Annotated in this window: 101 protein-coding genes (2 of these 101 only partly in view); 27 read left to right on the top strand and 74 right to left on the bottom strand. The window is 61.6% G+C overall.

Annotation, left to right across the window (positions count from 1 at the left end; all coding sequences use genetic code 11):
* Positions 1-602 carry the 3' portion of a cytochrome bc1 complex Rieske iron-sulfur subunit gene (gene qcrA / locus KSW38_RS14515; protein ID WP_216925616.1) on the top strand. 469 nt of this gene lie to the left of the window's left edge, so only the last 602 of its 1,071 coding nucleotides appear in the window; its start codon lies beyond the left edge, outside the window; its stop codon occupies positions 600-602.
* On the top strand, positions 580-2,253 hold the full coding sequence (qcrB, locus tag KSW38_RS14510) for a cytochrome bc1 complex cytochrome b subunit (protein ID WP_216925615.1): 1,674 nt from the start codon (positions 580-582) through the stop codon (positions 2,251-2,253). Before qcrA ends, qcrB begins: the two co-directional genes overlap by 23 nt.
* 98 nt (positions 2,254-2,351) lie before the next feature.
* On the opposite strand, the gene KSW38_RS14505 is transcribed toward qcrB, so the two are convergent.
* On the bottom strand, positions 2,352-3,140 hold the full coding sequence (locus KSW38_RS14505; protein ID WP_216925614.1) for a GntR family transcriptional regulator: 789 nt from the start codon (positions 3,138-3,140) through the stop codon (positions 2,352-2,354).
* 164 nt (positions 3,141-3,304) lie between these two features.
* Here KSW38_RS14505 and KSW38_RS14500 point away from each other — a divergent pair, with 164 nt between their 5' ends.
* The gene (locus KSW38_RS14500) at positions 3,305-3,598 is read left to right on the top strand and encodes an HPr family phosphocarrier protein (RefSeq protein WP_216925613.1); all 294 of its coding nucleotides are present in this window, start codon (positions 3,305-3,307) and stop codon (positions 3,596-3,598) included.
* 120 nt (positions 3,599-3,718) lie between these two features.
* On the opposite strand, the gene KSW38_RS14495 is transcribed toward KSW38_RS14500, so the two are convergent.
* The 5 genes from KSW38_RS14495 to KSW38_RS14475 all read right to left on the bottom strand — a co-directional run bounded on the left by KSW38_RS14495 (position 3,719) and on the right by KSW38_RS14475 (position 8,965).
* On the bottom strand, positions 3,719-4,120 hold the full coding sequence (locus KSW38_RS14495; protein ID WP_216925612.1) for a cytochrome c oxidase subunit 4: 402 nt from the start codon (positions 4,118-4,120) through the stop codon (positions 3,719-3,721).
* The gene (gene ctaD / locus KSW38_RS14490) at positions 4,117-5,838 is read right to left on the bottom strand and encodes an aa3-type cytochrome oxidase subunit I (protein WP_216925611.1); all 1,722 of its coding nucleotides are present in this window, start codon (positions 5,836-5,838) and stop codon (positions 4,117-4,119) included. The genes KSW38_RS14495 and ctaD overlap by 4 nt, the downstream gene beginning before the upstream one ends.
* A 10-nt stretch (positions 5,839-5,848) precedes the next feature.
* Positions 5,849-6,721 carry an aa3-type cytochrome oxidase subunit II gene (gene ctaC, locus KSW38_RS14485; protein WP_216925610.1) on the bottom strand — a complete coding sequence of 291 codons (873 nt, stop codon included), beginning with the start codon at positions 6,719-6,721 and terminating at the stop codon, positions 5,849-5,851.
* A 182-nt stretch (positions 6,722-6,903) separates the two neighbouring features.
* Positions 6,904-7,293: a HesB/IscA family protein gene (locus KSW38_RS14480; protein WP_216925609.1), complete on the bottom strand. Its 390-nt coding sequence runs from the start codon at positions 7,291-7,293 to the stop codon at positions 6,904-6,906.
* Positions 7,294-7,492: 199 nt separating this feature from the next.
* Positions 7,493-8,965: a dipeptidase gene (locus KSW38_RS14475; protein WP_216925608.1), complete on the bottom strand. Its 1,473-nt coding sequence runs from the start codon at positions 8,963-8,965 to the stop codon at positions 7,493-7,495.
* 118 nt (positions 8,966-9,083) lie between these two features.
* Between KSW38_RS14475 and KSW38_RS14470 the strand changes: the two genes are divergently transcribed.
* On the top strand, positions 9,084-9,677 hold the full coding sequence (locus tag KSW38_RS14470; protein ID WP_216925658.1) for a DUF3043 domain-containing protein: 594 nt from the start codon (positions 9,084-9,086) through the stop codon (positions 9,675-9,677).
* Positions 9,678-9,799: 122 nt separating this feature from the next.
* Here KSW38_RS14470 and KSW38_RS14465 read toward each other — a convergent pair whose 3' ends face one another.
* The gene (locus KSW38_RS14465; protein WP_216925607.1) at positions 9,800-10,882 is read right to left on the bottom strand and encodes a quinone-dependent dihydroorotate dehydrogenase; all 1,083 of its coding nucleotides are present in this window, start codon (positions 10,880-10,882) and stop codon (positions 9,800-9,802) included.
* Between the two features lie 68 nt (positions 10,883-10,950).
* Here KSW38_RS14465 and KSW38_RS14460 point away from each other — a divergent pair, with 68 nt between their 5' ends.
* From KSW38_RS14460 to KSW38_RS14450, 3 genes are read left to right on the top strand one after another with little or no spacing between them, the layout of a single operon-like run.
* The gene (locus tag KSW38_RS14460; RefSeq protein WP_216925606.1) at positions 10,951-12,630 is read left to right on the top strand and encodes an FAD-binding dehydrogenase; all 1,680 of its coding nucleotides are present in this window, start codon (positions 10,951-10,953) and stop codon (positions 12,628-12,630) included.
* Positions 12,631-12,639: 9 nt separating this feature from the next.
* Entirely contained in the window at positions 12,640-13,647 is a 1,008-nt protein-coding gene (locus KSW38_RS14455; protein WP_216925605.1) for an alpha/beta hydrolase, read from the top strand.
* On the top strand, positions 13,644-14,717 hold the full coding sequence (locus tag KSW38_RS14450) for an alpha/beta hydrolase (RefSeq protein WP_216925604.1): 1,074 nt from the start codon (positions 13,644-13,646) through the stop codon (positions 14,715-14,717). The genes KSW38_RS14455 and KSW38_RS14450 overlap by 4 nt, the downstream gene beginning before the upstream one ends.
* Positions 14,718-14,732: 15 nt before the next feature.
* Here the strand turns inward: KSW38_RS14450 and KSW38_RS14445 are convergent, their stop codons facing one another.
* The 3 genes from KSW38_RS14445 to leuA form a co-directional block, all read right to left on the bottom strand.
* Positions 14,733-15,557, bottom strand: coding sequence for an isoprenyl transferase (locus tag KSW38_RS14445; protein ID WP_216925603.1), 825 nt, complete (start codon positions 15,555-15,557; stop codon positions 14,733-14,735).
* A 2-nt stretch (positions 15,558-15,559) separates the two neighbouring features.
* Positions 15,560-16,315 (bottom strand): DNA repair protein RecO, encoded by a 756-nt coding sequence (gene recO, locus KSW38_RS14440; RefSeq protein ID WP_216925602.1) that lies wholly within the window; start codon positions 16,313-16,315, stop codon positions 15,560-15,562.
* Between the two features lie 86 nt (positions 16,316-16,401).
* Complete coding sequence (leuA, locus tag KSW38_RS14435; protein WP_216925601.1) at positions 16,402-18,141, bottom strand: 2-isopropylmalate synthase; 1,740 nt, start codon at positions 18,139-18,141, stop codon at positions 16,402-16,404.
* Between the two features lie 251 nt (positions 18,142-18,392).
* On the opposite strand from leuA, the gene KSW38_RS14430 reads away from it, so the two are divergent.
* A complete protein-coding gene (locus KSW38_RS14430; protein ID WP_216925600.1) occupies positions 18,393-20,345 on the top strand; it encodes a M13 family metallopeptidase in 1,953 nt (650 codons plus the stop codon).
* Between the two features lie 142 nt (positions 20,346-20,487).
* On the opposite strand, the gene KSW38_RS14425 is transcribed toward KSW38_RS14430, so the two are convergent.
* The 5 genes from KSW38_RS14425 to KSW38_RS14405 form a co-directional block, all read right to left on the bottom strand.
* Positions 20,488-22,059, bottom strand: a complete 1,572-nt coding sequence (locus KSW38_RS14425; RefSeq protein WP_216925599.1) for an LCP family protein — start codon at positions 22,057-22,059, stop codon at positions 20,488-20,490.
* 104 nt (positions 22,060-22,163) lie between these two features.
* Positions 22,164-23,159, bottom strand: coding sequence for a GTPase Era (gene era / locus KSW38_RS14420; protein WP_254186498.1), 996 nt, complete (start codon positions 23,157-23,159; stop codon positions 22,164-22,166).
* Positions 23,110-24,441 carry a hemolysin family protein gene (locus KSW38_RS14415; RefSeq protein WP_216925597.1) on the bottom strand — a complete coding sequence of 444 codons (1,332 nt, stop codon included), beginning with the start codon at positions 24,439-24,441 and terminating at the stop codon, positions 23,110-23,112. Before KSW38_RS14415 ends, era begins: the two co-directional genes overlap by 50 nt.
* The gene (gene ybeY / locus KSW38_RS14410) at positions 24,438-24,911 is read right to left on the bottom strand and encodes an rRNA maturation RNase YbeY (RefSeq protein WP_216925596.1); all 474 of its coding nucleotides are present in this window, start codon (positions 24,909-24,911) and stop codon (positions 24,438-24,440) included. The genes KSW38_RS14415 and ybeY overlap by 4 nt, the downstream gene beginning before the upstream one ends.
* On the bottom strand, positions 24,908-25,993 hold the full coding sequence (locus KSW38_RS14405; RefSeq protein ID WP_216925595.1) for a PhoH family protein: 1,086 nt from the start codon (positions 25,991-25,993) through the stop codon (positions 24,908-24,910). Before KSW38_RS14405 ends, ybeY begins: the two co-directional genes overlap by 4 nt.
* Positions 25,994-26,412: 419 nt before the next feature.
* Here KSW38_RS14405 and KSW38_RS14400 point away from each other — a divergent pair, with 419 nt between their 5' ends.
* On the top strand, positions 26,413-27,285 hold the full coding sequence (locus KSW38_RS14400) for a GerMN domain-containing protein (protein WP_216925657.1): 873 nt from the start codon (positions 26,413-26,415) through the stop codon (positions 27,283-27,285).
* Between the two features lie 44 nt (positions 27,286-27,329).
* Here KSW38_RS14400 and KSW38_RS14395 read toward each other — a convergent pair whose 3' ends face one another.
* The 3 genes from KSW38_RS14395 to hrcA are packed head-to-tail and all read right to left on the bottom strand — an operon-like array spanning position 27,330 to position 30,291.
* Positions 27,330-28,103: a 16S rRNA (uracil(1498)-N(3))-methyltransferase gene (locus KSW38_RS14395; RefSeq protein ID WP_216925594.1), complete on the bottom strand. Its 774-nt coding sequence runs from the start codon at positions 28,101-28,103 to the stop codon at positions 27,330-27,332.
* 2 nt (positions 28,104-28,105) lie between these two features.
* Complete coding sequence (gene dnaJ, locus KSW38_RS14390) at positions 28,106-29,233, bottom strand: molecular chaperone DnaJ (RefSeq protein ID WP_216925593.1); 1,128 nt, start codon at positions 29,231-29,233, stop codon at positions 28,106-28,108.
* A 50-nt stretch (positions 29,234-29,283) separates the two neighbouring features.
* Entirely contained in the window at positions 29,284-30,291 is a 1,008-nt protein-coding gene (hrcA, locus tag KSW38_RS14385; RefSeq protein WP_216925592.1) for a heat-inducible transcriptional repressor HrcA, read from the bottom strand.
* Between the two features lie 162 nt (positions 30,292-30,453).
* Here hrcA and KSW38_RS14380 point away from each other — a divergent pair, with 162 nt between their 5' ends.
* Entirely contained in the window at positions 30,454-31,305 is an 852-nt protein-coding gene (locus tag KSW38_RS14380; protein ID WP_216925656.1) for a DUF3097 domain-containing protein, read from the top strand.
* 134 nt (positions 31,306-31,439) lie between these two features.
* Entirely contained in the window at positions 31,440-31,853 is a 414-nt protein-coding gene (locus KSW38_RS14375) for a DUF4870 domain-containing protein (protein WP_159699313.1), read from the top strand.
* Between the two features lie 30 nt (positions 31,854-31,883).
* Here the strand turns inward: KSW38_RS14375 and hemW are convergent, their stop codons facing one another.
* Together hemW and lepA are read right to left on the bottom strand one after the other, a co-directional pair.
* Positions 31,884-33,113 (bottom strand): radical SAM family heme chaperone HemW, encoded by a 1,230-nt coding sequence (gene hemW / locus KSW38_RS14370; RefSeq protein WP_216925591.1) that lies wholly within the window; start codon positions 33,111-33,113, stop codon positions 31,884-31,886.
* Positions 33,114-34,967, bottom strand: coding sequence for a translation elongation factor 4 (lepA, locus tag KSW38_RS14365; RefSeq protein ID WP_216925590.1), 1,854 nt, complete (start codon positions 34,965-34,967; stop codon positions 33,114-33,116).
* A gap of 202 nt (positions 34,968-35,169) precedes the next feature.
* On the opposite strand from lepA, the gene KSW38_RS14360 reads away from it, so the two are divergent.
* Positions 35,170-35,715, top strand: a complete 546-nt coding sequence (locus KSW38_RS14360; RefSeq protein ID WP_216925589.1) for a type II toxin-antitoxin system PemK/MazF family toxin — start codon at positions 35,170-35,172, stop codon at positions 35,713-35,715.
* A gap of 168 nt (positions 35,716-35,883) precedes the next feature.
* Positions 35,884-36,144 carry a 30S ribosomal protein S20 gene (rpsT, locus tag KSW38_RS14355; RefSeq protein WP_216925588.1) on the top strand — a complete coding sequence of 87 codons (261 nt, stop codon included), beginning with the start codon at positions 35,884-35,886 and terminating at the stop codon, positions 36,142-36,144.
* 93 nt (positions 36,145-36,237) lie between these two features.
* Here the strand turns inward: rpsT and holA are convergent, their stop codons facing one another.
* On the bottom strand, positions 36,238-37,254 hold the full coding sequence (gene holA, locus KSW38_RS14350) for a DNA polymerase III subunit delta (RefSeq protein WP_216925587.1): 1,017 nt from the start codon (positions 37,252-37,254) through the stop codon (positions 36,238-36,240).
* A 215-nt stretch (positions 37,255-37,469) separates the two neighbouring features.
* On the opposite strand from holA, the gene KSW38_RS14345 reads away from it, so the two are divergent.
* Positions 37,470-38,189 (top strand): hypothetical protein, encoded by a 720-nt coding sequence (locus KSW38_RS14345; protein WP_216925586.1) that lies wholly within the window; start codon positions 37,470-37,472, stop codon positions 38,187-38,189.
* A gap of 45 nt (positions 38,190-38,234) precedes the next feature.
* Here KSW38_RS14345 and KSW38_RS14340 read toward each other — a convergent pair whose 3' ends face one another.
* The 7 genes from KSW38_RS14340 to KSW38_RS14310 form a co-directional block, all read right to left on the bottom strand.
* Positions 38,235-39,824 (bottom strand): ComEC/Rec2 family competence protein, encoded by a 1,590-nt coding sequence (locus KSW38_RS14340; RefSeq protein WP_216925585.1) that lies wholly within the window; start codon positions 39,822-39,824, stop codon positions 38,235-38,237.
* On the bottom strand, positions 39,817-40,572 hold the full coding sequence (locus KSW38_RS14335; protein ID WP_254186497.1) for a helix-hairpin-helix domain-containing protein: 756 nt from the start codon (positions 40,570-40,572) through the stop codon (positions 39,817-39,819). The genes KSW38_RS14340 and KSW38_RS14335 overlap by 8 nt, the downstream gene beginning before the upstream one ends.
* 171 nt (positions 40,573-40,743) lie before the next feature.
* Positions 40,744-41,724, bottom strand: coding sequence for a DegV family protein (locus KSW38_RS14330; RefSeq protein WP_216925584.1), 981 nt, complete (start codon positions 41,722-41,724; stop codon positions 40,744-40,746).
* Positions 41,725-41,791: 67 nt separating this feature from the next.
* Positions 41,792-44,320 (bottom strand): leucine--tRNA ligase, encoded by a 2,529-nt coding sequence (leuS, locus tag KSW38_RS14325; RefSeq protein WP_216925583.1) that lies wholly within the window; start codon positions 44,318-44,320, stop codon positions 41,792-41,794.
* Positions 44,321-44,681: 361 nt separating this feature from the next.
* Entirely contained in the window at positions 44,682-46,196 is a 1,515-nt protein-coding gene (gene glpK / locus KSW38_RS14320; protein ID WP_216925582.1) for a glycerol kinase GlpK, read from the bottom strand.
* Positions 46,197-46,272: 76 nt separating this feature from the next.
* Positions 46,273-47,025, bottom strand: coding sequence for an MIP/aquaporin family protein (locus KSW38_RS14315; RefSeq protein WP_216925581.1), 753 nt, complete (start codon positions 47,023-47,025; stop codon positions 46,273-46,275).
* Positions 47,026-47,195: 170 nt separating this feature from the next.
* Positions 47,196-48,980 carry a glycerol-3-phosphate dehydrogenase/oxidase gene (locus KSW38_RS14310; protein WP_216925580.1) on the bottom strand — a complete coding sequence of 595 codons (1,785 nt, stop codon included), beginning with the start codon at positions 48,978-48,980 and terminating at the stop codon, positions 47,196-47,198.
* Positions 48,981-49,101: 121 nt separating this feature from the next.
* Here KSW38_RS14310 and KSW38_RS14305 point away from each other — a divergent pair, with 121 nt between their 5' ends.
* Genes KSW38_RS14305 through KSW38_RS14290 form a run of 4 tightly spaced genes read left to right on the top strand, consistent with a single transcriptional unit; the run spans position 49,102 to position 53,008 of the window.
* Positions 49,102-50,064: a sugar-binding transcriptional regulator gene (locus tag KSW38_RS14305; RefSeq protein ID WP_216925579.1), complete on the top strand. Its 963-nt coding sequence runs from the start codon at positions 49,102-49,104 to the stop codon at positions 50,062-50,064.
* 34 nt (positions 50,065-50,098) lie between these two features.
* A complete protein-coding gene (locus KSW38_RS14300) occupies positions 50,099-50,980 on the top strand; it encodes an aldo/keto reductase (RefSeq protein ID WP_216925578.1) in 882 nt (293 codons plus the stop codon).
* Between the two features lie 10 nt (positions 50,981-50,990).
* Complete coding sequence (locus tag KSW38_RS14295) at positions 50,991-51,935, top strand: alpha/beta fold hydrolase (RefSeq protein WP_216925577.1); 945 nt, start codon at positions 50,991-50,993, stop codon at positions 51,933-51,935.
* A complete protein-coding gene (locus tag KSW38_RS14290) occupies positions 51,932-53,008 on the top strand; it encodes a glycosyltransferase family 4 protein (RefSeq protein ID WP_216925576.1) in 1,077 nt (358 codons plus the stop codon). The genes KSW38_RS14295 and KSW38_RS14290 overlap by 4 nt, the downstream gene beginning before the upstream one ends.
* Before the next feature lie 28 nt (positions 53,009-53,036).
* On the opposite strand, the gene KSW38_RS14285 is transcribed toward KSW38_RS14290, so the two are convergent.
* The 13 genes from KSW38_RS14285 to pyrR form a co-directional block, all read right to left on the bottom strand.
* Positions 53,037-55,136 (bottom strand): primosomal protein N', encoded by a 2,100-nt coding sequence (locus KSW38_RS14285; protein ID WP_216925575.1) that lies wholly within the window; start codon positions 55,134-55,136, stop codon positions 53,037-53,039.
* Between the two features lie 176 nt (positions 55,137-55,312).
* Positions 55,313-56,542: a methionine adenosyltransferase gene (gene metK, locus KSW38_RS14280; protein ID WP_216925574.1), complete on the bottom strand. Its 1,230-nt coding sequence runs from the start codon at positions 56,540-56,542 to the stop codon at positions 55,313-55,315.
* A gap of 88 nt (positions 56,543-56,630) precedes the next feature.
* Positions 56,631-57,890, bottom strand: a complete 1,260-nt coding sequence (gene coaBC, locus KSW38_RS14275) for a bifunctional phosphopantothenoylcysteine decarboxylase/phosphopantothenate--cysteine ligase CoaBC (RefSeq protein ID WP_216925573.1) — start codon at positions 57,888-57,890, stop codon at positions 56,631-56,633.
* Between the two features lie 27 nt (positions 57,891-57,917).
* Positions 57,918-58,178: a DNA-directed RNA polymerase subunit omega gene (gene rpoZ / locus KSW38_RS14270; RefSeq protein ID WP_017197559.1), complete on the bottom strand. Its 261-nt coding sequence runs from the start codon at positions 58,176-58,178 to the stop codon at positions 57,918-57,920.
* Positions 58,179-58,217: 39 nt separating this feature from the next.
* On the bottom strand, positions 58,218-58,790 hold the full coding sequence (gmk, locus tag KSW38_RS14265; RefSeq protein ID WP_216925572.1) for a guanylate kinase: 573 nt from the start codon (positions 58,788-58,790) through the stop codon (positions 58,218-58,220).
* A 21-nt stretch (positions 58,791-58,811) separates the two neighbouring features.
* Positions 58,812-59,138: an integration host factor, actinobacterial type gene (gene mihF, locus KSW38_RS14260; protein ID WP_216925571.1), complete on the bottom strand. Its 327-nt coding sequence runs from the start codon at positions 59,136-59,138 to the stop codon at positions 58,812-58,814.
* 99 nt (positions 59,139-59,237) lie between these two features.
* Positions 59,238-60,122, bottom strand: a complete 885-nt coding sequence (pyrF, locus tag KSW38_RS14255; protein WP_216925570.1) for an orotidine-5'-phosphate decarboxylase — start codon at positions 60,120-60,122, stop codon at positions 59,238-59,240.
* Positions 60,115-63,423, bottom strand: coding sequence for a carbamoyl-phosphate synthase large subunit (gene carB / locus KSW38_RS14250; RefSeq protein WP_216925569.1), 3,309 nt, complete (start codon positions 63,421-63,423; stop codon positions 60,115-60,117). The genes pyrF and carB overlap by 8 nt, the downstream gene beginning before the upstream one ends.
* Complete coding sequence (carA, locus tag KSW38_RS14245) at positions 63,423-64,673, bottom strand: glutamine-hydrolyzing carbamoyl-phosphate synthase small subunit (RefSeq protein WP_216925568.1); 1,251 nt, start codon at positions 64,671-64,673, stop codon at positions 63,423-63,425. Before carA ends, carB begins: the two co-directional genes overlap by 1 nt.
* Entirely contained in the window at positions 64,654-65,175 is a 522-nt protein-coding gene (locus KSW38_RS14240) for a PH-like domain-containing protein (protein ID WP_216925567.1), read from the bottom strand. Before KSW38_RS14240 ends, carA begins: the two co-directional genes overlap by 20 nt.
* Entirely contained in the window at positions 65,175-66,530 is a 1,356-nt protein-coding gene (locus tag KSW38_RS14235; RefSeq protein ID WP_216925566.1) for a dihydroorotase, read from the bottom strand. The genes KSW38_RS14240 and KSW38_RS14235 overlap by 1 nt, the downstream gene beginning before the upstream one ends.
* Positions 66,530-67,558, bottom strand: coding sequence for an aspartate carbamoyltransferase catalytic subunit (locus tag KSW38_RS14230; protein ID WP_216925565.1), 1,029 nt, complete (start codon positions 67,556-67,558; stop codon positions 66,530-66,532). Before KSW38_RS14230 ends, KSW38_RS14235 begins: the two co-directional genes overlap by 1 nt.
* The gene (pyrR, locus tag KSW38_RS14225) at positions 67,555-68,139 is read right to left on the bottom strand and encodes a bifunctional pyr operon transcriptional regulator/uracil phosphoribosyltransferase PyrR (RefSeq protein ID WP_216925564.1); all 585 of its coding nucleotides are present in this window, start codon (positions 68,137-68,139) and stop codon (positions 67,555-67,557) included. Before pyrR ends, KSW38_RS14230 begins: the two co-directional genes overlap by 4 nt.
* Before the next feature lie 154 nt (positions 68,140-68,293).
* Here pyrR and KSW38_RS14220 point away from each other — a divergent pair, with 154 nt between their 5' ends.
* On the top strand, positions 68,294-69,547 hold the full coding sequence (locus KSW38_RS14220; protein WP_216925563.1) for a PrsW family intramembrane metalloprotease: 1,254 nt from the start codon (positions 68,294-68,296) through the stop codon (positions 69,545-69,547).
* Positions 69,548-69,657: 110 nt separating this feature from the next.
* On the opposite strand, the gene nusB is transcribed toward KSW38_RS14220, so the two are convergent.
* From nusB to KSW38_RS14150, 14 genes are all read right to left on the bottom strand, one after another.
* Positions 69,658-70,068 (bottom strand): transcription antitermination factor NusB, encoded by a 411-nt coding sequence (nusB, locus tag KSW38_RS14215; RefSeq protein WP_216925562.1) that lies wholly within the window; start codon positions 70,066-70,068, stop codon positions 69,658-69,660.
* The gene (efp, locus tag KSW38_RS14210; RefSeq protein WP_011774957.1) at positions 70,068-70,631 is read right to left on the bottom strand and encodes an elongation factor P; all 564 of its coding nucleotides are present in this window, start codon (positions 70,629-70,631) and stop codon (positions 70,068-70,070) included. Before efp ends, nusB begins: the two co-directional genes overlap by 1 nt.
* Positions 70,632-70,798: 167 nt before the next feature.
* A complete protein-coding gene (locus KSW38_RS14205; protein WP_216925561.1) occupies positions 70,799-71,320 on the bottom strand; it encodes a tetratricopeptide repeat protein in 522 nt (173 codons plus the stop codon).
* On the bottom strand, positions 71,317-72,408 hold the full coding sequence (gene aroB, locus KSW38_RS14200) for a 3-dehydroquinate synthase (protein WP_216925560.1): 1,092 nt from the start codon (positions 72,406-72,408) through the stop codon (positions 71,317-71,319). The genes KSW38_RS14205 and aroB overlap by 4 nt, the downstream gene beginning before the upstream one ends.
* Positions 72,405-72,971, bottom strand: a complete 567-nt coding sequence (locus tag KSW38_RS14195) for a shikimate kinase (protein WP_216925559.1) — start codon at positions 72,969-72,971, stop codon at positions 72,405-72,407. Before KSW38_RS14195 ends, aroB begins: the two co-directional genes overlap by 4 nt.
* On the bottom strand, positions 72,971-74,170 hold the full coding sequence (gene aroC / locus KSW38_RS14190) for a chorismate synthase (RefSeq protein ID WP_216925558.1): 1,200 nt from the start codon (positions 74,168-74,170) through the stop codon (positions 72,971-72,973). The genes KSW38_RS14195 and aroC overlap by 1 nt, the downstream gene beginning before the upstream one ends.
* Before the next feature lie 26 nt (positions 74,171-74,196).
* The gene (locus KSW38_RS14185) at positions 74,197-75,051 is read right to left on the bottom strand and encodes a shikimate dehydrogenase (RefSeq protein WP_216925557.1); all 855 of its coding nucleotides are present in this window, start codon (positions 75,049-75,051) and stop codon (positions 74,197-74,199) included.
* Positions 75,048-76,772 carry an endolytic transglycosylase MltG gene (gene mltG, locus KSW38_RS14180; protein ID WP_216925556.1) on the bottom strand — a complete coding sequence of 575 codons (1,725 nt, stop codon included), beginning with the start codon at positions 76,770-76,772 and terminating at the stop codon, positions 75,048-75,050. The genes KSW38_RS14185 and mltG overlap by 4 nt, the downstream gene beginning before the upstream one ends.
* Positions 76,769-77,359: a Holliday junction resolvase RuvX gene (gene ruvX / locus KSW38_RS14175; RefSeq protein ID WP_216925555.1), complete on the bottom strand. Its 591-nt coding sequence runs from the start codon at positions 77,357-77,359 to the stop codon at positions 76,769-76,771. The genes mltG and ruvX overlap by 4 nt, the downstream gene beginning before the upstream one ends.
* Before the next feature lie 2 nt (positions 77,360-77,361).
* Complete coding sequence (alaS, locus tag KSW38_RS14170) at positions 77,362-80,040, bottom strand: alanine--tRNA ligase (RefSeq protein ID WP_216925554.1); 2,679 nt, start codon at positions 80,038-80,040, stop codon at positions 77,362-77,364.
* A 115-nt stretch (positions 80,041-80,155) separates the two neighbouring features.
* Positions 80,156-80,398 (bottom strand): DUF6167 family protein, encoded by a 243-nt coding sequence (locus tag KSW38_RS14165; protein ID WP_223946200.1) that lies wholly within the window; start codon positions 80,396-80,398, stop codon positions 80,156-80,158.
* Positions 80,399-80,419: 21 nt separating this feature from the next.
* Positions 80,420-80,794 (bottom strand): DUF948 domain-containing protein, encoded by a 375-nt coding sequence (locus tag KSW38_RS14160; RefSeq protein ID WP_216925653.1) that lies wholly within the window; start codon positions 80,792-80,794, stop codon positions 80,420-80,422.
* A gap of 156 nt (positions 80,795-80,950) precedes the next feature.
* Positions 80,951-81,571: a 30S ribosomal protein S4 gene (rpsD, locus tag KSW38_RS14155; RefSeq protein ID WP_216925553.1), complete on the bottom strand. Its 621-nt coding sequence runs from the start codon at positions 81,569-81,571 to the stop codon at positions 80,951-80,953.
* A gap of 167 nt (positions 81,572-81,738) precedes the next feature.
* A complete protein-coding gene (locus tag KSW38_RS14150; RefSeq protein ID WP_216925552.1) occupies positions 81,739-83,235 on the bottom strand; it encodes a replication-associated recombination protein A in 1,497 nt (498 codons plus the stop codon).
* 41 nt (positions 83,236-83,276) lie between these two features.
* Between KSW38_RS14150 and KSW38_RS14145 the strand changes: the two genes are divergently transcribed.
* Positions 83,277-83,954, top strand: coding sequence for an acVLRF1 family peptidyl-tRNA hydrolase (locus KSW38_RS14145; RefSeq protein WP_216925551.1), 678 nt, complete (start codon positions 83,277-83,279; stop codon positions 83,952-83,954).
* Positions 83,955-83,995: 41 nt separating this feature from the next.
* On the opposite strand, the gene KSW38_RS14140 is transcribed toward KSW38_RS14145, so the two are convergent.
* From KSW38_RS14140 to hisS, 3 genes are all read right to left on the bottom strand, one after another.
* Positions 83,996-84,799, bottom strand: a complete 804-nt coding sequence (locus tag KSW38_RS14140; protein WP_216925550.1) for a GNAT family N-acetyltransferase — start codon at positions 84,797-84,799, stop codon at positions 83,996-83,998.
* A gap of 111 nt (positions 84,800-84,910) precedes the next feature.
* The gene (gene aspS, locus KSW38_RS14135; RefSeq protein WP_216925549.1) at positions 84,911-86,704 is read right to left on the bottom strand and encodes an aspartate--tRNA ligase; all 1,794 of its coding nucleotides are present in this window, start codon (positions 86,702-86,704) and stop codon (positions 84,911-84,913) included.
* A gap of 96 nt (positions 86,705-86,800) precedes the next feature.
* Positions 86,801-88,165, bottom strand: a complete 1,365-nt coding sequence (gene hisS / locus KSW38_RS14130) for a histidine--tRNA ligase (RefSeq protein WP_216925548.1) — start codon at positions 88,163-88,165, stop codon at positions 86,801-86,803.
* Positions 88,166-88,372: 207 nt separating this feature from the next.
* Between hisS and KSW38_RS14125 the strand changes: the two genes are divergently transcribed.
* From KSW38_RS14125 to KSW38_RS14115, 3 genes are all read left to right on the top strand, one after another.
* The gene (locus KSW38_RS14125) at positions 88,373-89,167 is read left to right on the top strand and encodes a peptidylprolyl isomerase (protein ID WP_216925547.1); all 795 of its coding nucleotides are present in this window, start codon (positions 88,373-88,375) and stop codon (positions 89,165-89,167) included.
* Positions 89,168-89,233: 66 nt separating this feature from the next.
* Complete coding sequence (locus KSW38_RS14120; RefSeq protein ID WP_216925546.1) at positions 89,234-90,889, top strand: DUF349 domain-containing protein; 1,656 nt, start codon at positions 89,234-89,236, stop codon at positions 90,887-90,889.
* 113 nt (positions 90,890-91,002) lie between these two features.
* Entirely contained in the window at positions 91,003-91,605 is a 603-nt protein-coding gene (locus KSW38_RS14115) for a hypothetical protein (RefSeq protein WP_216925545.1), read from the top strand.
* On the opposite strand, the gene KSW38_RS14110 is transcribed toward KSW38_RS14115, so the two are convergent.
* The 9 genes from KSW38_RS14110 to pdxT all read right to left on the bottom strand — a co-directional run bounded on the left by KSW38_RS14110 (position 91,602) and on the right by pdxT (position 101,459).
* Entirely contained in the window at positions 91,602-93,995 is a 2,394-nt protein-coding gene (locus KSW38_RS14110) for a RelA/SpoT family protein (protein WP_216925652.1), read from the bottom strand. The genes KSW38_RS14115 and KSW38_RS14110 overlap by 4 nt on opposite strands.
* Positions 93,996-94,158: 163 nt before the next feature.
* The gene (secF, locus tag KSW38_RS14105; RefSeq protein ID WP_216925544.1) at positions 94,159-95,148 is read right to left on the bottom strand and encodes a protein translocase subunit SecF; all 990 of its coding nucleotides are present in this window, start codon (positions 95,146-95,148) and stop codon (positions 94,159-94,161) included.
* Positions 95,148-96,899: a protein translocase subunit SecD gene (gene secD / locus KSW38_RS14100; RefSeq protein WP_216925543.1), complete on the bottom strand. Its 1,752-nt coding sequence runs from the start codon at positions 96,897-96,899 to the stop codon at positions 95,148-95,150. Before secD ends, secF begins: the two co-directional genes overlap by 1 nt.
* Before the next feature lie 114 nt (positions 96,900-97,013).
* On the bottom strand, positions 97,014-97,394 hold the full coding sequence (yajC, locus tag KSW38_RS14095; protein ID WP_216925542.1) for a preprotein translocase subunit YajC: 381 nt from the start codon (positions 97,392-97,394) through the stop codon (positions 97,014-97,016).
* A gap of 187 nt (positions 97,395-97,581) precedes the next feature.
* Positions 97,582-98,658 carry a Holliday junction branch migration DNA helicase RuvB gene (gene ruvB / locus KSW38_RS14090; protein WP_216925541.1) on the bottom strand — a complete coding sequence of 359 codons (1,077 nt, stop codon included), beginning with the start codon at positions 98,656-98,658 and terminating at the stop codon, positions 97,582-97,584.
* Entirely contained in the window at positions 98,651-99,295 is a 645-nt protein-coding gene (ruvA, locus tag KSW38_RS14085) for a Holliday junction branch migration protein RuvA (RefSeq protein WP_216925540.1), read from the bottom strand. Before ruvA ends, ruvB begins: the two co-directional genes overlap by 8 nt.
* 79 nt (positions 99,296-99,374) lie before the next feature.
* The gene (gene ruvC / locus KSW38_RS14080; RefSeq protein ID WP_216925539.1) at positions 99,375-99,953 is read right to left on the bottom strand and encodes a crossover junction endodeoxyribonuclease RuvC; all 579 of its coding nucleotides are present in this window, start codon (positions 99,951-99,953) and stop codon (positions 99,375-99,377) included.
* A gap of 44 nt (positions 99,954-99,997) precedes the next feature.
* On the bottom strand, positions 99,998-100,753 hold the full coding sequence (locus KSW38_RS14075) for a YebC/PmpR family DNA-binding transcriptional regulator (RefSeq protein WP_216925538.1): 756 nt from the start codon (positions 100,751-100,753) through the stop codon (positions 99,998-100,000).
* 4 nt (positions 100,754-100,757) lie between these two features.
* Entirely contained in the window at positions 100,758-101,459 is a 702-nt protein-coding gene (gene pdxT, locus KSW38_RS14070) for a pyridoxal 5'-phosphate synthase glutaminase subunit PdxT (RefSeq protein WP_216925537.1), read from the bottom strand.
* A gap of 114 nt (positions 101,460-101,573) precedes the next feature.
* Between pdxT and KSW38_RS14065 the strand changes: the two genes are divergently transcribed.
* Together KSW38_RS14065 and KSW38_RS14060 are read left to right on the top strand one after the other, a co-directional pair.
* Positions 101,574-102,905 (top strand): Mur ligase family protein, encoded by a 1,332-nt coding sequence (locus tag KSW38_RS14065; protein ID WP_216925536.1) that lies wholly within the window; start codon positions 101,574-101,576, stop codon positions 102,903-102,905.
* Entirely contained in the window at positions 102,902-103,642 is a 741-nt protein-coding gene (locus KSW38_RS14060; protein WP_216925535.1) for a type 1 glutamine amidotransferase, read from the top strand. The genes KSW38_RS14065 and KSW38_RS14060 overlap by 4 nt, the downstream gene beginning before the upstream one ends.
* Positions 103,643-103,654: 12 nt before the next feature.
* Here the strand turns inward: KSW38_RS14060 and KSW38_RS14055 are convergent, their stop codons facing one another.
* Positions 103,655-104,653 carry a CapA family protein gene (locus KSW38_RS14055; RefSeq protein ID WP_308169376.1) on the bottom strand — a complete coding sequence of 333 codons (999 nt, stop codon included), beginning with the start codon at positions 104,651-104,653 and terminating at the stop codon, positions 103,655-103,657.
* A 7-nt stretch (positions 104,654-104,660) separates the two neighbouring features.
* Between KSW38_RS14055 and KSW38_RS23720 the strand changes: the two genes are divergently transcribed.
* Both KSW38_RS23720 and KSW38_RS14050 read left to right on the top strand, forming a co-directional pair.
* Positions 104,661-104,876 (top strand): hypothetical protein, encoded by a 216-nt coding sequence (locus KSW38_RS23720; protein WP_308169375.1) that lies wholly within the window; start codon positions 104,661-104,663, stop codon positions 104,874-104,876.
* Between the two features lie 127 nt (positions 104,877-105,003).
* Positions 105,004-107,031 (top strand): M3 family metallopeptidase, encoded by a 2,028-nt coding sequence (locus KSW38_RS14050; RefSeq protein WP_216925533.1) that lies wholly within the window; start codon positions 105,004-105,006, stop codon positions 107,029-107,031.
* A 64-nt stretch (positions 107,032-107,095) separates the two neighbouring features.
* On the opposite strand, the gene pdxS is transcribed toward KSW38_RS14050, so the two are convergent.
* The 6 genes from pdxS to KSW38_RS14020 all read right to left on the bottom strand — a co-directional run.
* A complete protein-coding gene (gene pdxS / locus KSW38_RS14045; protein WP_211712266.1) occupies positions 107,096-108,022 on the bottom strand; it encodes a pyridoxal 5'-phosphate synthase lyase subunit PdxS in 927 nt (308 codons plus the stop codon).
* A 230-nt stretch (positions 108,023-108,252) separates the two neighbouring features.
* Positions 108,253-108,864, bottom strand: a complete 612-nt coding sequence (gene pgsA, locus KSW38_RS14040) for a phosphatidylinositol phosphate synthase (RefSeq protein ID WP_216925532.1) — start codon at positions 108,862-108,864, stop codon at positions 108,253-108,255.
* Entirely contained in the window at positions 108,854-109,447 is a 594-nt protein-coding gene (locus KSW38_RS14035; RefSeq protein ID WP_216925531.1) for an HIT family protein, read from the bottom strand. The genes pgsA and KSW38_RS14035 overlap by 11 nt, the downstream gene beginning before the upstream one ends.
* 18 nt (positions 109,448-109,465) lie before the next feature.
* Positions 109,466-111,475, bottom strand: a complete 2,010-nt coding sequence (thrS, locus tag KSW38_RS14030) for a threonine--tRNA ligase (RefSeq protein ID WP_216925530.1) — start codon at positions 111,473-111,475, stop codon at positions 109,466-109,468.
* Positions 111,476-111,595: 120 nt separating this feature from the next.
* Positions 111,596-115,129 (bottom strand): DNA polymerase III subunit alpha, encoded by a 3,534-nt coding sequence (locus tag KSW38_RS14025; RefSeq protein ID WP_216925529.1) that lies wholly within the window; start codon positions 115,127-115,129, stop codon positions 111,596-111,598.
* Between the two features lie 3 nt (positions 115,130-115,132).
* Positions 115,133-115,343, bottom strand: partial view of a DUF6504 family protein gene (locus tag KSW38_RS14020; RefSeq protein ID WP_216925528.1) — the 3' portion only. It continues 134 nt past the right edge of the window; 211 of the gene's 345 nt are visible here — the last part of the coding sequence; the start codon falls outside the window, past its right edge; it ends in the stop codon at positions 115,133-115,135.

The raw sequence follows: 115,343 nt of genomic DNA, 5'->3' as shown, positions 1-115,343 counted from the left end.
ACACCCTTCTTGGTGCCGTTGCCCTTGCTCCGCTCCCTGCTCTCGCTATTTTTGGCGACCTGGGACCGCGTCCTGACGACAAGCTTGCACACACCATGTGGGCTCCTGAGGGCGGCAAGCTCAAGCGACTGACCCGCGACCCCGATGGCACTCCCATCAAGGCTTCGGATGTCACCATCGGTTCGGCCTTCCACGTCATTCCCGAGGGCCTCAACGAACTTCACGAGGGCAAGCTGAACGCAAAAGCCAAGGCCGTCGTTCTGCTGATGCGCCTGGATCCGAACTCGTTGAACCCCTCCGAGGGCCGCGAGAACTGGAGCTACAACGGCATTGTTGCTTACTCCAAGATCTGCACCCATGTTGGTTGCCCGGTTGCTCTTTACGAGCAGCAGACACACCACCTGCTATGCCCGTGCCACCAGTCCACGTTCGACCTCACGCAGGAATGCAAGGTCATCTTCGGACCGGCCAGCCGTCCGCTCCCCCAGCTGCCCATCGCAGTTGACGCAGAAGGCTACCTCGTCGCTACCAGCGACTTCAAAGAACCTGTAGGACCGAGTTACTGGGAGCGTGACGAGCATGAGCGCCTCATCAACAGCTGAAGCCCCCTTCGTAGCGAAGACCAAAGTTGGCCGTTTCACTGATTTCGTGGACGAGCGTGTAGGTGGCTCCGGCATCCTGCGCGAGTTCGGCCGCAAGGTCTTCCCCGACCACTGGTCGTTCATGTTCGGTGAGGTGGCGCTGTACTCCTTCGTCATCCTCCTGATGTCGGGCACATTCCTGACTTTCTTCTTCGACCCCTCGATGGCTGAAACCCACTACCAGGGTTCCTACACACCGTTGTACAACGTCGAAATGTCCGTAGCCTACAACTCATCGCTGAACATCTCCTTCGATGTGCGCGGTGGCCTCTTCATGCGCCAGGTGCACCACTGGGCGGCTCTGCTGTTCGTTGCCTCCCTTGGTGTCCACATGCTGCGCGTCTTCTTCACCGGCGCGTTCCGCAAGCCGCGTGAAATGAACTGGGTAGTGGGCGGCGTCCTCCTGATTCTGGCCATGGCTGCCGGCTTCACTGGCTACTCCCTCCCCGATGACCTCCTTTCCGGAAACGGTCTGCGCATCATCGATGGCGTTATCAAGTCCATTCCGGTCATTGGTACCTACATCTCGTTCTTCCTCTTCGGCGGGGAATTCCCGGGCACAGCGATCATTGGTCGTCTCTATGTGCTTCATATCCTTCTGGTTCCGGCCCTGATCCTGCTCATGATCGTGATTCACCTGTTCATGGTTGTCGTGCACAAGCACACGCAGTACCCCGGCCCAGGCCGCAACGATGGCAACGTCGTCGGCTACCCCCTTGGTCCGGTTTACGCCGCCAAGGCTGGCGGGTTCTTCTTCATCGTGTTTGGCGTCCTGGCACTTATGGCAGCCGCATTTACGATCAACCCGATCTGGAACTATGGTCCCTACGACCCCTCCCCGGTTTCCGCCGGCACCCAGCCTGACTGGTACATCGGCTTTGTTGACGGTGCACTTCGCCTCATGCCTGGCGTCGTCAACAACTTCCACTTTGAGTACATCATCTTCGGACACACGCTGACGCTGAACGTGCTGCTGCCGGCACTCGTGCCCGCGGGCATCATCTTCACCGTGCTGTTCATGTACCCGTGGATCGAACGCTGGGTAACCAAGGACAACCGTGAACACCACGTCCTTGACCGTCCCCGTAACGCACCCACCCGTACCGCGATCGGTGTTGCAGGCTTCACTTGGTACTGCGTCATGTGGGCAGCGGCAGGCTCGGACCTCATCGCAACGCACTTCCACGTATCCCTGAACGATGTCACCTACTGGTTGCGCACGCTGTTCTTCATCGGCCCGATCCTCGCTTTCATCGTGACCAAGCGAATCGCGCTGGCACTGCAGCGTAAGGACCGCGAAATCGCCCTCCACGGGCGTGAGACCGGCCGCATCGTACGGCTCCCCCACGGTGAGTTCATCGAAGTACATGCTCCCTTGGACGAGTACAAGCGCTACAAGCTCGTTGGATTCGAATCTCCGGTTCCGTTGCCGGCGACGCCGAACGAGCACGGCGTCGTAACCCGCAAGGAAAAGCGACGTGCAGCGCTCTCCAAGTGGTTCTTCGAAGACCGTGTTGCTCCGGCAACTCCTGCGGAACTCGAAGCAGCCCACGCGCATGGCCACCACGAGGCCATCGAGGCTGGCGCGGACCAGAAGAGCCTCAGCCACTAGTTACAGCTTGAAACCAGGGAAGGGCACGATCCATACGGATCGTGCCCTTCCCTGTTGCATTTGCCATCACTGATGGGGCGTTGCGGCCGCTGCCGACACTATTGAGTTCGGTAACCGGAGGAATAGTTGCGTGTGGGACGGACCCCTGGTCGCTGCAGCGGAACCCAGAGCTTGTAGCGGTCTGCCCGATAGTACGAGACGGAGTAGTCCACCATTGACCGTGCCACGAAGGCATGACGCTGGATCTTTAGCAGCGGCGAGCCCACGTCCACGTTCAACAGCCTCGCCGTGGAAGGGGATGCTGCCGTTGCCTCGATCATGTCCTCTCCCCATTCCATGATCAGCCCGAAGCGTTCGCTGAGGACGTTGTAGAGCGATGTGGGCGGCGCCTCATCCAATAGTCCCGGAACGCGGTGTGCCGGAATGAAGTTCTCGTCAACGCTCATGGGTTCGTTGTCGGCCAACAGCAACCGCCGGAATCGGACCAGCGGCGTGCCCTCTTCAAGCTGAAGCTCCCGGGCCAGAAAAGCACTGGCAGCAATCTGTTCAAAGCTCAACACCTTGGCAGCCGGTACCATCCCGCGTCGTTGCATCTCCTCGCTGTACGAGGTCAACTTCACCTGGAGATCCAGCTTGGGCTTCTTGACGAACGTACCGAGTCCCACCACCCGTTCAATGACTTCCTCGCCCACCAAGGCATCAATGGCTTGCCGTACGGTCATCCGAGCTAGGCCGAACCGTAGCGAGAGGTCCCGCTCAGACGGCAGCGACGAACCAGGCGGACATGACTGGGTTATGAAACTCCTCAATATCTCCCGGAGCTGGATGTAAATGGGAGTGCTGCTGGTCCGGTCAATTTCACCGGCGATACTCGCGGCTTCAGGCATGACGAACGCCCAACATCAAATGAGTCATGCCTTAAGGGTAGATCAGCCAGGGCACAGGTCTAGACCAGCCGCACAGTGGGATATGGAGTGCAGGCCAAGCGGCGGCTACGCTTGTATGGATCGAATTTCACGGACGGAGATTCCGTCTTAGCAAAGGAGCTGGCTTGCCGGAGCAGAAATCCTTCGTCGCAGCAGAAATAGGGTTGCATGCGCGAGCGGCAGCTGTGTTTGTCCGTGCCGTAACTGACACTGGGTTGCCAGTTACCATCCGGAAGCCTGACGGGCCGCCGGTGGACGCACGCTCCCTCTTGGAAGTAATGACAGAAGACTTTGGCCATGGCTGCGAGGTACTTCTTGAGGTAGCCGTGGACGCCCTGCAGGGCAATCAAAGTGTCTCCGCCGCTAATAGCGCCCTTCTGGGTCTATCTGCCGTCCTGGAGGGCACTGAGAGCCGGTGAGAGGCCAGTGACGGCGCTGGAGACTACCTAACGTCCAGCTAACCATGTGAAGAGGCAACATAACGACGACGGGCCCCACCTTTTGGTGGGGCCCGTCGTCTTATGCTGTTCTGCTGTTAGTTAGTGGGCGTGGTCGCCGCGGCTGTATTCGAAGACCCAGCCGACCAGTGCCACAACTGCAATGCCACCCGCGATGAACGTGATCCAGAAACCCACCGCGAGGCCCAGGAAGCCGCTTGCGCATGCAATGCCAAGAACCAGCGGCCACCAGCTCCAAGGGCTGAAGTGCCCCTGTTCGCCCGCGCCCTCGTGAATTTCAGCATCGGGACGGTCTTCTGGACGCATGCCGATCCGCTTGCCAGTGAAGCCCAGGTAAGCACCGATCATGCCCACGAGACCGCCAACGAGGAGAATGCCTAGAACGCCGACCCACTCATGCCATTCCGTCAGGAGGCCGTAGGCGATGGCGACGGGGACGAAGAAGAATGCTCCTGCTCCAAAGAGCCACGATTCGATTTTCACTTGCGAACGTCCTTCTGGTCAGCGTTACCGAGCAGCACTGCTGCCGGGTCCGGGGACTGGGCGGTGTGAACCTGGGCCAGCTCCGGGTGGTGCAGGTCCAGTGCCGGGCGCTCAGAACGGATGCGGGGCAGGGAGGTGAAGTTGTGGCGCGGCGGCGGGCAGGAAGTTGCCCATTCCAGCGACGCTCCGAAGCCCCAAGGGTCATCAACTTCGACCTTCTTGTTGCTGCGCCAGGTGATGTAGACGTTCCAGAAGAACGGCAGCAGCGAGGCACCCAGGACGAAGGACGAGATCGTGGAGAACTGGTTCATCCAGGTGAAGTTGTCCTGCGGCATGTAGTCGGCGTAACGGCGGGGCATGCCCTCAACACCCAACCAGTGCTGGATAAGGAAGGTGCCGTGGAAGCCAAGGAAGAGAAGCCAGAAGTGAATCTTGCCCAGGCGCTCGTTCAGCATCTTGCCGGTCCACTTCGGCCACCAGAAGTAGAAGCCCGCGAACATGGCGAACACAACCGTGCCGAAGACGACGTAGTGGAAGTGGGCAACGACGAAGTACGAGTCCGAAACGTGGAAGTCCAGCGGCGGCGACGCCAGGATAATACCGGTGAGGCCACCGAAGAGGAAGGTCACCAGGAAGCCAATGCTCCAGAGCATCGGAGTCTCAAAGGTAATGGAGCCCTGCCAGAGAGTACCGATCCAGTTGAAGAACTTCACGCCGGTGGGCACCGCGATCAGCATGGTCATGAAAGCGAAGAACGGAAGCAACACAGACCCGGTCACGTACATGTGGTGTGCCCACACGGTGACGGACAGCGCGGCAATTGCGATGGTTGCGTAGACAAGGCCCTTGTAACCAAAGATCGGCTTGCGGCTGAACACCGGGAAGATCTCGGACACGATGCCGAAGAACGGCAGGGCGATGATGTATACCTCCGGGTGGCCGAAGAACCAGAAGAGGTGCTGCCAGAGAACGGCGCCGCCGTTTTCGGGGTCGAAGATGTGGGCACCGAATTTACGGTCCGCGCCGAGGGCGAACAGGGCTGCGGCCAGCGGCGGGAAGGCCATCAGGACGAGGATGGACGTCACCAGGGCATTCCAGGTGAAGATCGGCATACGCCACATGGTCATGCCCGGGGCTCGCATGCAAATGATCGTGGTGATGAAGTTGACGGCACCAAGGATGGTGCCGAAGCCCGACAGTGCGAGGCCGAATACCCACAGGTCACCACCGACGCCGGGCGTAAAGGTGGTGTTCGACAGTGGCGCATACGCGAACCAGCCAAACGATGCAGCACCCTGCGGCGTGATGAAGCCGGACACAGCAATGGTGGAGCCGAAGAGGAAGAACCAGAAGGCAAGCGCGTTCAATCGCGGGAAGGCGACGTCGGGGGCGCCAATCTGCAGCGGCATGATGACATTCGTGAAGCCTGCGAAGAGCGGTGTCGCGAACATCAGCAGCATCACGGTGCCGTGCATCGTGAACATCTGGTTGTACTGTTCCTTGGTCTGCAGGATCTGCATACCGGGTTCGAACAGCTCAGCACGGATCAACAGCGCCATGACGCCACCGAGGCAGAAGAACACAAAAGACGCGATGAGGTACATGTACCCGATGGTCTTGTGGTCCGTGGAGGTGATCCAGTTGACGACTATGCGTCCCTTGGATTTAGGAACTACGGGAGCCTCAAGGGTCCCGGCGGATTGAGTGTAAGTAGCCACGTCGCTCCCCTTACTTGGTTTCGATCAGGTCCGGGTTGCGGTCGTATTCCGCACCGAGCAGGCCCGTGTTGCCGTCCTGGCGAAGCTTGTCCATGTGGTCCTGGAATTCAGACTCGGAGACAACCTTGACGCGGAACAGCATTTCGGAGTGGTATTCACCGCAGAGTTCGGCGCACTTGCCATCGAAAGTGCCCTCCTTGGTAGGAGTGAACCTGATGTAGTTGGTCTTGCCGGGGATCATGTCCCGCTTCTGCAGGAAGGCCGGAACCCAGAAAGAGTGGATGACATCGCGGGAGTTAAGCTCCAGGTCAACGGACTTGCCAACGGGCAAGTACAGCGTTGGGAGCAGGTCCTTATTGACCTCGTTGCCGGTCAGGTGGGCCTGAACGCCGGCCTCGTGGAGGTCTTCGTTAATGACCTCGCCCTTTTTGTAGTTGAAGTCCCAAGCCCACTGCTTGCCGCGGACGTCAACGACGACGTCTGCCGGCTGCGAGCGGTCATCGATCGCGCGCTGGTCCTGGTCGGTGAAGTAGAAGAACACCAGCACCATGAACAGCGGAATGGTCAGATAGAAGACCTCAAGCGGCAGGTTGTAGCTGAGCTGCTTCGGGAAACCCGTGGTGCCCTTACGGCGGCGGTAAGCGATGATGCACCAGACCAGAAGGCCCCACGTGATGATACCGACTGCCAAGGCGGCGATCCATGAGTTGACCCAGAGGTCCATGATCCGGTCAGTGTGGTTGGTCGTGCCGCGCTCAGTTGGCAGCCAACCCTTCTCTACCTCTGGTGAACATCCGGTCAAAACCAACGCGCTGGCTAGTGCCAAGCCAGTGATCGAGGTGATCTTTATGCGTCGGCTGCCGGTTCGGTTCTGCGAACTCACAGACGGCCCTTCCTCTTGTTGCTGTCTCCCGGCAGGCCAAAGGCCACCGGGCACACTAAAAGTTTTACTACCCGATGTAGAGCTTACCGCTATGAAGCGGTTTTCGCGCACATGTCGGCGCCGTGGCTCCGAATGCATTGGAACGCATGCAGAGGGGCGCCGACATGCGGCGATAGCTCACGTCAGTGGAACGAGTCGCCGCAAGCGCAAGACCCGCCGGCGTTCGGGTTATCAATGGTGAAGCCCTGCTTCGAGATGGTGTCCTCAAAGTCGATACTGGCCCCACTCAGGTATGGGACGCTCATCTTGTCTACTACCACTTCAACGCCGTCGTAGTCGCGGACGGCGTCGCCGTCGAGAAGGCGCTCGTCGAAGTAGAGCTGGTAGATCAAGCCGGAGCAGCCGCCCGGCTGGACTGCAACACGCAGACGCAGATCGGTGCGCCCTTCCTGTTCGAGGAGGCTGCGGACCTTGCCTGCTGCGACATCGGTCAGATTGACCTCGTGCGTGGGAAGCTCCTCGTCGGGGACGAGCTGTGCTCCGGTGCTGTTTTCGTTGGTTGCAGTGCTCATTGGCCTACCTTCTTATGACGCTCCTGGCGGCGGCGCCGGAACGCAGCCTGCCCTTACCCAATTACGTACGGGTTATAGCTCCATGCTACGTCGCGCAGACGCTGAGCTATAACTCCTGACGTAACCACAGACTGCAATTACTTGTTCCCGGCGTGCCTGGCGTTGCAGGAAGACAGCCGGAAATCCAACAGCATGCTGCTTAGCGGTCCAAGCCTTCGGCGTTAAGCCGCGCCAGCATCAGCGACTCCGCCAGCACTGCATGACGGAAATCGCCGATGTGCAATGATTCATTGGCACTGTGGGCCCGGGAATCAGGATCTTCGACGCCGGTGACCAGGATCTGGACATCGGGATACACCTCAGTCAGGTCGGCAATGAACGGGATGGAGCCGCCGATTCCCATTTCCACCGGCTGGACTCCCCAGGCCTCCCCCAAGGCCCAGAGCGCAACCCTGGCAGCTGCTGATGAGGTATCGGTCGCAAAGGCATTGCCCCGCTCCCCCGGCGTGAATGTTACTTCGGCGCCGAATGGTGCGTGGGACTCAACGTGGTTTCGCAAAGCCTCCATGGCGGCGTCGGGATCCTGCCCAGGGGCCAGGCGCATGCTGAATTTGGCCCGGGCTGCGGGAATGAGCGTATTTGAGGCAACGGCAACGGCGGGAACATCCATGCCGATAATGGACAATGCCGGCTTGGTCCACAAACGTGAACCGATTGTTCCGCTTCCGGCGAGTTTGACGCCGTCGAGCACTGACGCGTCGGCGCGGTATTCGGCCTCCGTCAGGTCAACCGCAACGTCGTCATTTCCAACGAGGCCGGCCACAGCCACATTTCCTTCGTGGTCGTGGAGGGTCGCGATGAGGCGGGACAGCAGGGTCGGGGCGTCCAGCACCGGCCCACCGTACATTCCCGAATGCACCGCGTGCTCCAGCACGCGGACTTCGAAGGTGCCATCCACGAGCCCGCGCAGGCTGGTGGTCAAGGCCGGAATGCCGACCTTCCAGTTGCTGGAGTCCGCCACCACGATGACATCGGAGCGGAGAAGCTCGCGATGTTCCTCAAGGAATGTCCTGAAGGTGGGCGAGCCCGCTTCTTCCTCGCCTTCAAAGAAGAAAGTCACGCCGAGGCCAAACTCGTCACCCAGGACCTTCGTCGCAGCAGCGTAAGCCGCCATATGGGCCATGATGCCGGCTTTATCGTCAGCCGCGCCGCGACCATAGAGCCGGCCTTCCCGCTCCTCCGCGATGAAAGGCTCGGAGGCCCATAGTGTCCGGTCACCTGGAGGCTGGACGTCGTGGTGCGCGTACAAGAGAATCGTGGGCTTACCGTCGCGGGCCGGACGGCGCGCGACGACGGCGGGGCCGCCGGGCGTGCCATCCGATTTGTCACAGCGCAGAATTCGGACATCGTCCATTCCCGCGGCCCTTACCAAGGACGCGACAGCTTCGGCGCTGCGATCCAGTTCGGCGGGGTCGAAGCTTGGCCACGCAATTCCCGGGATACTGACGAGGTCCTTCAAGGAGCCAAGAGTCGCGCTAAATGATTCATCTACTGCTTTAGCCAAAGCGTCCACAACTTCGGAGTGGATGGCCTCGTTCGACGACGGGCGCTCAGTGCTGTGGCCGGAGTTCCGTCGCTGATTCTGCGGGATCTCCGCATGTTCTGATGTCATGCCCAAACTTTACAGCCGACCACGGGAAGGCGAAGGAAGGCGCGATGGGCTCCCACGCGGGAAGAAGACCACCGACGTCCGTAATCTTCGCCACCTTCCTGCGGGGTATTCTGTATGGGTGTTCGGACGCAAAAAGGAAGAGCCCAGCGCTCAAGCAGTAGTAGACCAGGCCCATGCCGCCGCCCAGGAGCCGGGTGCCGGAAAGGGCGCCCCTACGCCGAAGCGGAAGGACCAGGAGGCCGCCCGCAAGCGCCCCTTGGTGCCCACTGACCGCAAAGCTTCGAAGGAGGCCGAACGCGTCGCGGTTCAGGACCAGCGGCAGAAGATGCGGCAGGCGTTGGACACGGGCGACGAAAAGTACCTCCCGCTGAGGGACAAAGGCCCCCAGAAACGCTTCGTTAGGGATTACGTCGACGCCCGATTCAGCCTGGGTGAATACCTGATGTTTGGCGCCTTGCTCTTCGTGGTGATCTCGTTGATTGTCCCAGCCACCAGTTCACAGATCACCTACGTCCTGGTTGGATTCTGGATCATGTTCCTGGCTGTCATTGTGGATGCCTTCATCCTCTCGCGCAAGCTGCGCAAGCGCTTGGGCGAAAAGTTCGGCGACGTCGAGCGAGGCGCAGTCTGGTACGGATGCATGCGCGCGCTGCAGTTCCGCAAGCTTCGCCTCCCCAAGCCACAGGTCAAGCGCGGCCAATACCCCTCCTAGCGCCACGCCAAAGAGGCCCCAACCCACTACTTACACGAAGACCCCGGACCATTGGTCCGGGGTCTTTGTGTTACGGGGTCTTCGTGTTACGGGGTCCTCGTATTGGGTCCTGCTTGGAAGCCTTAGACCAGCGCGCCGCGCTTACGGATCTTGACGAGGCCCTTGTTGATGCGTGACGCCCAGAACGGGCCCTCATAAAGGAACGCAGTGTAGCCCTGCACCAAGGTTGCCCCTGCATTCAAACGGTCCTGGACATCCTGGGCTGACTCCACGCCGCCCACGGCAATGAGTACGAGCTGATCCCCCACGGCGTCCTTGAGTCGTCGCAGCACCTCCAGTGATCGCTGCTTCAACGGGGCACCTGAAAGCCCACCGGCTCCCAGTGATCCAACCTTCGCAGCATCAGTGACGAGGCCGTCCCGGGCAATGGTGGTGTTGGTTGCGATGATGCCGTCCAGCTTGAGGTCAAGCGCAAGCCGGGCGACGTCGTCGATGTCCTCATTGCTCAGGTCAGGCGCAATCTTGACGAGGAGGGGAACGTGGCGACCAGCAGCTTCATCTGCGGCATCCCCCACGGCCCGGAGCAGCGGCCGAAGAGTTTCCACGTTCTGGAGCAGCCGAAGTCCCGGTGTGTTGGGCGAACTGACGTTGACCACCAGGTAGTCCGCGGCGGGAGCGAGGCTCCGGGCGCTGACGAGGTAGTCTTCTGTGGCCTCATCCAGCTCAACAACTTTCGTCTTGCCGATGTTGACACCAATAACGGGCCGCACATCGGCATGCAGGCGCTGAAGTGCAGCTTTCGCCGACTTGAGCCGCGGAGCCACTGCTGCTGCACCGTCGTTGTTGAAGCCCATCCGGTTGATAACGGCGCGGTCCTCAATCAATCGAAACAGACGCGGCTTTTCGTTGCCCGGCTGCGCCTGCCCGGTGATGGTTCCGACCTCCACATGGCCAAACCCAAGATCGGCCAGTGCTTCGATTCCGTGACCTTCCTTGTCAAAGCCGGCCGCGAGGCCGAAGGGAGAGGGGAACGTCAACCCAAAAGCCTCCGTTCGAAGGGACGCATCCGGAGCTGTGATCCTGGCTAGGACCCGGCCTGCACCGGTGCGGTGTGCCGCGCGGATCGCTTGAAAGCCGATCTTGTGGGCTTTCTCGGCATCCATCCAGGAGAAGGCGAGCTTGAAGAAGGTGGGGTAAACACGCATGGTCCTAGTTTTCCGGTTTACCGACAACACACCAAACCCGTGACCTTGCCTGCGGCTAGCATGTACGCATGCCGCTACAAGATCGTGATGCAGATCATGGGAATCGAATCCTCGCCGACGTCGTCGTTGTAGGTGCAGGGCTGTCCGGACTGGTAGCGGCGGCAACCGCCTACGCGGCAGGCAAGCGCGTGGCGATCCTGGACCAGGAACCAGCGGCATCGCTGGGTGGACAGGCGCATTGGTCCTTCGGGGGCTTGTTCATGGTTGACACCCCGGAGCAGCGCCGGCTGGGTGTCAGGGATAGCGCTGAATTGGCGCTCTCGGACTGGATGGCCTCCGCAGGCTTTGACCGGCAACACGATGCGATGGCGCGGCAGTGGGCCGAAGCATATGTCCAGTTTGCGGCCGGTGAGAAGCGCGCCTGGTTGAAGAGCCTCGATGTCGGCATCTTCCCTCTGGTGCAATGGGCAGAACGCGGGGGTTATGGTCCCCAGGGACATGGAAACACAGTTCCGCGATTCCACGTTACGTGGGGAACTGGCCCCGCCCTCCTGGAGCCGTTCTTAGCAAAGGTACAGGAAGGCGTCCAGGCCGGAAGGGTATCGCTGCACTTCCGGCATAGGGCTACTTCATTAACGACGACGGCCGGCCGGGTGGCGGGCGTCACGGGCCAGATACTGGAACCCTCGACGGCGGTGCGCGGCCAAGCGTCCTCGCGATCCGCCGTCGGGGATTTCGAGGCCAGGGCCGGCGCTGTCGTAGTGACCACCGGCGGCATCGGCGGCAATCACGAGACCGTGCGTCGGCAATGGCCGGGCAACGCTGCACCGTTGGACATGCTCAGCGGAGTTCCCGCTTCAGTGGATGGTGATTTCCTTCCTGTAGCGGAATCCCTCGGTGCATCGTTGGTGAACGGAGACCGCATGTGGCACTACCCCGAAGGAATCCACAACTACGATCCGGTGTGGCCCAAGCACGGCATCCGCATCCTTCCCGGTCCGTCATCCCTGTGGTTGGATGCGGATGGGCAACAGTTGCCGGCGCCTCTATTTCCGGGTTTCGATTCCCTTGGCGCGCTTCGGCACATCGTCGCCACCGGTCACAGCTATTCGTGGTTCGTCCTGAATCGCACCATTGCCCTCAAGGAACTAGCGCTGTCCGGATCCGAGCAGAACCCGGACCTGACCGGGAGGGACGTGTCACTGCTCGTTTCGCGACTGAAACCAGGCAGCGATACTCCCATACAACGCTTCCTGGACAAAGGCATCGATTTCATTCAGGGATCCTCGCCTCATGACCTTGCCGGAAAAATGAACGCACTCGCTGGAAATCAACTGGTCAGCGCTGACCACTTGGACGCGCTGGTGCGCGCCCGCGACCTTCAAGTGGCCAGCGGGCTGGGCAAGGACCCCCAATTGGCTGCTATCCGCGCGGCCCGCCGTTTTGCCACTGACAAACTGATGCGCGTGGCTCCCCCACACCGCCTGGCGGATCCTGCCCACGGACCACTCATTGCCATCAGGCTGTCCGTCCTCACAAGGAAGAGTTTGGGAGGGCTGCAGACTGACCTCCGATCCCGGGTCCTGGACCAGGAAGACCGGGCGATCCCGGGCCTTTACGCAGCCGGTGAAGCGGCGGGCTTCGGCGGAGGCGGTATCCACGGGTACAGGGCACTGGAAGGCACCTTCCTGGGTGGATGTCTTTTCACGGGCAGGGCCGCGGGACGCCATGCAGCGGCGAGTGTCTAAGCTGAAGGCATGGATTGGTCGACCGACATACTGGGAATGGACTTCCAGTCATGCGCCTTGGACGTGGAAGGACCTGACGGTGTGGTGCGCCGTGCGACCCTTGTCCGCCACCGGCCTGAGTCGGCCACTCACGACGGCCAAGCCCCGCAAGGTGCGTTGCTGTTCCTGCACGGCTGGAGCGACTACTTCTTCAACGTGGAACTTGCCAGGTTTTGGGCAGGGCACGGTTACGAATTCTATGCATTGGACATGCATAACCATGGACGGAGCCTGACTTCAGGTTCGCCAGGCGGTTACGTGGCCAACCTTGGCGACTACGACGCCGAAATAAGCCGCGCCATCGAGGTCATCCGCAGCGACAGCCCGGGATCCCGCCTCAACGGCGTTGCACTGATGGGCCATTCCACCGGCGGCCTCATCGCGGCGCTGTGGACGAGCAAACACCAAGGCCAAGTTCAATACCTGATCCTGAACAGCCCCTGGCTTGAGATGCACGGCAACTCGATCGTACGGCGTGCCGCACAAGCCATGGTGGGACCCATTGCCAGAGTCCGGCCCGAGATGGTCTTAAGGCTGCCGGAGCGTGGATTCTACTTCCGTAGCATCAGCAATACCGCCGAAGGCGAATGGCCGCTGGATGAAAAGTACCGGCCACCCCTGGCCTTTCCCGTCAGGGCCGGTTGGCTTAGCGCCGTCCTGGCCGGCCACTCACAGGTTGCACGCGGCCTGGACCTGGACATCCCGGTCCTGGTTCTGACATCGGCAGCCAGCGCCAACGGAATGGTGTGGCAGGAGTCCATGCGGCGTTCGGATGCTGTACTGGACGTCGGGATCATCGCTTTGCGTGCCATGGCCTTGGGGCGCAGCGTGACTCTGGAAAGAGTGGATGGCGGGCTGCATGATGTCTTCCTGTCCGCACCCAACGTCCGGGCCGATGCCTACGCGAGGCTTTCACGATGGATTCGCGGATATATGGAAAGTGACTTGCCGCAGGTACGGCAGGAAGGGGACACATGACCACCACTGAAGAATCGGTATCCCTGTGGCAACCTGACATCCTGGGCGCCGGATACGAGCGTCTGGAACTCCCCCTTTCTCCTGACGAGGAGGGCCCTGTCAAGGCAACACTCATCAGGCATGCCCCGCCCGTCACAGCTTCAACTCCTCACGGCATCCTTGATTTCTTCTCCACCTTCACGCAACGCAGGCGACGTGCGGCGTCAGTGGATCCCACGGGGGCGCCACGAGTGGTTCTCTACCTGCACGGCTGGGCTGACTACTTCCTCCAGACCGAACTGGCCGAGTACCTGACGGCGTCCGGCTTTCATTTCTATGCGCTGGACCTACGGAAATTTGGGCGGAGCCTGTTACCTGGCCAGACGCCCGGATACACAACCGATCTGGCTGTCTACGACGAAGACATCGAAGCAGCCTTACTGGAGATCGAACGAGACGTTGTGGCCCGGACCAACAGTCCAGCGTCGCCAACCATTCATATGCTCGCGCACTCCTTGGGAGGTCTGATTGCTTCTTTGTGGGCGGACCGCCATCCAGGCAGGATCGGGACACTTGTCCTGAACTCGCCTTGGCTGGAGCTCCAGGGCAGCAGCCTGGTTCGCAGCATCGCCATGCACCTGGTGGAGCCCTTCGCGCGAACGGACCCCAAGCGTCCGTTCAGGTTCCCTGAGATGCCTGCGTACTGGGAGAGCGTCAGCAACCAGGCCCATGGCGAGTGGCCGCTGGATCCCATCTGGCGTCCGCGCGCCTCATTCCCCATCCGCGCCGGTTGGACAAAGGCAGTGCTTGCCGGCCATAAAACGGTAGAGCGAAAACTCAACATCGATGCTCCGGTACTGGTCCTTTTATCGGGCCGGACCCGGATCCAGGCGGAATGGACGTCAGACCTCATGAGGGCCGATGCCGTGATCGACGTCGAGGAGACGTCCCGGCGCGCGCTGGGCTTGGGCAGGCGAACGGCTGTGTTCCGCTACCCAGGGGCGCTGCACGACATCTTCTTGTCGCGGAGGACCATCCGTCAACAGGCGTACCATGACGTGTCGGTCTGGCTTTCGTCCTACCCGTATTGAAGTAGCAGGCCCATGCTAATTTGCGGCCGGGGCTGCGTCGACTGCCCCGCCGTAGCGGCGATCCCGCTTGGCGTAAATCTCGACGGCGTCCCAAAGGGTGCGCCTGTCTACGTCCGGCCACAACGTGTCCATGAAGACGAATTCGGCATATGCGGACTGCCACAGCAGGAAGTTTGACAACCTCTGCTCCCCGGAACTGCGCAGGAAGAGGTCCACGTCGGGAAGGTCGGGCTCGTCCAGGTACTTCTGGATGGTCTTTTCCGTCACCGATCCCGGCTTGAGTCGCCCGGCGGCAACATCCTCGGCTATGGCCGAGACGGCGTCGGCGATTTCTGCCCGGCCACCATAGTTAACACACATGGTCAACGTGCAGGTGTCATTGGCCTTGGTGAATTCCTCGGCCTCTTCAAGCTCACGGATCACCGAGCCCCAAAGCCTGGGTCGGCGACCGGCCCAGCGGATCCGGACCCCCCATTCATCGAGCTGGTTCCGTTGGCGACGTAGCACGTCCTTGTTAAATCCCATCAGGAAGCGGACTTCCTCCGGGGATCGTCGCCAATTCTCGGTGGAAAACGCATACACGCTAACGTACTTGATGCCTAGTTCAATGGCTCCGGCCATAACGTCCAGCAGTGCCGGCTCGCCGGCCTTGTGCCCCTCAATTCGTGGCAATCCCCGCTGGTTGGCCCAACGCCCATTGCCATCCATGACAATCGCTACATGCTGCGGAATAAGTTCACTTGGAATATTGGGCGGAACGGCACCTGAAGGATGTCCATAAGGGGCCACTACGGGCGAAGTCCGTGTCCGGGTTGTCTTGCTTTTCTTTCCAAGTGCCACAGTCAGCTTCGCTCCACATGTTTGAGTGATTTCAAGGCGCGTTCCAAATGCCATTGCAGGTAACTGGCCACCAGTCCAGCTGCTTCGCGTCGATGCCGCGAATCCGAGGCGTCAGCGACGCTCCAATCCCCGGTGAGGAGGGCTCCGAGCAAAACCACGGTTTCCGGCGCCGGGGCCGGTGAGCCAGGAGGGCGGCAATCGCCACACACCATTCCACCCAGTGGTGCGGCAAAGGCCGTGTGCAGCCCGGGCTTGCCGCACCGGGCGCAATCAGTAAAGCTCGGCGCCCATCCACCAGTGGCCAACGCGCGCAGGAGATAGGAGTCCAGGATAAGTTCTGGAGCATGGTCCGAGCGGCTGAGCGCCGCCAAGGCACCCACCAGGAGGTTGTACTGGGCAGTGCCGGATTCGGCGTCCGCGTCCGTAAGCTTCTCGGCCGTCTCCGTCATGGCAGCAGCTACAGTGAAGCGGCCATAGTCCGCTGCAATGCTGCTCCCATAGGCGCCTTTGGCAACAGCCTGGGTGACGATATCCAGAGTTCGGCCAGAGATAAGCTGCAAGTCGGCCACCATGAACGGTTCCAGCCGGGCCCCGAAACGGCTGGTGGTCCTCCGCACACCTTTTGCGACCGCACGGACTTGCCCATGATGCTTGGTCAGCAGGGTAATGATTCGATCTGCCTCGCCCAACTTATGGGTGCGGAGCACAACGGCATCGTCCCGGTAGGACCGTGCTGCAAATGAGGAGGGATTGGCCACAACTAATCTTCGCACTAAGCCGGTTGCCAAGAAGGACACAAGACCGTGTGGTGACGGTATTTTCCCGTCACCACACGGTCCAGGCGTTAGGCCCGGGCGTCCCGAACTGCCCGGTTTACGGCAGAGATGAGTGCCTTGAGTGAGGAAGTAGTGGTGCTGGGATCGATTCCCACGCCCCAGAGGACACGTTCGCCCACCGCGCACTCAACATAAGCAGCCGCACTTGCGCTGCCGCCCTCTGACAATGCGTGTTCACTGTAGTCGAGCACCCGGACATCAACGCCGTCGTGGTGCAGGATGTCCAGGAGCGCGGCGATTGGACCATTACCGTGGCCCGTCCTGCGCACCTCCACGCCATCAATCCGCAGGTTCGCGTTCATGGTCATGGCGCCGGACTCGTCCGTTTCGGTGCTTACGCTGCCCAAGGAGTACCGGCCCCACTGGGCTTGTTCCTCATCGGAGGGCAGGTATTCGTCCTGGAAGATCTGCCAGAGCTGCGCTCCGCTGACCTCGCCACCAACAGCGTCTGTCCGGCGCTGGATGACGCCGGAGAATTCAATCTGGGCGCGCCGCGGGAGGTCGAGGTTGTGCTCGTTCTTCAGCAGGTATGCGACGCCGCCCTTGCCGGACTGCGAGTTGACCCGGATGACAGCTTCATAGCTTCGGCCCAGGTCCTTGGGATCAATAGGCAGGTACGGAACCTGCCAGGTGAAGTCGTCCACGGGCACGCCCGCCGCTGCAGCATCCTTCTCCAGTGCTTCGAAGCCCTTCTTGATGGCGTCCTGGTGCGAGCCGGAAAAGGCAGTGAAGACGAGATCGCCACCATAGGGCGAACGTTCGGGAACCGGCAACTGGTTGCAGTACTCAACCGTGCGGCGGATCTCGTCGATGTCGGAGAAGTCGATCATGGGGTCCACGCCCTGGACAAACATGTTCAGGCCCAGGGTGACGAGGTCAACGTTTCCTGTGCGCTCCCCATTGCCGAACAGGCAGCCCTCAATGCGGTCTGCTCCGGCCAGATAGCCGAGCTCCGCGGCAGCAACGCCGGTACCGCGATCGTTGTGCGGGTGCAGCGAAATGATGATGCCGTCGCGGGGATGCAGATTGCGGTGCATCCACTCAATGGAGTCGGCGTAAACGTTCGGAGTAGCCATCTCCACCGTGGCAGGCAGGTTGATAATGACCTGCTTGTCCGCTGATGCTTCAAAAACATCTGCAATCGCGTTGCAAACCCGGGCTGCATACTCCAGCTCGGTTCCGGTGAACGACTCCGGAGAGTACTCGTAGGTGATGTGGGTATCGGTCAGCGTCTCTTCATACTTCTTGCACAGGCGGGCACCCTGCAGGGCGATATCAAGGATGCCATCCTCGTCCTGGTTGAAGACGACCCGGCGCTGCAGCACAGAAGTGGAGTTGTACAGGTGCACGATCGCCTGCTTGGCACCCACCAAGGACTCATAGGTCCGTTCGATCAGGTGTTCACGCGCCTGGGTGAGGACCTGAATAGTGACGTCGTCCGGAATATGGCCGCCTTCGATCAGCTGCCGAACGAAATCAAAGTCGGTCTGGGATGCGGAGGGGAACCCAACCTCGATCTCCTTGAATCCCATGTTGACCAGCAGCTGGAACATCTTCAGCTTGCGCGCCGGGCTCATGGGATCGATCAGCGCCTGGTTGCCATCGCGCAGGTCCACTGCACACCAGCGTGGAGCCTTGGTGATGACTTTGTCCGGCCAAGTGCGATCCGGAACTTCGACAGTGATCTGGTCCTGGAAGGGCAGGTAGCGGTGAATCGGCATACCGGAGGGCTTTTGTGCATTACGCATGTCGTGTTGGCCTTTTCTCTAAGATCTAAATGAAAGCTTAGCCGGGCACAACTAAACTCCGCGGCGAGGGTGGCCCAGCTTTCAGATAGCTTTCAGGCCTCGCCGCGGCAGCTAAGAAGAAGCATTCCCGCACGCACAAGTTCACAGTAACACGGTGCGTATGATGACATTGCAACACCTCATGCAACGTCCACTATGCAGACGCAGCGACGGTGGCAACGCCGGCTGCAGCGTCCATTCAAGGAGCCACAGTGCCACAGTCGGGGATCACTCTTTCCAACATCGATCACAGCGTCCGGCCGCAGGACGATCTCTACCAGCACGTCAACGGTGCATGGCTGAACAGCACGACGATCCCTGACGACCGCCCGCTGGAAGGCACCTTCACCGCTCTGCGGGACGAGGCAGAACTGGCTGTCAAGGCGATCATCGAGGAAGCCGCGAACAAGGGATCATCAGCCTCCGGCATCGAACAGAAGGTCGGCGGACTTTACGCGAGCTTCATGGATGAGGCCGCGGCCGAGGCCAAAGGACTCGAACCCTTGCAGGACCGACTCAAGGAAGTCCAGTCCGTGGGTTCTGCAGAGGAATTTGCGGCGTTGCTGGGCCGGCTCTTCCGGTGCGACGTGTCCGGTTTGTTCTCCATCTACCCGGCACCCGACGCCGGAAACCCGGAGCGGATTCTTCTGTACATAGGCCAAGGCGGCCTCGGCCTCCCGGACGAGTCCTACTATCGCGATGAAAAGTTTGCGCCGATTGTGGCTGCCTACGGTGAATACATCGCCAAGTTGTTCGGCCTCGCCGGGGTTGCAGACGCAGAAGCCGCTGCTGGCCGCATCGTTGCTTTGGAAAAGGCCCTCGCATCCCACCACTGGGACAACGTCACCCTTCGGGATCCCCAAAAGACGTACAACTTGAAAACTGCGGAAGAAGCAGCGAAGCTGTTCCCCCTCTTGGATACCTGGTTTGACGCCGGCCGCGTCGATGCCGGCAAACGCGGCGAGATCGTGGTCAGCACGCCGGACTTCTTTGACGGCGCGGCGGCGCTTCTGGAATCGGAACCCCTTGCCGTCTGGAAGGAATGGCTGACCCTGAGGGTGCTCAGCTCTGCTGCCCCTTATCTGTCCTCGGAGTTTGTGGACACGAACTTCGACTTCTACGGGACTGCCCTCAGTGGCACGCCACAGAACAAGGAGCGTTGGAAGCGCGGTGTGGCCGTCGTCGAAGCAGCACTTGGCGAGGCAGTGGGCCAAATCTACGTGGAGCGCCATTTCCCTGAGGGACATAAGGCCAGAATGCAGACCCTCGTGGGCAACCTGATCGCGGCCTACCGCGAAAGCATTTCTTCCCTTGAGTGGATGGGTGAGGACACCAAGGCCGAAGCCCTAAAGAAGCTGGACGCGTTCCGCCCCAAGATTGGTTTCCCTGAGAAATGGATCGACTACTCCGCCGTTGAGATCGACCCCAATGACCTCCTGGGTAACGTTGAGCGGGCGCATGACGCCGACGTCGATCGCCACCTGGATGAAATCGGCAAGCCGGTGGACTTGGACAAGTGGCTCATGACGCCACAGACCGTGAACGCCTACTATCACCCGATGCTGAACGAAATCGTGTTTCCGGCCGCTATCCTCCAGCCGCCGTTCTTCACGGCAGAAGCAGACGACGCCGTGAACTACGGCGGCATTGGTGCTGTGATCGGACATGAGATCGGGCATGGATTCGATGACCAGGGATCCCAATTCGACGGAAGCGGAGCCCTCCGCAATTGGTGGACAGAAGAGGACAGGACGGCCTTCGAAGCCCGCACGGCAAAGTTGGTTGCCCAGTTCGACGCCCTATCCCCCTACGCGGCACCTGACCACAAGGTCAACGGCAAACTGACCCTGGGTGAGAACATCGGCGACCTGGGCGGCCTCACCATTGCGTATAAGGCCTACTTGCTCAGCCTCGATGGTGCCGAGCCTGAGGTCCTGGATGGTTTCACAGGCCAGCAGCGGTTCTTCATGTCCTGGGCTGCCGGCTGGCGCCAGGTGATCCGCACCGAAGAAGCGATCCGCAGGCTTGCTACCGATCCACACTCCCCCAACGAGTTCCGCACCAATGCCATTGCCCGGAATCTCGACGCCTTCCACGAAACATTCCAGGTCAAGGATCAAGACCGGATGTGGATGGCACCTGAGGACCGAGTCAGCATCTGGTAGAGGTACTACAACGAATGGCCGGCCCCTGGATAACCCGGGGTCCGGCCATTCGTCTTTGGTCCCGCCTTGGCGCCATTGCGCCGTGCCAACTGCCACTGCGTGATGCCAAGCTGACTGCTACTGCGTTATGCCGCGCCGACTGCTACTGCGTGATGTAGAGCGGGTTCACCTGTTGGCAGACTGCTTCTTTGGCCGTCTGGTTGACCACATCGGGCGGAACCGAGGCCGCCCCATAGGCTGTCCCCGTTGCGAAGTCCGTACCCACGTAGAGCTGCACGCCCGAAACTCCCCGGGCTTGCTGAACCTGTGCCGCCGGGATGCCGAACAGCGTGGCGACGTCCGTAGCAACATCAGCAAAGTCCGGACCGTAGTAGACCACGGTTTTCTCCACTGGGTTTGCCAAATATGACACTGACTGTGTAAATCCATTGCCGGTCAAGGTCGCCAGGATTTCCTGTGCCCTGGTCCCAACTCCGCTGCCGTTGGCGACCGCCACTGGCTGGATGGCTTTGTTATAAGCCGGGACTGGAGGGGCAGCGGTGGTAGGCGCCGCCGAAGGTGTTCCGTCCCCGGGCGCTGTTGGAGCCGGGCTTGAGGTTGCTCCGGGATTTGTCAGGTCCAGATCGGCGCGGAGGGCTGCGAAGAGCTGTGATGCCTGGGGCTCAACGAGCTCCAACCGGTTGGGGTCCACTGCAGCGGGCTGGGTGGGGACAGCGACGAACGCGACCTTGGACACATCGATGTCCTTCAGCCTTCCACCAATCGTCAACAGCGATGGCACCGACGCCAAGCCCTCATCGACGGTCAGGTTTTGCGTGACGACATCAGCGATCTGCAGCAGCCTTTGCGGGTTGCCGAGCGTGCCGTCGGCCTTCAGCTTCCGCGTCAGTGATGACAGAAATGCCTGCTGGCCCTTGATCCTGCCCAGATCGCCACCGTCGCCGAAGGCATGCCGGGTACGCAGGAACGCCAGTGCCTGCTCGCCTTCGACCTGGGAATTGCCCTTCGCCAAACGAAGACCGGAGTCGGGATCAAAGACGGGATCACTGACGCACACATCCACGCCTCCGACAGCCTTGGAGAGTTCCTTGACCGCGTTGAAGTCGGCCATCATGAAGTGATCTATTTCCAGGCCGGTGAGCTTGTTGATGGTGTCCACAGCGCAGCCTATTCCGGCTTCTGCCATGGCTTCGTTGATCATCACGCCGCTCCGCGCGGGGAACGTCTGGTTGTTGGTATGGTCCGTGCACTGGGGTACATCGACCAGGAGGTCACGCGGGAAACTCATGACGCTGACCCGTTTATTGTCCGCAGAAATGTCCAGCAGCATCATGACATCCGAGTGGCCGTAGCCCGTGGAATCGTCCGCGTTGCCGTACTGGGAGTTTTTCCCATCACGGGTATCTGACCCGAGGATGAGAATCTGCAGGCGGTCCGATTTGTCATTGACCACGGCATCACTGCTATCGCGTGATTCGGCAGCGGAAAGCGGGGCCTTGGTGATGTTGGTCTGTAGCCGGATAAACCAGAAGGCTGCAAAAGCAACGCCGGCAACGAGAGCCACCGATACGAGGCCGGTAACGATCTTTAGCCACAACGGGAGCCCCTTGGGCGCGTTCATGTGGCGCGGGGTTCCCTCGGGGTCCTCCCCATGGCGCGCCGCATCGGGAGCAGCGGTGCCGGGGCCCAGCGGGCGGGCGTCACGACGTCGCACTATTCGGTTACCTTTCCTCAAACACGTGGATCCCCGCAATCATAGTGGCCGATTCTGGGAAGTTCCTTATCGGGTCCAAGCCACGCCGTTGCCGTGACGCCGGGTCAGAAGCCAAGTTTTACCAATTGCTTGGGATCCCGCTGCCAGTCTTTGGCAACCTTGACATGCAAATCCAGGTAGATCCTGGTTCCCAGGAGCGTCTCGATTCCCTTACGCGCGTTGGTGCCGACTTCCCTCAGCCTGCTGCCACCCTTACCGATGATGATGGCTTTTTGGGAAGGCCGCTCCACGTAAAGATTGACGCGGACGTCCAACAAGGGATTGTCCTCCGTACGTCCTTCACGGGGCACGATTTCCTCAACGACCACGGCAAGCGAGTGGGGAAGTTCATCCCGGACACCTTCGAGTGCGGCTTCGCGGATGAGTTCGGCAATCATGACGGCCTCGGGCTCGTCGGTCAGTTCGCCATCCGGGTAAAGAGGGGGCGACGGAGGCATGTGCCCGATCAGTACGTCGGCAACAGTGGATACCTGGAAACCATCGGCGGCAGAAACGGGAACGATATCTGCCCAGCCTTGTTCTCCTAGGACTTCGCGACCCAAGGCAGCAACTGCGAGCAACTGTTCCGTCAGTGCCTGCCGGTCCACCAGGTCAGTCTTTGTCACAATGGCAACGATGGGCTTGCGGCCCACGGCAGCCAACTGAGCGGCGATGTACTTATCGCCGGGACCAATTTTCTCGTTGGCCGGCAAGCAGAAGCCGATAGCGTCCACCTCGGACAACGTGTCAGCCACGAGGTCGTTGAGTCGCTTTCCCAGTAGCGTGCGGGGCCGGTGGAGGCCAGGCGTATCAACCAGGATCAGTTGTGCATCTTCGCGGTGGACGATGCCACGAATCGTGTGGCGCGTGGTCTGCGGTTTGGCCGAGGTAATGGCCACCTTCTGCCCCACCAACGCATTTGTCAGAGTGGACTTACCCGCGTTGGGGCGGCCAACAAGGACCGAGAATCCGGCGTGGAAGCCACCGAAATCGTCATCGGCGTCGAATTTCTTATTTTGCTTGCTCACGTGGAACTCCCTGTTGCGTTGTGTCTGCCTCATCGAGAAGGTCTTCAAAGTCAGTGTCTTCCTTTGGCATGGCTGCCGCAATGATGTGGCTGACCCGGTTTCGGCGACCCTCAAGCCTATCTGCCTTTAGGGACACACCGTTCACTTCAACCGAGCTCCCAACGATCGGAACCTGGCCGAGAGCCTTGGCAAGGAGGCCTCCAACGGTGTCCACTTCGTCGTCGTCGAGGTCGATATCGAACAGCTCCCCGAGGTCATCAATGCTCATGCGGGCACTCACCCGGTAGGTTCCGTCTCCGAGGTCCACCGCTTCTTCCGCCGCGGCATCGTACTCGTCAACGATCTCTCCTACGATTTCCTCAATGAGATCCTCCAAAGTCACCAGGCCCGCTGTGCCGCCGTACTCATCGATAACGATGGCCACGTGGGTTGATTCCTTCTGCAGTTCTTTCAAGAGGTCGCTCACGGGCTTGGATTCCGGAACGTACCGAACATCCCGGGCGAGAGAATCGACGTCGTGCGGTTGCAGTCCGGGTTCGCCTCGATGCATCGCCGCAGCAACGTCCTTGAGATACAGAATGCCGCGGATCTGGTCCGTGTTCTCGCCAATGACCGGTATCCGGGAGTAGCCGGAGCGAAGGAAAAGGGCCATGGCCGCTTCAAGGTCCGAGCCCGTCCCAATGCTGACGATGTCCGTGCGCGGAACCATGACCGAGCGAACCAAGGTATCGCCGAAGTCAAAGACTGAGTGGATAAGCTCTGCTTCGTTGTCTTCGATCATGTCCGATTCTGCCGCCCGGTCCACGAACTCGCGGAATTCTTCCTCGCTGACAAACGCGTCATCACCGCCGGGGGCCCCGGGCGCGACTGCGCTCCCCAACGCGACCAGCCAGCCGGGAATCGGTCCGAGGATCCAGCAAAGGAACCTGATCAGCGGCGCGGTAAAGCGGACAATGGGACCGGAATGGGCGCGTCCCAACTGCCGGGGCGAGACGCCAACCAACACGAATCCGATGACGGCCATGATGCCAGTCGCCGCCAGGCCGGCAAGCCACACGTTGTCCAGCAAACTGTGCATGACGACAGCGACCGCGACCGCTGCCGCCATCTCGAACCACACCCGCCAGAACCGCAGGGCACGCATGTGTGCGACGGGGTTCTTGAGGATGCTCGCCAAGGCCTTGCCCTTGCTGCGGACTACCGATTGTTCAGCTTCGTGCCGGGGCAGGAAATTGAACGCAGCCTCAGCTGCGGTCAGCAAGGCCACGAAACTGAGGAAAACCAGTGCCATGCCGACCAGGATGAGCGAGGTCACTGCATGGTCTCCATGGGGGCATCCTTGCCCAGGAACTCAGACAGCAACTCACGCTGCAAACCAAACATTTCTTCCTTTTCCTCCGGTTCGGCGTGGTCGAAACCAAGCAGGTGGAGGATGCCGTGCGTGGCGAGCAACAGCATTTCGTCCTGGGTGGTGTGTCCGGCGTTCCGCGCCTGCACCTCGGCCACCTGGGGGCAAATGGCGATGTCTCCGAGCATTCCCTGCGGCGTGGGTTTATCGGGCGTGCCCGGCGTCAACTCGTCCATGGGCACCGAGAGCACATCCGTGGCCCCTGGTTCGTCCATAAGCTCGATATGCAGCTTCTCCATGGCGGGTTCATCCACCAGGAGGATGGACAGCTCAGCCTGCGGATGGATGTAGAGGCGCTCGAAGATGAACCGCGACAATGTCACCAGTTGGGCTTCGTCCACGTCCACACCGGATTCGTTGTTGATTTCAATGCTCATTTTCGTTCTCCACGTTTGTGATGTGTGCCGGCAACCCCATCCGTACGGTGCGCGTCATCCCACCTGCTGTAGGCGGAGACGATGTCTGCAACCAAACGGTGCCGGACGACGTCCGCAGCCTCCAGGATGGAGAAATTGACGTCATCGATCCCACTGAGGATTTCCCGTACGATCCGGAGTCCGGAGGTGGAGCCAAAAGGCAGGTCGATCTGCGTTACGTCTCCTGTAACAACCATCTTGGAACCGAATCCGAGGCGGGTCAGGAACATCTTCATTTGTTCAGGGGTGGTGTTCTGGGCCTCGTCCAGGATGATGAAGGCGTCGTTGAGCGTCCGGCCACGCATGTAGGCCAACGGTGCGACTTCAATGGTGCCGGCAGCCATGAGCCGGGGAATGGACTCGGGATCCATCATGTCGTGCAAGGCGTCGTAAAGCGGACGCAGGTAGGGATCGATCTTGTCGCTCAGCGTTCCCGGCAGGAAGCCCAGCCGCTCCCCCGCCTCAACAGCGGGCCTGGTCAGGATGATCCGGCTTACTTCCTTGAGTTGCAGGGCCTGCACGGCCTTGGCCATGGCGAGGTAGGTCTTGCCAGTACCTGCCGGGCCGATACCGAAGATCACTGTGTTCGCATCGATGGCGTCCACATAGTTCTTCTGGTTCAAGGTCTTGGGCCGGATGGTTTTGCCACGACTCGAGAGAATGTTGTGGGTGAGGACATCCACGGGATTCTGGACTGACTGTGTCCTCAGGAGGGAAACGAGCTGCTGGAGGACATCAGGGGTAACGACGGTCCCCCTCGCCACCAGTCCGCGGACCTCCTCAAGGAGGCGCATGATGCGCGGTATGACCGTGGACGGACCGGACATGGACAATTCATTGCCGCGAACGTGGAAGTTGACGTCCGGGAACTGCTCCTCGATGTAGCGCAGGGCTTCGTCATGGCTGCCCAATGAGTGAACCATCTGATCGGAGTTGTCGAACGTGACGATTTCCGTGCGCGTGCCCGGTAAGGTGTGCGGGAACTCTGTGGTGGCTGGGTTCCCGTTTCCGGTCCGCAGCCGCCCATTCAGGGATTCACTCATAGTGGTGGCCGTACGGCCTCTTCTCCTCTGGTCGGATAACAGTTGGTCCATCGTTTCGACAATGGGACTGGCTCAACCGCCAGGCCATATGCCGGAATGCCTTCAATCCTACGCCAGCCCGGCAGACCGCGGGCGTTTGCCCGCGCATCCTCCCCTGAGGGCTCCGTCGGCTGCGACATTGTCTCAACTCGGCATCAAGCGGGTATCAATCCTGTTTCAGTTGCCGCCAGTACCCACAAACCCGGCAAGCCGCCGTCGACGATATGCCAAGCTGGCTGGAGCGGGTAGTGAGACTACGCCCGTTGGACGGGCCGGCGACAACCACCGGCCGTAAAGGCAAGGAAACCCCCATCGCGCAGTCAGTAAGCCATCAGCCCGGCGGGCGAAAGCGGAAAAAGTCCGCCGTCGCAGCGCCTGCGATGCTTGCTGTCCTTTTGCTCACCGGCTGTATCGCCAACGGTGGACCCACCCAAGCTACCTCCAGTGCGCCACCAGTCAGCGTCCAGGAAGCTCCGGCCAGCAATGCTCCCTTGGAGACCACCCAGGCGTCCACCAAGATCCCGGTCTACTGGATTGGCCGCAGCAAAGAAGATGTCTACCTGTACCGCGAATTCAGGGACATCTCCGGCGACGGAAACCCCGTCACCACAGCGCTGCGGATCATGATGGCTGATAAGCCGTTGGACCACGACTTCTTCACTCCTTGGCAGGACCCAGGCAGCCTGGCAACATCCATTTCGGGCAAGAACGTGATCACAGTTGATATTTCGCGGGATGCCTTCAATTCCAACCTTGATGCAGGTATGGCGCAGCGCGCTGTGCAGCAGCTGGTCTACACGGCCACCGCAGCGGCATCGTCATCGGGCCTGATCAACTCAGGGCAGCAGATCCAAGTGGTCATCCTGGTGGACGGTCACACGGATTTCATGGCGTTCGGCCAGGTGCGGCTCGGTCAACCGATGGCCAGGGACGCTTCCTTGGTGGCGCCACTATGGATCATCGATCCGCAGGAGGACACTTCGCTCCCTGCGGGGGCAGTTAAGTTCAATGGCCGCAGCACTGACAGCTCCAAGCCCGTCAGCTGGCAGATCCTCCGGGACAACGGCAATGGCGAAAAGGCAAGCCTCCTGACCGGCCAGACAAAAGCCACAGGAGAGCCGGGGCAATTCGGCGTCTTCTCGTTCAGCGCGACCCTGAAACCAGGGAAATACGAATTGCGCGTATCCCAGGTCCAGGACTCCGGGCAAGCAGACACATCCACCATGGATACGCGCCTTTTCAGCGTCGGCTAGACCCAGCGCCCGCTAAGGTAGCTTCAGCTGCCAGGCCGCACGGCCTACCAGCGACCCAGGACGTCGGAGGCGAGTACGACGGCGGCGGGTCCCGCCGTCGAGGACCTCAGGACATGGTGGCCCAAGAGAGCCGTAACCGCCCCGGCGTCGCTGAGGCGGGTTACCTCGCGCGGCGAGATGCCGCCTTCCGGCCCCACGATCAAGAGGACTTCACGCGGCGAGTCCAGCCCGCCGCCCTCAGCCACGATCGGCGCTTCAAGGACGGTGCGCAAAGGGTTCTTGGCGTCCTCGTGAAGGATCACAGCCAGATCCGCGGCAGCAACAGCCTTTGCCAAAGCCGCGGAATCCAGGATAGGACGCACCTCCGGTATCCACGCCCGGCGGGCCTGTTTCGCCGCGGCAGTGACCACAGACTGCCACTTCGTGTGGGCCTTCGCAGCGCGATCCCCCTTCCAGCGGACGATGGATCGCTCAGCCTGCCATGGGATCACTGCGTCTATGCCCAGTTCGGTGGCCGTCTCAATGGCCAACTCGTCGCGGTCACCCTTGGCTAAAGCTTGGACAAGCACCAAACGCACGTCCGGCTGGTCTTCGAAAATCACACCGGACGCCATGACGGACAAACTTCCAGGTCCGACCTCTGCCACCGTGCCTGTCAGGCGGGCTCCTGCGCCGTCGGCAATGTCCACAGCCTCACCGACAGTGAGTCTCTTCACCGTGACAGCATGCCGGGCTTCTGGACCGTCGATGACGAACAACGCGCCCGGCTCAACACCATGCAGGCTCCCGGCGGGCGTGAAGAAAACGGGGTTGCTCACCGCTACAGGTTACCGAGCTTGTCCCGCAGCTTGGCGAACATGCCGCCGCTGGCCACGAGTTTGCCTTCGCTGAACTGCTCACCGCGCAACTTGGCAAGCTGTTGCAGGAGCTCTTCCTGTGCCGGATCCAGCTTGACCGGTGTCTCAACGTGCAGGTGCACCTTGAGATCGCCACGGCCGTAGCCCCTGAGGTGGGTGACGCCCAAACCGCGAAGCGTGATGACCTCGCCGGACTGGGTGCCAGCCTTGACGTCGATCTCCTGGGGCCCGTCGAAAGTTTCCAGGCTCAGTTCCGTACCCAAAGCTGCTGCCGTCATGGGAACGCTCAGCGTAGCGTGAAGGTCGTCGCCTTCGCGGATATAGGTGGAGTCACTGTTGACGCGGATTTCCACATAGAGGTCACCGGCAGGTCCGCCTGCCGGTCCCGCTTCGCCCTGTCCGGAGAGCTGGATCCGCGTACCCGTGGCAACGCCGGCAGGTACCTTGATGGTGAGCGACCGGCGGCTCCGGATGCGGCCCTGCCCGTTGCACTCATTGCAGGGGTCCTTGATGACTGTTCCGAAGCCCTCGCAGGAACCACATGGTGCCGTGGTCATGACCTGGCCCAGGATGGATCGAACGGCCCGCTGGACTTGGCCACTGCCGCCGCAAATGTCGCAACGCTCCGGGTGCGTACCCGGCCGGCAGCAGCTGCCATCACACGTGGGGCAGACCACTGCCGTGTCAACTTCGAGCTTCTTGTTGACACCAAACACGGCGTCCTTGAGGTCGATGCGGACACTGATCAGTGCGTCCTGGCCCCGGCGCACGCGGGAGGCCGGACCAGCGTGCCCGCCGCCACCGCCAAAGAAGGTATCGAAGATGTCCTGGAACGCGAAGCCCTGGCCGGAGTAGCCGCCACCGAAGCCGTTGTCAGTGCCGTTCTCGTTACCGGTGGCATCGTAGACGCGACGCTTTTGGGGGTCGGACAGCACTTCGTAAGCATGCGTCACGGCCTTGAACTGCTCCGCGACATCCTCCCCCGGGTTCACGTCCGGGTGAAGCTTGCGCGCCAACTTGCGGTACGCCTTTTTGATCTCTTCCCCGGTGGCTTCCGGCGAGACTCCCAAAACGTCATAGTGGCTGCTCAAAGTCGGTATCTCTTCCTTGTTGTACTGCAGATTCTTACCTCGGGCCGGCGTCAGCCGCCGAGAATGCGGGAAAGGTAGCGGGCCACGGCGCGCACCGCAGCCATGGTGGTGGGATAGTCCATCCGGGTTGGTCCGAGGATGCCCACCTTGGCACCGGAGCCGTATCCCGTTGCCACGACCGATGCTTCTGCCAGGCCGTCATATGGATTCTCGCGCCCGATGCTCACTGTCACGCCGCGGGGATCATCTCCCATGTCAGACAACAACCGGAGCATGACAACTTGTTCCTCAAGAGCTTCCAGCACTGGTCCGATGCTCAACGGGAAGTCCACATTCGAGCGCGCAAGGTTGGCTGTTCCGGCCATGACGATACGTTCTTCACGGCTGGTGTCGCTCAGGGCCTGGAGACCATGGGCAAGATGCTGCGCGAGCCCACGAAGGTCCGGCGGACACAGCGCAACCACGGATGGCAGTACCTGCGGCAGCAGTGCCAGTTGAGTCCCCGCGATGCTGCCAAGGAACCGGGAACGCAGGGCCATCAAGGCCTCGTTGCTTACATCGGAGCCGGCCTCGATGACTTTCTGGCCAACGCTTCCGGTATCTGCGATGAGCACCACGAGTACCTGTTTTGGCGCCAGGAGAACAAATTCGACGTGACGGACCAGGGCCCGGTTGGAGTGCGGGTACTGAACGACGGCGACCTGGTTGGTCAGTTGCGACAGTAGCCTGACGGTGCGCTCAAGGATGTCATCGAGGTCGTCGGGCCCCTCAAGCAGCGAGTGGATGGCTCGACGCTCCGCGGCGGACAACGGCTTGACCTGCGAGATGCGGTCCACGAACAGCCGGTAGCCCTTGTCCGTGGGGATGCGGCCTGCGCTGGTGTGGGGCGCTGCGATGAGGCCTTCTTCTTCCAGTACCGCCATATCATTCCGGATAGTGGCGCTGGAAACGCCGAGATGGTGCCGCTCCACAAGCGCCTTGGACCCAACAGGCTCACGGGAATGCACGTAATCCTCAACAATTGCGCGCAGCACTTCAAGCTTGCGTGGCTCACTCATTGCAACACCTCCTGACGACTGTCCGTGCCTATATCGGACCAATTGTTAGCACTCAACATGCCTAAGTGCTAACAAGTCTAGTATGAGCCAGCACGTTGCTAGCATTGAAACCGCCCGCGGGAGTTATTCCCAGCACAACCAGCACAAAGGGGTATGAAGTCCTTGGCTTTCGATACGTGGGGCCCGCAGGATCTGTCCGCTCCTGCCAAACGCCAACTCCCTGAGGTAGCCGTCCAGCGCGGGATGGTCCTTGAAGACGTCCAGTCCGGCTGGGTGGGCGAAGTCACCCGGGTGGAGAAATCCGGGGGAATGCACATCGTCTCCCTTGAGGACCGGCGTGGTAAAACCAAGTCCTTCCAACTAGGGTTTGGTTTCCTGCTTGAAGGGCAGGCCATCCGTCTCATGCCTCCCGCACCAAAGGCTCCTGGTTCGCCCGTGCAGGCGGGTCGAACGGCATCGGGGTCAGTAAGGGTCCTTGGCCAGCGTGCCCAAGTGGCCAAGGCGAGCCGTATTTGGGTGGAAGGCAAGCACGACGCAGAACTGGTGGAGAAAGTCTGGGGTGACGATCTCCGCGTTGAGGGCATCGTCGTCGAGCCGCTGCACGGCGTGGACGATCTCAAATCAGCTATTGCCGCATTCTCCCCCGGGCCAGGGCGCAGGCTCGGGATCCTGGTAGACCACCTCGTGGCGGGGTCAAAGGAATCACGCATCGCCGCAGAAGCCATGACAGTGCCCGGAGCCGCCGGAAACGTCCTGATCGTGGGGCATCCGTATGTTGACGTCTGGCAAGCCATCCGGCCAAAAGTGCTGGGTATTGAGCGGTGGCCGGAAGTTGCGCGGGGCACTGACTGGAAGACCGGGATTCTGACCGCGTTCGGTTGGCCCCACGAAACCGCCGAAGACATTGGACTCGGCTGGCAGCGCCTGCTTGGTGCGGTACGCAGCTACGCGGACTTGGAGGCCTCACTCCTGGGACGGGTGGAGGAAGTCATCGATTTCCTCACCACTCCCTGACAGCCCTGTCCTGATTTACGTTCCTTGAGCGGCTTTTCCCGGAGATGTAACGGGGCGTTGGTCCCGGGAGGACCCGGGACCAAGTATTCTGGGACAGCAACACCGCAGCATCTTTACAGCAAAGGGAAGACACCGTGGCAGAGAACGCTCCTGAAGAACCGGGCAGCGCCGCAGGCCAGCCCCAGTACCATGGCGCGCCCGCGAACGCACTCCCACTGACGGCAAGCGAAGACCGGCAGTGGGCCACGTTGGCGCACTTCGGGGGAATTCTGGGATGCCTGCCGTCCCTGTTGATCTATCTGATCTTCCGTGACCGCGGACCGTTTACGGCACAGGAATCCAAGGAAGCCCTGAACTTCACGCTTCCTCCGACCATCGCGGCAGTCCTGGCAAACATCCTGGTTCTGCTTCCCGTGGTGGGCAATATCTTTGCAGTCATCGCCACGGGCATCTGGGTAGCACTCACGTGCTTCTCCGTCTCAGCGGGTATTCGTGTCAATCACGGACAACCCCACCGCTACAAGCTCAACCTGCGCTGGATTAAGTAGTTCCAGGCTTCCATGGGATTCTGCCGACCATTAGTCCGGCAGGATCCTGCGCACAACGGCGTCGGCCAGGAGTCGGCCTTTGAGCGTAAGAACCAGGCGACCCTTGAAGGCCGCACCCGGATCCACAAGCTCTTCAGCGATCAGTCCTGCCATCGCATGGCGGCCAACTTTATCCAACGCGTCAACGGACAAACCGGTACCTAGCCGCGCCTCAAGCATGATGCGCTCGACTTCGCGGGTTTCGGCGTCAAGCGTTTCCCTGCCAGCCGCAGGCGAGTCTCCGGCAGCCAGCCTGTTGGCATAAGCTGTGGGGTGCTTTACGTTCCACCAGCGGACCCCGCCCACGTGCGAGTGGGCGCCCGGACCGATCCCCCACCAGTCGTCTCCCCGCCAATAGGCAAGGTTGTGGCGGCAAGCCTGTTCAGGCGTTTTCGACCAATTGCTGACCTCGTACCAGGTCAGCCCAGCCTCCGAGATTAGTTGGTCGGCGAGCTCATATTTGGCGGCGTGGTCGTCGTCGTCGATTCCGGCCACTTCGCCCCGACGGATTTGGGCAGCCAGCTTTGTGCCGTCCTCCACGATCAAGGCATAGGCGCTGATGTGATCTGGTTCGTAGGACAGGGCAGTCTCAAGGGACAGCTGCCAATCTGCCATCGACTCTCCCGGCGTGCCGTAGATAAGGTCAAGGCTAACGGCCAGGCCCGCCTCGCGCGCCCACTGGACCACCAGCGGAACACGGCTCGGGGTATGCGTGCGGTCCAGCACTTTGAGGACGTGCGGCACCGCGGACTGCATGCCGAAAGAGACGCGCGTAAAGCCAGCATCAGCCAGCACCTTCAGCGATTCCGGCGTCACGGAGTCGGGGTTGGCTTCGGTGGTCACCTCTGCGCCCGGTTCGAGTCCCCAGTGCGCGACGGCGGCGCGAAGGATACGCGCCAAGTCCTCGGCCGGGAGCAACGTGGGTGTCCCCCCGCCGAAAAACACAGTGCTCAGTGGGCGCCTTGGCAGGCCGGAGGCATCCATGGCTGTGGCGGCAAAGTCCAGTTCAGTGACAGCCGTGCCGGCATAAGCATCCTGCGACGCCCCACCACCCAGCTCCGTGGCCGTGTAGGTGTTGAAGTCGCAATAACCGCACCGCACCGCGCAGAACGGGATGTGCACGTACAGGCCGAACTTGCGGTGCTCGACGCCGGCCAGCGCCTGCGGGGGCAGCAAGCCATCCGCAGGTGCTGGGTCGCCCAAAGGAAGGACGCTGGGCATCTACTTCTTGGCCTTGTCCTTGGACTCGTCGGTGGTCAGCGCGGCAATGAAAGCTTCCTGGGGAACTTCAACCCGGCCCACCATCTTCATGCGCTTCTTGCCTTCCTTCTGCTTCTCAAGCAGCTTGCGCTTACGGGTGATGTCACCGCCGTAGCACTTGGCAAGAACGTCCTTGCGGATGGCCCGAATGCTCTCCCGGGCAATAATGCGCGATCCGATGGCAGCCTGGATGGGCACCTCGAACTGCTGGCGCGGGATGAGTTCACGGAGCTTGCCGGTCATCATTACACCGTAGGCGTAGGCCTTGTCACGGTGGGTGATGGCGCTGAAAGCATCCACTTGTTCGCCTTGGAGAAGGATGTCCACCTTCACGAGGTCAGCGACCTGTTCGCCGTCGGCTTTCCAGTCCAGGGATGCGTAACCGCGTGTCTTGGACTTCAGGAGGTCGAAGAAGTCGAAGACGATTTCGGCAAGCGGGATCCAGTAGCGCAGCTCTACGCGGTCTTCGGACAAGTAGTCCATGCCACGCATCTGGCCACGACGGCTCTGGCAGAGCTCCATGATGGATCCCACGAACTCGTTGGGCGCCAGGATAGTAGCGGACACCATAGGCTCGCGGACTTCGGCGATCTTGCCTGTGGGATATTCGCTGGGGTTGGTCACATGGACAACCTTCTTGTCCTCCAGCGTTACCTCGTACTCCACGTTGGGAGCCGTAGAGATGAGATCGAGGTTGTACTCGCGCTCAAGGCGCTCACGGGTGATTTCGAGGTGGAGCAGACCCAGGAAGCCAACACGGAAGCCGAAGCCCAACGCGGCGGACGTCTCGGGCTCATAGACCAGGGCGGCGTCGTTGAGCATCAGCTTCTCGAGGGCGTCGCGGAGCACCGGATAGTCAGTTCCATCAAGCGGGTACAGACCCGAGAAAACCATGGGCTTCGCGTCGGCGTAGCCGCTGAGCGACTCCGATGCCGGCTTGGCGAGGTTGGTTACGGTATCGCCAACCTTGGACTGGCGAACATCCTTCACGCCGGTGATGAGGTATCCCACTTCACCTACGCCAAGGCCCTTGGACGGTGTGGGCTCGGGGGAACTGACACCGATCTCCAGGAGCTCGTGCGTGGCACGGGTAGACATCATCTGGATGCGTTCCCGAGGATGCAGCATGCCATCCACCACGCGGACGTAGGTGACCACGCCGCGGTAAGTGTCATAGACGGAGTCGAAGATCATGGCACGTGCCGGAGCATCGGGATTGCCAACGGGGGCCGGCAGGTCACGGACGATTTTGTCCAGCAACGCCTCCACGCCTACTCCGGTCTTGCCTGAAACCTTGAGGACATCTTCCGGGTCTCCGCCAATAAGGTTGGCCAGTTCCGCCGCGTACTTCTCAGGCTGGGCTGCCGGGAGGTCGATCTTGTTCAGCACCGGGATGATGGTGAGGTTGTTCTCCATCGCCAGGTAGAGGTTGGCAAGCGTCTGGGCTTCGATGCCCTGCGCTGCGTCAACCAGCAGCACGGCGCCTTCACAGGCTGCCAGGGAACGTGAAACCTCGTAGGTGAAGTCGACGTGGCCAGGAGTATCGATCATGTTGAGGGCGTAGCTGGTGCCATCGAGTTCCCATGGCATACGCACTGCCTGGGACTTGATAGTGATGCCGCGCTCACGTTCGATATCCATACGGTCCAGATACTGGGCCTTCATGTCGCGCTGTTGAACGACGCCGGTGTACTGCAGCATGCGGTCGGCCAGGGTGGACTTACCGTGGTCGATGTGGGCGATGATGCAGAAGTTCCGGATGATGGCCGGATCTGTTGCGGCGGGCACCGGTGCGGTGCGGGCCATGGGAGACACGCAGGATCCTTACTGTCGACACTCGCACGGCAAATCCACCGGCCAGGCAAAGGCCAGCCGGGACACGCCGCGCATCTGATCCTCTAGTCTCCCACGAACCGGCCGTTCACCGTACATTCCTGCCGGAGCAGTACATTCCAGGCGGACTAGATGAAACGCTGTGGACCTTGGCTTGGCAAACCATCGCGGTAGCGTTGTCGGCATGGCATTGGACTTGCGCCCATGGGGCAAACTCATCCTTCGATCCCTCAAGGCGCTCGGCGGCAGCAGTACGACTACTAGCAGGAAGAACGCTCCCGCTGGTTCCCGTCGGCAGCAAACCCGGCAACCCGCCGTCGGAAATCGAGCCGCCGCCTACCCAGGCGACTTCAATGGCGTCGCGAAACTGCACTACTCCCCCAAGCCTGATGGTCGGCCCGATCCCGGTGAAATTGTGTGGACCTGGGTTCCGTATGAAGAGGATTTCTCACAGGGCAAGGACCGCCCGGTGCTGTTGGTTGGCAGGGATGGCGAATGGCTCCTGGGCCTCATGCTGACATCCAAGGACCACGACAACGGCAGGCGGGCAGGGGATTACGTTGATGTTGGGGTGGGACAATGGGACCGTCAAGGGCGGCCGAGTGAAGTCAAACTGGACCGCGTGATCCGGGTGAGCCCTCATGCGATCCGGCGCGAAGGTGCAGTCCTCAGCAAGCCGGCATTTCTGGAGGTTTCCCGCGCCCTGAGGGACCGACACGGCTGGAGCTGACCAGCGCGTCCACACTGGGCCGCGCTTTCTGCTATCCTTTATAGCTGTGTGTCCGTGCAGGTCGACGGCCACTCATGGTTGGCTGCCATAGGCATCCCCACGCCGCTCAGTCGATGGCCAACCTGAAAACCCTCTAGACCATTTCCGCATTAAAAAGAGAGTTCATACGTGGCTAATATCAAGTCCCAGAAGAAGCGCATCCTCACCAACGAGAAGGCTCGCCTGCGTAACAACGCCGTCAAGTCCGAGCTGAAGACGGCCATCCGCGCCGTTGCCAACGCCGTTGAGTCTGCTGACAAGGATGCTGCTGCAACTGCACTTGTTGCTGCCAGCCGGAAGCTGGACAAGGCTGTCAGCAAGGGCGTTATTCACAAGAACAACGCTGCAAACCGCAAGTCGGCGATCTCCAAGAAGGTCAACGCACTCTAAGGTTTTTCCAGTTCGACTGAGCTGATCAAAAGGCCGGCACCCATGGGTGCCGGCCTTTTGGGTTAACCGACAGCCGCCGTGAACGCGCCAGCTTCAGCGGCGGCTGGCCGACGTGGCAATAACCGTGACCGCGTGCTCCACGGCGTAAACCGGGTCACGCGACTCACCCTTCACCTGGGCATCGGCCTCAGCGATGACCTGGATGGAGCGGATCAGGCCTTCCGGGGTCCAACGGCGGACATCGCGCTGGGCCTGCTCCACAAGCCAGGGCTGCATTCCCAAGTTCCTGGCGATGGTGGCCGACGATCCTTGGGCTCCGGCAACCTTGGCCAACGTGCGGAGCTTTGCCGCAAGCGCAGCCACCAAGGGGACAGGATCAACCCCGGTGGAGAGGGCATGCCGCAAGGTGGACAAAGCCACTGGTCCGTTGCCCGCCATCGCAGCATCGGCCACCTTGAAGGCCGTAGCTTCCACCCGGCCACCGTAGTAGCGCTCCACGGTTTCGGCCGTGACAGCTGTGGTGGCGTCGGCAATCAGCTGGTTGCAAGCGGCCGCAAGCTCGGACAGATTGGCGCCCACTGCATTGACCAAGGCCTGGACAGCCTCGCCCTCAATCCGGCGACCACCGGCCTTGAACTCCGAGACAACAAACGCAGTTTTGTCCGAGTCCTTCTTAAGAGGCTGGCAATCGATCACAGGCCATCCAGCGGATTTCACTGCGTCAAGCAGCTTCTTCCCCCGAACACCACCGGCATGGCGAAGCACCAAAACCACATCCTGCTCGGGATGGGCCAAGTAGGACAAGCAGTCGGCCAGGAACGCATCATTCATGGCTTCCAAGCCCTCAACTTCAATGAGCTTTCCCTCGCCGAACAGAGACGGGGTTACAGTCATGGCCAATGACCCGGCCTCATAGGAGCCCGCATTCAGCCTGCTCAGTTCAACATCGGGAGTCGCGGTGCGCACTTGGGACCTGATGCGGTCCATGGCCCGGATACCGAGGTATTCCTCCGGTCCGGTGATGAGCACCACGGCTGCCGGGGTCGCGTCCCGCCAGCTGATGTTGTTCGCAGCGACGCTCTTGGCCCGCGTATTTTGGGCAGCAGCCACAGATGCTTCCTTCCGGAGGATTTTTTGCAGACTTCAAGTCTGCCATGCCTTGGCGACGGGGACGCCCTGCAGTTGCGGTCAGACTTTTCCACTTTGAGGGGTGTCCATGGGTTGGATCTTCCCCCGTCCTGCGGCACGTTTCGGAGAATCTCTCTACTAGGTGTGTGTTAGAGGGCAGCGGGCAAGCTGCTACAGGCACCTGTAAGGGGATACCAATGTACAAGAAATCACTGCTGGGCCTCGGGGTCGTAGCAATAGTTGGGATGGCGCTGGGTGCATGCTCAGGACCTGGAACATCGCCGGACACAACTTCGGCTCCGCCCAGTGAGAAGGCAGCGGAGGCGAAGCGGTACAGCAACGGGGAATTACTGGACTTGGTCAAGCAGATCAAGACCGCCGATGGCACCAGCCTGACCGCGGTCTCCGGCGAAGAACTTTCCAGCCAGGAGAACCCGATGAAGGAACTACTTGCCTTAATGACCATCGAACCTGCAGATTGCAAGGCACTAGGCGCCCTGGGCTCATCACAGACCATTGCCGGATCCACGACGGCTGGAGGGGCATCAGTTGACACAGCGGGAGGATTGATGAGCGGCATTACTTTTGTCTCCGGTGTGGACGCCGACGCACTCCACAACGCGATCAAGAACAACAAGTCCCAAGCTGCGGCGTGCGAAAATATCACACTCTCCATGGCGGGGCAGTCAATGGAAATGACGACAAAACCAGTCGATGGCGTCGGCTCTGTACCTGACACCATGGCCTACAAGACGGCTATCAGCCTGCCCGATGGCAGGGCGCAGTCCACGTTCATCGCCTACGCCGTCAAGGACGGAGTGTTGATCACTGCCACAGCGTCCGGGCAAAACGCTGACGCAACCGGTGCCGCCGCTGTAGGTGCGCTCATGGATCAAGCAGCGGCGCTTATCAAATAACCACCTCAACCCGAGACACTTGTATCAGGACGTGCGTAATAAGCGCTACTTCCTTTGCAGTCTTTCCAAAACAAGCATCACCCGATGGTGAAGGACCTTAATCCGCAGAAGCATGCCGCTTGGATGCAGGACTGTCCAGACAATGAGTATGGTGACCACTGAAGCGACGGACATGGCAATGATGCCCGCCGGACCTTCGGCCCATGGAAGTGCCGCGCCCGGTAATCCGGCAAAGAGCCGCGCGATACCCGCCACGCCACTCGCGCTGGCACCCGCCAAGGCGATTGGAAGCCCGGCTGCCCAGGGATGGATCGCGGCGAGCGGCACGGCAAGGGTCCCCAGAATGGTTATGGGCGCCACGAGCGGACCAGCGATCACGTTTGCAAGAAGCGCATACGGTGAGAACTGCGGTTGGAGTGCCACGATGATCGGCCCACACAGCACTTGCGCGGACAGCGGCACGGAGACCCCCACAGCCAACCATTTTGGAATCACGTCAGGAAACCACGACGCAATACGGCTGGCAAGCAGCACGATGCCAAGCGTAGCCAGAACGGAGAGGAGAAAGCCAAAGTTGCTGGCAAGAGTGGGATCCAACAACAGAAGAACAACCGTAGCCAAGCAGAGGAAAGTTAGCGGCCTCCCCCGTAACCCGCCCGTCAATGCAACCATCCCGACAAATCCCATCACGGCTGCCCGCAAGACACTGGGCTCCGGTCCCACCAACACTACGAAGGCGGCAAGCCCACAGCCGGCGAACGCAGCGGCCAGAGGACGTGTCAGTCTGAGGCACCTCGCAACCAGGATGAAGCCGCCCAAAATGAGACTGCAATTTGAGCCACTGACCGCGTTTAGATGCACCATTCCGGTCGTTTTCATTTCAGCTTCCAGGCTCTCGGGAAGCGTGCTGGTATCACCGGTCACCATGCCTGGCAGCAGCCCCGCGGCGTCGGGAGGCAACCAACCTGCGGCATCGCGTAACTGCTCGCGCAGCTTGGCGGCCGGGTCTTGCAGATCGAAGGCAGAGTCCATCACAACCGGCCCGCTGGAGGCTGTCAGTATCGCGGCTTCTGATTGTCCGGGCCGGATTTCCTTGAGCGTGCCAGTTGTTCTCACACGCTGTCCGGGGCGTATGTCCTGCCACGCGTCGTCACCGATGACGACAAGGGCGGCAAAACCCCGAATCACGTTCCCTTCGGTGGTGAGGCTGTCCAGACTCGCGGGAACCGACCACCGGGTGTCGCTTGAATGCCCGGGATGGGGTACAGCAGAAGGGCTGCCCGTAACCCGGACTTGGATGACCACACCGGCGTGGGCGTCGACGGCCGCAGCGAGGGGTCCTTGGTCCCGCTTGCCTGCAGCCAAAGCACAATGCCCGGCAGCCACGGCACCAAGCACACAGGCCAAGGCGAGAGTGGCCGGAACTGTCCTGGAACGTGAGGCCCCCGTTGCCCGCAGTCGCGAATACAGCAGCAAAGCGATGGCGGCAGCGGCAAGGGCCGCACCCATAGCCGCCGACCACGCAGCGGCGAAAACACTGCCAGCAAGTGCCGTGGCCCATGTGAGAAACACGGCGGGGACCAACCGGAGATCCAGACGCCTCAGCAACCGATCGTCGTCTGAATCCTCAGCCACCCTGCACCGTCACCAAGTCCTGGAGCGACTCCATAAGCTTGGGCCCGATGCCATCAATGGCATCCAACTCGTCCACTGAGGCAAACGCACCGTGCTCCTTGCGCCAATCTACGATGCGCTGGGCCATCACCGGACCCACCCTGGGCAGTGTCCCGAGCTCCTCCACTGTGGCAGTGTTGATGTTAACTTTTGCTCCTCCGGATCCCGGGGTGACGGAGGTCCCAGCCGGCCCACCGGTGCCGATCCCGGTCCCCGTTCCCTGAGACGTCCCGCCCATGGACGCCTCCCCTACAGCCGGAACATGGATCTTTGCCCCATCTGTGACTACTTCTGCGAGGTTAAGGCCATTTAGGTCAGCGCTGGCAGTTGCCCCGTCTGCAGCATCGATCGCCTGAAAGATCCGGCTTCCTTCGGGAAGCGAAACGACCCCGGGTTTCTGTACTGCGCCGGCAACGTGGACCAACAGCATCTTCGTGTTTTGTGATGGCGTCGTGGGTCCAGTGGAGTTAGGCCCGTCACCTTCCGGCACGCTTCCATCGGCCGATACCGATTGACTGAGGGGTTCCATGGTGGGCTGACCAGTGGACGCCTGAATAAGGAACCATACTGCGCAGGCTGCACCAATGACGAAAACGGCAACTGCTACCCTCCACGACGTTCGCCACCGAGTCCGCGCCGCCATCGTCTCTTGAGCATGGAGGGGGTCGGTAGCCGCGTCGTCCGGACCAACGTGGTCCAACAGCGGCATGGAAAGCAAGGGTGCCGGATCCTCCGGGGGGGTTCAGTCCCGACGCAAAGCGTCGCCTGGCTGCCAGCGCTGCGGCGTCTGGGGACGCATCCCGATTCCAGCGTGGCATGGTTCGAGCCTATGACGGACCTGATGGGAGCGGAGTGGGCCTCTTAGGCTATGTGGATAAGCTCACGTGGGCGTGCTGCTCTCCCCCACGATCACCGCTAGAACGCCCAACCCCGCGTGCGCCGCGAGGACTGCCGGCAAGGCACTGATCTGAGCGGGTGGACAATCCGGGCATTTGTCCCGCAGCCGTTCGGCCAACGCTTCGGCCTCTGACTGGTTACCGAAATGGTGAACTGCCAACCGTTGCTGACCAGCAGGTCTTGAAGCAACATCAGCGGCCACAATCTCCTCGAGCCGGGCTACGGCCCGGACAGCGGAACGGACCTTTTCCAGCGGAACGATCCTACCGCCGTCGACCGCGAGTATCGGCTTGATCGCCAGTACTGTCCCCAGCAGCGACGCTGCGGCTCCTATGCGTCCACCGCGCCTCAGCTGCTCAAGGCTTGGGACGTAGAAATAAACCTTGGTTCGCTCCATGCGCTTCTCCGCAAAAGCACGAACTTCGGCTGCCGACTGGCCAGCAGCCGCTGCCACTACTGCACTCTGGACACCCATGCCCTGAGCCATGCCGACGGTGCGGGAGTCGAGTACCTCCACCGGGATATCAACCCGAGCGGCAGCCAAGCGCGCAGCATCGGCGGTTCCCGATAATTCCGAGGAAATATGGATCGACACCACGGCTTCGAAGCCGCGGCTTTGAGCGGCGCGATATGCCTGCTCAAATTGGCCGGGCGAGGGGCGGGACGTCTTCACGGATGCACCCGATGCCAAGGCGACGGCCAACGTCTCGGTGATGTCGTCTTCGCCCTCACCATAGATCTCACTCCCCACCATGACTGGCATGGGAACGACGGCGAGGCGACCATCCGCGGCAAAGGCCGCAACCCAGTCAGCCGGCAAGGCGGCTGCCGAATCTGTCACTACAGCAGTCTTTACGACGGCGGTACGCGCCTCGTCGGCTACCGGAACCGGTAGCGCAGGCTGCCGGAGGCGGGACAGCCGTTCCTTGAGCCATATCCAGGCAGGTGGTTCTCGCTCGGGCACGCAACCTCCAACGCAGGTGACCGGCCGCCGGCACAGTGCCGGCGGCCTTGAAATCCCTTACGCCTCGTTAGGCGGGGACGATGTTCACCAGCTTAGGCGCCCGCACGATCACGGTGCGGATGCCACGGCCATCCATGGCGCGCTGAACATTTTCCGACGCGAGTGCGAGTTCGCGGAGTTCGTCCTCGCTGATGTCCGGCGATACTTCCAGCCGGTCGCGGACTTTGCCCTGGACCTGGACGACGGCGGTGACGGTGTCCTGCACGAGCAGGGCGTCGTCGTGCGTCGGCCAGCCGGCGTTGGCCACGGAGGCAGGGTGTCCCAGGGTGTTCCAGAGGTCCTCTGCCGTATACGGGGCGAAAAGACTCAGGATCACAGCGACGGCTTCAACAGCCTCACGCACGGCGGGATCTGCCCCGCCTGCTCCGGAGTCGATGGTCTTACGCGTTGCGTTGACCAGCTCCATGAGGCGTGCCACGACGACATTGAACTTGTTGTTGTCCAACAGGTCCGCAGCATCGGCAATGGTCTTGTGCGTCACGGTGCGCAGGGCGCGGTCGCCGGTAGCCGGATCAACGCCGGGCTCGCTGCTGACGTCCTGGCCCAGGCGCCAGGCACGGGCCAGGAACTTGGCCGAACCCGACGGCGAAACGTCTGCCCAGTCGACGTCGTCCTCTGGCGGAGAGGCGAAGACCATGGTCAGGCGTACGGCGTCCACACCGAACTTGTCCAGCTGCTCGCCAAGGTCCACTCCGTTGCCGAGGGACTTGCTCATGGCCTTGCCACCGTTGAGGACCTGGCCCTGGTTGAGTAGCGCGCTGAACGGCTCGCTTGCCTCAATCAGGCCGATGTCCTTGATCACCTTGGTAAAGAAACGGGCGTAGAGCAGGTGCAGGATCGCATGCTCGACGCCGCCCACGTATTGGCCAACGGGCATCCAGTTGTTGATCTTTTCGGGATCAAACGGACCTTCGGTGTAGTCCGGCGAAACAAAGCGCAGGAAGTACCACGACGAATCCACGAACGTGTCCATGGTGTCGGTATCGCGCTGGGCTGCACGGCCACAGTTGGGGCACTCGACGTTGACCCATTCGACGGCGGCAGCCAGCGGGGAGGTTCCCTTCGGCGCCAGCGCCTCACCCCGGAGGTTCTCGGGCAGCTTCACGGGAAGCTGGTCGTCCGGGACGGGCACTTCACCACATTCGGCACAGTGGATGATCGGAATGGGCGTACCCCAGAAACGCTGGCGGCTCAACAGCCAGTCGCGCAGGCGGAAGTTCACGAACTTTTCGCCGGTTCCCAGCTTCTCCAGGATTTCGATTGCAGCCGGGATGCCTTCGGACTTGGACAGTCCGTCCAAGTCGCCGGAGTTCTTCAGCGTTCCTTCGCCCGCAGTGGCCACACCGGTCTCGGCGGGGTCTTCATCGCCGGTATCCAGAACGGCGCGAACCGGCAGGCCGAAGGCCTTGGCGAAATCGAGGTCGCGCTGGTCGTGCGCGGGAACGGCCATGATGGCTCCGGTGCCGTAGTCGGCCAGAACGTAGTCGGCTGCCCACACAGGGAGCTTCTCACCGTTGAGCGGATTGATTGCGTAGCGTCCGGTAAACACGCCGGTCTTCTCGCGCTCGGTGGACTGGCGCTCGATCTCGGAGAGGGCCTTGACCTTCTCCCGGTATGCCATGAGTTCGTCATGATGCTCGGAAGTGACCAGGTCAAGGGCCAGATGTGCATCGGCCGCAACAACGAAGAAGGTGGCACCATACAGGGTGTCCGGTCGGGTGGTGAAGACGGTGACTTCGCGCTCGGCCCGGTCCTGGGTAGCCTCGATGACAAAGCGGACATGGGCGCCCTCGGAGCGACCAATCCAGTTCCGCTGCATGGCCAGCACGCGCTCGGGCCAGTGGCCCTGCAACTGGTCCATGTCCTCGAGCAGGCGGTCGGCGTAGTCGGTGATCTTGAAGTACCACTGGTTCAGGGACTTCTTGGTGACAGGGGTACCACAGCGTTCGCAGGCGCCGTTGACGACTTGCTCGTTTGCGAGGACGGTGAGGTCCTTGGGGCACCAGTTGACGGGCGAGTCCTTGCGGTACGCCAACCCACGCTCGTAGAAGCGCTTGAACAGCCACTGGGTCCAACGGTAGTACTCGGGGTCGGATGTATGCAGGCGCCGGGACCAGTCAGCCGAAATGGCGTAGCGCTTGAATGAAGCCGCCTGGGTGTCGATGTTGGCGTAGGTCCACTCGCTGGGGTGGGCATTGCGCTTGATGGCCGCGTTTTCGGCAGGAAGGCCAAAAGAGTCCCAGCCGATGGGATGCAGGACATCGAAGCCCTTCTGGCGCAGGTAGCGCGCGACGACATCGCCCATGGCAAAGGCCTCGGCATGGCCCATGTGAAGGTCACCGGAGGGGTAGGGAAACATGTCCAGCACGTAGCGACGCTCCCGCGAGCCGTCGTCAAGCGGGGTGAACACCTTGAGGTCTTCCCACACCTGCGGCCACTTGGCTTCCATCGCGGCGAAGCTGTAGACGCCTTCTTCAGGCGCTCCAGCTGCGGCTGTCTGTGCTGCTCCGGTCTCTGTCTCCGGCTGAACGCTCACTGCTGCCCTCTTCTGTTCTTCGATGGCGGTTTTGCCTCCTGCTGCGCTCCAGGTAAGCCCCGGACACACAAAAGCCCCTCGACAATGGAGGGGCGGCCGCTCGGCTGTTGATTGCCGGGCGGCTAGCTAAGCAGAAGGATCGCACGCATAGATCTACAATAGCGCACGTCCACCCCCTCTCTCGCCGACAACATCGATGGCTGCGGCGCTGCGGCATGCGTCGAAAAAGGGGCCGGTGACTCCCCGCCATGGTGTGGTGGGCCCGCGGTGGGCCCCCAGCTGCGAGGGACCCACCGCGAGCTTGCGAGCGGAGGGAGCAACTGGGGACGGGCGGGCGGGAGTCACCGGCCCCTTTTTTGAACTACTTAACGTCCTCGTCGACCCAATCCATAGACTTTGTCACGGCCTTCTTCCAGAGCCGCAACTGGCGCTCCTGCTCTTCGACAGGCAGCTGCGGCTCCCAGCGCTTGTCCTCGCCCCAGTTGGCACTGAGCTCGCCCAGGTCCTTCCAGAATCCAACGGCCAGGCCAGCGGCGTATGCAGCGCCCAGGGCCGTGGTTTCAACCACCTTCGGGCGGACTACGGGTACGCCGAGGATGTCGGCCTGGAACTGCATGAGTGCCTCGTTGGCCACCATGCCGCCGTCGACCTTCAGTTCGGTGAGGGGAACGCCCGAGTCGGCGTTGACGGCGTCGAGTACCTCGCGGGTCTGGAACGCAGTTGCCTCGAGGGCAGCACGGGCAATGTGGCCCTTGTTGGCGAAGCGCGTGAGGCCCACAATGGCGCCACGGGCGTCGGCCCGCCAGTACGGAGCGAACAAGCCGGAGAACGCCGGGACGATGTAGACGCCTCCGTTGTCCTGCACTGCGGCGGCGAGTTCTTCCACCTGGGGCGCGGAGCTGATCATGCCGAGGTTGTCACGGAGCCATTGGATCAGCGAGCCGGTGACGGCGATGGAGCCTTCCAGCGCGTAGTGCGGCTTGTCGTCGCCAAGCTTGTACCCGAGCGTGGTGAGCAGCCCGTTCTTGGAATGGACAATCTCTTCACCGGTGTTGAAGATCAGGAAGCAGCCCGTGCCGTAAGTGTTCTTGGCCTCGCCGGGCTGGAACGCAGCCTGGCCGAACGTGGCGGCTTGCTGGTCGCCCAGGATGCCGGCCACGGGAACTTCCCGCAGCAGTTGGGACGTGTGGACGTGTCCGTAAACTTCGGAGGAAGACTTGATGGCGGGCATCATGGAGGCCGGGACGCCGAAGACATCAAGAATTTCCTGGTCCCATTGCAGGGTCTCAAGGTCCATGAACATGGTGCGGGAAGCGTTGGTCACGTCAGTGACGTGCACGCCGCCGTCGACTCCCCCGGTCAAGTTCCAGAGAACCCACGCGTCGGTGTTGCCGAATAGCAGGTCGCCGGCTTCAGCGCGTTCGCGGGCGCCCTCGACGTTGTCCAGGATCCATTTGATCTTGGTGCCGGAGAAGTAGGTAGCCAGTGGCAGGCCAACCTTCTGCTTGAAGCGTTCAGGTCCACCATCCTTGGCAAGCTCGTCCACAATCGACTGCGTGCGGGTGTCCTGCCAGACGATGGCGTTGTAAACAGCCTCACCGGTGTTCTTGTCCCAGACCACCGCGGTTTCGCGCTGGTTGGTAATGCCGACGGCGGCGATGTCGTGCCGTGTCAGGTTCGCCTTGGACAGGGCCGAGCCAATGACCTCGCGGGTGTTGTTCCAGATCTCCGCGGGGTTGTGCTCAACCCACCCTGCCTGGGGGAAAATCTGCTCGTGTTCCATCTGTCCCGTTGACACAATGTTGCCCGAGTGGTCAAAGACGATGGCGCGGGAGCTGGTGGTGCCCTGGTCGATGGCGATGACGTATTGGTTCATGGTGACGTCCTTGTCTCAGTGGTTTTGTATGTTGCGTGGATGAGTATGTAGTGGATTCAGGACTGCGGCTGCAGGATCAGCCAGCGGCTGCCGGCATGATGGCAGGCACCCAGATGGCCACGAGGCCAGCAAGAGTACCGCCAACAAGGGGGCCGACGACAGGGATCCAGGAGTAGGCCCAGTCGCTGGAACCCTTCCCCTTGATGGGGAGGATGGCGTGGGCGATGCGCGGGCCAAGGTCACGTGCAGGGTTGATGGCGTAACCCGTGGGGCCACCGATGGAGACGCCGATACCGACAACCAGCAGCGCTACCGCCAGCGGTCCGAGACCTGAGGGAGTGCCGCCGAAGGTCAGGATGACGAAGACCAGGACGAACGTGCCAATGATTTCGGTGATGAGGTTCCACGGCGTTGAACGGATGGCCGGACCGGTGGAGAACGTTCCCAGTTTGTTGGCTGCGAGCGGCTCTTCGTCGAAGTGCTGCTTGTAAGCGAGCCAGCAGACGACGGCGCCGAGGAAGGCGCCGAGCAATTCGCCGCCGTAGTACGTCAGGGTGGAGGCGACATCCACTGGCACGCCGGGCGCGTATTCTGCACTCCCCTTGACCAGCAGGCCAGTGGTGACAGCCGGGTTCAGGTGGGCACCGGACTTGGCGGCCACAAAAACGCCCGCGAAGACCGCAATGCCCCAGCCCCAGGTCACCATCAAGAATCCACCGTTGTTGCCTTTGGTGCCTTTGAGCGCAACGTTGGCCACGACGCCACAACCCAGCAGGGTCAGCATCATGGTTCCGAATACTTCGGAAAGGAAAACTATTCCAAGAGACATCTTTGACTCCTCATTTTTCTGTTGTCAGCCTCGTCGCGGGTTGAAGAGGCCGTTGGGACGGTTCCGTTTTCCGCAACCGTCCCGGCGTGGTGAGCCCCCAAGGGGCCCATCTACCCCGTTTCCCGTCCCTGTCGCACAGTGGGACGGTCAAACATTGTGTGCTGTGGGCCTCAGGCTACGAGACTGTGCACGTCTACCTTGTGGAACCGCCGCAGCACTTCCTGGGCGTGGCGAACTTCAGCCTCACGGACAGCGGCATCCCACCCAAGCGGTTCAGCCAAGGCCGCGGCGATTTCGTTCAACAGCTCGCCAGTTACCAGCCCGCGGAACGCGAGGGACGTCCGTCGGATGAGGACATCCACCAGATGCCCGATCTGCTCGTGCTCGGCCATGAAGGCCAATTCGCGAACACTGAGTTCCCGGGTGGAACGAAGCGGCGCGTCGTGCCCGGCGTTCAGGTAATCGATGACGGCCTCGGCCCGTGTTCCATACCGCGTCAGGAGGCCGGCCACGCGGTCCGCGTCCAGTCCAGGCCCCATGTGCTTCTTGATCCACTCTTGCTCGCCTTGTTCCGTGGCTGGGAAGCCAGCGCCGCCGCCGATGGCGAGCTTCGCCGTCGAAACTTTCCGTTCCAGACCCAATTCGCGAAGGACGTCGTTGGTCATGTGTTCGGCAAGCGCCCGGAAGGTGGTCCATTTGCCACCTACCAAACTGAGTACGACGGCGGCCTTGCCGCCTGGCGTAACCATGGCACCCTCGCCGGTGCGGACGCTGCGCTCGATCCTGTAGTCCCTTGAGACAAATCCCGGTTGGGTTGCATCGTGGCGCGGCAGGGGACGGACTCCGGCGAAGCTGTACACGATCTGGCCACGGTTCACCTTGATAGTGGGGAAGACATGGCCAATCAGGTCGAAGAAGTAGTCGATTTCGGATTCGGTGCAGACAGCGTCTTCTGTCATGTCGGCGTCGACGTCCGTGGTGCCGACCAACACCCGGTCCCCCATGGGGTAAATAAGGACGATGCGGCCGTCTGTGTGTTCAAAGAAGATCTCCCGGCCATTGCAGGCGGCCAGCAATTCCGGGTGGTCCAGCACAATGTGCGAGCCCTTGGTGCCGCCCATGAACTGGCTGGCGGCTCCCATGGCCTGGTTGGTCAGGTCCACCCACGCGCCGGTGGTGTTGATGATGACGTCCGCCTGGAAATCGAACTCCTTGCCGCTCAATTCGTCGCGCAGGCGGACTCCGTCAGTACCCATGGAAACCAATGAGACGTAGTTGCTGGCGCGGGCCGTCCCGCCAGGCAGGCCACCGCCGCGCCCGGCCTTCTCGCCATCCTGAAGCACGTCCAGGGTGAGCCGCTCAGGGTTGTGGACGGACGCGTCAAAGTAAGTTGCCGCGTACTTGATTCCCGGGTGCAGCTTGGGTAGTTCCGCCAAAGCCTTGTCCTTGCCGAGGAACTGGTGCCGGGGGACGCTGCCGCCGTCACGGGAGAAGAAGTCGTACATGCTCAAGCCGAGCTTGATGAGGAAAGCGCCGCGCTCGTTCGGTTTGCCCTGCTTATGCGTGAGGAAGCGAATGGGCGCGGAGAGGATGCCAGAGAAGGTGCTGAAGATGGGAATGGTGGTCTGCAGCGGCTTGACGTAGTGCGGGGCGATCCGCAGGAGGCGGTTGCGCTCCACCACTGATTCCTGGACAAGGCGGAACTCTCCGTTCTCCAGGTATCGGATGCCGCCATGGATCATGTGCGAGGACGCACCGCTTGCGCCTTGGCAGTAGTCACCACGCTCCACAAGCGCAACATCCATGCCCTGCAAGGCCAGGTCGCGGAAGGTTCCTACGCCGTTGATACCCCCGCCGATGATCAGCACCTTCGCCGATGGCCGCTCCTGCAAGGCGGTTACAGACTCACGCCGATGCGCATCAGAGGAAGTACCGGAAATCCTGTTGTGTCCCAAAACTGCTCCCTTGGGCTTGGTTTGTGCGCGGCGTTACGTTCGCTGCACCTTTCACCACTAATCTGGCGAAGGTGGAAAATGGAGTCAAGCTATTTGCACAAACGTGCAGTAAGGAAATGAGATGCGACGCTCACGTCACTCGGATGCCCTCCGGGCCGCACAGATGTACTACTTGCAGGACCTGACCATGGACGCGATTGCGCGCGAGCTGAGGACCTCACGCTCCACCGTTTCAAGGCTTTTGTCATCCGCCCGGGAAACAGGTTTGGTCCAGGTCCAGATCCGCAGCCCGTTTGATACCGCCCCCGAACTCGAGAGCCAGATTCGCGACAAATTCAAGGTGGACGTCCACGTAGTGCCTGTGCTTGAAACCTTGAACGAGGCCGAGACGCTGGACCGCGTGGCCATGCAGGCAGCCCGGACCATAGGACCTCTGGTGGATTCCAATGCCATCATCGGCATCGCCTGGGGTGCCACGCTCAGCGCTGTGAGCCGGCACCTGACCCGGAAAGTCACGCACGACACCATCGTTGTCCAACTCAACGGCGCGGGAAACATGCAAACAACCGGCATCACCTACGCGAGCGACATCATGCGGCGCTTTGGCAGCGCCTACGGAGCGCGGGTGGAACAGTTTCCTGTGCCAGCCTTTTTCGATCACGCGGCCACCAAGACGGCCATGTGGAATGAGCGCAGCGTTCAACGCATCCTGGATCTGCAGGCGCGCATGAGCATCGCCATTTTCGGTGTTGGATCCGTTGATTCGGATTATCCAAGCCATGTGTATGCGGGCGGTTACCTCGACGAACAAGACCTCAGCATGCTGGCTGCCGATGACGTGGTAGGCGACGTAGCCACTGTGTTCTTCCGTAGTGATGGATCATCTGACGGCATTACTCTGAACGAACGGTCAACCGGTCCAAGCCACGAACAGCTACGGCAGGTTCGTCGCCGGATTTGCGTCGTGTCCGGCGCCTCCAAAATCAACGGCCTGCAGGGCGCCCTGGCAGCCGGACTTGCCACTGACCTCATCCTCGATGAAGCCTCGGCGCGCCGCTTGGTGAGTTTCAGTGGCCAGTCCTGAGGCTTTCCGCCGGGGAATGGGTAGAGTCGTTGATATGAGATTCCCGGCCCGGCTTACCTTGAACAACGGCGTGATGATGGACCGCTTGGGATTCGGACTCTATAAAGTGCCGCCAAAAGAAGCTGAGGCTTTGGTGAGCACTGCCCTCGGCGAAGGCTATCGGCGGTTCGATACGGCCGCCATGTATCGCAACGAGGTAGGCGTAGGCCGCGCGATCGGTGGTGCAATCGGCGATGCCAACGAGGCAAACCTCGGCACGGGTGGTTCCGGAGAATCCGTGCATGCCCTGACCCGGGAAGACGTCTTTGTCACCACCAAGGTTTGGAATGACGACCACGGTTACGACTCCACGCTCCGCGCTTTCGATTCATCCATGGCCAACCTCGGACTGGACTACGTGGACCTTTACCTCATCCACTGGCCGTGTGCCGGACGAGGCCTCTTCGTGGAGACCTATAAGGCCATGGAAACCCTGTACAGGGAAGGCAAAGTCCGTGCCATTGGGGTTTCGAATTTCCAGCCCGGGCACTTGGAAGAACTCATGCAGAAAGCCGAAGTGGTCCCGGCTGTTAACCAGATAGAGCTGCATCCCTGGCTTCAGCAGGCCAGGCTGCGGACACTGCATGAACAACTCGGGATCCGAACCGAAGCATGGAGCCCCCTTGGCCGTGGGCAGGTCCTTGCGGACCCCGCGATCGCGGATTTGGCTCACAAGTACGGCAGGACACCGGCCCAAATAATCCTCCGGTGGCATCTCCAGCTTGGGAACCTCGTCATTCCGAAAGCCAGTTCCGCGGGGCGGATCAAGGAGAACTTTGCCGTTTTCGACTTCGAACTTGAGGCAGCCGACGTGGACGGCATGGCGGCGCTTGAACGCCACCACCGCACGGGCTCGCACCCGGACAACGTGAATTAGGAACGGCCGAATGGAAAAAGTGGACACCGCGCATACCCCGGAAGACGCAGATGCCCCGATTGAATTCATCAGCAAGTCCCTACAGGGCCGCACTATCGCCTCTGATGTGGACGTAGATGGCAGCAACGTAGCGTATTGGACGTACGAACCCATCAAACCCACACAGGATGCCCGCACGATTTTGGTCATTCACGGTTTTCGGGGTGACCACCATGGATTACTCCGTGTAGCGGACCTGCTTCCGGACATGCGGATCATCATGCCGGACCTCCCGGCTTTTGGCAGTTCAGATCCTTTCTGTGACGACGAACATACGGTTGAGCGTTACGGTCGTTTCATCTCCGGCTTCATGGCCGCACTCGGTCTGGGCCCCAAGACCGTGCTGCTGGGCCACTCGTTTGGTTCCATCGTCGCGAGCCATTTTGCGGCCCGGAATCCCGGCGCCATTTATCCATTGATCCTGGTCAACCCCATCGCTGCACCCGCATTGGAGGGTCCCAAAGGGATCATGACCAAGCTCGCGGTGTTTTACTACCAGGTGTCCGCCAAGCTTCCAAGGCGCCTTGGACTTGCCCTCCTGCGCAACCGGGCCATTGTCCGGGTCATGAGCATCACCATGGCCAAGACCAAAGACAAAGACCTGCGCCGCTTCATCCATGGCCAGCATGATGCCTACTTCAGCGCCTTCGCGGACCGAAGGAGCCTGCTCGAATCCTTCAAGGCATCGGTGTCCGGTACCGTGGCAGACGTCGCCGGGGAGTTACGCCTTCCAGTACTGCTAATAGCCGGGGAAAAAGACGAGATCGCCACCCTGCCCAACCAGTACAAACTGATGGAGCGCCTTCCCGAGGCCACCCTGGAAGTGATTCCCGACGTCGGGCATTTGATCCATTACGAGACGCCGGCCCCGGCGGCCGCAGTTATCCGCACCTTCCTGGAGGAACACCCCGCGTGAAAATTGTCATCGACGCCCGCTTCACCAGGACGGACCACCACGATGGCATCAGCCGGTACGGTTCAAGCCTCATTGCAGCAACATCCAAAATTGCAGATGTCACCATGCTCATCCATGACAAACGCCAACTCGCGTTGCTTCCCGACGTGCCCTACGTGATGGTCAACAGCCCGCTGTCCCCACGCGAGCTGTTCGTTGCCCGCAAGGTCAACTCCTTGGGTGCGGACGTCGTGGTATGCCCCATGCAGACCATGGGAACCCTGGGGCGGAAGTATGGCCTGATCCTTACGCTGCACGACCTCATCTATTACGAACACCCCGCTCCCCCGGGGTTCCTTCCGGCTCCTGTACGGCTGCTCTGGAGGCTGTACCACAAGGCGTTCTGGCCGCAGCGCGTGCTGCTGAACCGGGCTGACGTGGTGGCTACCATCAGCAGGACCACAGAGGCTTTGATGGCCAAGTACACCTTGACCCGCCGCCCCGTGCGGATCGTTGGCAATGCGCCGCAGCCCGGCCAGACTCCCCGTGACCCTTCGGCCGGGGCGGATAAGACCCTGCTGTACATGGGTTCGTTCATGCCGTACAAGAACGTGGAAACCATGATTCGGGGAATGGCTGGCCTGCCGGATTACACCCTGCACTTGCTCAGCCGGATTACGCCCCAGCGTCGTGCGGAACTCGAGGCCATGGTCCCCCACGGGGCCAAGGTCCAGTTTCACAACGGTGTAACAGACGCCGAGTATGAAGAACTTTTGATCAGGGCGACTGCACTAGTCAGCTTGTCGCGGGCCGAGGGATATGGCTTGCCCCTGGTGGAGGCGATGTCACTGGGAACTCCTGTTATCGCCAGCGACATTCCGATTTTCCGGGAAGTGGGCGCCGATGCGGTCAGCTATGTTGACCCCGAGTCGCCCTCGGAGTTCGCTGCGGCCGTCACGGCGCTAGGCGATGACAGCTTGTGGCAAAAACGTTCCCGCCGGTCCGTGGAACGTGCCGGAGACTTCAACTGGGACGAATCCGCCCGGCAGTTGCTGGCTGCGGCAGAAGAGGTCGTGGCGCTTCGTCAGCGCTAGCGTGCCTGCCCAAACCGGCAGTTGATGGCTACAAGACGTCCACGCCGTCGAGCCGCAGTTGCACTGGGCCGGCTGTCCGTTTCGCTGCGTTCGCTGCCTTGACAGCACGCATCGCACGGCTAGCGTCTGCGGCGTCTGCGTAGGGAATGAAGTACAGAGTGCGGACGTCTGCTTCGGCCTCACTTCCAGCGCCCTGGGCACCACTGGAGAACAGCTGAAGTGGCGCCGGACCGGCGCTGCGCAGCTTCGTAGCGGACTTCAGCTTGACGCTTGCCTCGAAGGTATCGGAAAAACGCCCGACGTCGGCCCTTGGCCCGGTCACTGAAGCTACCCGCACTGCCGGCGGAAGCTGGAGTTCCTTCCGAAGTGCCAGTTCACGCGACGCGTAGCCCGGTGCATCCCAGCGCAGCAGGGCTCCGGTGGCGCTTGTGTCGTCTGCGGTGATGACTACCAGCCCACCCTGTTTGGAGGGTTTCACCAGCGACGCCGCGTTGAACCACCGCCGAACGGTGTCCTCGCCGGCGCGCAGGTTTTCCCGGCGGAGTAAGGAATTGCCATCCAGAAGCAGCGCTGCCGCGTACCCCTGGGGAGCCACGGGTTCGGCGCCAACTGTGGCAATGACCAATGCCGGAGCGTCAGGCACCGTTGCCTTGATGTTCTCCCCCGACGATGTGATAACCGTTTGTCCAGGAAAAGCCCGCCCGAGTTCCTCCGCTGTTCGCACGGCTCCTGCCGCAACCCGGCGCAGACGTGTGCCGTTGCAATGGTTGCAGCGCCACTGCGGTGCCGGCGTGGAACACCAACGGCAAAGCGGCAGGGCGGAACTGCTGGAGATTGCAAGCGGTCCTTGGCAGTTGTTGCAGCGGGCCAGCTCCCGGCACGTCTCGCAAGCCAGGGAGGGCGCGTAGCCGGCACGTGCAACCTGCACCAGCACAGGGCCATGTTCCAAGCCTTCCTTGGCAGCACGCCATGCCGCTCCCGGCAAACGTGCAATCCGGGCCAGGGGATCCCGTTCCTGTTCAAAGCTGTCAGCTGTGTTCAGGACCCGCGGAACAGTGGAGCGAATGACCGTTCGGGGCGCCTCGATCGGCACAGCCCATTGCATTTCAACCAGGCGCTGGAGTTCAGTGCTGCGGCTGTGCGATGCCATCAGGCAGGCTGCATTCTCCTGCTCGGCCCGTAGGAGCAGTACTTCCCGCGTGTGCGCGTAGGGAGCCCGTTGGTCGATGTGGAGGTCATCGCCGTCGTCCCAACAAACCACGAGTCCCAGCTCCCGCACCGGCGCATAGGCGGCAGACCTCGTGCCGATGGCTACACGCGCTTCGCCACTGAGGATTCGCAGGAAGCTTCGGTAGCGCGGAGTTTGACCATCGTCAGCCGTGAGCCGCGCGACGTCACCCGCCGGCAGGACCTTGGCGAGGGCCACCTCCAGCTGTTCAAGATCCCTGTAATCCGGAACGACCACCACTGCACCACGGCCTGATGCCCGGACTGCCCCAACAGCCGCGGCAACCAACGAAGGCCAACCCCCAGGGCCGAATCCCTGCAGCGCCGTGAGGACAGCCTTGGGCGATCCGCCACCGGTGAGGTGATGGAGGTACGAGGCTCCGTTGGAGTAGGAACCCCAGGCATGGGCGTCCGGCACAGTTGACGGAAGCTCCGATTCTGGTGCTGCGCCCCCGGAGAGTAGCTCCTTCTCCACTTTGGCAACGCGAGGGGGAACAGCAGTACGCAGGACATCGCTCAAGGTTCCGGCGTAGCGCGCAGCTACCGTTCCAGCCAGCTCAGCGATTTGGGGCGTCAGGACCGGCAGCGTGGAGATTACTTTGTGAAGTGGGGTCAGCGGATGGCCGGCATCCGAAGTATCGACGCGTTCCAGCACGAAGCCATTAAGCTCCTGGCCGTTGAACTTCACTTTCACGCGGACTCCGGGAACGGCGGAATTACCGAGTTCAGCGGGCACGCTGTAATCGAAGGGCCGGTCCAGGTGTGGCAGGGAGGATTCCAGCACCACACGGGCAACGGGATTCACTGAAGCCAACGGGGGTCCACTGACGGGAGGCTTGTCAGGGAAACCTTGAAGCAAAGAGGGTTGAAGCAGCGACGGCTGGGCTTCGTGTCCGGCCATGCTCGTCACCTCCAACTCAATTGCGCGGACTTTCCACGCAGGAACGACTTTCCGCGCAGGAACGAAGGATGCCCGCAGCGGGATCGACCCACTGCGGGCATCTCTCTGGCTCCAGCCAATCATGGGCCACCGACAAAGTTACAAACACCGGCTGGCACAAGCAGATGAGCGGGAGATCAGGCGTTGAAAAATTCCTTCAGGTCCGCCACACGGTCCAGGCGCTCCCACGTGAAGTCGGGCTCGTCGCGGCCAAAATGGCCGTGAGCCGCCGTCTTGGTGTAAATGGGACGCTTGAGGTCCAAGGCGTCGATGATGGCCCGGGGGCGGAGATCGAAGAGCTCGTTGATCGCCTCACTGATACGGGCAGGGTCAACAGTTTCCGTGCCGAAGGTCTCTACGTACGTTCCGACCGGACGGGCTTGGCCAATCGCGTAGGCAATCTGGATCTCCGCACGTTTGGCCAGACCTGCAGCTACCACGTTCTTGGCAACCCAGCGCATGGCGTAAGCAGCTGAACGATCCACTTTGGACGGGTCCTTACCGGAGAACGCCCCTCCACCGTGCCGGGAGAACCCGCCATAGGTATCGACAATGATCTTCCGACCTGTCAGGCCGGCATCGCCAACCGGGCCACCAATCACGAAGGCGCCCGCAGGATTCAGGATGTTGGCTACGTGGGAGATGTCAAGGTTGGATGCCGCCAGAACGGGATCGATGACGTGGCTCGCGAGGTCGGCGCGCAGTTGATCCAGGCTCGCGTCTTCGGCGTGTTGGCTGGAAATCACCACCGTTTCAACCGAAACCGGGCGATCGCCGTCATACCCAACGGTGACCTGCGTCTTGCCATCCGGACGGAGGTAGGCAAGTTCGCCGCTCTTGCGGACCTCGGTAAGGCGCTCGGACAAACGGTGGGCAAGCCAGATGGGCGTCGGCATGTAGGACGCAGTTTCGTCGCTGGCATAACCGAACATAATGCCCTGATCGCCCGCGCCCTGGAGGTCGTAGTCGTCCTCCTGACGGCCTTCACGCGCCTCAAGCGAGTTGAAGACCCCACCGGCGATGTCATTGGACTGCTGCCCGATCGACACTGAGACGCCGCAGCGGGCACCATCGAAACCATTGGCTGAGGAGTCGTAGCCGATGCCGAGAATGGTTTCGCGGACAATCTGCGGTATCTCGACGTAAGCGTCAGTGGTTACTTCACCGGCCACGTGGACCAGGCCGGTGGTGGCCATGGTCTCGACAGCTACCCGGGATTCAGGGTCAGCAGCCAGCAGCCCATCCAAGATGGCGTCACTGATTTGGTCGCAGATCTTGTCTGGATGCCCTTCAGTGACCGACTCGGACGTGAAGAGCCGTAGCTTGGACGGGGTGCCATGATGTTCATGGTGCAGCGGTAAAGTCACTCGACCACCTTACTGTGTTGCGGGGCGGCGGCATCTGCCGTGTGTCCCTATGCTAAGAATTTCGGGCGGAGGCTACCGCCGGGAGATGTTACCGGGCCGGAAAAACCCTGGCCAATTCGGAGCCCACCCGATCCACGACTGCCGCGGCGACGTCAGCCTTGGATCCGGAAGCGGACTCGGGGTCGGCGCCATGGCCGGAAAGGATCACTACGGAGTTGTCATCCTGGCCGAAGACGCGCCCAACCCCGACGTGGTTAACCACCAGGAGGTCACAGCCCTTGCGTTTGAGCTTCGCCGTGGCGTGTTCCAGAACGTCACCTTGGGCATCGCCGGTCTCGGCGGCAAAGCCCACGATCAGCTGCCGGCCACCCTCGGCGTTGCGCCGTTCGACGAGCTCATGCAGGATGTCCGGGTTCCGAACCAGGCGTACCAAGGGTGCGTCCTCGCCGTCGACCTTCTTGATCTTGGTATCCGAAACCTCCGCGGGACGGAAATCCGCCACAGCGGCAGCCATGATGACGACGTCGGAATCCACCGCAGCTTTCAGCGCTGCCTCACGCAGTTCCAGGGCGGACTCAACGCGGACAAGCTCGACGCCGGCGGGCGGCTCGACGTCCATATGCGCGGCAAGGAAACGAACGGTTGCACCGGCAGCCAACGCAGCCGCTGCCAGGGCCGCACCCTGTTTGCCTGACGAGCGGTTACCCAGGAAACGCACCGGGTCCAACGCTTCCCTGGTCCCACCAGCCGAAATCGTCACCGTTCGGCCAGCAAGGGAAGCATGGGTTGCCGGCACAGCCTGGGGCGAATCCGCCTCAGTAGCGGCCTCGGCCAATGCCATGGCTGCCGTGAAAATTGCCTCCGGTTCGGGCAAGCGGCCCGGACCGGAATCAGCACCGGTCAGGCGGCCGCTGGCTGGCTCAAGGACTGTGACGCCTCGACTCCGCAAGGTTTCCACGTTGGCCTGGGTTGCTGCATGCTGCCACATTTCAGTGTGCATCGCCGGAGCGAACAGCACCGGCCCGTGCGCCATAAGGAGCGTATTCGTGAGGAGGTCGCCGGCCTGGCCGGTTGCCGCCTTTGCGAGGAGATCTGCCGTAGCCGGCGCGACGACGATCAAGTCAGCCTCGTGGCCCAGACGCACATGGTTGACCTTCTCAACGTCGTCAAAGACGCTGTTGCTGACCGGATTCCCGGAGAGCGCCTCCCACGTGGCAACACCGACGAAACGGGTGGCTGCTTCGGTTGGGATCACCGTCACCTGGTGTCCGGCTTCAGTAAAAAGCCGGAGGAGCGATGCAACCTTGTAAGCTGCGATCCCTCCCCCGACTCCGAGGACTATGCGCACGTGACCTCCGTCAACAGGCAGTCTGTTTTATTCTGCGGGCTCGATCGGCGTGGAAACCAGGAGGCCTTCGTTGATCTCGCGGAGGGCGATCGACAATGACTTCTCGTTCAGCTTGGTGTCTACCAAGGGACCGACGTACTCGAAGAGGCCCTCGTGGAGCTGGGCGTAGTAGGCGTTGATCTGGCGGGCACGCTTGGCGCCGAAGATCACCAGTCCGTACTTGGAATCGGCAGCCTCAAGCAGCGAATCGATCGGCGGGTTGATGATGCCTTCAAGGTTCGTGGACACGAATTCTCCAAATTCTAGCGGGCCGACAAGTGCAAGCGCTTAGCGCTCGTGCGGGGTTAGCCCCATGAGTGAAACAAGCTCGTCCGCTGCCCGGCGAACGTCGTCATTAATGACGGTGTGGTCAAACTCCGGTTCAGCAGCAAGTTCCAGTTTAGCGGTTTCCAGCCTGCGCTGCTGTTCCTCGGCAGATTCAGTGCCGCGACCAACAAGCCGCCGCACCATTTCTTCCCAACTGGGCGGTGCCAGGAAGACGAACTTGGCATCCGGCAAAGCAGCCTTTACCTGCCGCGCACCTTGGAGGTCAATCTCGAGCAGTACCGATTTCCCCTCCGCAATCGCAGCATTCACGGTGCTCCGGAGCGTGCCGTAGCGGTTGTGGCCGTGGACCACGGCCCACTCCAGGAGTTCGCCATCGGCTACCAGTGAGTCAAACTCGTCGGCGGACTTGAAGAAGTAGTGAACCCCGTCCTTCTCCCCTGGACGCGCCGCACGGGTGGTGGCGGAGACGGAAAGCCAAACTTCTGGATAGTTGTCCCTGATGTAGGTGGATACGGTTCCCTTGCCAACAGCAGTTGGGCCTGCGAGGACAGTCAGTCCAGGTTTCTTGCTCACGGATTCCTTCGGGGAGATGCGTCAAACGCTTTGCTGGGTATCCATAAAATCTACCAGCGCCCGGGCCTGGTGAATGCCCAAGCCCCTGATGCGCCGGGATCCGGCGATACCTATCTCCGCCATGATCCCGGCCGCACGTACAGGTCCTATGCCCGGGAGTGCCTCCAGGAGCTCCACTACCCGCATCCGCGCAATGGCTTCATCCGTAGTGCCTGAAGAGATCAGCTCAGCAATGCTCACTTCACCGCGTTTGAGCCGTTCTTTGGCTGCGGCCCGCACAGCGCGCGCCTTTGCAGCCTTATCCAAAGCATCGGAACGCTCCTGCGGCGTCAGCTCTTTCAGACCCACGGCCAAACCCCTGTCAGATCGGATTTGTGATTCACGTCACGCGAAACTGATCCTGAACCTACCGGCAGGCGGCGGGTTGCGCAATGAGGCGCCAGCGAATCATTCCGCCCGCAGGCTGTCCAGCGTTTCCTGGGTAGCCGCCCGCAACGCAGCACTCGTTGGACCGGCGGCAAGGATGCCCCGGCTCGACGTAGCCAGCACTGTTGGATAGGCTGCGCCGAAGGTCGAGCGGAGATCCGCCGGCGTAGCACCCTGCGCCCCCAAGCCGGGCGCCAGGATGGCTCCGCGGACCGGGCCGAGGTCGATGTCCAGATCCTTGAGTGCAGAACCTATGGTAGCGCCCACAACAAGTCCCACTGAACCCAGGACACCCGAGTACCGCTGGTTCTCGGATGCGGCCGCATTAACGATCCCCCGAGCGACGGAATTGCTTCCGCCAACGTGCTGGACAGACTTTCCCTCCGGATTGGATGTCAATGCGAGCACAAAGACTCCCCTGCCATTTTGCGCAGCAAGGTCCAACGCCGGACGCAAGGACTCGAAGCCGAGGTAGGGACTCAAGGTCACCGAGTCCGCGGCCAAGGCCGAACCGTCACGCAGCCACGCATCTGCATAGGCAGCCATGGTGGAACCGATATCACCGCGCTTGGCATCGGCGATGCTCAGCACATCCGCATCAGCGGCTGCGGCCAACGTCCGCTCCAGGACAGCCATGCCCGCAGAGCCGTGACGCTCATAAAGCGCCACCTGCGGCTTCACTGCGGCAGCGAGGGAAGCCACGGCTTCCACAACGCTGAGCGAAAAGCGCTCCAGCCCGGCGACGTCGTCGTTCAGTCCCCAGTCAGCCAGCAGCTGGGGATGGGGATCGATTCCAACACACAGCGGACCACGGGTGGCCATTGCGCTAGCCAGCCGGGAGCCAAATGACTCCCGGACCGGCTGCTGTCCATCCTGGGCCTCGTGCGCACCAACGATGTCAGGCATTGACGGCGGCCTGGGATTCGCTGAGGTTGGCTGCGTGCTCCTGAAGGCTGGTGACTGACCATTCGTAGGTGCGCAGTGCCTCAATTGCCTGCACGGCTGCGTTGAATTCAGCCACGGTGGTGATGCAGGGAATGCCGATTGATGTGGCCGCTGCCCGGAGCTCGTAGCCGTCACTGCGGGCTTCCCCGCCGGACGGGGTGTTGAAGACCATGTCGATCTCGCCGGCAATGACGAGGTCGGCAATGGTGCCTTCGCCTTCAGCGCTGCTGCCCTCGGCCACCTTACGGACCGGAGTCGCCTGGATGCCGTTACGGCGCAGGACGTCAGCCGTGCCACCCGTGGAGACGATCTCGAAGCCGAGGTCCGAGAGGCGCTTGACGCCCATGATCACCGAGCGCTTGTCGCGGTTGGCCACGGAAACGAAGATCTTGCCTTCGGTGGGCAGCGCGTTGTTTGCGGCGGCCTGGCTCTTGGCGAATGCGGTATCGAAGTGCTTGTCGATGCCCATCACTTCGCCTGTGGACCGCATTTCCGGGCCGAGCAGGGAGTCGACAACCTTGCCCTCCGGCGTACGGAAGCGGCTGAACGGCAGGACGGCTTCCTTGACGGCGACCGGCGCGTCCAGGGGCAACGTGGAACCGTCACCGGTTTCCGGCAGCATCTTGTAGGCACTGCGCAGTTGGTTGATGGTGACGCCGGTACCAATGAGAGCGGCAGCCTTGGCCATCTGCACCCCGGTTGCCTTGGAAACGAAGGGCACTGTCCGCGAAGCGCGCGGGTTGGCTTCAAGGACGTAGAGGACGTCCGAGGCCAGCGCGAACTGGATGTTGATGAGCCCACGGACGCCCACGCCCTCGGCGATGGCCCGCGTAGCCGTCCGAACGCGCTCGATCACGTTGCTGCCGAGTGTGATCGGAGGAAGGACACAGGCGGAGTCTCCGGAGTGGATACCCGCCTCTTCGATGTGCTCCATGATGCCGCCGAGGTACATGTCGGTGCCGTCGAACAGGGCGTCGACATCGATTTCGACCGCGTCTTCGAGGAAGCGGTCGATCAGCACCGGGTGATCCGGCGTGATTTCCGTGGCGTTGGCGATGTAGCGGGAAAGGTTGGCTTCGTCGTAGACGATTTCCATGCCGCGGCCGCCCAGGACATAGGACGGACGGACAAGCACGGGATAACCGATCTCGTCAGCGATCTTCTTGGCATCCTCGAAGGAAACTGCGGTGCCGTTCTTCGGGGACGTCAGGCCGGCCTCGTCCAGGACCCGGGCGAAGGCGCCACGGTGCTCTGCGAGATCAATGGCCTCAGGCGACGTGCCCAGGATCGGCACGCCGGCGTCGGCAAGCTGCTGTGCGAGCTTCAGGGGCGTCTGGCCTCCGAGCTGGACGAAGACGCCCATGACGCCACCCGTGCGCTCTTCAGCCGCGATGACCTCGAGGACGTCCTCGAGGGTCAAGGGCTCGAAGTAAAGGCGCGTTGAGACGTCGTAGTCCGTAGAGACGGTCTCGGGGTTGCAGTTGACCATGACGGTCTCGTAGCCGGCCTTGCGCAGCGCCATGGAGGCGTGGACGCACGAGTAGTCGAACTCGATGCCCTGGCCAATGCGGTTGGGGCCGGAACCGAGAATGATGACAGAGGGCTTGGCGTGCAGGCCCACCTCATCTTCCTCGTCATACGCCGAGTAGTGGTACGGCGTGTAGGCAGCGAACTCTGCAGCACAGGTATCCACAGTCTTGTAGACCGGACGGATTCCCAAGGCCTGACGGACCCCGCGGACCACTGCCTCATTGTTGTGCGTCAGGGCACCGATCTGTTCGTCGGAGAAGCCGTGGCGCTTGGCGTTGCGCAGCATTTCCTCGGTGAGGACGCCGGCCTTGCGGATCTCCTGCGCGGTCTCGTTAAGGAGCTGCAGCTGGTCCAGGAACCAAGGATCAATCTTGGTGGCTTCGAAGAGGTCTTCCACCGTGGCGCCACCCAGGAGCGCGCGCTGCACCTGGTAAAGCCGGTCTGTCGTGGGACGCTTGGCCTTCTCGATGAGCTCGGCAACCTCGTACTCCGGCACGGAGCTGAAGTCCAGCTGCGAGCCCTTCTGCTCCAGCGAGCGAAGTGCCTTCTGCAGGGCTTCGGTGAAGTTGCGTCCCATGGCCATGGCTTCGCCAACAGACTTCATTGTGGTGGTCAGCGTGTTGTCGGCTGCCGGGAACTTCTCGAAGGCGAAACGCGGAACCTTGACCACTACGTAGTCCAAGGTGGGTTCGAACGACGCGGGCGTCTTCTGGGTGATGTCGTTCGGGATCTCGTCCAGGGTGTAACCAAGGGAGAGCTTGGTGGCGATCTTGGCGATGGCAAAGCCGGTTGCCTTGGAAGCCAGCGCGGAGGAACGCGATACGCGCGGGTTCATCTCGATTACCACTACGCGGCCCGTGGCGGGGTCAATGGCGAACTGGATGTTGCAGCCACCGGTGTCCACGCCGACTTCACGGATAACGGCGATGGAGACGTCCCGAAGCTTTTGGTACTCGCGGTCCGTGAGGGTCAGCGCCGGAGCAACCGTGATGGAGTCACCGGTGTGGACGCCTACGGGATCGAAGTTCTCGATGGAGCAAACAACAACGACGTTGTCGTTCTTGTCGCGCATCATCTCAAGCTCGTATTCCTTCCAGCCGAGAATGCTCTCTTCGAGCAGGACCTCGGAGGTGGGGCTGTACTGGAGGCCCTGGCCGACGATGCGGCGGAGGTCATCCTCGTTGTAAGCCAAGCCCGAGCCCAAGCCACCCATGGTGAAGGACGGCCGGACCACCATGGGGTAGCCGAGGTCCTCAGCAGCAGCGAAGGCCTCTTCCATGGTGTGGATGATGTGGCTGCGGGCCGACTCGGCGCCACAGCGCTCAACGACGCCCTTGAACTTCTCGCGGTCTTCCCCAAGCTCAATGGCAGCAATGTTCGCGCCAATGAGTTCCACGTTGTACTTCTCCAGCACACCGTTCTTGTCCAATGCGATGGCAGTGTTCAGGGCCGTCTGGCCACCCAGGGTGGGCAGGATGGCGTCCGGACGCTCCTTGGCGATGATCTTCTCAACGACCTCGGGCGTGATGGGCTCAACGTAGGTTGCATCGGCGAACTCGGGGTCCGTCATGATCGTGGCGGGGTTGGAGTTCACGAGGATGACCCGGAGGCCTTCCTCCTTGAGGACGCGGAGAGCCTGGGTGCCGGAGTAGTCGAACTCGGCTGCCTGGCCGATAACGATGGGGCCGGAACCGATGACAAGGACGCTCTTGAGATCTGTACGCTTGGGCATTACTTCTTGTCCTCAGTCTTGGAATCGGTGGAGTTGGCGGCGCCGGAGGTGGCCGATTTGGTTTCGGCCATGAGGTCGATAAAGCGGTCGAAGAGGTATGCAGCATCGTGCGGGCCAGCCGCGGCCTCGGGGTGGTACTGGACCGAGAACGCCGGGATGTCCAGGCACGCAAGGCCTTCAACGACGTCGTCATTCAAGGAGACGTGGCTGACTTCGACGCGGCCATAACGCTCCTCGGGGGCGATAGTGGCACCGTTCAGCGGGGCGTCGACGGCGAAGCCGTGGTTCTGCGAGGTAATTTCGACCTTGCCCGTGCGGCGGTCCATCACCGGCTGGTTGATGCCGCGGTGGCCGTACCGCAGCTTGTAGGTGCCGAAGCCGAGGGCGCGGCCCAGGATCTGGTTTCCGAAGCAAATGCCGAAGTACGGCAGTTTCTCGTCCAGCACCGAACGCAGGAGTGAAACCTGGTGGTCTGCGGTAGCGGGGTCACCCGGACCGTTGGACATGAAGAAGCCGTCCGGGTTGACCGCGTTGACCTCCTCCAGGGTGGACGTCGCCGGAAGGACATGCACCCGCACGCCGCGTTCGGCGAAGCGGACCGGGGTCATGGCCTTGATGCCGAGGTCGACGGCGGCAATGGAGAACCTGGGCTCGCCTTCCCAGCCGTGGTCCTTGGGTTCCACGACGTAAGCCTCGTCGATGGAAACCTCTTCAGCCAGCGCTGCGCCTTCCATGGGAGCGCTTGCCAGCACTGCGTCCAGGAGCTCCTTGTCCGATGCCTGTGCGGCCTCACCCGAGAAGATGCCTGCGCGCATGGTCTTGTGCTCGCGGAGGTGGCGGGTGATGGCACGGGTATCGACGCCCTGGATGCCCACGATGCCTTGCTCGACGAGTTCGTCATCGAGGCTGCGTTCCGAGCGCCAGTTGGAGGGGCGGCGGGCGGCATCGCGCACAATGTAGCCGGCCACCCAGATGCGGCGGGACTCAGCGTCCTCGCTGTTGACGCCCGTGTTGCCGATGTGGGGTGCGGTCTGCACCACGAGCTGGCGGGCGTAGGAAGGATCGGTGATGGTCTCCTGGTAGCCGGTCATTCCGGTGGCGAAGACGGCCTCACCGAGGGCCGTTCCCTGGGCGCCGTAGCTACGGCCGCGGAACATGCGGCCGTCTTCAAGCACCAGTACTGCTGCTGAGGGGGTGGGTGTGGTGGCTGCTTTACTGTCCGTCACTTTATTACTTTCCACTATCGGCATCTGCCTGAGGGGCTGCGGAGATCAATTCTTGGATGGCTTCGAGGAGGAGCTCTTTGTCGGCTGCATGCCTGGTCCGGAACCCGGTATCCAGTTCCTTGCCGCCCAGCTTCCAACTGATGACCAGGAGTCCGTCTTTTTCCACGAACTTCCCGGCCATGCCGGCTGCTTGGCGGCTGTCAGCCACCGCGGAGCGCGGGATGAATACCGGGGCGGCACCTGAGCGGTCGAACAAGATGCCTTCAGCGTGGACGCTCAGTTCCGCGTTGGTGCGGATTCCAAGGCCCTGCACTGCGATGCGGTCCAGCCAGTCCCCTGCCGTGGTAGTGGCAACGTACTGGCCCTCCGCTACGACCGTGGCCGGTGTCAGCCGCTGTGGCACCTCCGGGAGGCGTTCGACGTCGGCTTGTCGCCTGAGCCGGTTCCGCCACCCGAGCCAGATCATCATCAGGACGACGATGATCAACGGCACCGTGATGAGCACGGTGAGTGTCTGGTTGTTCATCAGCTACCGCTGACTGCCCCGGCGGCATCCGGGGTTGGGTAGTTTCCGGCGTACCTGTACGGAGTGTTGAGCTTGCCGTTGAGAACGGTGGGGTGGCCCTTGAAGAAGGTTGCGACCACGGATCCGGGCAGCTCTTTGCCCTTGAACGGTGAATTGCGGCCCATGGTGGCCATCTTATGGGGGTCAACTGTCCAGCGGGCAGCCGGGTCAACCAGGATGACGTTGGCGGGCTCGCCTTCCTCCAACGGCCGGCCCTGGTCCGCTACGCGGCCGATAACTGCCGGGGTGAAGGAGGTGACCCGGGCGAAGTCTGCCCACGTCATGAGTCCGGTTTCGATCATGGTCTCCTGAACCACGGACAGTGCCGTTTCCAGGCCGGTCATGCCCATGGCCGCCTGCGCCCACTCGCATTCCTTGTGCTCGCTGGGGTGCGGGGCGTGGTCCGTGCCGACAACATCGATCGTGCCGTCGGCGAGGCCTTCGCGGAGCGCTTGGACGTCGGCATCCGTACGCAGCGGCGGGTTGACCTTGTACACGGGATCGTAGCTGCGGACCAGTTCGTCAGTGAGGAGCAGGTGGTGGGGCGTGACCTCGGCCGTGACGTTGATCCCCCGGGCTTTGGCCCAGCGGACGATTTCAACCGATCCAGCGGTGGAGACGTGGCAAACGTGGAGGCGGGAACCCACATGCTGCGTGAGCAGGACGTCGCGGGCGATGATGCTTTCCTCTGCCACGGCTGGCCAACCAGCAAGTCCCAGCACCGCCGAGACGGTGCCTTCGTTCATCTGTGCCCCGGCGGTAAGGCGGGGTTCCTGCGCGTGCTGGGCAACCACGCCGTCGAACGCTTTGACGTACTCCAGCGCGCGGCGCATCAGCACGGGGTCGTGCACGCAGATGCCGTCGTCGGAGAACATCCGCACCTGGGCGCGGGAATCCGCCATCGCACCCAGTTCGGCAAGTTGTTCACCGGCCAGGCCCACCGTGACGGCGCCAACGGGGCGCACGTCCACCCAGCCCGATGCGCGGCCGAGGCTGTGGACCTGTTCGACGACGCCTGCCGTGTCTGCAACGGGGTTGCTGTTGGCCATGGCGTGGACGGCCGTGAAGCCACCAAGAGCCGCGGCACGAGTGCCGGTTTCGACCGTTTCCGCATCTTCGCGGCCGGGCTCGCGCAAGTGCGTGTGCACGTCAACCATGCCGGGGAGGGCAACCAGGCCCGTGCCGTCGATCACGGTGGCGTCGTCGTCGTGGAGGTCCTTGCCCCGAGCGGCGATGATGCCGTCGCGGATCAGCAGGTCTTCGGCTTCGCCGCCGAGAATGGCGGCCCCGCGGATTAGGTACGTGTTCTCGGCCATCAGTTGCTCTCCTTGGTGGGCTGGCTTGCAGCGTGGGTGGTCGCTGCCGTTGCGGCAGTTGCTTCGCGGGAATCCCCGGAGAGCAGCAGGTAAAGGGCCGCCATGCGCACTGAAACACCGTTCCGTACCTGTGCAAGCACTGTTGAGCGGGGCGAATCGGCGGCGGCTGAGGAGATTTCCAGGCCACGGTTCATGGGGCCGGGGTGCATGATGATGGTGTCTTTCATGCCAAGGTCATCCAGTGCCCGAAGCCGGGCGTCGTCGAAGCCCCAGCGCCGTGAGTACTCTCGGGTAGACGGGAAGAACGAGGCATGCATGCGCTCACCCTGGACGCGCAGCATCATCATGGCGTCGACGCCCGCTTCCAGCGTTTCGTCCAGGTTGTAGCTGACCTTGCAGGGCCAGTGCTCGACGCCGATCGGCAGCAGTGTGGGTGGCGCCACCAACGTGACCTCGGCACCCAGCGTGCGCAACAACCAAACGTTGGACCGGGCCACGCGGGAATGCAGGACATCTCCGACGATCGCCACACGCATGCCTCGAAGGTCCGCTCCGCTGGATTTCGTCCCGTTCAGCTGGGACCAGTGGCGACGCATAGTGAACGCATCCAACAGCGCCTGCGTGGGGTGTTCGTGGGTACCATCGCCTGCGTTGATCACTGCGGCGTCGATCCAGTCCGTGGCGGCAAGCCGGTGCGGAGCACCGGAAGCCCAATGACGGATGACCACCGCATCCGCGCCCATGGCGGCCAGCGTCTGCGCTGTGTCTTTGAGGGACTCGCCCTTGGAAACCGAGGATCCTTTGGCGGCGAAGTTGATGACATCGGCTGAAAGCCGCTTTGCTGCAGCTTCGAAGGAGATCCGGGTACGGGTGGAGTCCTCAAAGAAGAGGTTCACTACTGTGCGGCCGCGGAGGGCAGGGAGCTTCTTGACCTCGCGGTCGCCCACCGCCGACATTTCTTCGGCGGTGTCCAGCACGCGGATGGCGTCGAAGGCGCTGAGGTTCTCAGTAGAGAGGAGGTGCTTCACTTTCCGGCCTCGATTACTACTTCGTTGACCGGAACGCCGTCCACGGCGTCGATTTCCTCAAGATGGACGCGGACCTTTTCCGCGGAGGAAGTGGGCAGGTTCTTGCCTACGTGGTCCGCGCGGATGGGAAGCTCACGGTGGCCCCTGTCCACCAGGACGGCGAGGCGGACAATCCTGGGACGGCCAAGGTCCACCAAGGCATCAAGCGCTGCCCTGATGGTGCGGCCCGAATACAGGACGTCATCAATGAGGACAACAACCTTGTTGTCGATACCGGACAGTGGCAGGCGTGTGTGGTGGGGCGGCCTGGTGGGCTGGTGCGAAAGGTCGTCACGGAACATGGTGACGTCGAGTTGCCCGACGATCGTTTCCGCGTTGACGCTGGGGTCAGCCGCAGCGATCTTGTTGGCGAGCCGCACGGCCAAGGGATAACCGCGGCTGGGAATGCCCAGAAGAACCAGATCCTGCGAACCTTTGTTGGCTTCGAGGATCTCATGGGCGATACGAGTCAGCGCGCGATCGATGTCCGCTTGGTTGAGAACAACCCGCGACGGAACCTGCGCTGAAGTGACTTCAGTCATTCGCTCGTCTCCCCTTTCCCCGCCTCACGGGACGGAATTAAAAAAGGAATATTTGCCTTCCAAAACTACCACAGCGGAAACTGCCAGCCTCACCGGGCCACAGACGAGGCGTGAGTTAAAGCTCACATTCGGCCCGTGCAATAGGCTCTAAGCCATGAGCAGCGACCATCCTGGGCACCCCGGCGGACACCAACCCTACCCGCGGCCGTACCTGGAACCTGCAGCCAATCCCACGTGGATCGGACGCGTACAGCCCGGAAACTACCAACCAGCGCCGGGGAACCCCGGGGGCCTTCCCCAGCAGACCTGGGCGGCGCCACCGGTATCCCGGGGACGCCGGTCGCCGGGAACTCTCCCATTGCTCGTGGCAGGCGCCATATTGGTCTTCGGCAGTCTTCTTCTGGTGGTTCCCTTCCTTCTGGGCAATACAGGAATCACAGGCTTCGTGATCGGGTTCATCGCCTCCCTGCTCCCGTTGTCGGTGGTGCTGCTGACCGTACGGCTCATTGACCGTTGGGAGCCCGAACCGAACAGGCTGCTGTGGTTCGCTTTCACGTGGGGAGCTGCAGTCTCGATCGCCGGAACATTGTTGATCCAGCCCCTCTTCGCCTTGGCAGCTCCTACCACCAGCGAAGAAGCATTCACCTATTTCATGGCTACGGTCCAGGCTCCCATCGTGGAGGAATTCACCAAATCGCTTGGCCTGTTGCTTCTCATCCTTGGCGCCCGGAAATATTTCGATGGTCCCGTGGATGGTGTGGTCTTTGCCTTTACCATCGCCGCCGGCTTCGCCTTCACCGAGAACATCCTCTACTTCGGCCGTGAGATCGCCTCCTCATCGGAGCCCGGCACGGACCTTGTCCGCATCTTTATCCTTCGCGGTGTCATGTCACCCTTCGCCCACGCCATTTTCACGGGGACAACCGGCCTGATTATGGGATTCGCCGCCCGGAGATGGCATTCCGGTTATGCAGTGCTGGCCTTCGCCATCGGTCTCCTGCCGGCCATGTTCCTGCACAACCGGTGGAACAGCATGGGCCAGGACTTCCTGCTGGACTACTTCGTGGTGCAGGTGCCGATCTTCCTGATCGCGGCCCTCGGCATCATTTTCCTGCGCCTTGCCGAAGGCAAACTCACGCGCCAGCGGCTGCTCGAATATGCCAGGGCCGGATGGTTCACGCCAGCCGAAGTTGAAATGCTCGCAACATCCCAAGGAAGGCGACAGGCGGTTCGCTGGGCAGCCTCGCGTGGACGTGCGGCGCAGATGCGGGCATTCATCAAGGGTGCCACGGCCTTGGCGTTCACCCGCCAACGCATCCTCAGCGGCCGCGATGTGCCGGTTCATCAGCAGGACGAACTTGACCATCTTCGCGCGATTCCAGAGCTCCGGGCGGCAGTGCTGCACTAGCAGAAAGAGAAGGACCCGCATCCTGCGTGGATGCGGGTCCTTTCAAGCCTGATTGAGACTTAGCCATTTCGACTCGGCCCTTTCGGGCCTGAAGCAGTCCGGCAGTGCTCCTACGCGAGCAGTGACGGCTTGAGCTTCTGGAGCCGGCCGAGCAAGCCGTTGATGAAGGCCGGTGATTCGTCCGTGGACATCGTCTTGGCGAGGGCCACAGCTTCGCTGACTGCCACTCCGTCCGGGACTTCGTCGTTGTAGAGGAGCTCCCAGGCACCAATGCGGAGGATGATGCGGTCTACCGAAGGCATCCGCTCCAGCGTCCAGCCCTGGGCATAGGTCTGCAGGAACTCATCGATGGTTGGCTGCATGGAGACGACACCCTCAACGATTTCCATCGTGTAAGGGTTAATGACGAGATCCGTCTTCTCCCGACGCGCCTTGAGCGCGTCGAAAGCCGAAACGGAACGCTGCTCCGCCTCGAAAAGTACTTCAAGTGCCCTGCTACGGGCTTTACCGCGTGCGCTCACTAGTCGTTGACCCGGCCCAGGTAGCTGCCATCGCGGGTATCAACCTTGACTTTGGTGCCCTGCTCTACGAACAGCGGAACCTGGATTTCGTAGCCGGTTTCCACGGTTGCAGGCTTGGTGCCTGCCGAGGAGCGGTCGCCCTGCAGGCCGGGCTCGGTGTAGGTGATTTCGAGAACGACGCTCGGCGGCAGCTCGATGTACAGCGGAGTGCCTTCGTGGATGGCGATGTTCACCATCTGGTTCTCAAGCATGAAGTTTGTGGCGTCGCCCACCGTAGCACCGGAAACGGTGATTTGGTCGTAGTCCTGGGTGTCCATGAAGACGAAGTCTTCGCCATCCTGGTACAGGTACTGGTAGTCACGGCGGTCAACCGTAGCGGTCTCGATCTTCAGGCCGGCGTTGAAGGTCTTGTCAACCACCTTGCCGGACATGACATTGCGCATCTTGGTGCGAACGAAAGCGCCACCCTTGCCCGGCTTGACGTGCTGGAACTCAATGATGTTCCAGAGCTGGCCCTCGAGCTTCAGTACGGTTCCGTTCTTGATGTCGTTTGTGGTTGCCACTCGTATCCTCTGGTTTCTCTCACTGGTTCTAGCTACGGTTTCTAGCTTCCAGCCGGGTATGCCAGCCAGCATGCCAAAAGGCGTGCCAGCGCGTATTTATCAAAAATCCAAGAACCATTCTACCGGCAAATGGGAAGGGGCTTGGTTTCGGGTGGTTCCAGCCTGGATCAGGATGCGAGTTCCAGCACGTCCCTGGCCCGTTGGAGGGCAACCGCGGAGGAGTAAATCAGCGCGGCATCGGCGGCGTTGGCAACCCTCAGGTCCAGGGCCCTGGCGAACTCTTCGGACGCTGCCAGCGCGTTTCCGCTCACGAAGTAGGCCCTGCCCAAATACTGGTGAACGATCGCTTCCTTGGACGTGCCGTGGACTTCCTGCAGCAGCTGGCGGAACAGTTGGATGGCACGGTCGAGGCGGTTGGTGGCCCGGTGGACTTCAGCTTCAAAAATCCGCAACCGGAAGGATTCCGGGTCTTTGTAGCGGGCTTCGGCGAGCAATTCCGCCGCTTCCTTGGGCTGGTTTTCCAGCAGCAGCGCCATGATGCGGTCCGCCGGATCTTCCGAAGCAGCCAACGCTGATTCCAGTGCGTCTTCATTGACGACGACGGGCAGCAGAGTGTCGGGATTCATGCGGACGCCCGGGAACCCTGCGGTTGGCCAATCGCTGACGCCTTCCCTGAGGGCCGTCATCATGACGCAATCTCCTGGTAGGCGGCAAACAACAGGGACGTATCGGGGACGTCCAGAATGCCAGGCTTGGCTACGCCATCCAGGACAACAAAGCGCAGGAGGTCGCCGCGGGACTTCTTATCCCGGCGCATGCCATCCAGCAGGCCTTGCCAGCGGTCCTTGCGGTAGGTAATGGGCAATCCAAGGCTCTCGAGGATGGTACGGTGCCGGTCGGCGTCGGCGTCGGAGAGCCTTCCAACGCTTCGCGCCAGTTCAGCAGCGAACATCATGCCCACCGAAACGGCCGCACCATGGCGCCAGGAGTACCGTTCCACTAATTCAATGGCATGGCCCAAGGTGTGTCCGTAGTTCAGGATTTCGCGCAGCCCCGATTCCTTGAGGTCCTGGGAGACTACGTTGGCTTTGACCGCAATGGCACGCTCGATGAGTTCACGGACGACGTCAGATTCCGGATCCATCACGGCGTCCGTGTTCATTTCAACGAGGTCAAGGATCGCGGGATCGGCGATAAAGCCGCACTTGATGACCTCTGCCATCCCGGAGATCAGTTCGTTCCGCGGCAAGGTCTTGAGCGTGTCCAAATCGGCGAGTACAGCCGCCGGCGGATGGAATGACCCCACCAGGTTCTTGCCTTCGGCCGTGTTGATGCCTGTCTTGCCGCCAACAGAGGCGTCCACCATACCCAGCAGGCTTGTTGGCATGTGGATCACCTTGACGCCGCGCAGCCACGTAGCCGCCACGAATCCGGCGAGGTCGGTCACCGCGCCGCCACCCACGGCCACGATCGCATCCGAGCGAGTGAAATCGTTCTGTCCCAGAACCTGCCAGCAGAAGGCGGCAACCTGAATGTGCTTGCCCTCTTCGGCGTCCGGGATTTCTGCCGTCAGGGCAGTGAAGCCCGCAGCTTCGAGTTCATCGCGGACGGTGTCGCCGGTCAGTCGAAGAGCGCGCGGGTGAATTACAAGCACGCGTCGAACCCGTTCGCCAAGTTTGGCAGGAAGCGATTCGAGCAGGCCACGGCCCACTACGACGTCGTAGTTCTCCGCGCTGGATTGGCCGGTCACCTTGATGACGGTTGCTTCGTTGCTCACTTTTCAACTTCCTCTTTCAAGGCTGCATGCTGGCGCAGCCGCTCCTCCAGTTGGAGGCCTATTTCAGCCACGGATCCCGAACGGACGTCCAGGACGATGTCTGCAAGACGCTCATACACAGGACGCCTGGTGGCAAACAGGGCCTCCCAACGCGACATTGCGTCGCCCTGCAGCAAAGGCCTGCCGGTGTTTCGCGCAATCCGGTCCGCGACAGTCGAGGCGTCACATTCCAGGTAAACCACGGTGCACTCCCCCAGTAATTGCTGGGTTCCCGAGTCCAGGACGGCTCCGCCACCAAGCGAGATCACACTGGGCTGCTCCTTGGCGGCCTCGATGGCTTTCGCCACCGCCCGGGCTTCAATTTCCCGGAAGGCGTGTTCACCCCGGCCGGCAAAAATGTCCGCGATGCTGCCGTGCGCTGCGACCACCACGGCGTCGGTGTCCACGAATGGAACGCCGAGCTGCTGGGCAAGCTGCTGGCCGATCGCAGACTTGCCAACCGCCATGGGGCCGACGAGGACAACGGGACGGCCAGAACAGCCGTCCTGAATTGGGCGGCCCACTACCGTCCGACCGAGTCCAGGGTTGCCGGGATGTTCTCGAGGTAGCTCTGCAGGTTACGCGTGGTCTCGGCCACGGAGTCGCCACCGAACTTCTCGGCAATGGCTTCTGCGAGGACAAGGGCCACCATGGCCTCGGCCACAACGCCCGCTGCTGGAACTGCACAAACGTCCGAACGCTGGTGGTGGGCCTTGGCTGGTTCCCCGGTGCTGACATCAATGGTGCGCAGCGCGCGGGGAACAGTGGCAATAGGCTTCATGGCGGCACGGACTCGCAGAACTTCGCCGATGCTCATGCCACCCTCAATGCCGCCGGCACGGTTGGTCTGACGAATAATTTTGCCGTTCTCATCCTTGAGGATTTCGTCGTGTGCTGCAGAACCGCGGCGGGCAGCGGTGAGGAACCCGTCACCGACCTCAACGCCCTTAATGGCCTGGATGCCCATCAGCGCAGCGGCCAGTCGGGAATCGAGGCGGCGGTCCCAGTGGACGTAACTGCCCAATCCAGGCGGAAGTCCGTAGGCAAGGACCTCAACCACGCCTCCAAGGGTCTCGCCTTCCTTGTGGGCGGCATCCACCTCGGCGACCATTGCATCCGAAGTCTCGCGGTCGAAGCAGCGCAAGGGATCTGCGTCAAGGGCGATGACGTCCTTGGGCAGAGGCAACGCCTTGCCCTCGGGTACGGTGACGCTGGCAATGGAAACGGTATGGCTTACCAATTCCACGCCCAGCTGCTTAAGGAACTGGGCGGCAACGGTACCGAGAGCAACACGGGTGGCGGTTTCACGCGCACTTGCGCGCTCAAGGACCGGACGGGCTTCGTCAAAGCCGTACTTCTGCATCCCGGTGAAATCGGCATGCCCAGGACGCGGGCGCGTCAGGGGCGCGTTGCGGGCTTGGTCGGCAAGGACTTCAGGGTCCACAGGATCAGCAGACATAATCTGCTCCCACTTTGGCCATTCGGTGTTGCCCACCTGAATAGCGACCGGACCACCCTGGGTGATGCCGTGGCGTACGCCACCGAGGATCGTGACTTCGTCCTGTTCAAACTTCATGCGGGCACCACGCCCATAGCCCAGGCGACGACGCGCCAAGGCATCACGGATTTGCCCACTGGTGAGTTCAACACCGGCGGGCACGCCTTCAACAATTCCGATCAGAGCCGGACCATGGGATTCACCGGCAGTCAACCAACGCAACATATAACCAATCCTGCCATGTAAGGCCTCTAGAACACTCGCCGGGGAAGCCCAACTGAGTCGCACATCACATCTATGACGGAGGCGTCAACGTCACAGCCACTGAACTGCCGGATCTGCTCCGCAGCTTGGTACATCAGCATTTCAAGCCCTGGAACCACCGCTCCCCCATGGCCGTGCCAAACCTCGGCGAGGCGGCTCGGCCAAGGGTCATAAGCGACGTCCAGCAAAACCCCCGCCCCTGTTCCTGGCAGGGCAGCGAGTTCCTCCGCAAGCGCATCGGCCGCGCGCGGTGGAAAAGTGGAGATGACAAGCCCGGACCCAGCCACAGCCGTGGCCGCCTCACTGAGGGGCCGGACCCGCAGGGAAATTCCGACGGCGGCCGCGGCGGCTTGCGCGTCGCCGGCACGGGTTGTGTCCCGAACGAAAACGTCGACATGTTCAGCTCCGAGCTCGCGGACGGCAGCGACCGCAGCCGCTGAGGTACCTCCACCGCCAAGAACAGCGGCATGCCCTGCCGAAGCGATTCCGGCGTAACGTACTGCCTCTACGATGCCCTTGACGTCGGTGTTGTAGCCGACTCGGCGGACCGATCCGCCGTCGTTCTCGAAGACGACCGTGTTGATAACGCCCAAATGGGCGCCCGCGCCACGAACCTCATCGACTTCCCTGACCATGGCCGACTTCAGGGGCATGGTTACCGAAAGCCCGCACCACGACCCATCCCCGCGAAGGGAGTCCATGAACACCGGCAACCTATCGACCGTCAGGTCGATTGCCGAGTACTCGATGTCCACGCCGAGCTTGGCGTAGGCAGCAGTGTGCATCGCCGGGGACTTCGAATGTGAGATCGGGTGCCCGAGGACCGCGGCGCGACGACTCACACGCACCGTCCGGCGTGGGCCTGGCACCACGCGTTGTACTGCTCAACGTAAGTGCTGTGTTCGGCCAGCGTCTTGGAGAACTTGGTCTCCTTGGTGTCCAGGTTGATGGTCACCCAGTACAGGTAATCATTTTGGGTCGGTTTGGCCGCCGCATCGATCGCCGTCTTACCCGGGGAACCAATCGGACCAGCAGGCAGCCCAGGGTTCGCATAGGTGTTGTAGGTGTTGGACTTGTCAGCCTTCTCTTCATCGGTGAGGTGGAAGGACTTCTTACCCAGGCCATAGGTGACTGTGGCATCCGACTGGATGAGGCCGTTGGTCTCGGTGTTGTTGGGCTTGAGCCGGTTATAAATGGCGCCGGCGACGTTTCCGTAGTCGGCCTGGCCACCCTCCGCCTGGACGATGCTGGCGATGGTTACGGTGTCGTACTGCTTGGCCGGATCCGTAATTCCTTGGGCCTTGAGCTCATCAAGGGTGCCGGAGACCAGCTTCTGGATAATGTCCTTACCCGATGTTCCCAGCGGGAAGCGGTACTCTCCGGGAGCGAGGAAGCCCTCCAGGTTCTTGGCCTTCGCAGGCACCCCGAACTGTCCGGGCGCCTGGTTGAAGCCATTGAGTTGGGCCATGGGAATACCGGAGCCCTTGGAGATTGCCTCGAGCGACTCGTTGATCCGGAGCCCGGCACTCAGGGCAAAGTAGATCACCTTGGAGGCGTCCTTATTGGCAAGGACCGCCACGGCGTCGGAGTTTTTCATCTCCGTGCGGAACGTGAATTCGCCTGGCGAGAGTTCGCCGCCGTCCGCCACGAATGCCTTGACGAAGGTATCGGCGTCAGCCACCACGTGGTTTTCCACGAGGGCGGTTGCCACTGCCTTGGGACCTGCGCCTTCCGGCACCGTGATGCTGACGGATCCTGTCCCCGGGCCCGGATAGTCCGTGACTTTGTCCATGCCCAGGAGCGGCCTGAGGAATTGCGCACCGATCGCGATGGCGGCAACGAAGACTCCCAGCGTGATCAGCAAGGCAAGGATGCGACGACGGCGGCGCGCCTTCTTTGCCGCGGCCTTGGATACCGCCGGAGTTTCGACGGGAGCTATCAAATCATGATGGTGGTCGTGATGCAGCTCGTCGTGATGAAGCTCGTCGTGAAGTTCTTCGTGATCCAGGTGGCCTTCATGGCCTTCGTACGCGTAGTGCGGGTCATGCTCTGTGAACGGATGATCGTCAACGTGGACCGGGCCGTCATGGACACCGTAGTGGTGGGTTTCATTCACATGACCGGCGAAGACGGGTACAACGGCGGGGACCGTGTGGGCGTCTTCATGCTGCTCTTCGTCCGAAAGCAACGGATCCGCCGGCGTTTCAGTATGTTCAGGCGTCTCGATGTGTACGGGCGTTTCAGTATGTGCAGGCGTTTCGGTGACTACCGGCGTCGCAACAGTTGGTGAAGCCTCCGGAACCGGTGGAACAGCCGGAGCAGGAACATCCGCCTCCACCGGTTCAGGCACAGTAGTCGGCCGGGGAACGGCGGGAATCGGACGGGGCAGTTCAGGCTCAACGTCGGTCGAAGGCGCTGCTTCCCCCGGCGTCGCTTCGGGAACGGGTACGACGTTCTGGTTCTGGGTGGCGAGGAATCGTTCCCGCGCCCGCAGTTCCTTGCGGGTCAGCGGCATGCCGCCGCCAGCGGTTCCGCTGGAGGGGTCGTTGTTGACCGGGCTCACAGTTGCAGTCCCCTCGTAGAAGAATCTGGTTCAGGGCCGGAGGAAGCCTGCAGCGTTGGGGCACTGCGGGATGTATCAGACTGCGCCGGTGCATTTACTCGGCGGCCAACGTCCGTTCCTCTGGCTTTTTGCATGTCGATCGCGTGCTGAAGTATTCCAGCAGCGGCAACCTGATCAACCACTTTACGGTGGTTCTTGCTGCTCATGCCAGCTTCGTGCAGGTTGCGGTGCGCCGTAACAGTGGAAAGACGCTCGTCTACGAGGTTCACCGGAACGTCCAAACCGGCGCGGGCAAGCTCGCCCGCCAGCAGTTCGGCGTACTCAGTTGCCATCTGCGCGGAGCTTCGTTCCTCGCCCTTCATCGTCTTTGGCAGGCCCACGAAAATCTGCACGGCCCGCATTTCCGTAGCCTGTTTGACCACCACGCGAACATCGGAGTTCTTCTTGGCGTCGCGGCCCACTGTCTTAAAAGGCGTGGCCAGGATTTCGTCGGGGTCGCAAATGGCCAGCCCAACCCTGACGGTGCCGACGTCTACCCCCAGCTTGATGCCTTGGGGGTAGACGCCGCTGTTCGTACTGGAATTCACCGTTAGCGCTTGGCTATCGCATCCACCACCGCTGTGAGGGCCTCAGAGACCTTCCCAGCGTCGGTGCCGCCACCTTGGGCGACGTCGTCCTTGCCACCTCCGCCACCACCGAGGATGCCGGCGGCAAGGCGCACCAATGCTCCGGCCTTCACACCGGCTTCACGGGCAGCCTCATTTGTGGCAATCAAAATGACGGGCCTGTCATTGCTGACACCGGCAACGGCCACAGTGGCGGCTTCGGAGCCCAGACGGTTGCGGAGGTCGAGGGCAAGGTTCCGGAGATCGTCTGCTCCACCTACCTGGCCGGCATCGTGGGCTACAACGCGCACACCTGCTGCGTCCTTGGCGGTGCCCACCAGGTTGGCGGCCGCTGCAGCCAACTGCTCCTTGCGAAGGCGGTCGAGTTCCTTCTCTGTTGCCTTCAACTTGTTCAACGTGCTGGAGATGCGGTCCGCGAGCTGGCCGGAGGGAACCTTCAGCAGTTCAGTGAGTTCCGTAACCAGTGCACGCTCGGCGGCCAGGTGGCGGAAAGCATCCAAGCCCACGAAGGCCTCCACGCGGCGGTTTCCGGAACCGACGGACTGCTCACCCAACAGGGAAAGGCTGCCAATAAGGGAGGTATTGGACACGTGGGTTCCACCACAAAGCTCGCGGGACCACGCGCCGTCGATCTCCACGACACGTACTTCACTGCCGTAGTTCTCGCCGAACAGGGCCATGGCGCCCAGGGCCTTGGCCTCGGCCAATCCCATGACCTTGGTGTCCACCCGGTAGTTGTTCCGGATGGCGATGTTGGAAACCTCTTCAATTTCGGACCGGGTGGCGGGGCTCAGGCCCTCCCCCCAGGCGAAGTCGAAGCGGAGGTAGCCAGCCTTGTTATAGGAACCCCGCTGGGTAGCTTCCGGGCCCAGGATCTGGTGCAGCGCGGCATGCACAATGTGCGTACCCGTGTGCGCCTGTTCGGCTGCGTGGCGCCGTTCACGGTCTACGGCGGCGCGCACCAGGGCGTCGGTGGCGATCTCACCTTCCCGGACGATTGCCTTATGGACGCTGAGGCCCTTAACCGGGCGCTGGACGTCCAGGACCTCGACGACGAACCCGTCGCCGGTGATCAGGCCGGTATCGGCCGACTGTCCACCGGCTTCTGCGTAGAACGGCGTCTCATTGAGCACCAATTCGATTTCGTCACCGGTGGAAGCGTGCGCCACCCGCTGGCCGGCACTGACGATGCCGCGGACCTTGGACTCCCCTTCAAGCTCGTCGTAGCCGGTAAAGGTGGTCTCGCCCTGGCCCAGCATTTCCTGGTAGGCGCTGAGGTCGGCGTGGCCGCCCTTCTTGCCTTTGGCATCTGCCTGCGCGCGCTGACGCTGTTCGAGCATGAGCGAGCGGAAGCCGGCTTCGTCAACCTTAAGGCCGGCTTCTTCAGCCATTTCCAAAGTGAGGTCAATGGGGAATCCATAGGTGTCATGCAGCGCAAAAGCGTCGGCGCCGGACAAGGGAACGCCTGCAGCCTTCGATTCGGCCACTGCATCCTCCAGGCGTGCCGTACCCGAAGCGATGGTGCGCAGGAACGCTTTTTCTTCGGCATAAGCGATACGGCTGATGCGGGCGAAGTCCGTCTCCACCACTGGGTAGACACCCTTCATGGCGTCGCGGGAAGCGGGAAGGAGGTCCGGCAGGCAAGCCTTCTCCACACCGAGCAGGCGCATGGCACGGACGGCCCTGCGGATCAGCCGGCGCAGGACGTAGCCGCGCCCTTCGTTGGACGGTGCCACGCCGTCGGCAATCAGCATCAGGGCCGAGCGGATGTGGTCGGCGACAACGCGCATGCGGACGTCGTCAGTGTGGTGCGGATCATCAGCTGACTCCGCAGAGGTGTACTCACGGCCGGACAGCTCGGCAGCTTTGTCAATGACAGGACGGACCTGATCGGTCTCATACATGTTTTCGACACCCTGGAGAATCATCGCCAGACGTTCCATGCCCAAGCCGGTGTCAATGTTCTTCTGCGGCAGTTCGCCAACGATGTCGAAGTCCACCTTGGAGCGGACATTCTCGATCTGGTACTGCATGAACACGAGGTTCCAGATTTCGATGTAACGGGTCTCGTCGGCGAGGGGTCCGCCTTCAATGCCGTAAGCAGGGCCGCGGTCGTAGTAGATCTCCGAACAGGGGCCGGCGGGGCCCGGCTGGCCAGTGGACCAGTAGTTGTCAGCCTTGCCCATGCGCTGGATCCGCTCGGCAGGAATTCCTGTGTTCTTGAGCCACAGTTCCTTGGCTTCGTCGTCTTCTTCGTACACGGTCACCCAGAGGCGTTCCGCCGGAAGCCCATAGCCGCCGTCGTCAACGCTCTTGGTGAGCAGCTCGAAGGCGAACTTGATGGCGTCTTCCTTGAAGTAATCGCCAAAGGAGAAGTTGCCGCACATCTGGAAAAACGTGCCGTGGCGGGCGGTCTTGCCCACCTCCTCGATATCTCCCGTGCGTATGCACTTCTGAACACTCGTGGCACGCGTGTAGGGAGGCTCTTCGCGCGCGGTCAGATAAGGAATGAATGGGACCATGCCGGCCACAGTGAAGAGAAGTGACGGGTCGCTTGAAACGAGCGACGCGGAGGGAACGGCGGTGTGACCCTTGCTGACAAAAAAGTCCACCCAGCGCTTGGTGATCTCCTGCGACTTCATTAGCTGATTACTTACCCTTCTCAATTCACTGCACACGTTGTGCGCGGAACCGGCTGTTGCCCTTCCGCAGCTTTCCATTCTGCCCTGTTGCGGGCGCGGGAGCGAACCGTGTTCGCTAGCGCCGGCCGGCGTTGGGGTTGTAATCCGTACTGGTAATGCCCAACGCGGCCCTCAAGTCCTCTTCGCGTTCATGCATGCCGGAACGCACGGCGTCCGCGAAATCGAACATGCCATCCGCCAGGCGGCCAACCGCACGGTTAAGTCCGTCGGGGCCGATGCTGGCCTGGGCCTCGGTGACTTTGCGGAAGGCGATAATGCCAATGGCGACGCCAATGCCCATCCAAACAATTCTTTTCATGTGTTCCCGGTCTCCAATTGGTCAGCGGCTGCGACGGCCGGAGGAAGGAGCGCGACGGCCCGCGAAGGCCGAACGAACACCATAGCTAAAGGCTGCAACCTTGATCAGCGGCGAACCAACCGTCGCAGCCACCAGGGAGGACAGGGCGGAAATGTTCGCCGATGCGTCGGACACGTTCGAGGCGATGCCGTCGACTTTCTTCAGTTGCTGGTTGGTAGTGGAAACCGTTGCGGTTACTTCGTCCATGAGGGGCGTCGCCCCGTCGCTGATGGATCGGATGGTGGTGCGCACTTCGTCAAAGACGCCACCGAGCTTCAAGATAGGCACGGCCAACAGCAGGACCAGCAGTGCGAACACTCCTGCTGCGATCAGGCCGGCGATGTCGCCACCAGACATAGAATTCATCTCCTAGATTGTTGCGCTGCCCGGCACTGCCGGTATCCGGCTTCGGCCAAGGCCTCCCCAGTACCCTATCGAAAAAACGTCAGTACCCTACCTACAAAGAAAGCCCGTGGCGTGTGCCACGGGCTTCCTTGTAAGCGCTGCTTGAATTTAGCGAGCGTAGAATTCGACGACGAGCTGCTCTTCGCAGATCACGGGGACCTCAGAGCGCTTCGGGCGGCGAACCAAGCGGGCCTGCAGGGCGTCGAGCTTGACGTCCAGGTATGCCGGCACGTTGTTCAGTGCGTGGGCACCAGCAGCCGCGACCTGGAACGGAGCCATGACCTCGGAGCGGCTGTGAACGTGGATGAGCTGGCCTTCGCCAACGCGGAAGGACGGGCGGTCCACGCGGATGCCGTCAACCATGATGTGGCGGTGCACAACGAGCTGGCGGGCCTGTGCGATGGTGCGGGCGAAGCCTGCACGCAGTACCAGGGCGTCCAAACGCATTTCGAGCAGCTCAACCAGGTTTTCACCGGTGAGGCCCTTGGTGCGGCGGGCTTCTTCGAAGGCGCGGGTCATCTGGGCTTCGCGGATGCCGTACTGGGCGCGGAGACGCTGCTTTTCGCGCAGACGTACGGCGTAGTCGGAGTCCTGCTTCTTGCGGGCACGGCCGTGCTCACCGGGGCCGTACGGGCGGCGCTCCATGTACTTGGCGGCCTTGGGGGTCAGAGCAATGCCGAGTGCACGCGAAAGGCGTGCGGTACGGCGAGCACGAGTGTTGTTAGCCACTTGTGTCCTTCCAAATTACTGCGGTGTGTCAGTGTTACTGGCCTCCATCAGGGAGAGCATCGGCCAACCGCTGCCTTTTGCTACTGGCCCGCGGCACAGCTCCATTGAAGGAATCTTCAAAGGGATTGTGCGTCGGGTCATGCCAGACAAAGAACTATCCTACCACGCTACTGTCCCCGGATGATCTTGCGGAGCCGTTCCAGCCTGGCGGCTATATCGCGTTCGGCGCCGTTGTTGGTTGGCTCGTAGTAGTCCTTTCCCACGAGGTCATCCGGCGGGTACTGCTGGGTTGCCACCCCATGCGGTTCATCATGGGCGTACTTGTAGCTCTTGCCATGTCCCAATTGTTTGGCGCCTGGATAGTGCGCGTCGCGCAGATGCATGGGGATGCCGCCGCCGAAACCGGCACGGACGTCGGCAACCGCCTTGTTCAGGCCCATGTACGCCGCATTCGACTTGGGGGCGGTGGCAAGGTGGACAACGGCTTCGGCCAGGACGATCCGGCCTTCCGGCATACCGATCAACTGAACGGCCTGCGCCGCAGCTACGGCCGTCTGCAAAGCAGTGGGATCGGCCATGCCGATGTCTTCCGCGGCGGAGATGACGATGCGCCGTGCCACGAACCTCGGGTCCTCCCCCGCTTCCAGCATCCGCGCCAGATAGTGAAGGGAGGCATCAACGTCCGAGCCCCTGATGGACTTGATGAACGCACTGGCGACGTCGTAGTGCTGGTCGCCGGCCCGGTCATAACGAACAGCAGCGGCGTCCAGGGCACGCTCGGTGTGCCTGAGTTCCACCAGCACAGGAGCGTCGGGGGCGCCGTCGCCGGCAAGCCCCGGTTCGCCGTCGTCCGTGACGTTGGTATCGTCGGTTTCGCCTTCCCCTTCGACGACGGCTGAGACAGCATTGCTGTCTCCGAACGCGACGCCGGCCGCAGCTTCCAAGGCTGTCAGTGCCCTTCTGGCGTCACCGCCGGAGAGCCGCACCAAATGATCCAAAGCCTCAGGACTGAGTTCCACGCGCCCGGCAAGGCCACGGGCGTCGGCAACGGCCCGCTGTAACAGCCCTGCAATGTCGTCATCCGTCAGTGGCTTCAGCGTCAAAAGAAGCGAGCGGGACAGCAGCGGTGACACCACGGAGAACGACGGGTTCTCGGTGGTGGCCGCCACCAGGACCACCCAGCGGTTTTCAACGCCAGGCAACAGTGCGTCCTGCTGGGCCTTGTTGAAACGGTGGATTTCATCGAGGAACAGGACGGTGGTCTTCTTGTACAGGTCCCGGGCGGTCAACGCCTCATCCATCACCCGGCGAACGTCCTTCACACCAGCAGTAATGGCAGACAATTCCACGAACTTCCGCCCCGGCCCGCGGGCGATGACATGTGCCAACGTGGTTTTCCCGGTTCCCGGAGGCCCCCAGAGTATGACCGAACTGGGGCCTGCCGGGCCCGCAGCTTCTGCGCCCGCGGCGAGCTGGCGAAGCGGGGAACCGTGTCCCAACAAATGCTGTTGACCCACCACGTCGTCCAAGGTCCGGGGGCGCATCCGAACTGCGAGCGGGCTCCGTTGGGACGCCATCCACCCGGCGTCGGAGGCTCCCCCTGCGGCAGGCAGATCCTCCGACTCGTCGTCGTTGTTTGCACCGGCACCAAAGAGATCTTCCACATGGATAGGCTACTCATAGTTCCAACAAAGGAGACATCGACGTGGACCGCCGCGCATCCGCCCCGCAACAACGGCAGTCAAGGGCCTCCAGCCGCACGGCCCTTGTCCCCGCATCACGGCTGTCCGGTTGGGTGGGTCGCTTTGCCAAGAGCCATGGCCCACTCACGGAAGAGCCTGACGACGGCGGAATCCTCCTCCGTGCCGCTGACGGGGCTTCTGCCCTCCTCAAGGCACCCTGGCCGGTCGATGGACGTCCAGGCCGCGGCGCCACTGACATCGAACGGCTTGCCGCTCTTGCAGGCCAGGAACGTGGCCTCGGTATCCTGCTGGTGCGCCGCGGCGGTTTCGCCGTGGCTGTGGCGAGCGGCAGCAAGGTCCTGGAATCCAAAAGCGGCAACCGCTACGTTCAGTCCAGAACGGCTGCAGGTGGCCAATCCCAACAACGGTATGCCCGGCGCCGCTCCAACCAGGCCGACGCCTTAGTGGACTCCACAGCGGAACACGCCGCGCGTATTTTTGCCAGCCACCGGGTTGAGTACATTGTTCCCGGCGGGGATAGAGCCTTGGTGGACCTGGTCCTGGCTCAACCCTCCATGCGTGCTGTGGCCAGCCGAAGCCAACTGCCCTTCCTGGACGTCCAGGAACCCAAAACTGCTGTGCTTGCAAAAGCTGCTTCGGACGCTTGTTCCATCCGGATCCTGGTGACTGATCCAGCGTAAGTGATCCACCAGTCTCATTGTGTCGACACAGCAACTGCCGTTCAGCAACCTCCAGGCGCCCGCCTCAAAGGAGCCTGCCGGTAGAGATAACTCCCTTGTTCCACGAACCCGGCCCGCGAATACAACGCCTGGGCACCGTGGTTGGATGCAGTGACCAACAGCCAAAAACCCTGGAGGTTGCGGGCCGCTCCCTGATCCAGTAGCGCTGCCAGCACCATCGTGCCGTATCCGCGCCTGCGGTGACCGGCAGAGGTCGCCATACTGTAGAGGCCTCCCCAGCCGTCCACCAAGGCGAGGCGTCCGACGGCGGCCGGTACGCCGTCGTCGTCCCTCACCAGCGCGTACACAGACTTGCATCCGGTAAGAATGGTGCGGGCAACCTCCAATTCCGGCTCGCCACCGCGCCCGTCCACGGACCACCACAGGCGAAGCCATTCATCGGTGGGCGCGTCCGAGAGTTCTACGCTCTTCGGCCCGGCACCCAGGGTTTCCAAGGCGTCCGTACCCCGGACCATGATCAGGGTCTCGGACTGCTTGGTGAAGCGTTGCCCGTCCAGGACGGCGTTAAGGCCCGCACTACGGGAGTCATCGAATATCTGGAAAATGAGCGGGAGACGCCGCTGCCTGTACCAGGCTGACGCTGAACTGACTGACCGTTCAATGTCCGGACTGCTTGCCGTGCCCGGCGTCTCGGCCAGCATCCCGGGCAGGTTCCTCGGCCACACGGAGTTCGCCCTCTGCGTGACCCCAGCGGACGCGCGGAGCACCCACTCCCCCGTGTCTTTGCGCTCCACTGCCGGCCACGCCTTGTCCATGAGGGTTTCCAAGAATGCTTGTTCCAACATCGCGGCACCTTTCTTCTGGAGGAACACAAGGGTCATCTGCAGGAACACCAAGGGTCATTGGCAAGAACACCAAGGGCCCCCCACATCAGTGGGGAGCCCTTGGCTACCGTCTTATTCGGACTTGGCCTCCGGCTTGGCCGCAGGCTTGGTTTCCGGCTTGAAGTCCACGCCGGCTTCCTTTCGCTGCTGTGCAGTAATGGGAGCAGGAGCGGCGGTCAGCGGGTCGAAGCCGTTGCCGGTCTTCGGGAAGGCAATGACGTCGCGGATGGACTCGACACCGGCGAGCAAAGCCACGACGCGGTCCCAACCAAGGGCGATGCCGCCGTGAGGCGGCGCGCCGTACTTGAAGCCCTCCAACAGGAAGCCGAACTTGGTCTCGGCGTCCTCCTTATCCAGGCCCATGAGCTGGAAGACGCGTTCCTGAACTTCGCGCTCATGGATACGGATGGAGCCGCCACCGATTTCGTTGCCGTTGCACACGATGTCGTAGGCGTAGGACAGGGCCGACTCAGGATCCTTGTCAAAGGTGTCAAGGAACTCCGGCTTGGGAGAGGTGAAGGCATGGTGCACGGCTGTCCACTGGCCGGCACCCACGGCAACGTCACCGGAGGCAACTGCTGCGGCAGCGGGCTCGAACATCGGTGCGTCCACGATCCATACGAAGGCCCAGTCTTTGGGATCGATCAGACCAGTCCGGTGGCCAATTTCAACACGTGCAGCGCCAAGGAGGGCCCGTGATGCGGACTTCTCGCCGGCGGCGAAGAAAATGCAGTCACCCGGCTTGGCGCCAACGGCGCCGGCCAGGCCGGCCCGCTCTTCGTCGGTGAGGTTCTTGGCTACGGGGCCGGCGAGTTCGCCGTCTTCCTTGTAAAGAACGTAGGCCAGTCCCTTTGCACCACGCTGCTTGGCCCATTCCTGCCAGGCATCCAGGGCACGGCGCGCCTGCGAGGCGCCCCCCGGCATGACGACGGCGCCAACGTAAGGTGCCTTGAAGACGCCGAAGTTGGTGTCCTTGAAGAACTCAGTCAGCTCGGTCAGCTCCAGGCCGAAGCGCAGGTCCGGCTTGTCGGAACCGTACTTTGCCATGGCGTCCAGGTACGTCATGCGTCGGATTGGGGTGGGCACCTCGACGTCGATCAGTTGCCACAGGGCCTTCACAATTGCTTCACCGAGCTCGATGACATCGTCCTGGTCAACGAAGCTGGCCTCGATGTCCAACTGGGTGAATTCGGGCTGGCGGTCCGCGCGGAAGTCTTCGTCACGGTAACAGCGGGCAATCTGGTAGTACTTTTCGAAACCGCCAACTTGGAGCAGCTGCTTGAAAAGCTGCGGCGACTGCGGCAGCGCGTACCAGGAACCGGGGGCAAGCCGGGCGGGGACGACGAAGTCGCGGGCGCCTTCCGGCGTCGAACGCGTCAACGTGGGCGTCTCAATCTCGACGTAGCCGCGCTGGTGCAGCAACTCGCGGGCAATGCGGTTTGCCTCTGAGCGGAGGCGGAGGTTGCGTGCCGGGCCAGGGCGGCGAAGGTCAAGGTAGCGGTGCTTAAGGCGCGCTTCTTCGCCGACTTCGACGTGCTCATCGATTTGGAACGGCAGGGGGTCCGAGGTGTTCAGGATGATGACCTTGTCCGCCATGACCTCGATCTCGCCTGTAGCAAGCGCAGGGTTTTCATTGCCTTCAGGACGTTTGTTGACGGTACCCGTCACCTGCAGGACGTATTCGTTCCGCAGGCCGTGGAAGACCTCTTCTTCACGGACAACTACCTGGGCGACACCGGAAGCATCACGAAGGTCAACGAATGCAACGCCACCGTGATCACGGCGGCGGCCCACCCAGCCGGCCAGGGTAACGGTTTGTCCAATGTGCTCGGAGCGAAGTGATCCGAGGTCATGTGTGCGCAGCACAGCATTCCTTTCAGCATGAATTTTCAAGGGATCATTGCAAAGACGATCCCGTCCGAGTTTACCCGCCCCGGCCGCGGCTGAATCACCTGGCCCGGATCAGGCAGTGATGACCCGGACGTGCAGATCTTCCTCCGACGGCGACCAACTGGCCGGGTCCGCATCCACCTGCGCGCCGGACCTGATGTCCTTGACCTGGTGCTTGCCGTCATCGTCAGTGAACCAAACAAACGGAATTCCCCGACGATCAGCGAACTTGATCTGCTTGCCGAATTTTTCAGCCTTCGCAGCAACTTCAGTAGCAATACCGCGGCCACGAAGCTGTGCCGCGACGTCCTGCGCCGCGGACCAACTGTCGTCGTTGTTCAAAGCGACCAGGACGGCGGTCGGCACTGCCCGTGTAGCAGTGGCAAGCTCCTGGCTCAGGATCCGTGAGACCAGACGGGTGACGCCGATGGACAAGCCGACGCCGGGAAACTTCCGGTTTCCTTTGCTGGCCAGGGCATCGTACCGGCCGCCCGAGCAAATCGAACCCAGTTGTTCATGGCCTACCAGGACGGTTTCGACGACGGTCCCCGTGTAGTAGTCCAGTCCCCGGGCGATGCTGAGGTCGGCAACCACCTTGCCGGGCGCGCGCTGGACGGCAGCCTCAATGACCTGCTGGAGCTCGCTCAATCCTTCCTCGAGAAGGTCATCGGTCACCCCAAGGGCACGTACCTGATCCACGAACGAGGTGTCCTCGGTGCGGATGGTGGCAAGCTTGAGCGCCAGTGCCGCCTGCTCGTCCGAGGCGCCAAGCTCGCTCTTGAGCAGCTCAGCGACTTTGCCTTCGCCAATCTTTTCCAGTTTGTCGATGCTCCGCAGGACTCCGGCGGTATCAGTCAGGCCAATACCGCGATAGAAGCCCTCAGCCAGCTTGCGGTTGTTGATACGGAGGCGGAAGTCCGGAATCGGGAGGGCGCTCAGGGCCTCGGCGATGACCAGCGCGATTTCGACGTCGTAGCGGAACGGCAACTCGCCATCGCCCACCACATCTATATCTGCCTGGGTGAACTCGCGCGCACGGCCTTCCTGCGGACGTTCGCCACGCCAGACCTTCTGGATCTGGTAGCGGCGGAAGGGAAAGGCGAGGTAACCCGCGTTCTCCACGACGTAACGGGCGAAGGGAACAGTGAGGTCGAAGTGCAGGGCAAGCGCATTCGGATCAGCTTTGTCTGCCTTGTCCGTGGTGGTTGACCTGGAAGCTTCGCCTTCGTCGTCCTGCAGGCGGCTCAGGCCATAGACCTCTTTGTCGATCTCGCCCTTACGCAGCAACTGGCCGACGGTTTCAACAGCACGCGTTTCAATCGAGGAGAAACCGTGCAGTTCGAACGTCTTCCGGAGCGTGTCCAACACATGGAGCTCCACCAACCGCTCCTGGGGAAGCCACTCGGGGAATCCGGACAGGGAGGCGGTACGTGCCATGGTGGATAAATCTCCTCGAAGAAAGCTGACTCAGGAATGACCACCGCAGCTTTAAAGGCCTTTTCGGCGATTATGGGGCGGGCGTCCAGCCGGTCATGCATAAACTATGTGCGGCAGCCAGTTTATGCTTTCCGCGCGTGCACATCTAATGCAGCATGCCCGGTCCCTGCAGGCGGCCAGCGAACGTGGACACAATCAGGAGGACTCTTGGCAACAAGGTCGCGGGATGACCGCGAAGCGAGACGCCGCATCCGGCAGATGGAAGCCAAGCGTGCCCTGCGGCAGGAACAGGGCAAGCGGCGCAAACGCGACAACACTGTTGCCATCGGCGCGGGCGCTGCCGCTGTGATCCTCGCAGTGGTGCTGCAACTGACAGTTTTCAGTTCCAACCCCACAGAGGCAGAGTTCGCCGCCGCAGAGGCCGGACTGAGCTCCCCGTCCGCCTCTCCTTCGGCCTCCAACAGCGCAGACATACCCAGCCCGGACACCGCAGCCGGTAAAACCTTCACCGGCGAGCTAGCCCTGAACAGCGGCGTTGTGGGAGTGGAACTGAACGGAACGGCTGCGCCCCAGGCGGCGGCCGTCATCAAGTCCCTCACCGATGCCGGCTACTACAACGGAGCCCTGTGCCACCGCCTGACAACCTCCGAAACGTTCGGCCTTCTGCAATGCGGTGCCAAGTCCGAAGACGGCGCGGACGATCCCAACTACCGTTGGGGTCCCCTGGAGAACACACCAACGGACAACACATACCCGGCTGGAACAATCGCCATTGCCCGCTCGGGAAACAACGCCTATGGCAACGGTCATCAGTTCTTCATTGTGTATAAGGACACAACAATTCCTGCGGACACGGCCGGTGGTTACACGGTGGTCGGCAAAGTCACCAGCGGTTTGGACGTGGTCACGAAAATCGCTGCGGCCGGCCTGAAACCGGGCGAAAACGCGACCGACGGCGCCCCTGTGGCACCTGTCACGATAGACTCGTTTTCTCTGAAGTAACCAGCCTTTGGCCCCGGTCCGGGGTGCAGTTCCTTAGCAGTCCCTCCAAGCGAAAGACTTTTAGCGGTGACAGACAGTCAGAAATCCGACGAAACAGCAGTAGTGGCCAACCAAGACGCAGTCGAGGCAACCAGCCCGAACGGCACTGAGGCAGAAGCCGTGGCTGAACAAACTCCCGCAGTTGCGGCCGACGAAAAGCCGGCAGCAACCAATGGCCCTGCTGCTGAAGAGGCACCAGCCGCTGAAGAAGCCCCAGCCGCTGTAGAAACGCCTGCGACAGAAGAAACGTCTGCAGAAGCGGCTGAGGTGGCACCCGCAGAGGAGGAAGCACCAGAAGCTGAGGTGGCACCCGCAGAGGAGGAAACCCAGCCTGCCGATTCGCGTCCCACTCCTTCCCCTGCTGCCTTCGCGGCCCGCCCCAAGGCGCCTGCCGCCGTCGTTCCGGCTGCTCCCGCGGTATCTGCGGCCTCGCTTGCAGAGGCAGCCAAGTGGGGGCGCGCCGAAGGCGACGGCCACGTATTCCTCACTTTGGATGGCGAGGAGATTGCCGTTGGGCAGTACCCGGGTGTTAGCCCTGACGAAGCCCTGGGCTACTTCGCCCGGAAGTTCGACGACGTCATTGCCCAGATAGTCCTGCTGGAACACCGCGTGGAATCCAAGGCTCCGGCAACGGACATGCAGAAAACGGTAACCCACCTTCGCGAGCAGCTCGCAGAGCGCAACATGGTGGGAGATATCCGTTCGGCCGAAGCACGCCTGGACACGCTGTCCGAACAGATCGCCGAGCTGGAAAAGTCCGAGAAAGCAGCCCATGAGGCGGTCCGCGCCAACGAGCTTGCCGCGCGCGAAGCCATTGTGGCAGAGGCAGAGGCCATCGCGGGCCAGGATCCTGCCCAGATCCAATGGAAGACTTCCAGCGCGCGAATGAACGAACTCTTCGAGACGTGGAAAGCTGCGCAGAAGAGCGGGGTCCGTCTTGGCCGGAGCAACGAAGACGCCCTTTGGAAGCGCTTCCGCTCGGCCCGCACAGTGTTCGACCGCCACCGCCGTGCCTACTTCTCGCAGCTGGACAGCAACAATTCTGCGGCCAAGGTGGCTAAGGAAGCATTGATCGCAGAGGCTGAGGCGCTTTCCTCTTCCACTGACTGGGGTTACGCCGCCGGGGAGTACCGCAGGCTCATGGATCAGTGGAAGGCCACCCCACGCGCCAGCCGCAAGGATGACGACGCACTCTGGGGACGTTTCCGCGCCGCGCAGGATGTGTTCTTCAGCAACCGGCAGGCTGCAAACGACCAGATCGACCAGGAGTACACGGCCAACCTTGCAGTGAAGGAGCAGCTGGTAGCTGAGGCCCAGGCGTTGCTGCCGATCAACGATCTCAACGCAGCGAAGAAGGCCCTTCAGTCCATTCGTGACCGCTGGGAAGATGCAGGCAAGGTCCCCAGGGCGGACATGGGCCGGATCGAGGCCGGTCTTCGCAAGGTGGAGGACGCAGTCCGCGAGGCTGAGGAGGAGAAGTGGCGCCGGAGCAATCCGGAGACCAAGGCCCGCACCAACAGCGCTTTGTCGCAGCTTGAGTCAGCAATTGCCGGGCTCAAGGAGGATCTGGAGAAAGCTGAAAAAGCCGGAGACCAGCGCCGCATTAAGGCCGCGCGTGAAGCTCTTGAGGCACGCCAGGCGTGGCTGGACCAGATCCAGCGATCAGCGAGCGACCTCGCCTGACCCAGCTCTGGGTTCATGTTGAGCCCATGATTGTCTGCAGGCCCTGTACCGGTTATCCACATGCCCGGTACGGGGCCTGTACTGTTGCGGCCAGGACACGGAATGATCAATGAATGGTCCCACCCGTCACAGCCCCGCAACTGCAGGAACCCGTCCTTCCCGAACTCTACGCACCCAGCCGGATCTTCACGTGGCCTGAATTGCAGGGCATGGCACTGGATGGCATCCTGCTTCCTTTGTACGGAAAGAGCTATGCCTCGCCCGGGATTGCAGTCACGCCCCGCCTCCGCGCCCGTGCAGCTGCCCTGACTGTCCCGGACCGGATGCGGACCAAGGTGGTCGCGGGCAGGCTCACCGCGGCCTGGATCTACGGATGCGCGAGCCCTCCGGAGCGGTTGTCACTCCTGGTGGATGCCAAGCATCGTATCTCCAGCGTGCGCAGTGCCCGGGGGTGCAACCTCCATGAGGTTCGGCTTGGCCAACTGGACGTTCTGAGCCTTGGTGGCATGCTGGTCAGCAGCCCCTTGAGAACAGCAGCGGACATTGCGCTGCACGTTGAGTCAGATCAGGCCCTGCCGGCGTTGCGGCGGCTCCTGGACCACCCGGAGCTCGGCATCAGGCTCCGTTTGCTCACCCTTGCCGTGGAGGCAGCGCCGCGGGTTCCCCACAAGAAGCGTGCGCTCGCTACGCTCGCACGGCTCGTGCCCCCGAGCTAGCTCCTGCGCCTGTTACCGGTTGTGCGGTATACGTCGAAGACTCCGTCAATACGCCGCACCGCGCTGAGAACATGGTGCAAATACTTTGGGTCACCCATTTCGAAGGCAAATTTGGAGATCGCCACCCTGTCGCTTGAGGTGTGCACCGAAGCCGCAAGGATGTTGACATGGTTTTCCGACAGGACACGGGTGACATCGGACAAGAGTGACTTCCTATCCAAGGCTTCCACCTGAATCTCCACCAGGAAGACGCTGGACTGCGTTGGTGCCCACTCGACCTCGACGATCCTGTCCGGCTGGTCGCGCAACCCGGAGACGTTGGTGCAATCAGTCCTATGCACCGACACCCCAGAACCGCGGGTGACAAATCCAAGGATGGGGTCAGGGGGCACAGGGGTACAGCACCGGGCAAGTTTGACCCACACGTCTCCCACGCCACGAACGATGACACCGGAATCGGAAAACTTGGACTTGGCAACCTGCGTAGGGATGCTGACCTCGTCAAGGTCCTCATCCGGGGTCTCGTGTCCACCCAGATGCTCTACGAGCTTCTCCATCACAGACTGGGCAGAAGTATGGCCGTCACCCACTCCTGCGTACAGGCCGGAGATGTCAACGTAGTGGAAGTCCTCGGCGACGGCAGACAGCGCATCATGCGTCATGAGTCGCTGCAGTGGGAGGTTCTGCTTTCGCATGGCCCGCGTCAGCATGTCCTTGCCGCGGTCAATCGCTTCCTCACGGCGTTCCTTGGTGAACCACTGGCGGATCTTGTTCCGGGCCCTTGCCGACTTGACGAAGTGCTGCCAGTCCTGGCTTGGACCAGCGCCCTCCGCCTTTGAGGTGAAGATCTCCACCCAGTCGCCATGGTTCAGTTCGCTGTTGAGCGGCACAAGCTTGCCGTTAACGCGGGCTCCGATGGTCCGGTGCCCCACTTCCGTGTGAACCGCGTAGGCGAAGTCCACCGGAGTCGATCCAGCAGGCAAGGCCATGACTTCGCCCTTGGGCGTGAAGACGAAGACTTCCCGTGCGTTGATCTCGTACCTCAGCGAATCAAGAAATTCGCCCGGGTCCGATGTTTCCTGCTGCCAGTCCACCAAGGACCGCAGCCAGCCCATATCGCCGTCGCGTGGGCTGCCAGGGCCCACCGCAGTACGGTTGGGTTGGTCCTTGTACTTCCAGTGGGCTGCGACGCCATACTCAGCCCGGCGGTGCATCTCATGCGTGCGGATCTGGATTTCCACGGGCTTTCCGCCCGGGCCGATTACCGTGGTGTGAAGGGACTGGTACATGTTGAACTTCGGCATGGCGATGTAGTCCTTGAACCGACCCGGGAGAGGGTTCCATCGCGAGTGCAGGGTACCAAGTGCTGCGTAACAATCCCGCACCGAGTCAACCAGGACGCGAACGCCCATGAGGTCGTTGATGTCGTCAAAGTCCTTATCGCGGACGATCATCTTCTGGTATATCGAGTAGTAGTGCTTGGGCCGGCCGGTAATGGTGGCCTTGATCCGGGCCGTGCGGAGATCATCGGCAATCTGGTTGCGGATGACACTGAGGCTCTTCTCGCGTTCAGGGGTACGGTCCCCCACCATGCGGACGATTTCCTCGTACACCTTGGGGTAGAGCGCTGCGAAGGACAGATCCTCCAACTCCCACTTAATGGTGTTCATACCCAGGCGGTGTGCAAGGGGAGCGAAGATCTCCAGCGTTTCGCGGGCTTTACGGGACGACGATTCCGCCGAAACGAACCGCCATGTACGGGCGTTGTGGAGCCGATCAGCAAGTTTGATCATCAGGACCCGGATGTCCTTGGCCATAGCCACGACCATCTTGCGGACCGTCTCCGACTGCGCTGCTTCACCGAAGCTGACCTTGTCGAGCTTGGTGACCCCGTCCACAAGCATGGCAACTTCCGGGCCGAAGTCGCGGGTGAGGTCATTCAGTGTGTAGGGGGTGTCCTCCACAGTGTCGTGGAGCAAGGCGGCGGCGAGGGTGGTTCCTGTCATCCCAAGCTCAGCAAGGATGGTGGCTACCGCCACCGGGTGGGTGATGTACGGATCACCACTCTTGCGCTTCTGCCCTTGGTGGCTGCGCTCTGCTACCGCGAATGCGCGCTGAATGAGGTCGAAGTCTTCTTTGGGGTTGTTGGCCCGCACAGTTCGCAGGAGCGGTTCCAGAATCGGCGAGTACGGCGCCATCCCCCGACCGGTCAATCGCGCAAGCCTGGAACGCGTGCGCTCCCGCCGCCCCGGAAAGGTTGGACGCACGCCGGGAGTATCGACTGGAACCGTACCAGCAGTCCGTCCAGCCACGCTTGTTGCCGGAACCGTCACACCGTGGTGACTGTCCTCCCCGCCCGTCGGTGGTGCCGACGTCGCACGTTCTTCCACAGAAGTACCCCTCACGACCTATTTAATTCTTCCAGTCTATTCCCGCAGGCGAATGCTTCCGCAACCGGACAGCACATGACGCACGCCGCGGCAAGTCAAAGAGAAAGGACCCCGCTGTAAAAGCGGGGTCCTCCTCCAGGACGTAATGCCTAGTGGAAATAACCTAAACAGTGGCCTCGGCCCTGCGGTGGGCCACTTTCCCGGCCTGCTTCACGAGTTCCGGCTCGCCCTGGCGCAGCCAGGCGTAGAGCGGTGCCGCAATGAAGATGGTCGCCGCCGTACCGATGAGGATCCCGACGAAAAGCGCCAGGGAAAGGTCCCGCAACGTTCCTGCGCCCAACAGTCCTGCCCCGATGAAGAGGATGGCTGCAACCGGAAGGACGGCCACCATCATGGTGTTGATGGAGCGGACCAGGGTTTGGTTGACCGCAAGGTTGACCTCTTCACCGAAGGTCCGGCGCGTGGAGGTGGAAATGCCCGCTGTGTTCTCGCGGATCTTGTCGAAGACCACCACGGTGTCATACAGGGAATAGCTCAGGACAGTCAGGAATCCGATGATGGCCGACGGCGTCACCTCGAAATCACTCAGGGCGTAGACGCCCGCTGTGGTGAACATGGTGACGAGCATGCCCACCAAGGCAGAGAGTGACATCTTCCAGGTCCGGAAATACAGAGCCATGAGGACGGCAGCGAGGCCGACGAACACCACCAGGCCAATGAGCGCCTGGCGGGTGACATCCTGGCCCCACGTGGGGCCAACAAAGTTTGATGTCACCTCGTTGTCCGTCACACCGTAAGCGGTGGTCAGGCCCTCTTTGATGCGGTTGGTCTCGTCATCGGTCAGCTGGTCCGTCTGAATCCTCATGGTGTTGCCGGCCACGTTCGCAACACGGGGAATGGCACCGGATACGACGTCATGGACAGCCTTTTCGCCCAGGCCGGCGTCGGTGGTCTTCACGTTGGAAACCGTGAACTCCGAACCGCCGCGGAACTCGATCCCGAGGTTGAAGCCGCCCTTCAAAACCGGGATCAGGATGGAGAGGGCCACAGCCACCGCAGCAATGATGAACCAGATTTTCTTGGAATCAACAAAGTTGTAGGAGCGCTTGCCCGTGTAAAGCTCGTTGCCGAAGGTTGCGAAGCTCGTGGTCATTACTTCTCCTCCTTGGTGCCGTTGGCAGGCCCGGTCAATTGGCCCTTCTCGGCGAGGCGCCGTTCGGCGATGGTCATACGGCGTTCTGCTTCAGCCGCGGCACCTGTATTGCGTGCACGGACAACGGCAGGTTTCTCAGCAGGTGTGCGGAGACGTCCGGCTCCCCGGTACAGCGGGACAGCCCCCAGGCGGTCAGGTGACAGGCCGGAGAACCTGTGGCCTTCGCCAAAGAACTTTGTGCGGGCAAGGACCTGCAGCATCGGATGCGTGAACATAAACACCACGATGAGGTCGGCGACAGCCGTGAGGCCAAGGGTGAACGCGAAGCCACGGACATTGCCTACGGCCACGAAATAGAGGACCAACGCAGCCAGCAAGTTCACTGCCTTGGAAGCCAGCACTGTGCGCTTGGCGCGCTTCCAACCATTCTCGACGGCGGACACCAGCCCGCGGCCTTCACGAAGTTCATCGCGGATACGTTCGAAGTACACAATGAACGAGTCGGCCGTCTGTCCGATGGCCACGATCAGGCCAGCAACACCCGCGAGGGAGAGGCGGTAGTTTTCAGTCCAGCCCAGAATGGCGATGGCGAGGTAGGTCAAGCCACCGGCGACAACCAGGGAAGCAATGGTGACAAAGCCAAGGGCCCGGTACTGGAACAGCGAGTATACAACCACCAGCAGCAGGCCGATGAGGCCAGCGAGCAGGCCGAGCCGGAGCTGATCGCCACCGAGCGTGGCAGAGATCTGTTCCTGGGACTGGATCTCGAAGGAGATCGGCAAAGCACCGTAGCGGAGTTGGTCGGATAGCGCCTTTGCAGAGGCCTGGGTGAAGTTACCCGTGATCTGCGGTTTTCCGTCAGTAATGACAGCAAGGGACCTCGGTGCTGAGATGACCTTGTCATCCAGGACAATGGCGAATTGTGCCTTGGGGTCGTTGCCGCCCTGGGCAAGGGACGCGGTGTAGAACTGGTTCAGCCGCTCCGTAACTTCCTTGAACTTGGCAGTTGCCTCGGCGTTGAACGTAATGTTCACACCCCAGGAGTTCGTCACCGATCCCTGTGCGCCTTGTACCTGAGAGAAGGAGGAGGAGCTGATGTCCTGGCCTTTGACCTCGACCGGACCAAGGATGTACTTGATGGCGGGGGTCTTGTCCGTTGCCGGTTCACAGGTCACAAGCGGCTTCGCCGGATCAGAACGTTCCCGCTTCTCGGTGGAAGGGTTGACGCAGTCACGCGCCTCGAATTCCTTGTAGATCTCGGGAGTCACCCAGTTGGTGTCGCTCGCGTTGGTGGGCTCCGCGGTGGGCTTGGGCAGCTTGTCATCCGGCGTACGTGATTCGACAGGGATGGCCGCAGGATCCGCCGCAGCGATCACCGGGCGGAAGTTCATGTCCGCCGACGCCTGGATAAGATCACGGGTTTCCTTGGACGGAGTTCCCGGGAGGCTTACCACCACGTTCCGCCCCGACTGGGTGCTGATCTCAGCTTCGGCAACGCCGGAGCCGTCCACACGCTGCCGGATGATCGCTACTGCCTGATTAAGTTGTTCCTCAGTGATGTCGCTGGAACCCTCTACCCGCGGTGCCAGGATCATCTGGGTGCCGCCCTCAAGGTCCAAGGCAAGTTTGGGAGCCCAGCTTGCATGGCCGGAAATGACTCCGCCACCCAGGACAGCGGTGAGTACAACGAATATTGCTCCAAGCCAAGTCAGCACCCTGCGGGCTGAGTTTTTGGGGCCGGTCCGTGCCATTATCGATCTTCCTTTTATCGCCGGACAGCCGCCGGCGGACGCTGGTAAGCGTCTGCCGGCGGCTTTCCGCTGCCGTAGAAGTGTCCTTGCGCGGTGTTGCCGCGACTGACGGTGCTAGTTGTCCTTCTTGTCCTCTTTGTTGAGGCGCGCGATGGTTTCGTCCGGCGTCTCAGTCGCAGCCGGGGTCTCATCGGCAACGGTGAGCGACGAAGCGTCGTCCGGAACAACGGGGGCTTCCTCTTCAGCCTTTTCGATCACCTTGGTGACGGCCTGGCGGTGAACCGTAGCTTCGTTTCCGGGAGACAGCTCGATAACAACCTTGTTCTCAGCTTCGTCGATGGACACGATGCGTCCGAAGAGACCGAAGCTGGTCATGACATCGACGCCCGGAGCGAACTTGGACTGCATCGCAGCCTGCTGCTGCTGGGTCTTCTTGTTGCGGCGGAACATCATGAAGACAAAGAGTCCAAGCATGACGAACAGCAATATGGTCATTGGATCCACAGGGAAGTTCCGTTCTTTACTTACGTTTTGGTTCACGGCAACGTCCCCGGCAGATCCTGCGGACACGGGAGTAAATCCCGCACAGCAACGCGCTTCACCGCGAAGCGGGCGCATGGATCAAGGACTCGAACGTGCCGAGCGTCATACCAGTCTAGTGGGAAAAGCTGAATACAGCGTGTTAACCGATGGTATCTACGCTTTCGGCGTGGTTTTCATCCTCGTCAAACAAGGCAAGGGTCTCCTGGCCGAATACGCCCGCCGGTACGGCATAACCGAGGTGTGTCCACGCTGATGCCATGGCGATGCGGCCACGAGGTGTCCGCCCGAGCAGCCCTTCGCGCACCAAGTATGGCTCGGCAACAGTTTCAACAGTCTCCGGCTCCTCGCCCACGGCGATCGCCAGCGTTGAAAGACCCACCGGCCCACCGCTGAATTTGGTAATCAACGCTTCAAGGACGGCGCGGTCAAGGCGGTCCAATCCCCGTTCATCTACCTCGTACATGTCCAGGGCCGCCGACGCCGATCGCGCGTCGATCTGTTCGATTCCGTGGACAAGTGCCCAGTCGCGAACACGGCGAAGCAAGCGGTTTGCAATTCGTGGCGTGCCGCGGGATCGTCCGGCAATCTCTGTGAATCCGGCGGAGTTGACCTTCAGGTCAAGCAATCCGGCCGAACGGCGCAGTACGAGTTCGAGTTCTGCTACAGAGTAGAACTCGAGGTGGCCCGTAAATCCGAAGCGGTCCCGCAAGGGGCCCGGCAGAAGCCCTGCGCGGGTGGTTGCACCAACGAGCGTGAAGGGTGGAAGTTCAAGGGGAATGGCGGTTGCGCCAGCGCCCTTGCCGACCACGATGTCCACACGGAAGTCTTCCATGGCCATGTAGAGCATCTCTTCAGCCGGGCGGGACATGCGGTGGATTTCGTCGAGGAACAACACCTCCCCTTCGGACAGCGAGGAAAGAATTGCTGCAAGATCTCCGGCATGCTGGATGGCTGGTCCGCTGCTGATACGCAGTGGGGCGTTCATCTCGGCGGCAATGATCATGGCCAGAGTGGTCTTGCCCAGGCCTGGAGGACCGGAAAGCAGTACGTGGTCAGCGCTCCGGCCGCGCATACGCGAAGCTTCAAGCACCAGCGAAAGCTGCTTCCGAACACGGTGCTGGCCAACAAAATCATGCAGGTTTTTGGGCCGGAGCGCGGCTTCGATAACGCGCTCCTCCGGCTCCTCTCCCCCGGCAACGAGCGATTGCTCAGCCACGGGTGCCTACGCGGTTTCCAGCGCGCGCGCCGTCCTGCCCCAACCAGCGCAAAGTGGCACGGAGGATTTGCGCCACGTTACCGTCATCAACAAGCTCGGGGGAATCGGCCATTGCTTTGTCGATGCTGCCCGCGGCGTCCTTCTCGGACCATCCCAGACTGGTCATGGCAGCCACTACCTGGGGCTTCCATTCCACGGTAGCGATCACTGGAGCTGCTGTTCCTGTGCCAGTGCCGTGCGGGACCAGCTTTCCGGCCAGTTCAAGGACAATCCGGCCCGCGACCTTCGGTCCGATGCCTGGCACTTTAGTGAACGCCTTGCCATCGCCGGTGTGCGCAGCTACACGGATCGCTTCGGGCTCGTGCACCGCAAGTACGGCCAGAGCCAGCCGTGGCCCGACGCCGCTCACGCTCAGCAGGACATCGAAAACCTCGCGTTCATCATCATCGGCGAAGCCGAACAACGTGAGGGAATCCTCACGGACGATCATGGAGGTGAAGAGCTTCGCTTCGGCGCCTACTTTTAGGTGGCTCAAGGTCTGGGGCGTAGCGAAAACGCTCATTCCCGCGCCGTTGAGGTCGATCACGGCGGTCGACAAGCCAACGTGGGCAACTGTTCCACGGAGAAAACTGATCAAGACCCGGCTCCTGAGGTACGGCCTGCAAAGCAGACTATCCGAACATATCTACGAATACCCTAGCAAGGGGTTCTCCGAATCACCGTGCGCGGCGCGCTTTCGCTTCCGCTTCCGCCCAGGCCCGCTGAGCCGGGGTGAGGGAGTCCGTGCCCGTGTTCCCGCCGATTCCACCCATGCCGCTGCCTGCCCGCCAAGCGTGCGTCAGCGCCAGGGCAAGTGCGTCCGCAGCGTCGGCGGGTTTGGGCGGGGCGTCGAGCCGGAGGATTTTGGTGACCAATTTAGTGACCGCGTCCTTGTTCGCAGTGCCACTTCCGGTCACGGCCGCTTTGACTTCGGAGGGGGTGTGTAAAGCTACGGGAATGCCGCGACGCGCGGCAGCCGCGATGACAACGCCCGAGGCTTGGGCCACGCCCATCACCGTGCTGACGTTCATCTGCGAAAAAACGCGCTCGACGGCGACGACGTCCGGCTCGTGCAGGTCCAGCCACTCGTCGATGGCCGTGGCGATGACCAAAAGCCTCTTGTCCAGTGTCAACTCAGCCGAAGTCCCGACCACACCAACAGCCACCATGGTGGCCCGGCGGTTCCGCTCGATATCCACTACACCGATGCCGCAACGGGTAAGGCCCGGATCGACTCCCAATACGCGAAGAGTCAAGTCCGGGCCTTCCTGTTTGTTGTCAAAATAGAAGGGCTGCCCGCCTAGTCGGCGTCGAGGGCAGCCTGCACTTCCTCGCTGAAGTCTGCGTTGCTGTAGACGTTCTGGACGTCATCCAGGTCTTCGAGGGCATCCACGAGTTTCATAAATTTCCGGGCGCCATCAATATCGAGGTCCACCTGCATGGAGGGCACGAATTCAGCTTCATCGGATTCGTACTCGATGCCGGCATCCTTCAATGCGTCACGGATGGCCTGCAGGTCAGAGGGCTCGGAATGCACTTCCCAGTTCTCGCCGCTGTCCTTGACTTCCTCTGCGCCGGCGTCCAGGACGGCCATCAGGATGTCGTCCTCGCTCAGCCCATTCTTTGGCAGCACGACGACGCCCTTGCGGGTGAACAAGTAGCTGACCGAGCCGGGATCTGCAATGGTGCCACCGTTGCGGGAAATCGCGAGTCGAACCTCGGAAGCCGCACGGTTCTTGTTGTCCGTAAGACACTCGATCAACAACGCCGAGCCCTGGGGGCCACGGGCTTCGTACATGATTTCCGTGTAATCGACCACTTCGCCCGTGAGGCCGGCACCGCGCTTGATGGCGCGGTCAATGTTGTCGTTGGGAACCGAGGTCTTCTTCGCCTTGGTAACCGCGAGTTCCAGGCCCGGGTTGCCGGCGAGGTCCGGGCCGCCCATGCGCGCAGCAACTTCGATGTTCTTGATCAGCTTTGCGAACGACTTTGCACGCCTGCTATCAATGATGGCTTTCTTGTGCTTGGTAGTCGCCCATTTGGAGTGGCCTGACATGCTTTTACGCTTCTCCTCTGATCATTCGAATAAAGAGTTCATGCACGCGCTTCTCACCTGTGACTTCCGGGTGGAAAGAGGTGGCCAACAGCTGGCCGGAGCGCACTGCAACAATTCTAGCCAATCCGTGCAAAGTGGCGGTGTGGCTGGCGTGCTCCGGGTCAACCTGTGCCAGGACTTCGACTCCCGGGCCAACCCGTTCCACCCAAGGTCCACGGATGAAGACCGCGTGCACCGGATCCACGCCGGACTCCCCTGCGCTGAACTCGAGTCCTTTGAAATCGAGGTCGGTTTCAAAGGACTCGCGCTGCCGCCCGAAGGCATTGCGGCGCACCGTGATGTCCAATCCGCCAAAGGTCTGCTGGGGGTTTCCGTCCAGATCAGTAGCGGGATCGGCAATCTCATCGGCAAGGAGAATCATGCCGGCACAAGAGCCGTACACCGGAAGGCCTTCGGCGATGCGCTTCCGAAGCGGGTCCGCGAGTTCAAAGATTCTAGAGAGTTTGTCGATCGTGGTGGATTCTCCACCAGGGATGATCAGGCCGTCAACGTCATCCAGTTCTGCGGGCCGACGGATGCCCACACCCGTGGCGCCTGCAGCTTCCACTGCGTGGATGTGCTCACGGAAGTCGCCTTGGAGGGCCAGTACGCCGATCCGGAGTCCTGCACCCACGCGTGATGAAGCGTCGGAAAGGGGGTTGGTCATTAGACCATCATAGTGGTCCGGCCCGGCAATCTCCTCCCGGAGGACAAGCGGCAATGCCAGCAGGAGTCGCCTCCACGCCCAGTTCCATGCCTTAACTGGGATATATTACAGAGCATGTTTTCCTTCAGCGTTCCCCTCGGCAAGCTGGTCCGCACACTGTCCCGGCTCCGGGGTGGGGGCTCTGCTTTCCCCGGCCTGGTGGTCGAAAAAATCGATCCCGGTTTCATGCAGAGAACGCTGTCCAGCCTTCCCCATGGCGTGGCAGTTGTCAGCGGGACGAACGGAAAGACGACCACCACCAAAATGGTGGTCGAGCTGTTGGAAAGCCAGGGCTTGAAGGTCTTCACCAACCGCACGGGCAGCAACTTCACCCGGGGCGTGGCCGCTTCCCTCCTCGGCGATGTTGACTGGCGTGGTCGCCTCGACGCCGACGTCGCGATCCTTGAACTCGACGAAGCACATGCTGTGCACTTCGTGAACAAGGTGCCGCCGCGTTTTAGCCTCTTGCTGAACGTCCTACGAGACCAGCTTGACCGATTCGGCGAGATCGACAAGACCGCCCGCTTGCTCGAACACATCGCGCAGAAAACCACGGACACCGTGGTGCTGAACCGTGAAGACCCGCGGGTAGCGCGAATCGCCAACACCCTGAATGTTCCCGGGGCACTCCACAATCCCAGCGTCCGATACTTCGGCCTGGATGAATCGCTGCGCAGCACGTTCCCCAACGACGACGATATGCGGACGGCTACCACCGGACCCTCGTCCCCGAACACGCCGGCACCGGGCACCGCAGGTGATGTACCTGCCGCCCCCGCTGCCGACGTCGTACTCCGCCGCGTGGGTGCCCAGGACGCCGACTTTGAGTTCGACGGCGAAACGGTCACCACCAGCATGAAGCTGCGTGGTGTCTACAACATCTTCAACGCGGCGGCCGCACTTTCCCTGGCCAGGGCGATCCTGGGTACGGGAGCCGTCGACACTCCCAAACTGGTCAAGGCACTCGGTGATGTGGCTCCTGCTTTCGGGCGCGGCGAAAGCCTCACTGTCGATGGCCAGCCGTTGGAACTCGTGCTTGTTAAGAATCCCAGCGGCTTCCGGCTCGGCCTGAAGTCCTTCCCGGCCGGCGGCTACGCCACCATGATCGCCATCAACGACAACTATGCAGATGGCAGGGACATGTCCTGGCTCTGGGACGTCGAATTCGAGTCGCTGCGGGAAGACGGAGTTGAGGTCCTCACCGGCGTTCGAGCGTACGACATGGCCCTGCGACTGCAGTACGACGAGGTCCGCTTCGGTACAGTCGAGACCGACATAACCTCGGCGCTCCATGCATTCATTGACGGCTCGCGTGGCAAGCCCAAGCGAATTTTCTGCACGTACACCGCCATGCTCGCGATCCGTCGCGAACTGGCCAAAATCACCATAGTTGAGGTGGTCTCATGACCCCGGAAGCACAGCCCACCAAGGGAACCATCCGCGTCCTCCAGCTCTACCCGCGGGACATGAACATTTACGGTGACTGGGGCAACGCCCTGGTCCTCCAGCAACGAATAAAGTGGCATGGGTACACGCCGGAGCTCCTTGAATACAACGTAGACGATGACTTTCCTGACGACATCGACATCATCGTCGGCGGGGGCGGGCAGGACAGCGGCCAGCTCGTCATTCAAGACGATCTTCAGGCACGCGCCGATCAACTGCGGAAGCTCGCGGACGACGGCGCACCCATGCTCGTAATTTGCGGCCTCTACCAGCTTTTCGGAAAGTTCTTCAAGACCAGCGCGGGCCCTGTCATTCCCGGCATCAGTATCCTCGATGTCGAGACACACGGCACGGATGAACGCCTGATCGGCAATGTAACGCTCAAGTCCTCCGAATTCGGGGACGTCCTGGGCTACGAGAACCACAGTGGACAAACCACCCTGGGCCCCGGCGTCCAACCGCTGGGAACTGTCACCAAAGGTGCGGGAAACAACAGCAAGGACGGTCACGAGGGCGCCCGCTACCGCAACGTGGTGGCCAGCTACCTGCACGGCTCGCTGCTGCCCAAGAACCCGGCGATCGCCGACTTCCTGATACGGACGGCCGCGGAGCGGAAATATGGCACCTTCGTGCCGGGAACGCCCGACGACGACTACGCCCGCCTCGCGCGGGAGCACGCTGCCCGCCGGCCACGCTAGCTACTTGCCGCCTTACTTCTCCTTGGTAATCAGCAGCTCGTGGGCACCTGCCGCCGCCGCGCCCATCGACTCGACCACGGCCTTGGTGCGTTCGTGCGTCTCTGCGTCGGCAGCCGGGGAAGCGCAGACTCCCTGGGGTGCGTCGCTGGCCACTGAGCACCAGCGGTAGGGATCCCGGACAATCACCGACGGCGCCCAGGCGAGATCCGAGGCAGTCCAAACACCAGCCGCGTTTTGGCTGAACTGCGCACGGACCAGCAGTCCTTCGTTGTTGACCACATACCAGGGCGACAGTTCCGTCACGCCATTACCCAGTCCGTAGACAGTCCACGTGCCCTTGTAGTATTCAATCGGCAGCACCGAGTGCGTGTGGTGTCCATAAACCATGGTGAATTGGCCGCTGTCCACCAATGCGTGGGCGACCTCCTGTTGCTGGGCGTTGGCCTCGCTGGCGTACTCATCACCGGCGTGCATGACTCCGAGCACGATGTCGGCTCCGAGTGCACGGGCCTTGGTCGCCTTCGCAATCATGACCGTGGGATCAAGTTCGTCCACAAGCCACGGGTACTCCGGAATCTGACCGTTGTGTCCGTAGGTGCCGGCAATGACTGCAACGGTCGCTGCGTCCGTCTTAAGCATCAGGATTTCCTGTGATGCAGCTTCGGTCCGGTAGGAACCAGTGTGCTTGAGCCCGGCGGCATCCAGTGCATCCAACGTTCGGAGCAACCCTTCAGTCCCCCGGTCTATGGTGTGGTTGCTGGCTGTAGTGCAGGCCTGGTACCCCACATCCTTGGATGCTGTAACGATCTGCGGCGGGACGTTGAAGGATGGGTACGCGGAGAACGGACCATCCGGCGTGCCAACTGGGGTTTCCTGATGGCAAATGGCGAGATCGCTGTTCCGGATATAGCGCCGCTGGCCTTCAAGGAGCGGTATGAAGGTGTAACCGGGCTGCCCTGCGGCGGCGGCGTCGGCCCGGGCCTGCTGCCACAGCTGTGTATGGATCAGCATGTCGCCGGTGACCGTAATCGACGTACAACGCAGTTCGGGACAAGAAGGGCCCTTGCCCGGCGTCGGCGTAGGAGTCGGCGTTGGGGTGGACACAGGAGACGCGGGGGCAGTAGCGGCGCTGCTTTGCTCCCGGGAATCGTTCTCCGCAATTACGCCGCAGGCGCTCAAGCACAACGCAAATACTGATGCTGCCAGCAAAGCGCCCGTTCGCCATGGCCTGTGACGTCGGCGATCCCCCCGACTCCCGCAAGATGTGATGTTCCCCATAACAGCAATCCTACGGCGCGAGACTCGCGGGATTCCGGCGAGCCGCCCTTGAGGACACGATTCTTAAGTGAAAGAGTCCCTTCATGACCAATCCGCTTTTGAGTCCCAGTCCTCTGCCGTTCGGCCTGCCACCCTTTGCAGCAATCACCACAGAGGACTATGCGGAAGCCGTGGACGCGGGACTGAAGGAACACCTCCACGAGATCCAGCAAATTGCGGCGAACCCACTACCGGCGACTTTTGAGAACACGGCTGTGGCCATGGAAAGGTCCGGGCGGTTGCTGGACCGGGCCGCGGCGGCGTTCTTTACGCTTGTATCGGCCGATGCCTCGGACGCGATCAGGGAGCTGGAGACGGCCTTCGCGCCCCGGTTTGCCGCGCATCAGGACGCCGTCTACATGAACCGGGGCTTGTATGAACGCTTCAACGCCATTGATACCGCGAGGCTTGATGATGAGTCTGCTCGATTGGTCCAGGAATACCTCAAGGAGTTTCGGCAGTCCGGCATTCAACTTGACGACGACGGCCAGGCGCGCCTTCGGGAAATCAACGCCGAACTCTCACGCATAGGCACCGAATTCGGCCAGCGGGTCAAGGAGGCGATGAAGTCTGCCGCTATTCTCCTCGACGACGAAGCGGACCTGGCCGGCATGTCCACCGAAGATGTCGCGGGCGCTGCCGAGGCCGCCAAGGCGGCCGGGCACGATGGCCGGTTCCTCCTGGCGCTCATCCAGCCAAGCAACCAACCCGCCCTCGCCTCGCTCCAAAACCGGACCGTTCGGCGGCGCCTGTTTGAAGCGTCCCTGGCTCGGGGCACTGACGGCGGAAGCCTGGATGTCCGTGATCTGGTGACGGCAACCGTTCACTTCCGTGCGGAAAAGGCGAGCCTGCTGGGCTTTCAAAACTTCGCGGAACTCATGGTGGACCAGCAAACGGCACCCGACTTCAAAGCCGTGCAGGCAATGTTGGGCCGGTTGGCACCTCCAGCGATCCGAAACGCCCAAGCCGAAGCCCTAGCATTGGCGGAGTCCGCCGGCCACCCACTGGAGCCTTGGGACTGGGCATACTATTCGGCGCAGGTCCGGCGGGAAAAGTACCAAGTGGATGAACAGGCCATCAGGCCTTACTTCAGCCTCGAAATGGTCTTGGCTGACGGCGTCTTCTTCGCAGCGACCCAACTCTATGGCATCACGTTCCATGAGAGGCCGGATCTCGCCGGGTACCACGGGGACGTCCGGGTATGGGAGGTGAAAAACGAGGACGGCAGCAGTCTGGGTCTTTTTCTTGGCGACTACTACACCCGGGAATCCAAGCGCGGAGGAGCCTGGATGAACTCACTTGTGGAACAGTCCCGTCTCCTTGGCACGCAAGCCGTAGTGATCAACAACCTGAACATCACCAAGCCGGCGCCAGGCGAACCTGCTCTCTTGTCCCTGGACGAGGTCCGGACCGTCTTCCACGAATTCGGGCACGCGCTCCACGGACTGTTCTCCGATGTGGACTATCCCCGGTTCTCCGGAACGTCCGTGCCCCGGGACTTCGTGGAGTACCCATCCCAGGTCAACGAAATGTGGATCATGTGGCCGGAGGTGTTGGCTAATTACGCGCGCCACCATGCCACGGGAGAAGTGCTCCCGCAGGACATCGTGGAGAGAATCAATGAATCCCTGCTGTGGGGTGAAGGATTCGCCACCACCGAATACCTGGGAGCAGCGTTGTTGGACGTGGCGTGGCACGTGCTGTCCACGGATGACGTTCCGGCTGACGTCCTTGCGTTTGAGGCCAAGGCCCTCGCCGACGCCGGCATCGCCCACCCGCTGATTCCGCCGCGCTACCGTACCGGCTACTTCCAGCACATCTTTGCTGGCGCCGGGTACGCTGCCGGCTATTACTCCTACATTTGGAGCGAAGTCCTGGACGCGGACACCGTTGAGTGGTTCAAGGAAAACGGAGGCCTTACGCGGTCAAACGGGGACCGATTCCGATCCGAGCTGCTATCGAGGGGTAACAGCCGCGATCCGTTGGAATCGTTCCGTACGTTCCGTGGGCGTGATGCCGAGCTGGAACCCCTCCTGAAGCGCCGGGGACTGAACCAACCCACCCAGCCTTAAAAACGGAACGACGGGCGCCGATCCGGAAGTGGATCAGCGCCCGCCGTCGTATGTTTGGTAACGCTTACCAGCCGCGCTCTGCGAGACGGTGGGGCTGCGGGATTTCGTCGACGTTGATGCCGACCATGGCTTCGCCCAGGCCGCGGGAGACCTTGGCGATCACATCGGGGTCGTCATAGAACGTGGTTGCCTTCACGACGGCGGCAGCGCGCTCTGCAGGGTTGCCGGACTTGAAGATACCCGAACCAACGAACACGCCATCAGCGCCGAGCTGCATCATCATCGCAGCGTCAGCGGGTGTCGCGATGCCACCAGCGGTGAACAAGACGACGGGGAGCTTGCCCGTGGCGGCAATTTCCTTGACGAGCTCGTACGGGGCCTGCAGTTCCTTGGCCGCAACATACAGCTCGTCCTCGGGAAGGGCTGCGAGCTTGGCGATCTCCGCGCGGATCTTGCGCATGTGCCCGGTGGCGTTGGAAACATCACCGGTGCCGGCCTCGCCCTTGGAACGGATCATCGCCGCGCCTTCGTTGATGCGGCGCAGCGCCTCACCAAGGTTCGTGGCGCCACAGACGAACGGGACGGTGAAGTTCCACTTGTCGATGTGGTTCACGTAGTCGGCGGGGGTCAGGACCTCGGACTCGTCGATGTAGTCCACACCCAAGGACTGCAGGACCTGCGCTTCGACGAAGTGGCCGATGCGGGCCTTTGCCATCACCGGGATGGACACGGCGGCAATGATCTGATCGATCATGTCCGGATCGGACATGCGGGACACGCCGCCCTGGGCGCGGATATCGGCGGGTACGCGCTCGAGCGCCATGACGGCTACGGCACCGGCGTCCTCGGCGATGCGGGCCTGCTCGACGTTAACGACGTCCATGATGACGCCGCCCTTGAGCATCTCCGCCATGCCCCGCTTAACGCGGCTGCTGCCCGTGACGCTGTTCGCGGACGAACCGGCTTCGTTGCTTACATCTGGTGTAGACACAAAAACCCCTATGGGTAGATAAACGACCTTTTCGCCGGTGGCTCGCGCAGCCACACGACCGCAATCAGCGCACACCGGATATTCAGGTCAAGGTGACCAAGTACTAGTAATACTAGTCGCACGTTGCCGGGTGGCTGTACATTCATTACCGCATAAGGGGGCCAAGAAGAGGGCAACTATAGGACACCTGCACAACTGCCCCAGACGGACTCTGGTCAGATGCCAGTTTCCTAGGCTTCCGCCATCGCTTGCTTGCGGACAGTCGCCATTCTTTGCACGATAGTGACCACACTGGCAAGGGCAAGAAGGATCAGGGTCGCGAAGAGCACCACTGCTGGAAGCCCCAGCCCAGTGAGCCCGGTGATGAGAAGCACCGAAGCTAAACGCTCGGCACGCTCGGCTATGCCAACGCTGGCTTGATAGCCCAGTGATTCGGCCTTTGCCCGTGCATAGGAAACCACCATGCCCAGTACCAGGCAAACGACGGCGGCAGTACCAATAGCTGGGTCCCCACCTTTGGTGAAGAACCAGATGGTCAGCCCTGCAAAGATGGCACCGTCCGCCAACCGGTCCAAGGTGGAATCCAGAAAGTTTCCCCAGCCGCCGCTCCGGCCTTGCAAACGGGCCATTATGCCATCCACGACGTCCGAGAACGCGAAGAATGCCACCACAACAGAGCCCCACCAGAGGTATCCCAGCGGATAGAGGACCAATCCGCCCAGTATGACCCCGGCCGTACCGGCCACGGTCACTGCGTCTGGAGACACGCCAATCTTGAGGAGCCAACGCGCCAAGGGTGTGAAAATTGAAGTGAAGAAACCACGCGCATGCCTATTGAGCATTCGACTCCCCCGGCCAGGCTTCAGCCACCAGTTTGCGGACCTCGTCGAGAGTCTGCGTGATGGCCTTGGTCTGGGCGATGATGGGGAAGAAGTTTCCGTCCCCACCCCAGCGCGGTACGACGTGCTGGTGGAGGTGCGCCGCAATTCCTGCTCCACCGGTGACACCCTGGTTCATGCCCAGGTTGAAGCCGCTCGGATTGGAAACCTTCCGCAGTACGCGCATGGCCGTCTGCGTTAGCTCGGAGAATTCCGCCGTTTCCTCCACTGTGATGTCCGTGTAGTCCGGAACGTGGCGGTAGGGGCAAATCAGCAAGTGGCCCGGGTTGTAAGGGAAAAGGTTGAGTACGACGTAGCAGGTCCTGCCACGATAGACGATGAGGGACTCTTCGTCGCTACGGGTGGGTCCCACACAGAACGGGCAGTCGTCCTTGTCCTTGAATTGGTCCTGTCCGCCTTTGATATAAGCCATGCGGTGGGGAGTCCACAGGCGCTGAAAAGCGTCCGGTACGCCTGCAAGGCCGAAGTCATCGGTTACTTCGGCGTCGCCCGGAAGGTCAGCTGCCGCGCCTGTGTTCTCCTGCACCGTCTATTGTCCGTTCCGTCAGCTGTCGCGGTTCTTGACGGCATCCACGATTCTGCGGACAGCCTCTGCCACGGGCACGCCGTTGTCCTGGCTGCCATCACGGAAGCGGAACGAGACAGCACCTGCCTCGGCGTCCTCCCCGCCCGCGATGAGGACGAACGGGACCTTGTCCTTGCTGGCCGTACGGATCTTCTTCGGGAAGCGGTCCGAGGAGATGTCCACTTCCGCCCGGATTCCCACTGCCTTCAACTGGTCCACGACGTCGAACATGTAGTCGTTGAACGCCTCGGCAACAGGGATGCCCACCACCTGGACGGGAGAAAGCCAGGCCGGGAAGGCGCCTGCGTAGTGCTCCGTGAGAACACCCATGAAGCGCTCCACCGAACCGAAGAGGGCACGGTGAATCATGACGGGACGCTGACGCGTTCCATCTGCTGCCTGGTACTCCAATTCGAAGCGTTCAGGCAGGTTGAAGTCCAACTGGATTGTGGACATCTGCCAGGTCCTGCCGAGGGCGTCCTTTGCCTGGACGGAAATCTTCGGCCCATAGAATGCTGCTCCACCCGGGTCCGGTACCAGGTCCAGCCCTGACGCCTCCGCAACCTCGGCGAGTGTGCGGGTTGCTTCCTCCCAGGCGGAGTCGTCACCCACGAACTTTTCCTCGTTCTTGGTGGAGAGCTCAAGGTAGAAATCGTCCAGGCCGTAGTCCTTGAGCAGGCCAAGGACGAAGTTAAGCGTGGTGGTGAGTTCGTCCTTCATCTGCTCTCGGGTGCAGTAGATGTGGGCATCGTCCTGTGTCATGCCACGGACGCGGGTCAGGCCGTGCACAACACCGGATTTCTCGTACCGGTACACCGAGCCGAATTCGAACAGGCGCAACGGCAGTTCGCGGTAGGACCGGCCGCGTGAACGGAAGATCAGGTTGTGCATGGGGCAGTTCATCGGCTTCAGGTAGTAATCCTGGGCGGGCTTGCGCACGGTGCCGTCTTCGTTGAGTTCGGCATCCACCTGCATCGGCGGGAACATGCCGTCCTTGTACCAGTCAAGGTGCCCGGAGACTTCGTAAAGGTGTCCCTTGGTGATGTGCGGGGTGTAGACGAATTCGTAGCCGGCATCCACGTGGCGCTGGCGGGAGTAGTCCTCCATTTCCTTGCGGATGATGCCACCTTTGGGGTGGAACACGGGGAGGCCCGAGCCGAGTTCATCGGGGAACGAGAACAGATCCAACTCCACACCCAGCTTGCGGTGGTCGCGGCGCTCTGCCTCGGCAAGGCGTTCCTGGTAGGCCTTGAGTGCTTCCTTGGTGGGCCAGGCTGTGCCGTAGATTCGCTGCAGTTGCTGGTTGTTCTGGTTTCCCAGCCAGTATGCGGAGGACGAGCGTGTCAGCGCGAACGCGTTGGAGATGATCTTGGTGTTGGGAAGGTGCGGTCCGCGGCAGAGATCGCACCAGACGCTGTCGCCGCTCTTGCGGTCCACATTGTCGTAAATAGTGATGTCGCCTGCGCCGACTTCAACGTTGACGCCTTCTCCGGCGTCGGCGGCGTCGTTCTTCTTGCCCAACAGCTCCAGCTTGTAGGGTTCGCCAGCCATGGCTTCGCGGGCTTCTTCTTCGGTGACCACGCGGCGAACGAACTTCTGGTTCTGGTTGATGATCTTCTGCATCATCTTTTCCAGCTGGCGCAGGTCTTCCGGGGTGAACGGCTCAGCGACGTCGAAGTCGAAGTAGAAGCCGTCCGTAATGTAAGGGCCGATGCCAAGCTTGGCGTCAGGCCGCAGCTGCTGGACGGCCTGGGCCATGACGTGCGCGGTGGAGTGACGGAGAACGTTGAGTCCGTCAGGAGATTCAATGGTGACACCTTCGACGTCGGCACCCTCGGTAAGGACCTGGTCAAGGTCCTTGAGCACTCCATTGACACGGGCAACAACGACGTCGCGGCGCTCGAAGAAGAGTTCCGCGCCGGTAGTCCCTTCCGTCACCTTGGTCTCTTCGCCATCGACGATGAGGGTGATCTGTTGGGCATCTGACACGGGTGTCTCCTATTCATAGTGAAGGCTTCATAGCTTGTGGCGTACGGGGACCACAGCCAGCCACCGTCAATCGTATCCGTTCCGACGAAGGCGGCCAAAGCAGCGCGCCGACGACCCGATTCAGCTCCCGAGGCCCGTGATGGCAAGGTTCCTGGAGATCCCTTCAAGGGGCCCTGAATGAGTGAATTCAGGCGGAAGCCCGACGCCGGGTGGCAGGACTTCGGCATACGGCAAAGTTTCCGGGCGGCTAAGGTCCCAGGCTTTGCTGGCACTGAGGCTGATTCCCTTGGGACCTGTTCTTCGCGTAGTTCCGCGGATCAGCAGAAGCCGGGTACCGAACAGAAGTGGACCCGATTCTTCCTGCGCTTCATGGAAGAAGACAGTATCCACGCAGCCTGTACCGTCGTCGATGCTGATGAACACCACGCGGCGCCCACCACGCATGGGAGGTGTCTGCGTTGCGATCCGGACACCGGCAACCAGTACCTCGGTACCGTTCCGAAGACCCAAGAGCTTATCCGCCGTGGTGACGCCAAGCTTGTCCAGCAAAGGCCTATGACTTTCCATCAGATGCTCACTCACGTCCACTGCCATGAGATCAAGCTCTGCACGCACGTTCTCCACCATGCTGGGCTCAGGTAATCCAGCAGCAAGATTCCGCAACTCCACATCACCAAGGGGTAGGGATAATTGCCCTTCAATGACGCCGCTGCCTTTCTTGGAGGGACTGCCCTGGAGCGCTTGCAGGTGCTGCACCAGATCGGCACGGTTTGCAGTTCCGCCGGCATCCCGGTGCAGGGCATCGAAGGCTCCGAGTTGGGCGAGCCTCTTGATATTCGGTTTGCTCACCCTGGCCCGGGACCTGAGATCCGCGAGGGAATCATATGGTTGACCAGCTACGATCCGCTTCAGCTCCGCTCCCGATAGTCCATATATTCCATTCAGGCTCAAGCGAATGCCGAGCTTGCCGGAATTCTGGCCTTCCTGGATTCTTTCCACCCTGTATTCAGCCTGGCTGCGATTAATATCCAAGGGCAAGATGGGAATACCCAAGCGGCGGGCTTCAGCAACCAGCAGCCGTTTGGGGTACATCCCGGGGTCGTGTTCCCACAGCCCTGCAAGGAACGCTTCAGGGTGGTGTGCCTTTAGCCACGCCGATTGATAGGTGGGCACAGCAAAGGCAGCTCCATGGGCTTTGCAGAAACCGAAACTGCCGAAGGCTTTGAGGGTTCCCCACACTTTGTCCACGACGTCCGGGGAGTATCTCTTGATCGCTTCCCGACGGAAATACCTCTCTACCTCAGGTTCGTGGAGCTCGTCACCCAAGGCCCTTCGAAACTCGTCTGCCCGGTCCAAACCACAACCTGTCATGACATGGAAGGTCTTCAGGATCTGCTCATGGAAAACCGTGACGCCATGGGTTTCCTGCAAAACGGGCTTCAGGTCCGGATGTGGATAGACCTCTGGTGCGAAACCATGCCGGTGTTCAAGGAACGGGCGGACCATATCCGACTTCATGGGGCCAGGGCGGAACAAGGAAATATCGATAATGAGGTCATTGAATTCCCGCGGCGCCATCTTCCCGATCAGCTCCCGCTGGCCAGGGGATTCAATCTGGAAGCAGCCCAAAGTGTGGGTACTGCGGATCAACTCATAGGTGGGCTCGTCGTCGAAAGGCACCGCGTTGAGATCAATCCTGCCGTCCGGGGCAATATAGTCCGGACCGGTGCCTCCCGCTTCCACCAGATGGTGGCCAGCCGCCACTACCTCCGCTTTGGACGGGTGCAGGCGGATAACTTCCCGCACCGCAAACGCCATGGCGCTTTGCATCCGCACACCCAGGACATCCAGCTTGAGCATGCCCATGGGATCCATGTCGTGTTTGTCGAACTGGCTCATGGGCAGCCCCAACCCGCTGGGCTGTACCGGGGTTCTGTCCAGGAGCGTGGCATCGCCCAGGATCACCCCGCACGGGTGCATGGAAATGTGCCGGGGAAGGCGGTCCAACCTTTCAGTGAGATCCACCAGTAGGTCCAACTGCTGGTTTTCCTCCATGCCCCCAGGCCCTTCACGGCCGGCCTCTACCCGTCCGGCAAATTCTCGGAGTTCAGGCTTTTCAACCAATGCCTCCCTGAATTTGCGCGCGGAGAACCGCCACAACTGCTTGGCAATTTCGCCGATTTCACCATCGTCCATGCCAAGAGCCATGCCGGCATCGCGGACAGCACCACGGGCCCTGTACCCGTTCTGCATGCTCATCAGCGTCACTCGTTCAGCTCCGAAGCGCTCGAAGATCTTCCGGTAGACGTTGTGCCGTTCGGCGCTTTCGACGTCAATGTCAATATCGGGAAGGGTGGATCGGCGACCCGAGAGGAAGCGTTCAAAAATGAGGTCATGCCGGATGGGATCCACTTGGCTGATGTCGATCAGATAGTTGACCAGGCTGGAGGCCCCGGAGCCTCTGGCAGCTACCCGGACGCCCATCTCGATGATCATCCTGGATACTTCCGCAACAGTGAGGAAGTAGGAGGCAAAGCCGAGTTTGTCGATGATCCCCAGCTCATGCTGCAACCGCGAGCGCATCTGTATTTCCGCATTGCCGTTGATGCCGGGGAATCGCCGGGTGATTCCTGCCTCGCATCGTTGGGTGAGTTCCACCATGGGGTCGCGTTCGATGCCGATGATGGAAGCTTCGGGAACAACGGGCTTTTTCCATCCCATGTCCAGGACGGGATCGATACGGCATTTGTCTGCGAGCGCTTCTGTGTTGGAGAGCAGTTTGTTCAGCCCCGCTGCTCCTTGCCCTGCCGCGCCCATGATTTCCTTGCCGAGTTGGAGCATTTGTTGGGCGTTTTTCAACCACCCCTGCCCAGTTGGTTGCAGCAGGCCGGTTGGTTGCAGCAGGGGGGTCGATGAGAGTTCAGGGAGGGATTTTAGGGTGCGCGCGGAGTCCAGGACGTCTGCGGTGGGGGCGCCGTCCTGGGCGCAGTAGCGGACGGCGTTGCTGAGGATGGCGGGGACGTTGTATTCGAGGGCGAGCTTGAGCATGCGTACGGCGTGGGCTGTGCTGAGGGGTTCTCCAGGAGCGCTGAGGTGGGATACGGCTTCGGCGACGATTGTCCCGGGCGGCATGGCGTCGATCCATTGTTTGAAGAGTGTGCGGGGCCGAAGATATTTCCGTCCTCCCATGGCGCGGCCTACATCGGAGTCCGGTCCTATGAGGACGGTCAACACGGGCTTGAGGGTTTGCGGGTCCAGTGTCCGCGATGCGAGTTCTGCCCTGGTTACGGCGACGGGCACTACTCCCCCGGCTTTGCCGGAGGTGCGGGCATGGGCGTCCGAAATGAGTCGGCAGAGGGCGCGATAGCCGGCGCCGTTGTTGTTGCCGTGGGCGAGTACGACGACGCGGCCCGCTACTTGGGTGCGGTGGTCGCCGTCGTCGTCGAATATTGCCAGGTCCACGCCGATGATGGGGTCGATACCGGCGTCCATGCATGCTTTGAGGTGCTTGATGGTGCCGTACAAGCCATCCCGGTCTGTGCAGGCGAGCGCTGTTGCGCCGTCTGCTGCGGCTGACTGGGCAAGTTCGTCCGGCCAGGAGACGCCGTAGTGGGCGCTGAAGGCTGTGGAGACGTGCAGGTGTGTGAAGCTCAAGGTTCAGGCGGCTTCGTCTGGTTCGACTGCTTGGGCCGGTGCGGCGTCGTGGATACGCAGGAGCCGCCAGCGGCCGCTGGCGAGATGGCGGACGAGGTCAAGGGTGATGGTTGGGCCGGGTTGCTCCTCGTCCTGCGGGCGATGGAGTTGGACCCGCCAGATCTCGTGGTCCACCAAGCCTGCGCCGCTTCCCAGTGGTGCCCGGCTTTCTTCT

This window comes from Paenarthrobacter aromaticivorans (assembly GCF_019038615.1).
Taxonomy (GTDB): domain Bacteria; phylum Actinomycetota; class Actinomycetes; order Actinomycetales; family Micrococcaceae; genus Arthrobacter; species Arthrobacter aromaticivorans.
Note: the sequence above shows the minus strand (reverse complement) of the source record. Positions and strands in the feature narration are given on the sequence as shown.

Excerpts from the sequence above, each read along its gene's own strand:
- qcrB (WP_216925615.1), top strand. The coding sequence starts at position 580 with ATGAGCGCCTCATCAACAGCTGAAGCCCCCTTCGTAGCGAAGACCAAA.
- KSW38_RS14505 (WP_216925614.1), bottom strand. The coding sequence starts at position 3,140 with ATGCCTGAAGCCGCGAGTATCGCCGGTGAAATTGACCGGACCAGCAGC.
- KSW38_RS14480 (WP_216925609.1), bottom strand. The coding sequence starts at position 7,293 with ATGAGCACTGCAACCAACGAAAACAGCACCGGAGCACAGCTCGTCCCC.
- KSW38_RS14475 (WP_216925608.1), bottom strand. The coding sequence starts at position 8,965 with ATGACATCAGAACATGCGGAGATCCCGCAGAATCAGCGACGGAACTCC.
- KSW38_RS14465 (WP_216925607.1), bottom strand. The coding sequence starts at position 10,882 with ATGCGTGTTTACCCCACCTTCTTCAAGCTCGCCTTCTCCTGGATGGAT.
- KSW38_RS14460 (WP_216925606.1), top strand. The coding sequence starts at position 10,951 with ATGCCGCTACAAGATCGTGATGCAGATCATGGGAATCGAATCCTCGCC.
- KSW38_RS14455 (WP_216925605.1), top strand. The coding sequence starts at position 12,640 with ATGGATTGGTCGACCGACATACTGGGAATGGACTTCCAGTCATGCGCC.
- KSW38_RS14450 (WP_216925604.1), top strand. The coding sequence starts at position 13,644 with ATGACCACCACTGAAGAATCGGTATCCCTGTGGCAACCTGACATCCTG.
- leuA (WP_216925601.1), bottom strand. The coding sequence starts at position 18,141 with ATGCGTAATGCACAAAAGCCCTCCGGTATGCCGATTCACCGCTACCTG.
- era (WP_254186498.1), bottom strand. The coding sequence starts at position 23,159 with ATGAGGCAGACACAACGCAACAGGGAGTTCCACGTGAGCAAGCAAAAT.
- ybeY (WP_216925596.1), bottom strand. The coding sequence starts at position 24,911 with ATGAGCATTGAAATCAACAACGAATCCGGTGTGGACGTGGACGAAGCC.
- KSW38_RS14405 (WP_216925595.1), bottom strand. The coding sequence starts at position 25,993 with ATGAGTGAATCCCTGAATGGGCGGCTGCGGACCGGAAACGGGAACCCA.
- KSW38_RS14400 (WP_216925657.1), top strand. The coding sequence starts at position 26,413 with ATGCTTGCTGTCCTTTTGCTCACCGGCTGTATCGCCAACGGTGGACCC.
- hrcA (WP_216925592.1), bottom strand. The coding sequence starts at position 30,291 with ATGAGTGAGCCACGCAAGCTTGAAGTGCTGCGCGCAATTGTTGAGGAT.
- hemW (WP_216925591.1), bottom strand. The coding sequence starts at position 33,113 with ATGCCCAGCGTCCTTCCTTTGGGCGACCCAGCACCTGCGGATGGCTTG.
- KSW38_RS14360 (WP_216925589.1), top strand. The coding sequence starts at position 35,170 with ATGGCATTGGACTTGCGCCCATGGGGCAAACTCATCCTTCGATCCCTC.
- KSW38_RS14345 (WP_216925586.1), top strand. The coding sequence starts at position 37,470 with ATGTACAAGAAATCACTGCTGGGCCTCGGGGTCGTAGCAATAGTTGGG.
- KSW38_RS14335 (WP_254186497.1), bottom strand. The coding sequence starts at position 40,572 with ATGCCGCTGTTGGACCACGTTGGTCCGGACGACGCGGCTACCGACCCC.
- glpK (WP_216925582.1), bottom strand. The coding sequence starts at position 46,196 with ATGAACCAATACGTCATCGCCATCGACCAGGGCACCACCAGCTCCCGC.
- KSW38_RS14315 (WP_216925581.1), bottom strand. The coding sequence starts at position 47,025 with ATGTCTCTTGGAATAGTTTTCCTTTCCGAAGTATTCGGAACCATGATG.
- KSW38_RS14305 (WP_216925579.1), top strand. The coding sequence starts at position 49,102 with ATGCGACGCTCACGTCACTCGGATGCCCTCCGGGCCGCACAGATGTAC.
- KSW38_RS14300 (WP_216925578.1), top strand. The coding sequence starts at position 50,099 with ATGAGATTCCCGGCCCGGCTTACCTTGAACAACGGCGTGATGATGGAC.
- KSW38_RS14295 (WP_216925577.1), top strand. The coding sequence starts at position 50,991 with ATGGAAAAAGTGGACACCGCGCATACCCCGGAAGACGCAGATGCCCCG.
- KSW38_RS14285 (WP_216925575.1), bottom strand. The coding sequence starts at position 55,136 with ATGGCCGGACACGAAGCCCAGCCGTCGCTGCTTCAACCCTCTTTGCTT.
- pyrF (WP_216925570.1), bottom strand. The coding sequence starts at position 60,122 with ATGCCTGACATCGTTGGTGCGCACGAGGCCCAGGATGGACAGCAGCCG.
- carB (WP_216925569.1), bottom strand. The coding sequence starts at position 63,423 with ATGCCCAAGCGTACAGATCTCAAGAGCGTCCTTGTCATCGGTTCCGGC.
- carA (WP_216925568.1), bottom strand. The coding sequence starts at position 64,673 with ATGCCGATAGTGGAAAGTAATAAAGTGACGGACAGTAAAGCAGCCACC.
- KSW38_RS14240 (WP_216925567.1), bottom strand. The coding sequence starts at position 65,175 with ATGAACAACCAGACACTCACCGTGCTCATCACGGTGCCGTTGATCATC.
- KSW38_RS14235 (WP_216925566.1), bottom strand. The coding sequence starts at position 66,530 with ATGGCCGAGAACACGTACCTAATCCGCGGGGCCGCCATTCTCGGCGGC.
- pyrR (WP_216925564.1), bottom strand. The coding sequence starts at position 68,139 with ATGACTGAAGTCACTTCAGCGCAGGTTCCGTCGCGGGTTGTTCTCAAC.
- KSW38_RS14220 (WP_216925563.1), top strand. The coding sequence starts at position 68,294 with ATGAGCAGCGACCATCCTGGGCACCCCGGCGGACACCAACCCTACCCG.
- KSW38_RS14205 (WP_216925561.1), bottom strand. The coding sequence starts at position 71,320 with ATGATGACGGCCCTCAGGGAAGGCGTCAGCGATTGGCCAACCGCAGGG.
- aroC (WP_216925558.1), bottom strand. The coding sequence starts at position 74,170 with ATGTTGCGTTGGTTGACTGCCGGTGAATCCCATGGTCCGGCTCTGATC.
- alaS (WP_216925554.1), bottom strand. The coding sequence starts at position 80,040 with ATGAAGTCGCAGGAGATCACCAAGCGCTGGGTGGACTTTTTTGTCAGC.
- KSW38_RS14165 (WP_223946200.1), bottom strand. The coding sequence starts at position 80,398 with ATGAAAAGAATTGTTTGGATGGGCATTGGCGTCGCCATTGGCATTATC.
- KSW38_RS14160 (WP_216925653.1), bottom strand. The coding sequence starts at position 80,794 with ATGTCTGGTGGCGACATCGCCGGCCTGATCGCAGCAGGAGTGTTCGCA.
- KSW38_RS14140 (WP_216925550.1), bottom strand. The coding sequence starts at position 84,799 with ATGTTGGAACAAGCATTCTTGGAAACCCTCATGGACAAGGCGTGGCCG.
- hisS (WP_216925548.1), bottom strand. The coding sequence starts at position 88,165 with ATGGCACGTACCGCCTCCCTGTCCGGATTCCCCGAGTGGCTTCCCCAG.
- KSW38_RS14115 (WP_216925545.1), top strand. The coding sequence starts at position 91,003 with ATGGTCCCACCCGTCACAGCCCCGCAACTGCAGGAACCCGTCCTTCCC.
- secF (WP_216925544.1), bottom strand. The coding sequence starts at position 95,148 with ATGACCACGAGCTTCGCAACCTTCGGCAACGAGCTTTACACGGGCAAG.
- secD (WP_216925543.1), bottom strand. The coding sequence starts at position 96,899 with ATGGCACGGACCGGCCCCAAAAACTCAGCCCGCAGGGTGCTGACTTGG.
- yajC (WP_216925542.1), bottom strand. The coding sequence starts at position 97,394 with ATGACCATATTGCTGTTCGTCATGCTTGGACTCTTTGTCTTCATGATG.
- KSW38_RS14075 (WP_216925538.1), bottom strand. The coding sequence starts at position 100,753 with ATGTCAGGCCACTCCAAATGGGCGACTACCAAGCACAAGAAAGCCATC.
- pdxT (WP_216925537.1), bottom strand. The coding sequence starts at position 101,459 with ATGACCAACCCCCTTTCCGACGCTTCATCACGCGTGGGTGCAGGACTC.
- KSW38_RS14065 (WP_216925536.1), top strand. The coding sequence starts at position 101,574 with ATGTTTTCCTTCAGCGTTCCCCTCGGCAAGCTGGTCCGCACACTGTCC.
- KSW38_RS14060 (WP_216925535.1), top strand. The coding sequence starts at position 102,902 with ATGACCCCGGAAGCACAGCCCACCAAGGGAACCATCCGCGTCCTCCAG.
- KSW38_RS14055 (WP_308169376.1), bottom strand. The coding sequence starts at position 104,653 with ATGCTGATCCATACACAGCTGTGGCAGCAGGCCCGGGCCGACGCCGCC.
- KSW38_RS14050 (WP_216925533.1), top strand. The coding sequence starts at position 105,004 with ATGACCAATCCGCTTTTGAGTCCCAGTCCTCTGCCGTTCGGCCTGCCA.
- pgsA (WP_216925532.1), bottom strand. The coding sequence starts at position 108,864 with ATGCTCAATAGGCATGCGCGTGGTTTCTTCACTTCAATTTTCACACCC.